Genomic DNA, 115343 nt, shown 5'->3' on the forward strand with positions numbered 1-115343 from the left:
GTCGAGACTGGCGGGCAGCGAACTCGGCCGCTACAGCCTTCGCGAATCTTTCCTGGGTCGGGGTTCTTCGATCTGCTTGGTGCTCGCGCAGCACCGCTACCAACCGGGTGGGTGAAGGGCGTTCCGGTGCGGCCTGTTCAGGAAGCACTCTCTCGGTGAAATCGCAGAACTGAATGGCAAGGGCCGCAATCGTGTCGGCGTCCGCAGGAGCGTCGGTGAGGGCGCACATGCGAGTAATCAATTCGATTGCCTGCTTGCGGTTCGGCGTCGCCAACGCCCGGCGGTGTGCGCTCAGGAGTGAATCGCAGACTTCGGGATCACCCCCGGAGACGGTGAGCGCGAGGATCAGGAGTTCGCGCTCGTTGTCGATCCACGCTGTCGGTGCACCGGCAACGACATACTGTGCGAGCACTTCCGAAAACGCGTCGGGTAGTTCGGGATCGGCGTTGCGGCGTAGCGACTCGATGTGAGCACGTTGAACCGCGATCTGTTCGGCCTTGGCTGCCAGTTCCTTGTCGAGTGCGTCGAGTGCGGACCGGGTGTCGTGAGCGTCGCCGTCGAGCAGTTCGGCGATCTTGGCAACAGGAATCCCCAGATCGCGCAGGCGGCGGATGCGGCTCAGTCGTGCCAGGTCCACCGCCCGGTACATGCGGTAGCCGTTGGGTTGGCGTTGTGGTTCTTCGAGAAGCCCGTTCGAGTGGTAGTAGCGCACGGATCTGACGGTGGTGCCGGCCAGATTCGCCAGCTCGCCGATGGTCATCATCGCCTCGCCCTCCCGTTTGTCGATTCGGATTTCGTCTGTGGAAACCATTCTCCAACCCTGACGCGGCGTCAGGGTCAAGGTGCGCGCCGGAGAACGTGACCGTTGACACGTTAAGGACATGGCCTTAATCTGGATTTTGTCCGTTACGACATCGTCGATTCCGAGGAAGTGCCTTGATGGCTACCCTTTTGCCTGCGGCAACGATCTTTCCGATCCCCACCGATCCGCTTGCTGCCTATGGTCCACTTGTCGCTCGCCGGAATCCCGAGTCCGTAGTTCCGGCGCCGTACGAACACTTTGCGGTCAAGGCGGTCACGCCGACGATCGGAGCGGAAATCTCCGGCATTCGACTCGGTGGGGACCTGTCTGATGCCGTGATTGCGGAACTTCGCCGCGCTCTCCTCGAATGGAAAGTCCTCTTCTTTCGGGATCAGGACCTCGGCCGAGCAGAACATCGAGCTTTTGCCGAGCGTTGGGGCGATCTCGAACAGCATCCGTTCTTCAAGTACACGCAGCCAGGGCAGACGGACGTCGATGTCACGACGCTGGCCAAGGATGCGATGGTCGGCGGCGTCGAGAACAACTGGCACAACGACGTGACGTGGCACGAGTTTCCTTCGTTTGCCGCCGTACTTCGTGCAGTCGAGGTGCCAGAGGTGGGTGGTGACACGTTGTGGGCTGACACCGCTGCTGCCTACGATCTGCTTCCGGAAGACGTCAGGAAGCGTATCGACCCGCTTGTTGCAGAACATGATTGGATCAACTCGTTCGGTAGGTCGATGCCGGCGGATGCGGTCGAGATGTTGCGTCCGAAGTTCCCCGCGGTGGAGCATCCGGTGGTTCGGGTCATTCCGGAAAGCGGCAGGCGGGTGTTGTTCGTCAACATGACCTTCACGCAACGGATCTTGGGTGTATCCGAAGAGGAATCGAACGAACTTCTCACGATGCTGTATCGCCACGTCAATCGTCCGGAATTCCAGGTCCGACTGAAGTGGGAGCCGAATACTGTTGCCTTCTGGGACAATCGGACCTGCCAGCATTACGCGGCCAGTGACTACTTCCCGGCTCGTCGTGTGATGGATCGAATCTCGATTGTCGGCGATCGGCCCGTGGGCGTCGGGGGCTGATACGGCGCTCAGCGCTTCACGATGTCTACTACGAACAGTAGTAACGCACCTCACATATTTTTTCGACGCCTTGTCGATATGATTTCGACAAGGCGTCGATAAAAGTCGGCGTAACTCGCACCGACGACTTTGGAGCTTCCCGAATGTTCCTCGCCCTGCGTGAACTGTGGTTTGCGCGAAATCGATTCCTCTTGATGGGCGCCGTGGTTGCCCTCATCTCGATCCTGATGGTGATCCTGTCCGGCCTCTCGTCCGGCCTGGTCAATGATGGTGTGTCCGCTTTGCAACGGACACCGATCCAGGCATTCGCCTTCGCTCCGGACACGAAGGCAGACTCTGCTTTTTCACGGTCGGTCGTCACCGAAGAGCAGGCGCAGGCATGGCGCGCGCAACCGGATGTCCAAGACGCCGAGCTCTTCGGCAACATGATCGTCAATGCAAAAACTCGCAGTGGTACGCCTGTCGATCTCACGCTCTTCGGCATCGAACCTGGCTCCTTCCTCGAGCCCGTCACCGCCGACGGGAGGGGACTGCAAGCCGACACGGACATCATCGTCAGCTCTACTTTCCGCGACGACGGTGTTGCGATCGGTGACACCGTGATACTCGATCGACTCGGTACGGAGCTGACAGTTGTCGGATTCACCGAAGACAAGCGCACTTTCGGTCACGTCGACGTCGCCTACCTGCCCCTGCGTACCTGGCAGGAGGTTCACACCGGTGCCAAGATCGGCGAAACCGCCAACGCCAGTGCCTATTCCGAAGCGAGTGTCGTTGCGATTCGGGGCCTGGACGATGTAGTGCCGGACCTCGTGTCGGGAGATGCGGCGGCGGGAACGTCCGCAAAGACGCTCGAGGAATCTTTCGACTCCTCACCGGGCTTCTCCGCGGAAATGATGACAATGTCGATGATCAAGGCGTTTCTGTACGCGATCTCCGCACTGGTCGTCGGCGCATTCTTCAGTATCTGGACAGTTCAGCGTGGTCGCGAACTCGCAGTGTTGCGTGCGATGGGAGCCTCCACCGGCTTCCTGCTTCGCGACGGCATGGCACAGGCACTGGTAGTGCTGCTTGGTTCCATCGGCATCGGTGTGTTGCTGGGCTTGGGGCTCGGCTCGGGACTCGAAGGCGGTGGGATGCCGTTCGCTCTGGAGTCCGGCCCTGTCGTCAACGGCGCAGTGCTCTTGGCGGTACTCGGGCTGATCGGCGCAGCCGTTTCCATCGTCCGCGTTACGCGTGTCAACCCGCTCACCGCATTGGGGGAAAACCGATGACCACAGTCGAAAAAACCACTACCGGACTGGTATTGACCGCTGTCAGTCTTCGATTCGGTGACGGTGACTTCACAGTGCTCGCCCTCGACAACGTGGACCTCGAGGTCGCGGGCGGCGAACTCGTCGCGATCGTCGGGCCGTCAGGGGCTGGAAAGTCGAGCTTGCTCGCTGTGGCAGGCGGACTCGGTCGGCCGTCGAGTGGAACGATTGTCATCGACGGCGTCGACGTGTCGGCGATGCCGGCCCGTGCATTGGCCAAACTTCGACGAGACAAGGTCGGCTTCGTCTTTCAATCCGGCAATCTGATTCCAGCGCTGACGGCGCGCGATCAGCTTCGGCTGATTCCCAAGCTCACGGGGCGGCCGGGGCGCGATCCCGAGGAATTGCTCGACTCGGTCGGTATGAGCCACCGTGCGGATCGTCGACCTGGTCAACTCTCCGGCGGCGAACGACAGCGCGTCGGTATCGCTCGGGCATTGATGAGCAATCCCTCGCTACTGCTCGTCGACGAGCCGACGGCTGCTCTCGACCGAAAACGTAGCCATGAGGTGGTTGAACTGCTCTCGCGCGAAACTCACGAGGCCGGCGTCGCTACGATCATGGTGACCCACGATCACGACGTGCTCGGGCACTGCGACCGCATCCTCGAAATGGTTGACGGTCGATTGCGTCAGAGCGAGTAAGCCCGCAAGGGGACTGGAGGAGATTCGGTGCCGAGGATCGATGCCCCCACTGTGGTCGAGCATCGTGCTGCTCAGCGCCGTGCCCTCCTCGACGCTGCACACGCTCTTCTGTCCGAGACCCCGGACCGGCCGCCGGGGCTCGGTGAGGTGGCAGCGAAGGCCGGGCTCGCCAGGTCGAGTGCCTACCACTACTTCCGGTCCCGAGAAGATCTCCTCAGTGCCGTCGTCGAAGACATGTTCCCGCGCTGGAACGACAAGATCGTCGAGGCGATGGCAGGCGCAGACGATCCGGTATGGGCGTACGTCGAGGCAAACCTCCAACTGGTAGCCGACGGGGAGCATGCGATAGTCGGAGCGCTGGCGACGCTGACCCCGCAAACGTTTCGAGATTCGCGGATCATGGAAATGCACGACAGTCTTGTGCTTCCGCTTGTCGAGGCCCTTCGCCTCCGTGGCGTGTCGGACCCGAAGCTCACCGCCAAGTTGATCAACTCGCTGGTGCATACGGGTACTGAACTGATCGAATCCGGTTGCAGCATGGACGAAGTCAGGTCCGCCGTGCGTGAGGTCCTCGCGTGAATGGCAGCCTCAGGCCGTAATCAGATCCATCCGAAGGTACTCGGTGATGCGGAGCAGCCTCGGGGGTTGGGAGACGTCTGAGGAAAGTGCTTGAAATGCTTCGTCTTTCGCGACGAGGCGCGGGGCGCCGAGGCTCACCTCCGTCTCGTCGACCGACAGTCGAGCGCTCCCCGCTTTCAAGACGTTCTGCACCCAGTCCGAGCCTGATCCGTACACCAGAATGAAGACGTAGCCACCCTCGACCGGATAGGCGTCGAGAGGTGTCCGGTAGGTCGTGCCGGATGTGCGTCCGACGTGTGTCAGTATCGGCCATTTCCCGCTCGAGATCGCGCGAGGATTGAACACTCGCTTGTTGACGTGTCCCCACCATCTCGGCATCGGCATTGCGGTCTCCCTTCGCGAGCGCCTTACGAACGTAAGGCTGGCTTACACCTGTAAGGGTGACTTACGGATGTAAGGTTGTCAACGTATTCGTTCCTCGGAGGGGAGTCTGTGTGTCACGGCAGCCGCGACAGTCGCTGAACAGGACTCGCGTAATCGAGGGTGCGATCCGCGTTGCCGACGCGGGTGGTGTCGAGGCCGTCACGATGCGACGGGTGGCCCAGGAGTTGGGCATCGAGGCGATGTCGCTCTACCACCACGTGCCCAACAAAGATGCGATTCTCGACGGCCTCGTCGATGCGGTCTTCGAGGCGATCGACCTACCCGACGGCGAGTGTGCGGATTGGCGAGATGCAATCCGTGGACGCGCCTTTTCCGCTCGCACAGTCCTGTCGCAGCACCGTTGGGCTCTCGGTTTGCTGGATTCGCGACGCAACCCTGGCTCGGCGACCCTGCGTCATCTCGACGCTGTGCTCGGAGTCCTCCGGAAGGCCGGGTTCACGCTGCCGATGGCCGCCCACGGAGCCTCGCTGATCGACAGTTACATCGGCGGATATGTTCTCCAGGAGGCGAATCTGCCGATCAGCGGGCCCGTCGACGTCGAAGAAGTTGCGAGTGACATCCTCGAGCACCTTCCGGCTGGAGAGTTGCCCTTCCTTCACGAGATGATCGTCGATCACGGTCTGAGTCCGGCTTACGACCACACGAGTGAGTTCGCCTACGGTCTCGATCTCATCCTCGATGCGCTGGAGGCGCGCCGATCCTAGCGCCGAACCGGCACGTGCTTGGTGACTATCCGGTGGATCAGGCGAGCAGCGGTCCGGGCAGTGCGATTGTCGATGTCGAGGCTCGGGTTCAGTTCGGCGACATCGAGAACCGCGAGTTTTCCGCTGGATGTGACTCGATCACATACGTATTGGATTGTTTCCAGGCTGACGCCGTAGGCCGCGGGTGCGCTGACGCCCGGCGCCACGGCGGCGGGAAGCACGTCGAGGTCGATGGTCAGGTAGACCAGATCGACGTCGTCGAGGAAGTCTGCGAGGAACTGATCCACGACGCCTCGACCGATCACTCCGCATTCTTCGTCGAGCAGATAGCGAACGCCAAGGCGGTGAGCCGTGTCGAACAGAGCAGTGGTGTTGCTCGGTTGGCTGATTCCGATCACGCTGTACTGATGTGAGGTGCCTGCCGCGGCTTCGTCCTCGGCGATCTGACGAAAAGGCGTGCCGGAACTGGGGATCGGGTCGCCACGTAGATCGAAGTGCGCATCCAAGTTGAGGATTCCGAGTTTGGCTCCGGCTGTTCGCAACTCGGAGCCCGCGACGCCGAGGTATGTACCGTAGGCGATTTCGTGTCCTCCCCCGAGAACCACGGGGAAGTGTCCCGAATCGAGCGCGGCACTGACGGCGTTCCCGAGTGCGGACTGACCGGCCTCGAGTTCTTCACCCGACACGGCAACGGTTCCCGCGTCCTGAATCTGCAGTGGTTCGGCCAGCGCCATGGAGGCCAACCCCGCTCGCAATGCGTCCGGGCCATCCGCGGCGCCGCGGCGGCCGTTGTTGCGGCGGACTCCTTCGTCGCTGGAGAATCCGATCAGAACACAGTCGCCGGGAGCTGTTTCGGCTGAATACGGTTGCACGGCATGATGCCACCGCAGATGCTCGGCAGTGGTGCCGTCCGAGCGCCCGGTCCACGGCTTGGGTTCGATGTCGACTGCGATCTGATTTGCCACGACGGCCTCCCGGTGAGTGTATTTCAGTAGCTTGTGGCGAGTGCGCCGTTTTTCCAGACCTCGCGCACCAGTGGCACGCCCGGGCGGTAGGCGAGGTGGAGGTACGACGGTGCATCGAGCGCGATGGCGTCGGCACGTGTTCCGAGAGAAAGGGTTCCGACGTCGGTGCGCTGCAGCGCCCGAGCGCCACCTGCAGTGGCTGCCCAGACTGCCTCAGCGGGCGTCATGTGCATGTCTCGCACCGCAATTGCGATGCAGAACGGAAGGCTCGTGGTGTAACAGGTACCGGGATTGCAGTCGGCGCCCAGAGCTACGGTGACTCCGGCGTCGAGCAGTGCGCGTGCGTCGGGGTACTTGTTGCGGGTGGAGAAGTCGGCGCCGGGCAACAGTGTTGCGACGGTGGAACTCTGAGCCAGGGCGTCGATGTCCTCGGCGGTGACGTACGTGACGTGGTCGACGGACGCTGCTCCCATCTCGACGGCGAGCTGAACTCCTGGCCCTTCGCCGAGCTGATTGCCGTGGACGCGGGGGATCAGTCCGGCGGCTACGCCTGCGCTCAGGACTGCATGAGCCTGTTCGCGGTTGAATGCTCCTCGCTCGCAGAAGACATCGATCCACTTTGCGTGTGGCGCACAGGCAGGGATCATCTCGTCGCACGCCATGGCGACGTAATCATCGGCGCGGCCGGCATATTCGGGTGGTGGAACATGGGCGGCCAGCAGTGTGACCTCGTCGGTGAACTGTCCGGCGATCAGTGCGCTGCGTAGTTCGCTCTCGGTGTTCTGCCCGTACCCGGTCTTGCATTCGACGGTTGTGCTGCCCGAGCGCAGGGATTCGTCGAGTAGGCGCCGAACATTGGCCTGCAATTGTTCGTCGGTGGCCGAGCGCGTCGCTTCGATGGTGTTGCGAATGCCGCCGGCGGCGTACTTCTCGCCCGCCATGCGAGCTGCGAATTCCTCGGCCCGCTCGCCACCGAACACCAGGTGCGAGTGACTCTCCACGAAACCGGGGAGCAGGGCCCGACCGCCGATATCCTGACCGATATCGGCAGCCGGGGCGTCGGCGGAATCGCCGACCCAAGCAACAACGCCGTCGTCGAAAACGATTGCCGCGTCGTGTCGTACGCCGAGCTTGCCCTCACCCAGAGTCGGGTCATTGGTGACGAGGGTTCCGATGTTGGTCAGAACTGTGGTTCGAGAACCATTCGTGGTCAATGTAATTCCTAACTCAGTGTGAGGTGGTGGAGCTGTTTCAGTTCTCGGTCATCGGGATACGGACGCCGCGCGTGGCCGCCGTGTCGATGGCGTGGTCGTATCCTGCATCCGCATGCCGGATGACGCCCATCCCGGGATCGTTGGTGAGAACCGCTTCGAGCTTCTTGGCTGCGAGTTCGGTGCCGTCGGCGATGCACACCTGTCCCGCGTGGATGGAGCGTCCCATACCGACGCCGCCGCCTTGGTGAAGTGAAACCCACGAAGCGCCGGACGCGGTGTTGACCAGGGCGTTGAGCAGCGGCCAGTCGGCGATCGCGTCGGACCCGTCGATCATCGATTCGGTTTCGCGGTACGGCGAGGCGACCGATCCCGAGTCGAGGTGATCGCGGCCGATGGCGATCGGCGCGGACAGTTCGCCCGAGGCGACCATCTCGTTGAACTTGAGGCCCGCGAGGTGGCGCTCACCGTATCCGAGCCAGCAGATGCGGGCCGGAAGGCCCTCGAAGGCAACCTTTTCGCCTGCCATGGTGATCCAGCGACGCAGGTGCTCGTTCTCGGGGAAGAGTTCGAGGATGGCCTTGTCGGTGGCCTCGATGTCCTTGGGATCACCGGAGAGAGCTGCCCAGCGGAAGGGGCCGAGACCTTCTTCGAAGAGCGGGCGGATGTAGGCCGGAACGAATCCGGGGAAGTCGAAAGCGCGGTCGTAGCCGGCCTTGCGGGCCTCGTCACGGATGGAGTTGCCGTAGTCGAACACCTCGGCGCCGGCGTCCATGAATCCGACCATGGCCTTGACGTGCGCGGCCATCGCGTTGCGGGAATCTTCGGTGAACTTCTGCGGATCCTTCTCCGACATGATCTTCATGTCGGGGAAGTCGATCCCGATCGGCAGGTAGGCGAGGGGATCGTGCGCCGAGGTCTGGTCGGTCACGATGTCGATGGGGGCCTTCATCTCCAGTAGCGCCGGGAAGATCTCTGCCGCATTGCCTTCGAGGCCGATGGAGAGCGGCTTCTTGGCGTCGCGTGCCGCTGTCGCCAGTTCGAGCGCGTGCTCGATGCTGTCGGCCTTGGTGTCGAGGTACTTGTGGGCGATACGACGGTCGATGCGGGTGATGTCGCAGTCGACGCAGATCGCGACGCCGTCGTTCATGGTGACGGCGAGAGGCTGGGCGCCGCCCATTCCGCCGAGACCTGCAGTGAGCGTGATCGTTCCGGCGAGCGATCCGTTGTAGCGCTTCTTCGCAATGGCGCCGAAGGTCTCGTAGGTGCCCTGCAGGATTCCCTGGGTGCCGATGTAGATCCAAGAGCCTGCGGTCATCTGGCCGTACATGGTCAGGCCGAGGTCTTCGAGACGGCGGAACTCTTCCCAGTTCGCCCAGTCACCGACGAGGTTGGAGTTGGCGATCAGCACTCGCGGTGCCCACTCGTTGGTGCGGAAGACACCGACCGGCTTGCCGGACTGCACCAGCATGGTCTCGTCGTTCTTCAGCGTCTTCAGTGTGGCGACCATGGCGTCGAATGCCGCCCAACTACGTGCTGCGCGACCGGTTCCGCCGTAGACGACGAGGCTGTCCGGGTGCTCGGCAACATCGGGGTCGAGGTTGTTCATGAGCATGCGCAGGGCGCCCTCCTGCTGCCAACCGAGCGTCGTGAGCTCGGGGCCGCGGGGAGCACGGACGGGGCGCGGCTCGTGGCCGGGGGTGCTGATTTCCATGGTGTTCTCCTTGCTTAACTGAAGTTCGAAAGATGTTGGGGGATCAGACGCGAGAGTCGGTCATCGCGGTGTGATCGGGGTAGATCATCGATGTAGGCGGATTGCTGGTGCGCTTGGCGAGCGGGTAGTAGATCAGGCCGGTGAACACGATGCCGACGATCCAGGAGATGTCGGCGCCGCCGAGCATGTCCGTGACGGGGCCGGTGTACATCTTCTGGGCGAGGAACGGGATCTGGGCGAGAACGCCGGCGGCGTAGCAAGCCAATGCGGTGAAGTTCCATGCTCCGTATCGACCGTTGACGTCGTAGAGCGCCGGAATGTCGATGCGCTCCTTGGAGATCAGGTAGTAGTCGATCAGATTGATCGCACTCCACGGCGTGAACACCATCAGCAATACCAGGACGAAGTTCTTGAAGTTGTCCAGGAAGTCGGCGCTGGCGGCGATCGCGATCAACACCGAGACGGCGGTGAAACCGAGGATGTAGAGGGTGCGCGCGGTGCTCGAGATTCGCGACTGGCCGTTGAAGGCTGTGACGGTGGTCAGGATCGACATGAATCCGCCGTACGCGTTGAGCACGTTCACCGTCAGCTTGCCGACCAGGATGACGAAGTAGATCAGGAAGGCGATGGCAGCGGGTCCGGCCAGATCTCCCATGAAGCCGACCTGGTTACCCAGGAACGCGTCGCCGGCGCAGGCCGCGACGAGGGCGCCGAAGGTCATGGACCACTGTGATCCGATGACGCTACCGAGGAACGTCGACCAGAAGGTAGTGCTCTCGGAGGTGCTGCGCGGCAGGTAACGCGAGTAGTCGGCGACGTACGGGCCGAACGTGAGCTGCCAACCGGCGCCCAGCGAGATCGCGAGCAGGAAGGTGACGATGTCGAAGCCCTTGATACCGACGTACGAGGCGACGTCGTACTCGAGGAACAGTCGAACGGCCAGGTAGGAGAATCCGACGATGCCCACGACGGTGGCGATCCTGCCGACGATGTGGATCAGCTTGTAGCCGGTGACCGCGACGAATGCGGTGAGGAGACCGAAGACGACGATGCCGACGGTGGGGCTGTCGATGTGCAGGATCTTGTTGACGGCTTGGCCGGCCAACACGGTGCCGGTGGCAGCGAAGCCGAGGTACATCAGGATGACGAGAACAAGCGGTACGACGGCTCCCTTGACGCCGAACTGGGCGCGACTCGAGATCATCTGGGGGAGGCCCATGCGCGGGCCCTGTGCGGAGTGAAGCGCCATGACAGCGCCACCGAAGATGTTGCCGATCAGAAGTCCGACGATTGCCCAGATGGCGTCCGCGCCGAATACGACGGCGAGAGCACCGTCGACGATTGCCGTGATCTGCATGTTGGCGCCGAACCAGAGAGTGAACTGGCTGCGCGGGGTGCCGTGTCGTTCTGCATCCGGGACGACGTCGATAGTGCGTCGTTCCGGAGTGAGGATGACCTCGGCTGGTCCATCGTGAGTCATAGGCCTGTCTTTCTGCTGCGAGCCCGTCGAGCGACGGAATCGACGTCGGGGTATTGCCCACCTTCTTCGTGCTTGGTGCTTTGCGCCTGGTGCTCTGTGCGCTGGGTCACTGTCACTGCGGATAAATGTATATGCCTGTATATACAGGCGTCAATACCTGAAACCCGATTTCGCGTAAATGCTGTGTAACACCGCTCGAGAATCAGAAACCCTTACCAGGGTTGAGGATTCCGAGTGGATCGAACGCGGCCTTGATCGATCGGTGCAGTTGCATGCTGTCCTCACCGAGCTCGAGAGAGAGCCAGCGACGCTTCAGAACGCCGACGCCGTGCTCTCCGGTCAGAGTTCCGCCGAGTTCGAGAGCACGCCGGAAGACCTCGTCCGCGGCGGTCCACACGGCTTCGGGGACCGAGCCGTCGGCTGTGCGGTCGAAGACGAAGGTCGGATGGACGTTGCCGTCACCCGCGTGCGCGACGGTCATGATCTTGACCGAGTACTCGGCGGCCGCCCGGTCGATACTTTCGAGCATGTCGGGCAGTTTCGACCGCGGAACCCCGACGTCTTCCACCAGACATTGCCCGAGTCGTTCGGATGCCGGATAGGCGAGTCGGCGAATCTCGAGTAGCTGTGCGGCTTCTGCTGCGTCCTGTGAGACGGCGACAAAATCGGCGCCAGCCTGCTCGAAGTGTTTCTGCATCGCCGCGGCTGCTGCGTCGGCATCGACCCCATCGGCCTGTGCGATCAGCATCGCGGCAGTGTTGTCTTCCAACCCGATTCGTTTCCAGTCGTCGACTGCGCGAAGGGTTGCTCGATCGATCAGCTCCAGCAGGCTCGGCCCGATCCCGTCGCGAACGACCGCGGCAACCGCGTCCGCTGCGGAGCGGAGAGAATCGAAACTGCCGACGACGGTGACCGGTGCTCTCTTGGGCTTGGGCTGCAACTTGAGCGTGGCACTCGTGACGACTCCGAGTGTTCCTTCCGAACCGACGAGAAGACTGGTCAAGTCGTATCCCGCAACACCTTTGACGGTCCTTCGGCCTGTCCGCACGATCCGACCGTCGGCGAGCACAACCTCGAGACCCAGGACTGAATCGCGGGTGACGCCGTACTTCACGCAACGCAGCCCGCCGGCGTTGGTGGCGATGTTTCCGCCGATCGTGGAGATCTCGAAGCTGCTCGGATCGGGGGCGTACATCAGCCCGTACTCGTCTGCTACTCGACTGATGTCAGCGTTGATCACCCCGGCTTCCACGACAGCCAGCTGATCGTCCGGATTGACCTCGAGAATCGAGCGCATGCGAGTGGTCGAGATGACTAGGCAGCCCTCGACGGCTGCCCCGCCACCCGCCAAACCGGTCCCCGCACCGCGGGTTACCACCGGGACACGGTGAGCAGTAGCCCATTTCAGAGCCTCGGAAATGTCGGCCGCAGTTTCAGCGAGCATGACGGCTGCCGGATGGCCGGGTTCGGCGAGATGGGCCTCGTCGCGACGGTACGAGTCCATTACCGCCGGGTCGGTGATCAGGCGACTCGAACCGATCGACCGAGCGAGTTCGTGGACGGACATTCTTTTCTCCAGTCGGTCAAAGGTTTTGTGCGAGAGCGTCCACAGCTGAGATCACGGCGTCTTCTGCGTCCCGCTCGCCGACGGTGACCCGCACCCCCTCGCCAGGGAACATCCGGACCGAGACACCCTGGGCGACGCAAGCCGCTTCTAGTGCAGAAGCTCTCTCGCCGAGAGGGATCCACACGAAGTTCGCTCCGCTGGGGACGGACTCGACGCCGCGCAGAGCCAATTGCTCACGTAGGTGAGCGCGACCCTGCGTCACCGTTTCGACTATCGAATCGGTGTGCGCCGGATCGGTCAACGCTGCGCAGGCCGCGGCCTCGGCAACGGCGCTGAGCCCGAAGGGCGGTGCCGCGCTGGAAAGATCCGCTGCGATCGCCGGATTGGTGATGGCATAGCCGGCCCGAAGGCCGGCCAATCCGTAAGCCTTGGAGAAGGTTCGGAATACGACGATGTTGGGAAAGGCTCGAAGCAGGTCGACGCCGTCGACATCGCTGGTCGCGAACTCCCGGTAAGCCTCGTCCAGAAGGATGAGGACGTCACCCGGGATCGAGCGGGCGAACGAGACGAACTCGGCGGTCGAGAACTCGCTTCCGGTCGGATTGTTGGGGTTGCAGACGAGTACCGCGCGGGTCTGCGGAGTCACGGCTGCCGCCATTGCACTCAGATCGTGCCGATGTTCGGAATCGAGTGCGACGGGTACACCGCTCGCCCCAGCGATTCCGATCAGAATCGGGTACGCCTCGTAGCTGCGCCACGGGTAGACGACTTCGGTGCCCGGGCCCGTGTATGCGGTCAGTACCTGCTGGAGCAGTGCCAACGACCCGGCGCCGACCAATACCTGGTCGTCGCCGACGCCCAGGCGGTCGCTCAACCGGGCGATCAGCGTGTCGCCGAACAGCGACGGATACAAGTGCGAGTGTGAGGCCGCGAGATTGACGGCCTCGAGAATTGCCGCCGAGGGTGCAACCGTCGACTCGTTGCTCGACGCCCGCCACCGAACCTGCTCGAGGCCGGCGGCTTTGGAATATCGAGGGAGTGCTTCGATTTCGGGTCGGGGGCGAGGCCGCAGCGCTCCGGGCGCGCTCATGCCAGGGCGCCGATCGCGTTCTCCGCGGCCGCAACGAGTGCACCGGATGCCGCCAAGTCCACCGCCGCCTCGATCTCGGGGGACAGGAAGCGATCGGTGCCCGGCCCCTGCACCTTCTCGCGCAGGGTCCGAAGGACGGCTCCGGTGGCTGGTGAGGGTTCGAGTGGGGAGCGCAAATCGATTCCTCGTGCTGCAGTGAGTATCTCGATCGCGAGAACGCGGGTGAGACCGTCGATGGACCGGCGGAGCTTACGTGCACCCGACCATCCCATGGAGACGTGATCTTCCTGCATGGCCGAGGAGGGAATCGAATCGACGCTGGCGGGGCTTGCGAGTCGCTTGAGTTCGGACACGACGGCAGCCTGTGTGTACTGCGCGATCATCAGTCCGCTGTCGACTCCGGGGTCGTCGGCAAGGAAGGGAGTCAGACCGTGGTTGCGTGCTACGTCGAGGAAGCGGTCGGTGCGGCGTTCGCTGATCCCCGCGACATCCGCGGTCACGATGGCGAGGAAGTCCAAGACGTAGGCCACGGGAGCTCCGTGGAAGTTTCCGTTGGATCGAACCCGTCCGTCGAGGGTGACAACGGGATTGTCGACAGCACTGGCTAATTCGCGCCCGGCGACGAGGCGGGCGTGATCGACGGTGTCGCGTGCGCCGCCGGCGACCTGCGGTGCGCACCGCAGTGAGTACGCGTCTTGAACCCTGGTGCAGTCAGGGCCCGCATGGCTGGCGACGATCGGGGAATCGGCAAGCAGACGCACCATGTTCGACGCGGCCGCGCCCTGGCCGGGGTGGGGGCGAAGCGTTTGGAGGTCCGCGGCGAACACCTGATCGGTGCCGAGCAAGCCCTCGACGCTCATGGAGGCAGCGATATCGGCCAACTTGAGCAGATGATCGAGATCGGTGATCGCAAGGGCCAGTTGGCCGAGCATCCCGTCGGTACCGTTGATCAGTGCGAGGCCTTCTTTCTCGGCCAGAACCACCGGTTCGAGGCCATGGGCAGCCAATGCCGTTGCCGCATCGGTGAGTTCACCGTCGGCGGTGCGGACGGAACCTTCGCCGATGATTGCCATCGCCACATGAGCCAGTGGTGCCAGATCTCCCGAGCATCCGAGGCTGCCGTATTCGTGCACCACCGGGGTGATGCCTGCGGTGAGTAGGTCGGCGTACGCCTGTGCGACCACGGGGCGCACTCCGGTCCTTCCGGTGGCGAGCGTCGACAGGCGCAGAAGCATCAAGGCCCGGATCACTTCGCGTTCGACTTCCGGTCCCGAACCTGCCGCGTGTGAGCGGATCAGGCTGCGCTGCAACTGCGTCCGCAGATGCGCCGGAATGTGCCGGGTGGCAAGTGCGCCGAATCCGGTGGAAACCCCGTAGACCGGCGTGGGATCTGCGGCCAGGGCCTCGATGCGTGCACGACTTTCGGCGATCGCGGTCAGTGATTCCGCGGTCAATGCGACGCCGTAACCGTTGCGCGCGACGTCGACGACGTCGGCGATGGTGACAGCCCCGATTCCGACCTCAATGGTTCGGGTGGCTGTATGGGTGGCAGGGGTGGCGTTCATGGGACTCCAATGATGATGCGGTGGTGATCCAGCAAGTCTTGTATACGAGACTCTAGTCTTGAATATGAGACGAAAACAAGGCCCGCAAAGTACGCAGCGGAGAAATTGGCTACATGTCTGCGGTCGGGGTCTCCACCATTCGATCTCCGAGATCGGCGGAGAACTCGGCGCTGACGGCGCGCACTCGGTCGGCGATCAGGGCACTCTCCTCGGCCGATTTGGAGCCGGAGAGGAAGGTGACGCCGAGAGCTGCGACCGGACGACCGTCCCGCGTGATCACGGGGCTGGCGATGCAATTGATCCCGGATGTCGTCGCATTCTCTTCGACCGCATATCCGCTCTCACGTGCTGCGGCGAGCAGTTCTCGCAGTTCGGCGAGCGTCGACGGTCCCGTTCCGGTCCGCGTCGGCCAGGTGTATCCCTCGTAGAGCGCGCTGATCTGTTCCACGTCCAGACGGCTCAGAATCGCGCGTCCGACTGCGGTGAGATGCGCTGGAAGGCGAGTCCCGATTTCGGTCACCAATCGCACGCCCGGCTTCAGTGGTTCACGTTTGTCGAGGTAGATGACGTCAGAGCCCTGTAGTACCGCCAGATGAGACGTCTCATCCGTCGACTGAGTGAGTGCCAGCATGAATCGTTGGCCCTCACGGTGAAGTGGGCCCGAGCGCATGTACGACGCACCGACTTCGAACGCCGAGACACCCAGGGTCCAGGCGCGTTGATCAGCCCAGTACGAGACGAACCGTCGATCCCGCATGACATTGAGGAGATGATGCGTCGTACTCTTCGGCAGCTCGAGGGCGCTCGAGATTTCGGCCGTCGCCAGCGGCACACCCCGGCGGGCCAGGAGATCGAGCACGTCGAGCACGCGCTCAGCAGATTTCACGCGACTCGTCGTCATGTGGGGTGTGTCCTTACGAGTAGGTAGGAAATCCGGAGCGGGGAACCACATTGTCTCGGATACGAGACTGAATCGCCAAGTGCTCGGGGTGGTCAGGGAGCCTGGCTGCCGAGTTCCGCGGACAACCGGGCGCAGTGCTCCACCAAGACGCGACCGTGGCTGGCGCAGACCTCGTCCGTCAGACGGAATGTCGGGCCGACGACGCTGAGCGCTCCGGCTATCTGACCGACTGCGTTGTAGATCGGCGCGGCAACTCCGGTCGAGTGATCCTCGATGGTGTCGTGCGCAATGGCGTACCCGCTCTCTCCTACCTTGCCGCTCAACGCTGCGCCGACGGCGGTGCCGTCCAGGGGAACGCTCTGTCCCACCCACCCCATGTGGCGGATCGCGTGCGTGCCCTCGATCTGATCGAGATACAGCGCAGTGTCTTTCGGTCCCATCGTCGACAGGTAGGTCGATTCCCTCGTGGTTTCGGCGATGGCCTTCATCGCGGGCCGGGCTCTCGGCAACAGTTGATTGTCACCGAGAGCGCGAGCCCCGATCTGCAGTAGCCGCGGGCCGACGCGATAGACGTTGTCCTCGCCGCGAACGACGAACTCGGTTTGTTCGAGGCTTCTGATCAGGCGAAGGGCGGTACTGGTTGCCAGATCGGTTGCCTTGGCGGCGTCGCCGAGCGTCAATCCGCCGTGCTCGACGATCGCACCGAGAAGTTCGAACGTGCGATTCGCGCTGCGGGTCACGTCGCCGGGGGCCATGTCCTACTCCAAGTGCCGAGGGATGTCTGCGCTGAATCTATCGCGAGCCCGGCAGTACCTCACCGTGGTGCTCGTCCAGCAGGGGACTGCGGCGGACATCGGGGCGTTGGCTCTCACCGAACACGACGGGTTGTCGTACGTAGGAGATCTTTCCTGCTACCGGGTGCTCGAACGATTCGACGACTCCGCGATACTCGGCCTGTGCGGAGGTGAGTGCCTGCTGGACGTCCCAGATCTCCGAGCCGGCGAGGCCCGCGTCGCCGAGAATGCCGACCACGTCGGCGACGGTCTTTCCGGCAGCCCAGTTTTCGATCTCCTTGCGCAGTGCCGGCTCGTTCTCGGTCCGGGCGGTGTCGTCGGCAAATCGAGGATCTGCGATCAGGTCGATGCGATTCATCGTCTGCGCCAATTTCTCGAAGCCGGATTGGCTCGCAACCGCGAGGACAAAGAGTCCGTCGTCGGCCCGATAGGTGTCGAATGGTGTTGACACCGGATGACGGTTACCGACGCGTGGGGGAGTGAGCCCGGTGGATTGCAGTTGGCTGTGTGCTGTCGGCAGCATGGCGAGCATGCTGTCGAACATCGCGACGTCAAGGTGCTGCCCGAGTCCGGTCGCCCGTGCACTCAGCAGGGCGGTACTGATTCCCCAGGCGGCGAACAGCCCGGCGACCAGGTCTCCGAACGACTCACCCAACCGTGTCGGCCCGGATTCCTCCGAACCGGTGATGCTCATGATTCCCGAAAGAGCCTGGACTACAAGGTCGTAGGCGGCGGCGCCGGACATGGGACCGTCCTGTCCGAAACCGGAGATGGACGCGTACACGATCCGCGGATTGCGAGCCCGCGCAGCCTCGTAGTCGATTCCCAGGCGCTTGGTGACGCCCGGGCGAAAGTTTTCCACGACGACGTCGGCGGTCTCGATGAGCGTCAGCAGCGCCTCACGGTCCTCGTCGTCCTTGAGGTTGAGTGCCACCGAACGCTTGCCACGATTGAGCACGTTGAAGTAGATGCTCTCGCCGTCGCGGAACGGGCCGAGGTGCCGAGAGTCTTCACCGTGTTCGGATTCGATCTTGACGACGTCCGCACCGGCGTCCGAAAGCAGTGCGGTGCAGTAGGGTCCGGCGAGGACGCGCGAGAGGTCGATGACCCGGATGCCGTCGAGTGGGGGAAGTGCAGACATGTCCGCGCCTTTCAGAAATCGGTGGAACGCGGCGACGGAGCGTTGCCGGCAATGGTGAGCAATTGGATCTGCGAGGTGCCCTCGAAGATGCGGAGAATGCGGCAATCGCGGTACAGGCGTTCGATTTCCGATTCGCGCATGAATCCCGCGCCGCCGTGGATCTGCACGGTTTGATCGACGATCGAGAAGCAGGCCTCGGTGGCGACGTACTTCGAAATCGATGCGGCGCGGCGGATGTCCTGACCGGCGTCCTTGACGTCGGCGGCCCAGTCTGCGGTGACGCGTGACGCGACCAGTTGCGCGTCGCAGCCACCGAGGAGTAGCTGAATTGCCTGGAAGTCGAAGATCGGCGTGCCGAACTGCTTTCGCTCCGTTGCGTACTCGCGTCCCAGTTCCCAAGCGCGCAAAGCGATGCCGTTCGCCATTGCCGCCACGTCGATGCGCGCACGGTTCAGGGCGGTCAAGGCGATGTTGCCGCCGCGACCTTCGGTGCCGATCACCGAGTCGAGCGGCAGCACGACGTCGTCGAGGTAGACGGTATATGTCGGAGCCGAACGAATTCCCATCTTGTCCTGCGGCTCCGAGTAACTGATTCCCGGAGTGCCCTTGGGGACGACGAAGGCGGTGATGCCGCGGAATCCTGCGCTCGGGTCCGTCTTGGCGAAGAGCACGACCAGGTCGGCTTCCTTCGCGTTGGAGATGTACGTCTTGGATCCGGAGAGATGCCAGCCGTCGTCCTCGCGTCGAGCGACGGTACGCATCGAGGCGATGTCGGAGCCGGCGTCGGGTTCGGTGAGTGCAAATCCGGCCAGCAGTTCGCCCGACGCGAGCTGGGGCAACCAGCGGTGCTTCTGCTCTTCGGAACCGCCGACGAGAATCGGCTCGAGGCCCAGGTAGTGCGCGGTGTAAATCGATGCCAGTGCGGCGTCGGTGCGTGCAACTTCTTCGATGGCGACCAGTTGGGTTCGTGTCGACAGGCCCAGACCGCCGAATTCCTCCGGCACGGAAATGCCCATGAGGTCCTGCTGTCCGAGGCGCTTGACCAGCTGCGCCGGAAACTCTTTGGATTCGTCGCGTGCGGCTGCTCCGGGTTGGATCTCGGCGTTGGCGAAGGCTCGGACGGTGCTGCGGAACTCAGCGAGATCAACGCTGTCGATGTCGTGCGCGGTCTGGGTGGTCACGGGGGGCTCCTTCGAAGCGAGGTAGTTCACGAATTTCATCTAATGGAATCTAATTGCCACTAGTTGGCACGACTGACTATGGCTGAGGGTGGCGAATTTGTCCAGGGGTGGAGCTGTTGTGTCGCGGCTCACGTTCTGCAATGATCAACTTGTCTAAACCTGTATAGACAAGTTGATCGCGGATCGAACCCACTACAAGTCGGAAGCAGCGTGGCTTTCGGCGGAAGGTGCTGACATGAGCCTCGTTTCAGTCGACACGACACCGGACTCCGAGAATGTGAGGAGGGTGTGCAGTACGTATTTCGAGGGCTTGTCGGCTGATCGATACGCGGCGCTCGCCGAAGACCGCAAGCTTGCGATGGTCGCCGCGCACATGGATCTTTCGCGCCGACGGGGACACAACTCGTCGATCTCGAGACTCGCGCCGGCCGGGGAGCTGGGGGACGGGCCGGCAATTCAATACGTCGGCGACGACATGCCGCAGCTCGTCGAAGCGGTACTGGCGACACTTGCCCGCGCGCGCATGGAGCCGGAATTCGTGGTGCACCCTGTGCTTCGCACAGTCGTGCATCCGGCGCACAGCACCGAAGACGCCCGGGTCGGGGAGCGTGCCGAATCATGGATCCACATAGGACTACCCGCACATTGTTCGGACGCGCAGGCGCAGGTGATCGCTGATGACGTCGGCGGAATCCTCGACCGTATCGCGCGTGCCTTCCGCGATTCCGTGCCCCTGCGAGATCTCGTCGACGAGGCGCGCGGGCAACTGACCTCGGGCGGTCACGCCGAAGAAGCTGACTTCCTCCAGTGGTGCAGTGCCGGAAATTTCAGTGTCGTCGGCGGTGCGCGAACAATCGACAGGCACGAGCCGTACACCCTCGGCGTGCTCCCCGATCCAACCGGCTCTTCGGATTCGAAGGCGGTGCCCCTCGCGATCGGAGTGGTGTACCTCGGGCAAGGGTTCGGTGGATCCGCATACGCCACAGAGATCGACGTGTCAGTCGGTGACCGTGAATACCGATTCATCGGGTCCTTCACCTCGACCGGACTTGTCGCAGACGTCAGGCGAACCCCCCTCGTGCGAGGGCGCGTCGCAGACATCTTCGACGCCTCCGGATCCACCGTGGATTCGTTTGTCGGACAATCGATGCTGGCGGTGATTCAGTCGATTCCGATCACAGTCCTCTTTGCCGCCGACCCGGCCCGAATTGCGGACGCACTGGACGAACTCACTTCTGTGGACGGCCGCACGTCGTTCCATCTGTTCCTGCAACCCGTGGGATGCTCTCCGACGACGGGGCAAGACCAGGAGCTGTCGGCTTTGCTGTTCGTTCCGCGCGAGAAATTCAGTACGACGATCAGAACAACGGCCGAGTCGGTACTCGCCGAGGCGCTTGGTGCCCGCACCATCGAGTTCTCCAGTCGAGTATCGGAATCTCCCTTGGCCGTCGTGCATTTCACGGCCACAGTCGGCGGCGGCGCGAACTTTGCATCGGCGCGACAAGCGCGGGAGATTCGGGATCTCGTCGTCGACGCGTGCCTGACGTGGGACGAGCGTTTCGTTCTGGATGCTTCGCACTACGACGAGCAGCGCAGGCGTGCTCAGTTCGCCGAGCGAGTTCCGGTGGCGTACAAGCAGGATTTCGACGCCGTCCGAGCCGCCGAGGACATGGCGGTATTCGACGGCCTCGAACTCGGAGAGGTGAGCCCACGGTTGGCCCGATCTGTCGACGGACCCGGTACTCACCGACTCGGGCTGTACGTATCGGGTGACCCGCTCTCGCTGGGCGAGGTGCTGCCCGTATTGCAGAGCCTGGGCGTCGACGTGGTCGACGAGCGTCCGTACGAGCTCGTCTCGGCAGGCTCGGAACAGTCCTGGATCTACGAGTTCACGCTCGACTATCCGAGTGCGCCGGTCGAAGGCTTCGACAACTTTGCCGCGCGGTTCGCGGCGACGTTTGCCGCGGTTCGAAACGGCTCCGCCGAGCCGGACTCGTTCAACGAACTTGTCGCGATCGCCGGACTCGGTTGGAAACAAGTAGTGGTGCTGCGGGCATACGCGGAGTTCTTGCAGCAAGCAGGATTTCCGTACAGCGCCAGTCGCGTCGCCGAGGTACTTGCCGATCATCCCGAGATCGCCGCCGGTCTGTGCGAATTGTTCGAGAGCCGTTTCGATCCCGACGTCGTAGACGGAGATCGAGGTGCGCGTGCAGCAGCGGAGGTGGAAACAGCCATGGCACAAGTGCAAGGACTCGACGCCGATCGGATCCTGCGCGCATTGTCCGAACTGGTCCGTAACACGTTGCGTACCAACTACTTCGTCTATGGCACCGAATCGCTCGGCGCACTCTCGTTGAAGTTCGATTCGGAGAAACTGTCCGTACTGCCCTTCCCTCGACCGAAGTTCGAGATATTCGTGTACTCACCCGATGTAGCAGGTGTGCACCTTCGCTTCGGTACGGTTGCCCGCGGCGGCTTGCGCTGGTCGGATCGGAAAGAGGACTTCCGCACCGAGGTACTGGGATTGGTGAAGGCGCAGGCAGTCAAGAACGCAGTCATCGTGCCTGTCGGTGCGAAGGGCGGATTTGTCGTCAAACGCCCGCCGGTTCCAGGACAGGGTGTAGACGCGGACCGAGAAGCCACGTTGGCGGCCGGGATCGAGTGCTACCGATCCTTCATTCGCGGACTACTCGATCTGACCGACAACGTCGACAAGCAGAGCGGCGCCGTTGTCGCGGCGCGAAGGGTCGTTCGCCACGACGGGGACGACACTTATCTTGTTGTCGCCGCGGACAAGGGCACTGCAAAGTTCTCCGACATCGCGAACGACGTTGCCGCGCAGTACGGATTCTGGCTCGGCGACGCCTTCGCATCCGGCGGATCGGTCGGCTACGACCACAAAGCCATGGGTATCACGGCGAAGGGCGCCTGGGAGAGTGTCAAGCGGCACTTCCGGGAATTCGGCGTCGATACCCAGCACGACGACTTCACCGCGGTGGGGATCGGAGACATGAGTGGTGACGTCTTCGGCAACGGTATGTTGTGCAGCAAGCACATTCGTCTCATCGCGGCGTTCGATCATCGGCACGTGTTCGTCGACCCGAACCCGTCACCTGAGCGCTCGTACGACGAGCGATCACGTCTCTTCTCGCTCCCACGATCGTCGTGGGCCGACTACGACCCGACCTTGATCAGTGCGGGTGGCGGAGTGTGGGAACGCTCGGCGAAGCGCGTTCCGATCAGTGACGAGATGCGACAGGCACTGGGTCTCGACGCCGACGTCACCGAACTGACTCCACCGCAACTGGTTCGGGCGATTCTGCGGTCCCCGGCAGATCTCTTGTGGAACGGCGGCATCGGAACGTACGTCAAGGCCTCCGGTGAGTCCGACCTCGAAGTCGGCGACAAGAGTAATGACGCGGTTCGGGTGAACGGCAACGGAGTGCGTGCACGTGTGATCGGTGAAGGAGGCAACCTCGGCCTCACCCAAGCAGGACGAATCGAATACGCGCGTATCGGCGGACGGATCAATACAGACGCCCTCGACAATTCCGCGGGAGTCGATTGCTCCGATCACGAGGTGAACATCAAGATCCTTCTCGACTCCCTGATCAGCTCAGGCGTCGTCGCGGACTCACATCGCGACGCACTGCTCGAATCGTTGACCGATCAGGTCGCCGAACTCGTTCTTGCAGACAACCGTTCACAGAACGAACTGATGGGCACCACGCGTGCGGATGCGGGGGCAATGATCGGCGTGCACGGCAGAGTGATTTCGAACCTCGAATCTCGCGGAATCGTCGACCGCGTCATCGAAGGGTTTCCGACCAAGAAGCAGTTCGCCGCGGCCGAGAAGACGGGAACGGGGCTGACGTCGCCGGAACTCGCCACACTGATGGCCCACGTCAAACTCGATCTGAAATCCACGCTGTTGGCTGGAAGCTCGATCGACAACCAGATCTACCGCAAGGCGCTGGTGAACTACTTTCCGGAGGGCGTTCGAGATGCAGGGGGCGACGCCCTCGACCGGCACCCACTGCGGCGCGAGATCGTCGCGACCGTGCTGACGAACAACGTCATCGATCGGGGCGGCATCACCTATGCGTATCGGCTCGGTGAAGAGGTCGGCGCTGATCCGGAAGACGCGGTACGTGCCTTCACCGTGGTTTCCGAGGTGTTCGGACTGTGGAAGTTGTGGCACGACATCAGCAAAGCCTCGATCTCGACCGCCGTATCCGACGAGTTGATCCTGCTCACCAGGCGACTGCTCGACCGGGCGTCACGGTGGATGCTGACGCGTCGGCCGCAACCGCTGGCCGTCGGGGCCGAGATCAGCAGATTCGGTGATCGCATCGCGGAGGCGTCGACCGAGCTCGATGACTGGCTGGTAGGCGCAGATCAGCGGAACCTGGCTGCGCGAACGGTCCTCATCACGGACAAGGGCGCGCCGGAGAACCTGGTCAGGCGAGTGGAGATATTGCTCGATCAGTTCGGACTGCTCGATGTGGTGGAGATCGCTGACCTCGCCGATCGCGCAATCTCGGAGACCGGTGAACTCTACTTCCGGCTCGGTGAGCATGTTGGGCTCGTCCCGATGCTCAATCGAGTGTCGGCATTGAGCAAGGACGGAAAATGGAACGCATTGGCGAGGTTGTCGCTGCGGGACGAGTTGTACTCGACGGTGCGGGCCTTGACCCTCGACGTCTTGGCCGACGCGGAAGCGGGTGACTCGACAGCGGAAAAACTCTCCAGGTGGGAAGAAAGGAATGCGTCGAGAATCGAGAGGTCGACTCTCGCGCTCGCCGAGATCGAGGCATCGGGGCAACACGATCTTGCTGCGCTTTCGGTTGCGACGAGCCAATTGCGGCGCATGGTGGGCTAGGCCCGGCGCGGACGCCCGCGGATTGATCGGAAAGGTGCGCGAGACGGATAGACTTCGAAGGCCGAACGGGAGAACCGACTCGGTGGTTTTCGACGAACGGGTGGTGGCGATGGCGATTGCTGAAGTGGACGCAGAACTCGCCGTGCTGTTCAACGAGGCAGGCGGCGAGTCCGCCCCTGCCTACGAACGGGTGAAGAACCTGGTGGTCTCGCAGATCAATTCGGGTCGGTGGACCGAAGGCGATCAGCTGCCTTCGGAAAATCAACTGGTCAGTGCACTTGGGTTGTCACGTATGACGATCAACCGAGCGCTTCGTGAACTCACCAGCGACGGTCTGATCGTGCGGATGATGGGGGTCGGTACTTTTGTCGCCGCCACGAAGACCGCGTCCCCGCTGTTCGAAGTAAAGAACATCGCCGACGAGATTCAGCGCCGCGGCCACCGTCATCGAACCGAGGTCGTCTTCGTTCGTGAGGAAGAAACCGACCACGGGCAGACGTTCCTTCGTGAATCGGTGGGCAAACGGGTGTTCCATTCGCTGATGGTGCACTTCGAGGACGAAACCCCGATTCAGGTGGAAGACCGGTTCGTGAATCCGAACGAGGCGCCCGACTATCTGCGCCAGGACTTCACCGCGATCACCCCCAACAACTACTTGAGTGACGTTGCGCCTCTGGTTCGCGGCGAGCATGTCGTGGAAGCAGTGTTAGGTAGCCCGGACGAATGCGAGCTGCTCCGCATCGATCGAGGGGAACCGTGTCTGCTGATTCGCCGCCGCACCTGGTCGGCCAACGGGTTGGTCAGTGCGGCGCGCTTGATCCACCCCGGTTCACGCAATCGCTTGGAAGGAACCTTCGAGCGCTGATCGTTTCGAGTGGGGAGTCCTGAACGCAGGCTCGTCCGATCGCACCATTTTCGGGGTCGAGTTCGGTGCAATCGACCAGGACGTGACTGCGAGCACACTGAGATCATGGGTGGACGGTTATTGCTTCCGCAACCTCACTTCCCGACGAGTGAGACCTGAGCGGATCGCAGCAACGCTGTCTACGCCACTGGCTTCCATGATCGAAGGAGTTCGACCTGTGACCGACTTGCCCAAGGACCTACTTGTCGCCCCGAAGTGGCAGGAACGCCTCGACGAACTGGCAGCCAAGCATTCGGTACCTGGGGCGCAGGTCGGTGTGATCGCGCTGGGCGAAGACGGTGCAGCGGATATCCGTGTCATCACCACCGGAGTGACGAGTCTGAACACGCGTGTCGACGTCGACGCAGACACCCTGTTCCAGTACGGATCCGCGAGCAAGATCTGGACGACGACGCTGATCATGCAGCTCGTCGACGAGGGCAAGCTGACGCTGGACACCCTGGTGGTGGAGGTGCTTCCGGAGTTCACGATCGCGGATCCTTCCAACACGAAGGAAATCACGATCCGCCAGTTGCTCACGCACACAAGCGGTATCGACGGAGACCTGTTCAACGACACCGGCGACGGCGACGACTGCGTCGAGAAGTACGTCGACGAACTCGCGACCGCGATCAGCGTCACCGAGCCCGGCGGGCATCTGAGTTACAGCAATGCAGGTTTTGCCGTTGCCGGCCGTATCGTCGAGGTTCTTCGTGAGATGACGTGGGACGAGGCGTTGGTCGAATACCTCTGGAAGCCACTCGGATTGACGCACATCATCACCAAGGCCAAGGATGCCCCGCTGTTCCGCACCGCCGTCGGTCATGTGGCGAACCCGGATCGGACGTCGCCGGACAAGGTGGTTCCGACCAAGCAGTGGCTGCTTCCTCGCGGTATCGGTCCGGCCGGGATCATCACCGGATCCGTCAGCTCGCTTCTGACCTTCGGCGCTGCACACATGCGTGACGGCCTCGCGTTGACGGGTGAACGCATCCTGTCCGAAGAATCCGCGCGTCTGATGCGCACCCCACAGTTCGACCTGACCGCGGTTTCGAGCGTCGATCAGGCCTGGGGGCTCGGCTGGATCCTGTCCGACTGGGGCGGTGTGACGTCCGCGCAGCACGGTGGTGCGACGATCGGCCAGATCACTCGTTTTCACACCTTCCCCGAGCTCGGCCTGGCCATGGCAGTTGTCACCAACTCGCGTGGTGGCGGCGCCCTGGCTCACGACATCGAGAAGGAGATCGCTCAGGAACTCGATCTCGTTCTGCCGGAGCCGAAGTCCGAACCGGATGCAGCAGACATCGATCTGTCTCACATTCTCGGGACCTATGAATCGACAACCGTTCGAATCGAACTCACGCGTGGCGACGACGGCGGATTCCAGGTTCAGAACTTCGCCAAGGTCGAGATCGACGGCGAGCCGCCGGCCCCGCCCACCAAGGTCGTGCCTCTGTCTGCTTCCCGGTTCTCGATCAGTAACGAGAGCGCTTCTGGCGAGATGGCTCACCTCACGATCGATGGCGAGGAATATCTGTACATGACACGGCTTTTCAAGAAGATTTCCGACTAGCCGCGGCGAGATGATTCTCTCCGCTGAATGAAATCTCGGGCAGGTCGAGGGCGATGAGGGCCCTCGACCTGCCCGCACTACTTTCTCGAGGAAAACTCATGTTGAAACCTCTCGCTCCTTTTCCGGACGTGAATCACCCAGCGGCACTGGATGCTTACGGCCTTGCGCCGGTCATCGACGGTCACAACGATCTGGCATGGACGGCTCGCGAAACTGCCGCATACTCGGTGGAAAATCTGGAGAAAGATTCCATCTTCCAAACCGACATCGACAAACTCGGTCGCGGTGGCGTCGGTGCGCAGTTCTGGTCGGTTTACACCCCGTGTGACAGGACGGAGGCCGAGGCTGTTCAGTACACACTCGAACAGATCGACTACGTGTACCGGATGATCGAGCGGTACCCGGATACTTTCGAATTCGCGCGCACCGGTGACGACGTGCGTCGCATCTGGAGCGAGGGCAAGGTCGCGTCATTGTTGGGCGCGGAGGGCGGTCACAGCATCGGCAGTTCGCTCGGCGTTCTGAGAATGATGGCGCGCCTTGGTCTTCGGTACATGACTCTGACGCACAACGACAACACCGGGTGGGCGGACTCCGCGACGGACACTCGAGTACACGGCGGGCTGACCGACTTCGGTCGCGAGATCGTGCGCGAAATGAACCGGCTCGGCGTGCTCGTCGACCTGTCGCACGTCTCGGTGGAAACGATGAGAGATGCCATCGAGACGTCGTCGGCGCCGGTGATCTTCAGCCATTCGTCCTGCACTCAGCTATGCGGTCACCCCCGCAACGTTCCCGACGACGTCATGAGGCTGCTCGCGGACAACGGCGGGGTCATCATGATCGCCTTTGTGCCCATGTTCCTTTCTTCCGAGTACAACGAGTGGTTCAAAGGCGGGCGGGTCGGCCCACGGCCGGCGATGACGGTGGACCATCTGGCCGATCACGTCGAGCATGCCCGAGACGTCGCGGGCATCGACCACATCGGTTTGGGTAGTGACTACGATGGGTTCGACGACTTTCCGGACGGTATGCAGGACGTATCCGGTTTCGCGGTGTTGATAGACCGTCTGGCGGAACGCGGTTGGTCCGCGGAGGACTTGGCAAAGCTGATGGGCAACAACGTGTTGCGTGTGCTCGACGAGACCAGTGCGGCCTCGATATCGAGCCTTTCCTAGCCGTATCGACGCCCGAGAAGATGAGGATGAGAATGAAGAAGATTCGTACCGTTGCACTGAAGGTGGTTGCTTCGGTGTCCGTAGTTCTGGTTGTGCTGGTATCGATAGCGCTCGTATTCAACGTCGGCTCCAGCAAGGCGAACGTTCCGACCGCGGAAACGGGCAACCAGTTCGTGTCCGTCGACGGCAAGAACATGAGCTACTCGATTCGCGGCAGCGGTGATCGGACCATCGTGCTGCTGCCCGGGTTCGGAACGTCCGCGCCGATCCTCGACTTCAAGTCACTCATCGACGAGCTTGCACCTGACTACCGCGTTGTCACGATCGAGCCCTTCGGCTACGGATACAGCGACGCAACCGACAAGGACCGCACGGCTGAGAACATCGTCGAAGAGATACACGAGGCTGTGCAGGCCTTGGGGATTGACGAATACATCCTCATGGGTCACTCCATCACAGGTGTTTATGCCTTGGACTACACCGCGAAGTACGGCGACGAGGTCACCGCTTTCGTGGGCATCGACAGCAGCGTCCCGGGGCAGCCGAACATGGACACCAAGTTCCCGATCGAAGTCTTCCGCGTTGCAAAGAAATTGGGCTTCTCCGACGTTCTGGCGAAACTCGGTGGCAGTGAGGAAACCGATGCCTACCTCGATGAAGCCGAGAAGGCAGAGATGAGCCGACTGGTCGCGAAGAACAACTTCAGCGACACGTATCTCAACGAAATGGATCACCTTTCCAGCAACTTCGCCGCGGCGATCGGCAAGACGTTCCCTGCCGATCTCCCGATTCTGTTGTTCGCTGTACAGAATTCCAAGGTCCAGGGCTGGACAGAGCTGCACGAAGAACAGGCAGCATCGGTCGATCATGGTGAACTGGTCTTGCTGGACGGAGACCACTACCTACACCACACCAAGTCGAAGGAGATCGCCGAGAACCTCGAAAGGTTCCTGGGCGAGCTGAACTGAAACTCGTAGGACGTTAATGTTGAATGCGGGGCCATCGAGTCGAGATGGTCCCGCTTCTTCTTTCTCTACTGATCGTTCGGAGGCATTGTGGCGCAGACCTTGTCACGTGAGGAACTGGCGAGTGCGCTGGACTCGGCGTATTCGAAACTCGACGCGTTACTCGACGGCGTCGTCGAGGCCGATGCGTTCGACGCCGTTGCCGTCGATGCGTGGACGGTGCACGACGTACTCGCTGTGCGTGTCTGGTGGGCAGAGGCCGTCGTAGAGTGGATAGGTGCCGGACTGCGAGACGAGACACCGCAGACGCCGGCTGCGGGTTACAAGTGGACGCAAACACCCGCGCTGAACCAGTCGGTGGTCGAGGCGAGTGCAGGTACGTCGGTTCGAGAGCTTCGGGATCGTTTGCGCGCGGCTGTCGCAGCGCTGCGTCGATACGTGGGAACTCTCGAAGACGATCAACTGCTGTCGGTCGGGGTTTTCTCGTGGACCCGGACGTGGCCGGTCTCGAGGTGGATCGCCGTCAACACGATCACCCAATACGCGTCGTTGTCGAAAATGATTCGGCGAGTGCTGAAGTCGAACAATCAGCCCTGAAGTCGATGCATCCGCCATATGTCCGGTCCGTCGGGGAGCGAGGTCTGGCCGACGATCGTGAAACCGAACCGTTGGTACAGCGGGAGATTTCGTTCGGTCGACGTGTCGAGCCAGCAAGCCTGTTCGGTTCGATCCAGTTCCGCCAAAGCATGTTTCAGTAGTGCAGAGCCCAATCCACTGCCCTGCGAATGCGGTGTCGTACCGATCGTTGCCAACGACCACGCGTGCTCGAGGGCGGGAAGCGCAGACAGTTGTTCGTCAGCCTGGAGAACGCGCTCGAACCGATCTCCGTGCAGTTCCACGATCTTCTCGACAGTCGCTTCATCAGGCTCCGGGGCGTCGGGCGGCAGGACTGCGATGACGCCGTTGCCTGAATCATCGATGTATGAACGTCCGAACGGTAGTGCCAGGTGTTCGAGGTAGATCCGTTGTAGAGCGGCGACCCGTTCCATGTGAGAGTCTTCGGCGACGCACCAGTTCGTCCAGGGATAGTCGGCAAAAGCCTCGCCGAGAACCTCGGCGGCACGGTCGAGGTCGTCGATGGACAGCGGTCGAACAGAATTCTGCATAGTGCCACTTCAGCACAATGGAGTCTTCCGTCGCCACTCGATTTCGGCGGTGTAGCAGGTGCGCGGGCCGTGGTCACGTACTTGTGAGTTCATTCAAGAAAGTTGGACGCGGCTGTCGATCCTGCGTTCACTGGTAGTGATCGGGTAATCGCCGAGCTGTCAATTTCGGGCACATGAGATCCGGGTACGGCGATTCCCCGCGAAGGGAATGAATATGAACAGGCTCGAAGGCAAAAATGTAGTGATCACCGGCGCCGCCAGCGGAATCGGGCGTGCAGCAGCACAACTCATGGCGGCAGAAGGCGCCAAGGTGCTGGTCGCCGACCTCGATCCAGCTCGAGCGGAGGAAGCAGCGGCGGCGATACGCGAGACCGGCGGCACTGCGCTGGGTTTCGGCGTCGATGTCATGAACGAGGAGTCTCTGGCAGCGATGATCGAAAGGGCGGTCGCCGAATTCGGTGGCATCAACGTCTTGTGCAATCACGTGGGCGGTAGTAATCCGCGCAAGGATCTCGACCTGCTCCGGATGGACCTGGACGAGTGGGATCGCGTGATGTCGCTCAACGTCCGCAGCACTGTCGTCGCTTCACGACTTGCCATTCCGCACATGAACAGTGCCGGTGGAGGATCGATCGTCAACACGGCCTCGGTAGGTGGATTGATCGGGGATTCCCTGCAGTCTGCCTACGGATCCGCCAAAGCGGCAGTCATTCGTCTGACGCAGTACATCGCAGTCCAGTACGGAGCAAACGGTGTTCGATGCAACGCCGTAGCGCCGGGCGCGATCATGACACCCGCACTCGTGGACAACATCCCTGCTGATGTCATCGACGGCATGAAGCAGGCAAACGCGCTGCCCTACCTCGGTGAGCCCGAAGACATCGCACACGCCATGCTCTACCTGGCCTCGGACGAATCTCGCTACATGACGGGGCAGACCTTGGTGGTCGACGGTGGACTCACCAGCAAGAGTCCACTCGCGACCGGCCGTTCGTCGATGTTGAGCTGAGTCAGCTCCGCCAACCGCTGGGGCCGGCGCCCAGAACCTCGATGGATCCCTGACTGGCGTGTGAATGCTTGGTGCGGTGCGTCATTCGCCACCTTCCGTCGATTCGGGTCCAAGAATCGTGGTAGTCGCCGAGGGTGAAGAAGTTCAGGTGAGCTTTGCTCCCGGTGCCCACATGCATGTCGCTGACATAGGAGCGGCTGGTGGCAATATCACCGACCACCTCGACCAGCACGTTGCCGATCAGATGTTGGGTGGGACCGCACTCGTCGAGGAACGAGCGGATGGAAGCCACTACCTCGGCAGGTCCACGAAGAGTTCCGGTTCCCAGTTCTGCCGTAGCGTCCGGAGTCATGATCCGGTGGAGTTCATCCCAGTCCCGCGCGTCCATGGCTCGGGCGAACTCGAAAATGGAGCGGGTGATCTCGCGTTCGTCGAGAAGAGTGGTGATGTCGACGCCCATGCTGTGCGCCTTTCTTAACGTCGGGGGGTTAATAAAGGCGCACAGCAGAAGTCAGCGGTTCAGCAGCTTGCGCATCGCTTCGGCAGCGCCCTTGACCATCTTGTCTCGGGGGAAGCCGCTGCGCTTCTTGGCGCCTTCGTAGTTTCCTGCAGCAACCCAGATCGGGCCGTCGGCAAGGTGTTCGAGGCCTTCGCGTGCAACATCCTCGGGCTCTGCGACGTTCATGCCCGGGATGTCGAAGTTCAATCCCGCGCGAATCATGGCCGGCGTGCGAGTGACGCCGAGAATGAACTCGACGACGTGAACGCCGTACGGCTGAAGTTCGAGCCACAGGCTTTCGGCGAAGATGCGACCGAAAGCTTTCGAGGCCGCGTAGATGCTCTGGTGCTCGGAGCCCATGAATCCGGCCAGCGAACCGAGCAGCATGATGCCGCCTCGTCCGCGATCCTTCATCAAACCGCCGAAGTGGTGCGAGAGTTCGAGTTGCTTGTTGATGTTCAGCTCGATGACTCCGGCGAATCCCTTCAGATCACCGGTCACGAACTCGTGGCCGTAGCTGTTGGCGCCGGCGTTGAAGATGAGCAGGCCGACCTCGACGTCGTCGGTGACAGCCTTGATCTGGTCGAGCGCGTCGGGAACCAATAGATCCAGTGCGAGAGTGCGTACTTCGACGCCGTTGGCGCGTGCCTTGGCCGCAGTCTCCTCGAGCGGCCCCGGCTTGCGGGCGATGAGAACGAGGTTGATGCCGATCTTGCTGAGCTCGTCGGCGAACCCTGCGCCGACACCTTCGGAACCGCCGGCGATGACTGCCCACGGGCCGTAGTACTGGGGATCGATCATTACTACCTTCTTCGAAAGATGTTGGCTCGGCTAGTGAAACGGAGCGGGTACTGGTTCGCTGTCGTCGACGATCGGCTGAGGTACCGGCTCGTCGTTGAGAATCTCGAGCTTGCCGGCCGTTGCAGCGTTCACGATGGACGCGATCAAGGCGCCGCACTCCTTGCGGGGAGCACCGGGTCGTCCCTCACGTTGCCCGAATTCACGGTCGTCGGCGATTTCGAGGCACTGGGCGCGGGCCTGGTCACTCCACTGAACTGTGGTGTGTTCCCAACTGTTCTTCTGGACCAGGACCTGCGCCTTGCACTCAGCGCACTGAAGAGGCTGCATCTTCGTCTGCCTTCTTCGCAGCGAGGTTGTCTTCGACTTCCTTCTGCCAGGCGGCGACGGGTCGCGCGGTGTCGAGTTCGAATTCGAAGCGTTCGGTCATCTCGGGAGCAATGTCCGCGACGTCGACGTAGAACTGTTCGTACCAGCGACGGAGCTGGTAGACCGGGCCGTCTTCTTCGCACAGGAGCGGGTTCTCGATGCGAGTCTTGTTCTTCCAGATCTCGACGTCCTGCTCGAAGCCCTTGGCGATGAACGTACCGAAGTTCGCGGCCATCGCGTCGGCGGCTTCACCCTGGAAGCGATCGGACTTCTTGACGATGATGCCGTACTGGAGCACGAACTTGTCAGCGCTGACCGGGTAGTGGCAGTTGATGAGCACAGAGTCGACGTTGTAGTCCTCGTACTCGTAGGTCAGGTCGTCGACCATGAAGGAGGGGCCGAAGTATGTCGCAACCGAGTTGCTGCCGACCATCTTCGGGGTGCCTGCTGCGTGGGGACGCATATCGGAGCGAGCGACGCCGCGCATGTACTGCGTTGCGGCGTGGCCTTCGAAGACGTTCTTGAAGTACGTCGGGAAGGAGTAGTGCACGTAGAAGAAGTGCGCCATGTCGACGATGTTGTCGACGATTTCACGACAGTTGGTGTCGACGGTCGTGGTGTACCAGACCCAGTCGCTCCACTCGTCGCTGAGCGCGCCTTCGATACGGGGGATGGCTACGTCGTCGGTCGGCGGGTTGCCCTCGGGGTCGTGCCAGACGAAGAGCATGCCGTCCTGGTCGAGGGTCTGCCATGCGCGCGTCTTGGCCAGCGGGGGAACGCGGCGTGCATAGGGAATCTTTTGGCACTTGCCGTTGCCGCCCCAGCGCCAATCGTGGAACGGACAGGCAATGGCGTCGCCCTTGATGGTGCCCTGGCTCAGGTCGCCACCCATGTGACGGCAGTACGCGTCGAGGATCTTGACGTTGCCTTCACTGTCGGCGAAGACGACGAGCTTGGTGCCGAACGCCTCGATGGAGTGCGGCTGGCCGTCCTTGAAGGACTCCGTGAGCCCAATGCAGTGCCATCCACGTGCAAAGCGAGTAGGCGCGGTTCCAGCTTGGATCTCGCGAACTTCGTCGTTGTCGGACTGATTGATCGTCACGATGAGTCCCGTCCTTTCCAGGGTCAGTGTCGACGCCCGACGCTAGGGGAGCGTGAATTACCGCTGGGGCCTCGTCTCACTGGCCGGGACCAGCGGCGAGCGCAAGGATCCGGCGGCTGATCCCGGCCTCCGGGACTTCCGATCATCGGAACGCGTGACCGACATATCGTGACGGGGCAGCCGTTATGTCTATCTGCCGATCCGCTCCCTCACGGTTCGGTGCGAGGAGTGTCTTCCATGGTCAACAAGGTTCTGAGCTCAGTCCGTGATCTGCTTCCGAAGATCGCGGCCCGCGCTCAGAAGGTCGACGATTCGCGCAAGATCTCCGAACGGACCATCCGGGAGCTTTCCGAAGCCGGCGTCTTCTCCATGCTGGCGCCGAAGAGATATGGGGGCGCCGAGAGCGACCCGGTCCACTTCTACGAAGTGGTCAGGGCAATCTCCGCTGCCTGTGGTTCGACCGGTTGGGTCGCGTCGGTGGTGGGAGTGCACCCGTGGCATCTGGCGCTTTTCGACGACCAGGCACAGGCAGACGTGTGGGGAGAGGATCAGACGACGCTCATCTCGTCCGCGTACGCTCCGGTCGGTCGACTGACGGCGGTGGACGGTGGTTACGAACTGTCGGGCCAGTGGGGCTTCTCTTCCGGCTGTGATCACGCGAGTTGGGCATTGCTGGGCGCGATGGTGGTCGGGATGGACGGCCGGCCGGTCGATTTCATGACGGTGTTGGTGCCGCGTACGGATTACGAGATCCGAGATGTCTGGGATGTCGTGGGGATGCGCGGCACCGCGAGCAACGAGATCGTGGTCGACAAGGCCTTTGTGCCCGAGCACCGATTGAAGCGCAACTACGAGACCGCACAACTTCGCGGCCCAGGCCAAGCAGTCAATCCTGGTCCGCTGTACAAGCTTCCGTTCGGGAGTATCTTCACCTCGACGGTCGCGGCTCCGTGTGTGGGCATCGTCGCCGGTTGTTACGAGGGGTACCTGGACGTGATGCGTGAGCGGGTCCGTCTGAGCTTGGGTGGTGGACGGTTCAGTGAGGACCAGTTCGCTCAGGTTGCCGTCGCGCGTGCGTCGTCGGAGATCGATGCCGCGATTCTGCAGATGGATCGCAATATCCGGGAGATGTACGAACTTGCTGTCGCCGGCAAGGAGCTTCCGCTCTCGATGAGGCTGCGCGCGCGTCGTGATCAGGTTCGCGCGACGGAACGTTCGGTGGAGGCGATCGACATGCTGTTCAAGACGGCAGGCGGGAACTCCCTCTCTCGTGGAAACTCGATCGAGCGTGCGTGGCGAGACGTTCATGCGGGCAGCGTTCACGTTGCCAACGAACCCGAGCGCGCGTTGGCGCTGTACGGCCGGGCGGCGTTCGGACTGCCGGTGGAGGACAACCTGATCTGACGGGTTGGCGCGCCGCCGAGTGGGGTATTTGCCTCTGGATGAGGGAAGTTCCGGCGCTGACCATCGGCTCGATCGTGGACATGGCGGGTGTCGCGCGGGCGAAAGTGATGCCGGCAGGCCGAAGCGGTGTCTTCGAGGAAGTCGGTGCGGGGGTCTCGCCGAGTTGGAATGTTTTCTGCAGCGACGATCGGATTGCCTTCACCGATTCCTTTTCCGTCGTGGGTGATCTCCGGTTGCGTATCGACCGCTCCGACCTCCGCGATCTCGGCGGGGGCGTGTCGTGGGCGCCGGCCACTTTGTACGAGCAAGACGGTTCGACGGCTGCCGTGTGCACTCGGTCCGCACTCACTGCCGTCGTGGCGCGGCTTGCTGCCGACGGACTGGAAGCTCGGGTGGGTCACGAGATCGAATTCACTCTTTTCGGTGATGCGTGCGACGGAGCGTGGTCGGCGTACGGGTTAGGTGCAGTCCTTCGCCGCGATGACTTCCTCAAGGACCTTCTGCGCAATGCCGAACGCGCACAACTTCATATCGAGCAAGTTCATGCGGAGTACGGACCGGATCAATTCGAGATCTCCATCGCTCCGGCAACTCCCGTTCAGGCCGCCGATCTTGTGGTGCTGGCCCGGATCTTGATCAGCCGCACTGCCAGAGCCCATGGATTGGCGGCATCGTTTTCACCGATACCTACGATCGGAGGTGCCGGGAACGGTGCACACCAGCACTTTTCGTTGATCTCAGGTGGGCGGCCCGTCTTCTCCGGTGGTGGTCAGGACTACGGGATGACCGACGAAGGATCATCAGCTTTGGGTGGAATCCTTTCTCACCTCACGGAATTCACGGCCGTCTTTGCTTCCTCGCCGCTCTCCGGCCTCAGGCTGCGTCCGGACAATTGGTCGGGGGCCTACGTCTGTTGGGGGCTCGAGAACCGGGAAGCGGCACTGAGGTTCTGCACGGAGTCACCGTCGAATCCACACGGCGCCAACGCCGAAGTCAAGATCATCGATCCATCGGCCAATCCGTATCTGGCCACCGCTGCGGTACTCGGTCTTTCGCAGATCGGTATCGACAATGCCGCGCCATTGCCGCCTGAAATCGTGGTGAACCCGTCGACTCTCACAGAGGCGGAACGTGATGAGCGCGGGGTGACCCGAGTCCCCACCGATCTCGGCGAGATCGTGCAGAAGTTCAACTCCTCCTCGGTGGCGAGGGAAATCTTCGGGCAGTCGATCATCGAAGCGATGGTGTCCGTGAAGGGAGCTGAGCAGGAGACGTTCTCCCAGATGGACGAGGCGACAACCGTCGAGAGGCTTCGATACACCTGGAGTTGAAGGGGTTGACGCTTAGGATCGTGAGTTCTATGTTTAAGTTATTCCTTAATTAAGGAGTTGCTTACATGGACGAGCGAAGTGGTCGACTCGATGCAGTGTTCAGCGCACTGGCCGACCCGACGAGGCGTGAAATGCTCTCTCGCCTGACGGATGGTTCGATGACCGTCGGTGAGCTGGCCGAGCCGTTCGAGATGAGTCGGCCCGCCATCTCGCAGCATCTGAAGGTGCTCGAGCGAGCCGGTCTCATCGAACGAACCGCCACCGCGCAATGGCGCACCTGCACCCTTCGCGCAGAGGGTCTCGACGACGCCAGCGCCTGGGTCGACGAACACCGGCGCGGTTGGAACGAACGCTTCGACCTCCTCGACGAGCGTCTACGTGAGCTGAAGCAACGTCGACCGAAGAAGGAGAAGGACAATGAGTGACCAGAATGCCGATGCCACCGCAGAATTCACCATCACCCGGATCTTCGATGCGCCGCGTGACCTTGTCTGGCAAGCGTGGACCGATCCCGACGAGGCGGCGCGGTGGTGGCACCCTGAGGGTGTCAGCAGCCCTCGGGAGCACGTCACGATCGACCCCAGAGTTGGCGGAACGTACCGCTACCTGATGATCAACGACGAGAATGGTGCCGAGTTTCCCACCGGTGGAACCTATCTCGAGGTCGACGAGCCGAAGAAGCTAGTCTTCACCTGGGGGAATCCAGGAGATTCGGTGGACACCGCGCCTCGAATCACGGTCACGCTCGCAGATCGGGGAGACAAGACCGAGATGACATTCCATCTGGTCGGGATCCCGGGTTTCAAGGGCGACGGCAACGTCTACGACGGGTGGGAATCCGCGTTCGACGTGCTGGACAAGGTATACCGCGGCGAGTAGTCGGGAATCGGACACCGCCACCGGGGCACCGGTGATTGAATGGAGTGAACACACCATTCAATCACCGACGTGGGAGAGCCTGATGGCACCAGAGGTTGCGGTAGTTCTCGAGGGATATACCTACTTCGAATGCCCGCGCTGGCACGAGGACCGAATTTGGGTGTCGGACTTCTATACCTACCAGGTGATTTCGGCCCGTGAGGACGGGACCGACGTACGCGTCGAGGCGGAGATTCCAGGGCAGCCGTCCGGGTTGGGGTGGCTTCCGGACGGCAGATTACTGGTCGTCTCCATGCGGGACCAGAAGATTCTGCGGCGAGAATCCGATGGCGATTTGGTGGTGCACGCAGACTTGTCCGAGTACGTGAGTGCCAACGTCAACGACATGCTGGTCGACGCGCAGGGACGAGCGTACGTGGGCAACTTCGGGTTCGACCTGATGAACCTGGCCCCCGTCGAGACGGCAGATCTCCTCCGCGTCGACCCGGACGGATCGGTGCACGTCGTGGCGCGAGATCTCCACTTCCCCAACGGGATGGCTCTGACGTCGACCGGAGATCTGCTCGTGGACGAAACGCTGGGAAATCGAATCAGTGCGTTTGCCGTCCAGCCCGACGGCTCTCTGGGCGAACGCCGTGATTGGGCGTCGTTCGGGCCGGTACCTGGTGGACCCGAGATGGAGACCACCCTCGCTGAGATCATCGTTGCGCCCGACGGATGTTGCATCGACGGAGACGATTCGATGTGGGTGGCCGACGCACTCGGAAGTCGAATTCTCCACGTCGACCCGTCTGGCAAGATAATCGGTGAAATTGCCTTCGACAGCGGCGTCTTCGCTTGCGGGCTCGGCGGTTCCGACGGTCGTACGCTGTTCGTCTGTGCCGCCCCGGACTTCAACGAACACGCTCGCGAGGTGGCAACAGAAGGAAAGCTGCTGTCGATTCGTCTGGAGCCTTTGGGCTGACATGGAATTGGTGACCTCGCTACCTGCCGACACTCCGCTGCGGCAGGTGGCTCAGCACGTCGAACGCATCGAGAACCTCGGTTTCGACACGGTGCACATCTCCGAGACCATTCGCGACCCCTTTGCCGTGGCGGCACTGGCCGTCGAGCACAGCAGTACTCTCACTGTCCGGACGTCGATGGTTGTCGCGTTTGCGCGCAGTCCCATGGTGACGGCTTTGGCTGCCTGGGATCTTGCAGGTTTCTCGGGTGGGCGATTTCAACTGGGGCTCGCAACGCAGGTGCGCGGGAACATCGTCGGGCGGTACTCGATGCCGTGGACCAATCCTGTTGCACAACTGCGCGATTACGTCAGTGCTGTAAGGGAGATATTTCAAGCGTTCCAGACGGGCGGCGAACTCGACTATGCCGGCTCGCACTACACCTTCAACCGACTGCAGCCCTACTTCAATCCGGGGCCGCTCGACGTTCCAGCTCCCGAGATCTGGACCGGGGGAGTGAACTCCCGCATGTGCTCACTGGCAGGAGCCGTCGCCGACGGCTTTGTTGCTCACCCCACCAGCTCCCATCCGAAGGTGCTCGCGGAGAGGATCATTCCATCATTGACGGCAGGCGGAAGGAAGCCGCGGCTGATTGCCGTTCCGAAGACGATCACCGGCAAAGATCGTGCCGCGATACTTGCTCGACGAGAAGCGGTGCGCAGTGAACTTGCCTTTCTCTACTCCACACCGGCATATCGAACCGCGCTCGAGGTTCTCGGCTTGGCGGGGATCGGCGAGAAGCTGACTGCGATGGCACGAACGGGTGATTGGGCTCGACTACCAGCTGTGCTCACGGACGATGTTCTCGACATCTTGGTCACGCAATGCACCTACGCCGAACTCCCCGGGGTGCTGAGTTCGAAATACGCGAGTCTCTGCGACGGCATTGCACTGGCAGTGCCGGCGGATCCCGCCGACGATCGCGCCTTCGCAGCGATGTGTGAGGAGATTCGAGCCGCCGCAGCGTCCGCCAAGTGACTTCCTTCAAGTGGCGTCTGCTCGATGCGATCCCCGGCCACCTGGGGTTCAGCCGCGATCTCATCTGCCACGGGTGATGTGCAAATACCGCGAGACCGCCAGATTGACTGGACAGGGTTCCGCGTGAGGTCACGTCCGATGGCATCGCGTTCTTGCGTGGACGAGGACACAAGGACCGGAGGAGAGTGCTCATGGGTGCTGAGACCAAGCCTGCAACACCGTTCACCGTCGAGGTCAATCGCGCGGCAGTCGACGACTATCCCATGTCTGACCGGGAGGATTTCGGCGACGCGGACCGCGGGTTCATCGCCGGGTGGGAGAACGATCAGGTCTTCAACGACGAGGGCGATCTGATTCACGACGGTCAACCTCTCGAGTACATCACCGATGACAAGCAAGCGCCTGACTCTGTGAACCCCAGTCTGTGGCGGCAGTCGCAGTTGGTGAGGCGCTGCGGGCTCTACAAGGTTGTCGACGGGCTGTACCAAGTCAGGTTCGCGGTTAACCTGACCATTGTCGATGCGCCGGACGGACTGGTCATCATCGACACCACCACCAGCGCTGATCTAGCCAAAGCAGGCCTGGAACTCTTCCGCCGTGAACTCGGCAACAACAAGCCGATCGTCGCGATCATCTATACCCACACGCATTTCGACCACTACGCCGGCGTCAAGGGCCTCGTCGACGAAGCAGACGTGGTGTCCGGCAAGATTCCGATCGTCGCGCCTGGAACCATCGAGTCTTTCAACAAGTTTGCGATCGGCGAGAACGTCATCACCGGCAATGCGATGTCGCGGCGGATGGGGTACACCTTCGGTTTGATTCTGCCCCAATGTGATTGTGGTCTGGTGACCGTCGGTCTGGGATCAGGCGCCGACGGGATGAACATCCACATGACCTACATTCCGCCCACTGACGGCATCACCAAGACCGGTGAGGTACGCAATCTCGCCGGGTGGGACTTCGAGTTCCTCTACGCTCCCGACACCGAAGCGCCGGAGGAGATGCATATCTGGATCCCGGCCATCAAAGCGCTCACCTGTGCCGAGAACGCCAATCACTCGATGCACAACATCCAGACGATCCGAGGCGCACGCACCCGAGATGCGCGCAACTTCGCCAGATACCTGGATGAGACTTTGGTGCGGTGGGGCGACGAGGTCGAAGTTCACCACGGTCCGCACACGTGGCCTGTGTGGGGGAACGCCACGGTGGTGGAATTCCTTGAATCACAACGGGATATGTACAAGTTCATTCACGACCAGGCGCTAAGGTTCGCGAACCAGGGCTACACGCCGCTCGAAGCTGCGGAGGTCGTCCGGCTACCGGAAGCCATCGGACAGAAGTGGTACAACCGCTACTACCACGGCGGACTGCACCACAACGTCCGCGCGGTCTTCCACAAGGAGCTGGGATTCTGGGACGGTGACCCGGCGACGATCTTGCCGTTGCTGCCCGAGGATCATGCCAAGCGGCACGTCGACCTGATCGGGCGAGAGAAGATACTTGCCGAGGGGCGCAGTGCTTTTGAAGCGGGCGACTATCGGTGGGCGGTGCAGCTACTCCATCACCTGGTCTTCGCCGATCCTGACGACGAGGAAGCAAAGAACCTGCAGGCCGACGCCTACGAGCAACTCGGATACCAGCAGGAAGTCCCGCAGTATCGGTCGATCTTCCTCGCCACCGCAATGGAATTGCGCAACGGCGTCACAGGTGCCGGTCAAGTCAACACCGACAGCACGGACACGATTTTGTCGATGCCGATCGATCTGCTCTTCGACTATGCGGGAGTACATCTCATCGCGGAGAAGGCGGACGACGTCGACATTTCGATCAACTTCAGTTTTGCTGACACGAAACAGGATTGGAACATGTGGATTCGACGGGCAGTTCTCAACGCGCGTTCGGGCCGCGCCCCTGACGCGCAACTGACCCTGACCGGTCCCAAGCCGTTGCTTGCCGGCATCCTTCTCCAACCAGGAAAGGCCTCTGCCATCCTCGACACCGGAAAAGTCACGTCCGACGGTGATGTTTCGGCGCTGACTCGCTTCGCCGACATCATGGACACGTTCGATCCGAATTTCAACATAGCGACGCCGTGAGAAAGATTGTGGGGCAGCCGATTGCGATATCGGCTGCCCCACGATCTGTTGCCACGGAGTGTGATTGAACTGTGTTACTTCGCCATGTCCTGAGCTGCTCGGTACGAGAAGACCATGGCCGTGCCGAGTGGAACTCCGGGGCCTGGGTAGAAGCGGCCGCTCAGTGACGCGCTCGTGTTGCCGGCGGCGTACAGGCCGTCGATGGCGCTGCCGTCAGCACGCAGGACTCGGCCGTTGACGTCGGTGACCAATCCGCCCTTGGTGCCGAGGTCACTGAGGACGATGCGGGCCGCGTAGAACGGTCCGTTCTCGATGGCCGTCAGTGCCGCATTCGCACCGCCGTTGGGTGGGCAGAAGAACGCGTCGTACGGGTCTTCGCCGCGATGGAACTCTTCGTCGACGCCCAGTTTTGCGGCATCGTTGAACTTTTCGACAGTGCTGCGCAATGCGTCGGCCGGTAGTCCGGTCTTGGCAGCGAGTTCTTCGAGAGTGTCGGCACCGACCCACGTTCCGGCTTCGAGGTGCTTGGCGGGCGCCGTGTTCGGGATGCAGATGGCGGGCAGTCCGCCACTCTCGCGCGAGTCGAAGATCATGAACGACGGCACGGCAGAACCGTTGTCGTCGTGAGCATCCATGGCTCGTCCGAACTGGTCGTACGGAAGCGACTCGTTGAGGTAGCGCTCACCGGCGCTGTCGACGACGAGCCCACCGCGAACGCCGACCATGAAGGCGGCGCTGCCGTCGGGCTGCTCGACGCCGGGGCAGAACCACGCCTGATCGAGCAAGGCTGTTGCGCCGCCGACGGCAATTCCGGCGGAGATCGCGTCGCCGGTGTTGGCGCCGAAGGGGCCCATGCTCCAGATCGCCTTGCCTGGGGTGCCGGCCTGCTCACGCATCTCGGCGTTGCCTTCGATGCCGCCTGCTGCCATCAGGACACCGCGGTTCGCCTTGATTCGCTGGGTTTCGCCGCCGGATTCCACCTCGGCGCCGACAACACGGCCGTCTTCGACGATCAGGGAGGTGAGGACGGATTCGGTGCGAAGTTCTGCCTTGCCGGTGCTCTGAACTGCGGCCAGCAGACGGCCGATCAGTGCGCGCCCACCGATCATCGGGCCGGGAGCATGATCCTGACCGGTGCGGTCTTGGTCCAGTTCCGGACGCACCTTGCCGGCGAGGTCACCGATGTCGGCGGGATCGAGATCGAGAGGGTTGATGGAGCGTCCCGTGTCCATCCGGCCTTCGGCTTTGTAGTAGTCGGGGAACGCACGGAACTCGAATTCGATGTTCGGGTTCTGCTCGAGTAGCGCGACGACAGCGGGAGCGGTCTCGACGTAGGCGTCCTGGCGCTCGGACTCGGCGTCACCGAGCAACGCGCGCAGATAGGTGCGGGCATTCTCGGTCGAGTCGGGAAGTCCGGCGCGTTCCTGTACCTGGGTACCTGGGAGCCAGATCGAGGCACCCGAGTAGGCGGAGGTCCCGCCGAAACGATCGGTTTTCTCGAGGACGATCGTCGTCAATCCCTGAGCAGCGGCGGTATATGCGCCGGTCAGCGCTCCGCCGCCGGAGCCGACTACCAACACGTCGCACTCGCTGGTCCAGTCCTGCATCATTGCGTCCTTACTCCAAGAGGGTGGGGTGTCCACGGAATACCGCACGGCACTGGAAGGCCATGCCAGGTCCCACTGAGCGGGCAATATGCCGAGATGGGTGGTCCAGGTGAGAGAATTAGCGCGGTCGTTCGCGGCCGGGACACATAATCGATGATGGGGGCGACGTTGCCGAGAATTGCCGAGGTCAGGGACGCTGCTGAGCCCAGTTCGGACGAGCAGCGAGCGCGCCATGTGCGGATGCTGGAAGCGGCCGCCGAATTGGGGACCGAGAAAGAACTCTCGCGGGTTCAGATGCACGAAGTCGCCAAGCGGGCAGGCGTGGCCATCGGCACTCTCTACCGTTATTTCCCTTCGAAGACGCACCTCTTCGTTGCTGTGATGGTCGAGCAGATCGATCAGATCGGCGACAGTTTTGCCAAGCATCAGGTGCAGTCGGCCAATCCGCAGGACGCCGTGTACGAGGTCCTGGTGCGCGCGACTCGCGGGTTACTGCGTCGGCCGGCCCTTTCGACTGCGATGCTGCAGTCGTCCAGTACCGCCAACGTCGCGACGGTGCCGGACGTGGGCAAGATCGATCGCGGCTTCCGGCAGATCATCCTCGATGCGGCCGGGATCGAGAACCCGACCGAGGAAGACAACACCGGGTTGCGTCTGCTGATGCAGCTGTGGTTCGGGGTCATCCAATCGTGCCTCAACGGTCGAATTTCCATCCCGGATGCGGAGTACGACATCCGCAAGGGGTGCGACCTGCTTCTGGTGAATCTCTCACGACACTGATGTGACCTCGCCCCTTCTCGGGGTGGGTTCGTCGTGTTCTCAAAATTGAAATCAATTCTATTATTTGAGTCAGACTTGGTTCAAAGATGACGTTCATTCTGGCATTGCCCTGACATCAACAATAGAATACATTACAGAAAAGTTGACGGTGAGTCAGCTCACCGACCGAAAACTCCACGAAGGAGCGCACATCATGGGTCATGCAGTCATCGTCGAGGCCGCTCGGACACCGATCGGCCGTCGTCGCGGCGCCCTGGCGGGGCTGCACCCCGCCGAGATTCTGGGAGCAGCGCAACTCGGCGTTCTCGAACGAGCAGGCGTCGCACCGGAAGACATCGGGCAGATCATCGGTGGCTGTGTCACCCAGGCAGGTGAGCAGTCCAACAACGTCACGCGGCAAGCGTGGCTGCACGCCGGATTGCCGTACAGCACAGCGGCAACCACCATCGACTGCGCCTGTGGATCTGCCCAGCAGGCAGTACATTTGATTTCCGGCCTGATTTCCTCGGGTCAGATCTCAGCCGGTATCGGCTGCGGCGTCGAGGCGATGAGCCGTGTGTTCCTGGGCCAGGCAAACGCGCCCGGTACGGGAAACCCGTACCCGGACGACTGGACCATCGACATGGGCGACCAGTTCACCTCTGCGCAGCGTATCGCCGAGAAGCGTGGCATCACACGCGCCGACGTCGACGCCTTCGGCCTGGAATCGCAGCGCCGCGCAGCCCAGGCTTGGGCAGAAGGACGCTTCGACCGTGAGATCGTGCCCGTCAAGGCTCCTGTCGTCACCAAGGAAGGTGTGCCGACCGGTGAGATCGCCACTGTCACGCGCGACGGTGGCCTGCGCGAGACGACAGCCGAGGCGCTGGCCGGACTCAAGCCGGTCATCGAAGGCCATATCCACACCGCCGGCAACTCGTCGCAGATCAGTGACGGCGCGGCTGCGGTACTGCTGATGAGCGAAGAGCGCGCACAGGAACTGGGATTGAAGCCCCGCGCGCGGATCGTCGCGTCCGGCATGGTCGGATCTGATCCCTTCTATCACCTGGACGGACCGATCGAGTCCACCCAGATGGTGCTCGACAAGGCCGGAATGACTCTGAACGACATCGATCTCGTCGAAATCAACGAAGCGTTCGCCTCGGTAGTGCTCTCCTGGGCGCAGGTTCACGACGCAGATCTGTCCAAGGTCAACGTCAACGGCGGTGCGATCGCACTCGGGCATCCCGTCGGTTCGACCGGCGCTCGTCTGATCACGACCGCGCTGCACGAACTCGAGCGCTCGAACAAGTCCACGGGGCTGGTCACGATGTGCGCCGGTGGCGCTCTCTCTACCGCCACCATCATCGAACGCATCTGACCCGTACTCACACAGTCGAATTGACGAGGTAGACATGACCATTGGATTGAGTGAAGAAGATCGTGACCTCCGCGACTCCGTACGGGGCTGGGCGGCACGTCACGCAACACCCACCGCTATCCGTGAAGCGGTCGAGGCGAAGGTCGAAACTCGCCCCCAACTCTGGAGCGGGCTTGCCGAGCAGGGACTTCTCGGACTACACGTGGCCGAGGAATTCGGCGGCGCTGGATACGGATTGGTCGAGCTCGCGATCGTCGTCGAGGAACTCGGGCGCTCCATGGTTCCCGGCACGTTCCTGCCGACAGTCGTGGTCAGCGCCGTTCTCAGCGACGCCGGAGTCACCGCTCCGCTGGCCGGACTGGTCGACGGCAGCACGCTCGGAGCCGTTGCACTGCAGCCGGGTTCGCTGAAGATCGCCCGCGACGGCGACACCGCCACCCTCAGCGGAACATCCAGCCAGATTCTCGGTGGCCATGTCGGCGACGTGTTCCTCCTCGCGACGGACAGCGGATTCGTTCTGCTCGGACGTGACCGCCTCGAGGTCACGGACTTGGCCAGCTACGACGTCGTACGTCGTAACTCCGAGGTCACCGTCGACGGTCTGATCCTCGCCGATTCCGAGATCCTCACCATCGATACGCAGCGTGTACTCGACATTGCCGCAACACTGTTCGCGGCCGAGGCATCAGGTTTGGCCGACTGGGCCGTCACGACCTCGGCCGACTACGCGAAGGTGCGTCAGCAGTTCGGTCGCCCGATCGGCCAGTTCCAGGGCGTCAAGCACAAGGCCGCTCGGATGCTCGCTCTTGCCGAGCAGGCGCGCGTCTGCGCGTGGGACGCTGCGCGCGCACTGACGCCCGCCAACGGCGTCGGTGCCGAAGAGGCTTCTCTCGCAGCAGCCGTCGCTGGAGCCACGGCCCTCGAAGCAGGCTTTTCCGTCACGCGTGACTGCATCCAGGTGCTCGGCGGAATCGGCTACACGTGGGAGCACGACGCGCACCTGTACCTGCGCCGCGCGCAGTCCCTGCGAATTCTGCTGGGTTCCACGGCATCCTGGCGTCGTCGCGTCGCCGCGCTGACCATTGCCGGCACCCGCCGCGTGCTCAGCATCGAATTGCCGCCGGAGGCCGAGGCGATCCGCGCCGATGTTCGCGCTGAACTCGCTCCGGCTCTCGAACTCGAAGGCGCCGCGCAGAAGACGTACCTCGCGGAAAAGGGCTACACCGCACCGCACTTCACGGCTCCGTGGGGCAAGTCCGCCGACGCCGTCAGCCAGCTCGTGATCGCCGAGGAACTGCGCGCGGCGAAGATCAAGCCGCACGACATGATTATCGGAAACTGGGTCATCCCGACGCTCATCGCGCACGGCAACGAAGAGCAGCTTGCCAAGTTCGTCCCACCGTCACTGCGCGGTGACATCGTCTGGTGCCAGCTCTTCTCCGAGCCGGGCGCAGGTTCCGACCTCGCAGCTCTGAGCACGAAGGCCACCAAGGTCGACGGTGGCTGGAAGTTGCAGGGCCAGAAGGTATGGACGTCGATGGCACGCGACGCGCACTGGGGCATCTGCCTCGCCCGCACCGACGCCGACGCCCCCAAGCACAAGGGCCTGTCCTACTTCCTCATCGACATCAAGAACAGCGGCCTCGACATTCGCCCGCTGCGCGAGATCACCGGTGAAGCACTGTTCAACGAAGTCTTCTTCGACGACGTCTTCGTTCCCGACGAGTGCCTCGTCGGCGGGCCGGGCGACGGCTGGAAGCTCGCTCGAACCACGCTGGCCAACGAGCGTGTCTCGCTGTCGAACGACTCCTCCCTGGGATCGGGCGGCGAGGCACTGCTGAGCCTGGTCGACGGACTGCCAGGCGGTATCGACGACGAGCAGTTGACGGTGCTCGGAAAGGTGCTGTGCGACGCGCAATCCGGCGGTCTGCTCGGTCTGCGCACCACGCTGCGCTCGCTCACCGGCGCGCAGCCGGGGGCCGAATCCTCGGTGGCGAAGTTGATCGGTGTCGAGCACATCCAGCAGGTCTGGGATGTGGCAATGGAGTGGGCCGGGCCGAGTTCACTTCTGGGCGACCAGCATCGGATGTCTGCAACCCAGATGTTCTTGAACTCGCAGTGCATGTCCATCGCGGGTGGTACAACCAATGTTCAGCTCAACATCATCGGTGAGCGAATCCTGGGTCTGCCTCGCGACCCCGAACCGGGAAAGTGACCTGCACATGAGCAATCGCACCTTCGTCATCGGCGTGGGCATGACCAAGTTCGAGAAGATCGAGACCCGCGACTGGGAATACCCGGACATGGTGACCGAAGCCGTCTCGAATGCACTCACCGATGCCGGGATCAGCTACGACCAGATCCAGCGTGCTGCAGTCGGTTACGTGTTCAACGCGTCGACAGCAGGCCAGCGTGCCCTGTACGAAACGGGTCTGTCCGGTATCCCGATCTTCAACGTCAACAATAACTGCGCCACCGGCTCGACGGCACTGATGATGGCGCGCGAGTGGGTACAGGCCGGACAAGCGGACTGCGCACTGGCCGTCGGCTTCGAAAAGATGACCAAAACGGCGCTGACCGGAACCGGTGAGATGCCCAAGGTCACCACTTTGGACTCGCAGCTGAAGATCATGGTCGAGGACTACGGCTTCGCCCGATCGCCCATGACCGCTCAGTTGTTCGGTAATGCCGCCGTCGAGCACATGAAGAAGTACGGCACCACGGTCGAGCAGATTGCGGCCGTGGCGGTCAAGAACCACAAGCACTCGGTCAACAATCCGTATGCGCAGTTCCGTGACGAGTACACCCTCGAACAGGTGCTCGGCGACAAGATGATTCACGAGCCGCTGACGCGCTCGCAGTGTTCACCGACTTCGGACGGTGCCGGTGCTGCCGTCGTCGTGAGTGAGAAGTTCGTCCGTGAGCACGGACTCGAGGACCGTGCGATCGAGATCGTCGCTCAGGCCATGACCACCGACACCTCGGCAGCGTTTGCCGAGAAGTCGATGATCGACGTAGTCGGCGCGCCGATGACGGCTGCGGCCGCCGAGCAGGTCTTTGCCGAAGCCGGCATCAGCATCGACGACGTCGATGTCATCGAACTGCACGACTGCTTCGCGATCAACGAGATCATCACCTACGAAGGTCTCGGAATGTGCGGCGCTGGTGAAGGCGGAAAGCTCGTCGAATCCGGTGCCACTACGTACGGCGGCCAGTGGGTCGTCAACCCGTCTGGCGGTCTGATCTCGAAGGGCCACCCGCTGGGTGCCACCGGGCTGGCACAGTGTGCCGAACTGACGTGGCAGCTTCGCGGGACCGCAGACGCTCGCCAGGTCGAAGGCGCACGAATCGGATTGCAGCACAACCTCGGACTGGGCGGCGCGTGCGTCGTGACCGTCTACCGAGCCGGAACTTTGGAGAACTGATGGCTATCGATCTCGAGGTGGCATTGTCCGCCGAACCGACTGTGCGCGAAGCGTCGTGGACCGACCGCGACGTCATGCTCTACCAGTTGGGGCTCGGAGCCGGCGTGAACGCTCTGGATCCCGCCGAGCTCACCTGGGTGTACGAAAAGGGTCTGAAAGTGCTCCCGACCTTTGCAATGGTTGCGGGCCAGGGAGTTTCGGCGGGTGTACTGCCCGCAGCGTCGATGAGTATGCCGGGAATCGACATCGACCTGCGCAAGATTCTGCACGGTGGGCAGTCGCTGACACTTCACGCGCCGATCCCGTCGACGGGTGCTGCTCGTATTTCCACTCGCATCGCTGACGTGTGGGACAAGGGCAAGGCTGCCGTCATCGTGCTCGAGACGGCGGCCGAGGACCTTGACGGGAATCCGTTGTGGACCACCGGAATGCAGATCTGGGCCCGCGGCGAAGGTGGCTTCGGCGGCAGCGCCGGTCCCGAAGTTGTTGCCGGGGTGCCTGACCGGGCGCCCGACAAGGTACTGACGTCGAGCACGAGTCCCTCACAAGCGCTGGTGTACCGACTCAGTGGAGACATGAACCCGCTGCACGCTGATCCCTCCTTCGCGAAGATGGCGGGATTCGACGCTCCGATTCTGCACGGTCTGGCGTCGTACGGCATCGTCTGCAAGGCGGTGGTCGACGGAATTCTCGACGGAGATCCGACGCGGGTGAAGAACTACTCGGTGCGGTTCGCCGGTTCGCTGTTCCCCGGTGAATCCATCACCACCTCGGTATGGCAGGACGGCAACACACTGACCTTGGCGGCGACGTGCCCCGAGCGCGAGAACTCCCCGGTTCTCACACACGCAACAATGGAGATCAACTGATGGACCTCGGCACACACCCCACGGCAGCCACACACCCGGGCGGCACGGTTTTGACGTCGCCGCCGCAGGACGCCCCGGTCGACCGGGCCACGGCAGCAGCGCGTCGTGTTGTCGACGCGATGCTGCGCACCGACCGCGGAAACGCCAATCTGGATCGGGTTGCGGAGGAGCTCAACAGCATTGCCGAGCACCTCGAGCAGCACTCGCCCGAGGTGGCCGAGCGCTTGATCGACATGTGGAACGGTGAGGGCGTGACTCGTCACGATCCGGTGACCGGTCCCGAGAATGCCATTGCGCCGCCGCTGGTTCTGGAAGGGCTCGCTGACGGGTCGGTGCAGGGAGTGGTCACGTTGACGCTGCCGTACCAGGGCCCTCCCGGCCATGTACACGGCGGTGTTTCGGCGCTGCTGCTCGATCACGTTCTTGGCGTCGCGAACGCCTGGGGTGGAACTTCCGGCATGACAGCACAATTGAGCACTCGGTACCATCGCCCGACTCCACTGTTCGAGCCCCTCACGATCAGCGGCAAATTCCTTTCCAAGGACGGCCGCAAGATTCACACCGTCGGTGAGATCAAGACTGCGGACGGCGAATTGTGTGTGTCGGTAGAGGGATTGTTCATCGACAAGACCGTGCCGCGCCCCAGGTAGGGGTTCTGATGAAGGAGGGCCCAGTGGGCAAGCTCGACGGACGTGTAGCAGTGGTCACCGGTGCCGGTATGGGCATCGGGCGCGGAGTGGCAGGCGCGTTCGCGCGTGAAGGCGCGTCGGTGTTGGTTGCCGAGATCGACGAGGCAGCGGGCCTCGAAACGACCCAGTGGTTGCGGGACGAATGGGGCGCGGAGGCGGAATTCGTCCGGACCGACGTCACCGACAAAGCTCAGGTTGTTGCCATGGTCGACAAGTCCGTCGAGCGGTTCGGACGCCTCGACATCCTGGTCAACAATGCGTGGCGGACTTTCGGTTTCGCTCGGCTCGAGAAGATGACCGACGAGCAATTGCGCGGCGGTTTCGACATGGCAGTGATGGCCGCTTTCTGGGCCATGCAGGCTGCGTTGCCGGAACTCGAGCGTCACGGCACCGGCCGCGTGATCAACATGTGCAGCCTCAACGGCGTGAATGCTCACATGTACTCGGTCCAGTACAACGCGGCCAAGGAAGCATTGCGAACATTGACTCGCACTGCTGCCCGCGAGTGGGCTCCCAAGCATGTGAACTGCAACGTCATCTGTCCCGGTGCGCAGAGTGCGGCGTACAAGCGTGTCGCCGAAGCCAATCCGGAAAACGTGGCAGTGATGGCCGCGCAGAACCCGATGGGGCGGATCGGCGATCCCCTCGACGACATCGGCCCCGTGGCGGCCTTCCTGGCGAGCGACGACAGCCGTTACGTCACCGGCAACACTCTCTTCGTCGACGGTGGTGGGCACATCAACGGTGTGCAGTGGGCGCCGACCGTCGACTGATCGGCAGTAATTCGGCTCGAGAATCCGGCGTCTATTTGGCCGTGAATCCCGCATCGACCGGCAACGCGATACCTGTGACGTATCGAGCCTGATCCGAGACCAACCAGGCTATCGCGTTGCTGACGTCGGAAGCTTCGATCAGCCCGACGTCCAAGAGATTGCCGACGTCGGCTCCGCTCGATGCGGGGGAGTCTGCGAACAGTTTCGCGACGGCATCGTTGACGACCATCGGTGTATTCGCTCCCGCCGGATGCACGGAGTTGACACGAATGTTGTGGGGAGCAAGCCAGTGCGCCCACGTGCGCCCCAACCCGACGATGGCGTGTTTACTCGCGCAGTAGCCGTCGGATCCGCCGGTTCCATCACCTCCGCGGCCGACAAGTCCCAGTGTTGATCCGGTCAGGACTATTGCGCCGCCTGTCCCTTGCTCGATCATCGCGGGCGCTGCGGCCTGGACGGTATTCCAGACGCCGAAAAGATTGACCTCCATCTGGTCGCGGAAGGCGCGGGCATCGTCGATGTCCGGGGACATCATGCCGATACCGGCGTTGGCCAGGACGATGTCGAGGCTGCCCAACACTGCCATACCTTCGGATACCGCAGCTCCCAGCGCGGGTAAATCGCGAACGTCGACTTCTCGCGCGACGGCATTTCGCCCGAGAGCCTCGATCATTGCCGTTGTCTGCCTCAAATCCTCGGCGGTACCCATCGGGTAGGCCACCGATTCGATCTGGCGGCAGATGTCGAGTGCAATGATGTCCGCACCCTCCTGCGCCAATCGCACGGCATGGCTTCGGCCCTGACCTCGGGCGGCTCCGGTGATCAGTGCGGTTTTGCCTTCCAACTGTCCGGGCATGGGTGCTCCGTCCGTCGTGAATCATGAGTACTCGGTCATGAGTACTGACTCGAGGGGACGGCGAAACTCGTCGCTGGCGACGTAGTCTGAGTTCAGATACAGCGGGAACTCGCTTCGGAAGAGAAGAGGCTCGGTATGTCCGATTGGGAGAAGAAGTTCGAAGCTGAAGCCAAGGGCCTCCTGGCCGAGGTTGAAGAAGAGCTGACCGTCCTCGAAGGTGTCGACACCATCGATCCGTTTGGTGACGACGATCCGGACCCGGTTGCTGAAGACGATCCTCCAGCGGGAGATGACGACACCAAGCCGGCCTCAGACTGACCCTGCGACACGTCGACGCGCCTCGACGCCGCTCGGTATCTCAGAACGGTGGCGGGTCGTCCCCGTAGTCGATGGGTTCTCGGTGGGCTCGCGGTGATTTCCGCCGCTTACGTTGAGCGCGTTGTTCTAGCTGCCTTTGAATCCGTCGGCGTTGACGATTGCGTTCGGACTGGATACGGGCGGCCTTGTTCTCCGCCTGGGTCCGCCGATCTCGACCGTACTGCGGCGGCATCGGGCCGTGCGGCCCGGCTATCAACCCTGCGGGGCGTGTTCGGTAGCAATGCCCGGTCGGCGATGTCAGCGACATGGTCCGATCCTCGTTCGACGCGAATCGCCACCGGTCGGAATGCTTGAGGCGATGGTGGTTGCGGCAGAACGCACTCATATTCGATTCGACTGTCTTGCCGCCGCGTTCGGGGTCGCCATGATGGAACGGTTCATTGTGGTCCAGATCGGAATTCCAGGCCGGGACATCACAATGCAGCCATTGGCAGCTGCCCGCGATGATCCGCAACCAGGTATCGAGAACTGAACCCGGCCGGTAGACGTACGCCGAAGCAAGCACCGGTTCGGTGGCGGCATCAGCGGGTACTCGGACGTTTCGAATTACGGCGTCTTGGGCGATGTCGCGAGCATGCTCAGCGCTGATCACCCCGTACCCGTCGAGGTGAGCGGGCTCGCCGCCTCCGCGCAGAGTGGAATCAGTCATCACGACGTGAACCACGGGCCGACGAACGACAACACCACCGCTACGATCCTGCGGGCAATCATCTCGGTCACAGTTGCACGGCAAGAACGGTGATCCGTTGGTCAACTCGAAGAGCGCGTCGGCTCGTCGCTGCTCGTATGTTCGAGAGTCGTTTCGGCATACCGACATTGCCAACTCGCGTAGTCGGCCGTCGAATGCCCGAGCCTGCTCTGCCGGAATGCTTCCCAAGATCTTTGCCATCCCGTCCTCGGCAGCGCTGACCCCGACGAAGCGATCGGTGAGAGCGCGGCGTCGACGTTCTCGCATACCTTCCGGGTCCACCATCGCCACGATCCGATCGATCGCCGCTGTCAGTCGCCTTCCCGTCAAGCCCGTTCCGCCGGCTACTGGTGGGGCGAGAACCTGCTCGAGCAGTAGTCGTTCCACTTCGTCGATCAATTCGTCTTTCACGTTCGCGGTCGCGGAATCGATCAAACCAACTCGGTACAGATCCAACTCGCCACGCGCCATCGCCGCTCGAGTGCGATGCAAACGAGTCTTCAACGAGAACCCCAACCCGATCAGCTTGCCTGCAGCCGCGCGGCCCATCGTCAGTGACGCACCGACTTCCGATTCAGCCAACTCGTGTGCGGTCGACGACCACGCACCACTGGCGGCATGCTCTGAGCTTCGCCGCGAAAAGAACTCGGCAATCACAGCGAGCTTGCGTTCGACCAGCATCGCCTCACATGCGTGCAGATCTGTCATGAGATCAACCAGCGCACAATCAGTTTCGGTACCGGTCAGCTGCGCTGAGATACCGAAGAGCTCTGTTGTCGGGTTGAACATGCATCCATTCTATTCGAATGTGTGTTCGATATGAACTGAATTCTCAAATCGGTCGGAATAGTCCGAATCGGCCGAAATGCTTATTGTGCTTGCATTTTCGATCCTGTCCATTCGCAACTCGGACATGTTGTCGTGCCACTGTGTAAGTATCGGCATATGGCAGACAACGCGGTGAAACTCAGTGAACAGTCGCTTGTGCTCTTCATGGACTATGGACAGTTTTACATATACGGCGACGATGACGGTTTCGGGAGGGAAACGGACCTGCTCGAACTCGCGATGGCTTCGCGCCCTGCGTACAGTGACGGCACAATTGTGATTGTCCTGAGCCCGCACCAGAACAACTTCGACATGCATGCAACGGTCGAAGTCTGGTCCTCCCGACCCGCATCCGACCGCCAGAAATGGCAGCAGGTCAGTGAGTCGTTTCTGAAGGTTGGTCCGCAGGGGTCAATTAGCTTTGATTCACCTCCGGGTGGGGAGTTCATTGTCTGTGATGTACCGGAGGGGTCATATCTGGTCGAGATTGCCGGCCGCGGTTTTGTGAACTACGGCTGGCCCGGATCGACAGAACCCGGAGATGTTTGGCGGGTGCGTATGTGGCCTTCAGGCGGCGACGAGGTGCGGCCATCGCTGCAGTGGGACATGCCGGGATATGGCGTTCCGGTGGACGAACCGATACCTGAACCGATTCCTCGTGCACAGCGGGACATCGAGTCGACATGGATAACGATTGACGGCGAGAACGGCGAGCCGTCCAGGTTTGTGCAAATCAGTGACCTCCGCGCCGAAGCTGCTGAACGAGAGCGGCAGGAGTGGGGAGGAGATCCGATGCCTCAACTCGAACGATTCCAGTCCGGCAAAGACATAGCTCGTATGGACCGACCACTTGCCGAAGCGGTCGTCCGCATGAACGTCCCGACTCTTCGTCGACTCGCGTTTTGGGCCGCTGTGCAGGCGTATGAGTATGCGGGATTGGCCGACAGGGACTGGGTTCGCCCGGCCCTCAACGCTATGCATGTGGGACAACAACTTCCGGAACCCTTCGGAAATCGCACAACGGCATTCGAACACCTACACGAGGAGGAATTCGGCGCGGGGACCGACAACGTGCAGTTGGAAGTCAAGGTCGAGATAGTGGACCGTTCGCCGCAACCGGAGTCCAATCCGTTCGATCACGGGAATATTCATGTCCCGTCCTACGCTCTCAATGCGATTTTCGACGCGCTCGAATCGGACCCGTTGACCGCAGCGGTCAATGCATTGGGAACGGCAGCAGTCACGTTCGGGAAGGACATCCGCATGTTGTTCGCGAGAGCGCGAGTTGAATTCGACCTCGAAGACTGAACCCCAAGTTATTCAAGGGAACTTCGTAGTGCGCTCAGAGGATCCGAGGCGTCACGACGCCCACGCGGACCAGGCCCTTCGGGGTTGACGAAGCGGCCCTCGTCCGAGCGAGTCCACTCTCGTACGGCCCATCGCTCCTTGATCGCCCAGCGACCGTTGCGACGCTCCATGTGGTCGATGAATCGCGCACCGCTGGTGAAGTTGATCATCCCGATGCCTTCGGGCCCACCCCAGTGTGTGGACATCGAATACGCCTCGCTGATCGCGTGGTCGCCGTGCAGTTCGACCAGATGGTTGCCGATGTGATGCATCGTGCCGCCGATCGCCGAGAGTTTTGGTGTCACCCAGGCGATGTACTCGTCGATGTTGCCGTCGAATCCGGTGTGATGGTCGATCGCATCCGGGTGGTAGGCGCTGCGGACGAGATCGAAGTCGAGGCGGTCGATGCCACGGCAGTACGTCAGAACCACCTCACGGATTGCCTGCTTGTCGATGAGATCTTGCAGTGCCCGGTCCATGTCACGCCTCCTTGATGCTGGTCATCCAGTCGAGTAGTTCTGGTAGTTCTTCGGCAGCGCAATCGAATACGGCGGGTCGGAGAACGACGACGGACGCGCCGCGGGCGAACCAGTCCCGGGCCTTGTCTGCGGTTGCCGAGAGGTCGACGGACCCGTTGTCGCGTCGAACCGGCGCCGCAGACACTTGCACGCGCGCCGACTCCGGGTCACGTTGGTGGGCTTCGAACGTGTTGCGCAACAGTGCAACACTGTCGGTGAACGTTCCCAGATCGGTCGGGTTCACGGTCCAGCCGTCTGCGACGCGTGCGATGCGGTCGAAGTTCCGCCGGCTTGGTCCGAAACCGAAGAGCACCGGTATTCGGGGTTGGATCGGCAGCGGGAGGCTGTGGTAGTTCTCGAAAGCGAAGTCGCGCCCCTTGAAGGTGGCCGGTGCATTGGTCCACAGTTCGCGGCAGGCTGCGACGGTCTCCTCCATGCGCCCGAATCGCGCGTCGAAAGGCATGTTGGTGGCGGTGTATTCAGCTTCTTGCCATCCAACGCCGAAACCCATGACAGTTCGACCTTCGGACAATGAGTCGAGAGTGGCAACCTGCTTTGCAAGCAGGGCCGCCGGGCGAACCGTGGCGATCAGAACCGATACTCCGAGGCGAGCTCGTTCCGTCACCGCGGCGATCGAAGACAGAAATGAAATCGGTTCGTACCAAGGGTGATCCAACGGGAACAGGAAGTTGTGTTCGACTACCCGCTGGGCGTGAGCGTCGGCATTGAACCCGAGGTGGTCGCCGGTGCAGATCAGATCGATCCCGGCTCTGTCAGCACCCGCGGCGAAGTCCAGGACCGGGCGGACCTTGCCGTCGAACAGGGCCTCGAGACCCAAAACGTTGACACCGATTTCCACAGTCGTTCCTCTACAGTGCCCGCTTGGCATGAGCGGACATGTCGCCCATGTTGTCCAAACAGAAGAGCCTCGAGCTGAACTGCCAGGACCCGTCGATGCACGAGAAGCGATCGAAGTAGCGTCCCGACAAAATAGGTTGCAGGGCAAGATCTTCGGTACCTTGTATGACCGTGACGTACGAGAGTGCCGTCGCTGATTCACCGTCGACCGAGATTCGCGTGTTGGTCAGCAGATGTTTGGTGCGTGGAACCGGCGGATCTCCGTACATCCGAATGAAGCCGCTGCAGGCTGCGAACACTGCGTCGGCGTCGGACGAAATGAGTGTGGTGGCAACCCCGTCCGGTCCGCACTGCCCGTAGTCGGACTGGGCGAACAATGCAGCGACTTCACGCAATCTGCCCTGATCGATCAGATGCGTGTACTCACAGAGCAGGTCACGGATCGCAGACTCGGCGACGATCCGTGACAGCTCTGCGGTCATACGGTGATCTCGCGCCGAACCATCTTGCCGGTTGCGTTGCGAGGCAACAGATCACTGGTGATGCGCCACTTCGACGGCACCTTGAAGTAGGAAAGTCGCTCGGCGGCATAGTCGCGCAGCTCCGCCTCCGTGGTGGCAGCCCCGGGACGCAGTACAACCACGGCGGACACTTCCTGGCCGAGGTCGGGGTGCGGCATGCCGATGACCGCGCACTCGATCACGTCGGGGTGTTCGTCGAGCGTCTGCTCGATCTCGGTGGGGTAGACGTTCTCGCCACCACGCAGGATCAGGTCGGAACGACGACCGGTGAGACGGAGACGTCCGTTCTCGATGACGCCGAAATCGCCGGTGCGGAGCCAGCGTCCAGGTGCAATTGCAGACTCGGTCGCCTCGTCGTTCTCCCAGTATCCGAGCATGACGAACGGGCTGCGCACGCACACTTCACCTTCGATGCCGTCCGGCAGCCACTCGCCGAAGGGATCGCGAATCTCCATCGAGACGGTGATGATCGGACGTCCGAGAGTGCCTGGGAACTCTTCGAGTTCGGCGCCGACGGCGACCGCAATGGCGGTGCTGCATTCGGTGAGGCCGTAGCTGTCGACCAGAGCATTGCGTGCGAACGGCACCTGCTCCTTGAGGCGTTCCTTGAACGCGGGCGACGACGGCGCGGATGCCAGCGAGAATGCAGTCAACGAAGAGACGTCGTACTTGGCGATGTTGCCGTGTTCGAGTAGCCGCGATGCCATCGTGGGGACAGCACCCCAGTTGGTGACGCGCTCGCGTTCGACCAACCCGAGCACCTTGTCGACGTCGAAGCCGCCCTCGGTCAGGATGACGGCGCTGCCTGTCGCGAGACGGGGGACCACCAGATTGTGCAGGCTGGCGATGTGGAAGAGCGGGGAGGTGAGTAGATAACGCAGTGGGCTCGGCTTGGAAGCGTCGTACTCACGGCCGGTGAATGCAGCGCCGATCGCGTCGCTGTATTTGTGGTAGTCGACGACGGCCATCACGTTGCGGTGCGAGTGGAGTGCGCCCTTGGGGCGGCCGCTGGTACCGCTGGTGAACAGGATGACGGCGGGGTCGTCCTCGTCGATGTCGGTGCTCGGCACGTCGGAGCCTGCATATTCCGCGATGAGTGCGGGCAGATCCTCTTCCATAGTGAGGACCGTGATGTCTGCCGGCAGTTCGGGGAGGGCGGCGCCGCGCTTGGCGTCCACGACCAGAACCTTCGGACGTGAGAGCTCGATCCCGTGGGTGACCTCGCGCGGAACCCACCAACCGTTGAGACCGACAGCGATCGCGCCGAGCGCCTGCGTCGCGAAGAACGTCATGACCCATTCGGGAGTGTTGGCAGCGAGGATGCCCACACGGTCGCCCTTGCGGACTCCGTACTTGTCCCGCAGAGCAGTTGCCAGCGCGGCGACGGAATCAGCGTGCTCGGTGAACGAGATTCGACGATCGCTGGTGACGAGATAGTCGCCGTCGCCCCAGGCGCGAGATGCCGAGATGAGTTCACCGATGGCGTGACCACGGTTCTTCATCACGGGCATTATGGTGCCGAGAACCTCTTCTTCGACGATCTCGAATGGCCCACCTGGACCGGTGAGGCGTGAGACCGCCTGGTCCAGAAGCAACTGCGGATCTGCGGGGGCAGTCATGGAATGGCCTTTCGTATTGTGGCGCTTTTCACGTCACAAAATCTCACGAGAAAATCATATCTGTGGCGGTGGTTACCACTGAGCGAGACTGGGACGGTTCCGGCATTGAGGCGTCGATACGTTCGAGTCGTATCGCAGTTGGAGTAATCGACATTCCGATATCGACTAGGACACAGGACACGATGACGAACACCGCCACCGAAGCATCTTCGAATGCAGCTCTTGCAGCTCCTCAGCGCGAGGACGTCGCGCAGATGTTGATCGACCGTCTCGGTGATCAGCACCTGGGTCTGCGGACGCGGACGCAGGACTGGAGCTGGGACGAGGTGGTGCGCGAGAGCGCGGCGCGCGGCTCGCTTGCGAAGTCGCTTCGCGCGCCTGGACCGTTTCACGTCGGAGTACTTCTGGAGAACGATCCCGAGTTCCTGTTCTGGCTCGGCGGCGCGGCCCTGACCGGGGCCACGATCGTCGGCATCAATCCGACCAGGCGTGGAGCTGAACTCGAGGCTGAGGTTCGGTACGTCGACTGCCAGCTGATCGTCACCGACAAAGCGGGCTACGAGAAGTTGTCCGGCCTTGACCTCGGACTGACCGAAGATCGTTTTGTTCTGGTCGACGACGCGTCATACCCGGACAAGATTTCCGCTCACCAGGTCGAGTCGCCTCAGATCGACCTCGGCGTCGACGCGTCGACGCTGTTCTTGCTTCTCTTCACCTCGGGCACCACCGGAATGTCCAAGGCGGTGCGGTGCAGCCAGGGGCGTCTGACGCGGTTGGCCTACGCGAACTGCGCCAAGTACGACATCGACCGCGACGACGTCTGCTACTGCTGCATGCCGCTCTTCCACGGCAACGCGTTGATGGCTCTGTGGGCGCCGGCCCTTTCGCAGGGAGCTACGGTCTGCCTCGTTCGTAAGTTCACCGCCTCGGGATTCATGCCGGACGTTCGGTTCTACGGCGCAACATATTTCACCTACGTCGGTAAGGCTTTGGGGTATCTCATGGCGACGCCGGAACTGCCCGACGACATCGAGAACACCCTCACGCACGGCTTCGGGACCGAGGCGTCGCCGGGGGACAAGGCAGAGTTCATCCGCCGTTTCGGTGCGCAGCTTTTCGAGGGATACGGTTCGAGTGAAGGTGCCGGTTCGGTCGTGCTCGATCCGAACCAACCTGCCGGCGCGCTTGGCCGTCCCGCGAGCGAGAACATCGTGATCGTCGATCCCGATACCCGCGAAGAGCGACCCCGCGCGATTCTCGACGAGCACGGTCACGTGCTGAACCCCGACGAATCCATCGGCGAGATGGTCGACAAGGCCGGATCGAAGAAGTTCGAGGGGTACTACAAGAACGAAGACGCAATTGCCGAGAAGATTCGCCACGGTTGGTACTGGACAGGCGATCTCGGCTACGTCGACGAGGCCGGGTTCATCTACTTCGCCGGACGTAAGGGTGACTGGATCCGCGTCGACGGTGAGAACACCTCGGCTTTGATGATCGAGCACATCCTGCGTCGGCACCCCAAAGTGATTGCCACGGGTGTCTTCGCGGTACCGGATCCGCGTTCGGGCGATCAGGTGATGGCAGCTGTCGAGGTCGCCGACTTTGCCGATTTCGATCCGGCCGAGTTCGCCGCCTACCTTGCCGCGCAGGCGGATTTGGGTACCAAGGCAGCGCCGCGATTTGTTCGTGTTTCGACTGATCTGCCCGTCACGGGCTCCAACAAGGTACTCAAACGTGAACTTCAAGCCGACCGCTGGCGGACCGACGAACCAGTGTTCCACTGGGTGGGCCGCGGTACTCCCGAATACACGTTGATGACCGAAGCTGACGTGGTGGACCTGGAGAAGGAGTTCGAGACTCACGGCCGCACGCGGTTCCTATGAGTCGTGTTGCGCTGGTTACCGGCGCTTCCCGGGGGATCGGCCGTGAGTGCGCGCTGGCATTCGCGCGCGTCGGATTCGATGTTGCGATCACAGCCCGCACCGTTCGTGAAGGCGAAGGGCGGGCGGCCCCGCGAACGAGGCAGGGGGAGCAGGTCATTCCGGTACCCGGCAGTCTGGAGACGACGGTTGCCGAGATCGAGTCCTTCGGTGTGCGCGCATTGGCCGTTCCGATGAATCTGCTCGATCTGGCCTCCGTCCGCGGCGCCGGTGAACGGGTGCTGGCGGAGTGGGGACATGTCGACGTGTTGGTGAACAACGCCTACGCACAGACGGTCGGAAACATGGACCGGGTGCTCGACATCGAGATCGACGACGCCCAGGCGATGGCGATCGGCAACTATCTGCACCAGCTTGCGTTGATTCAGGTGATTCTGCCGTCGATGATCAAGAGCGGCAACGGGGTGGTCGTCAACCTCGCATCTGGTTCGGCGACCCTGGATCCGCCTGCGCCTCCCGGCGAGGGTGGTTGGGGTTTGTCGTACGCCGCGTCGAAGGCGTCGTTCGGACGTATCGCCGGAGCGATCAACTCGGAGTATCGAGGCGCCGGAATCAAAGCGTTCAACCTGAGTCCAGGATTTGTCATCACGGAATCAGGGAAAGCCCGTGGTGGCGCGGACGCGATAGTGGAAGCCGGATTTGCGGCCACACCGGCATCCGTGCCCGCCGCTGCTGCGGTGTGGCTTGCAACAGATCCGGATGCGGACCGGTTCCTCGGTCGCGTCGTGGACGGTCCGAAATTGATGGCGACACTGGAGGAAACGGTATGAAGCTCGGCGTAGTTGTTCCGGTCGAATTGGGTCGAAGTGGAGATCCCGCCTGGATTCTGCAATTCGCCCGTGCCGCCGAATCGTTGGGTTTCGACGAGATCTCGGCCGTGGAGCACTCGGTTGTCATCGCGGATACGGCGAGCGAATACCCGTACTCTCCGACCGGAAAATCTCACCTACCCGATGACTGTGACATCCCGGACCCACTGGAACTACTGTCATTTGTTGCCGGCGCCACAACGACTTTGGGTCTGTCCACCGGAGTTCTGGTGCTTCCCAACCACAATCCGGTAGTGCTTGCCAAGCGCTTGGCGACGCTGGATCGACTTTCGGGTGGGCGATTGCGCATCTGTCTCGGTCTGGGCTGGATGAAAGAAGAGATCGAAGCGTGCGGCGGTGACTTCGAGCGCCGCGGCAAGGTAGCCGATGAGGCCATCGCGGTGATGCGTTCACTCTGGGAGGGCAAGGAAGCAGTCGATTTCGACGGCGATTACTTCTCGTTCAAGGGTGCGTACAGCTGGCCGAAGCCGCACCGCGAATCCGGAGTTCCGCTCTACATCGGTGGACACAGTCTCGCTGCTGCTCGGCGAGCAGGCCGGTTGGGTGATGGTTTCCAGCCGCTGGGACTGGCCGGTGAAGATCTCGACAAGGCTGTAGCGGCGATGAAAGCGGCTGCGGTGAAGGCAGATCGAGATCCTGCCGACGTATCGCTGGTACTCGGTGCGACACTGCCCAGGCTCGACGAAGCGAAACTCGACTGGGCACGCGGGTTGGGAGCCGATCGAATCGTGTTGTCCGCGAGCCGTCGTGGCACGTCGTTGGAATTGATCATCGACGAAATGGCTGAATGCTCGAAGCGGCTGGGGCTCGGCGCGTAGTCCTTCGTCTGATCAGGGATGCGCCAGCCCGTTCAGGACCATCGCGCCGACGAAGGCAGCGTTGTCGGCTGGGCTGTCCGATCGGCGGGTGAAGCACCTCAGTAGGAGGGTGTTGGTGATGCCTGCGGCGATGTCCATCGGAGCACTGATGGTCGACATCGCTCCGTTGTCCTGGCCGCGCTGCACAATCGGCGCGATGATCGAGGGAATGTTGAGTTTCTCTTTGAGCGAGAGCAGGCTCTCGGGCTCGCCGTAGGTGTCGTGGGCAACGGCAACCAGCAGTGCATCCATGAACTCTGTTTCGTCAGAGGCTAGTTGTGCGCAGCGGAGTAGGAAGTTCTCGATGATCGCGACGTCACCGAGACCGATCAGGATGTCGTCGGCAACGGTCTCTCGCAGTGAGTCCACGCGGCTCTGAAGGGCTGCCACCAAGATGTGGGGCTTGGTGGGAAACAGTTTGTTGGCGGCGGCGCGGGGAACTGCCGCCGTGTCGGCGATGTCGTTGATCTGCGTCATGAAGTATCCGCGCTTGCCGAATTCGCTACGCGCAGCGGCGAGAAACGCCGCTCGCGGATCACGCGGCAGCGGACGCGGCTCAGCGGGCTGGTCGATGGGACCGACAACGTCATCGAGGTGTTGGTGAAGGCCGGACGTGTCGACGACGGCGCCCAGTATCGCGAGCAGTGCGTCGGACATGATGTCGGGTGAGACGGAGCGGGAATCGATGCGGCTACGAATGCGGAAGCCGTCGATCACCGCGTTGACCGTGACAGCGAAGGTCTTGGTGGTGAACGGCCTTCGGAGTGTTGCGTCGGTTTTCTCGAAAAGGGCCTCGTAGGCCGCGGATACGAGCTCGTCGCGTCGACGATATTCGTTTTCCAGAGCGGTGGAGGTTCGCCGGTGTGAGCCCGCAAAAATGTGTGAGAGAAGGCTTCTTGCAGTCGACGCGTCGTTGACGATTGCGTCGAATGCCTCTTTGACGAGAGTGGTGACCGTCGGACGAAGCGCGTCGTCGTTTGCGGCCAGCTGTGCACGCACGGTCTGCTTCACTTTGTCTGCGCTGTGCAAGGTCGATTCGGTGAGGCTGATGATCACGGCCTCGATGAATTCGGATTTGGTTCGGAACTTGCGAAAGAACGTGGCCTGCGACGCACCGGCTTGGTTGACGACCTGTTCGCTCCGAAGTCCGCGTTCGAGAATGTCTCGAGGGGCCTCGACGAGAGACGTCACGCCGGCATCGACGAATTGCATGGTGGAGGCGTCGCGGTCAGTCATCGCCGGTCCTTCGGTCGTTCGACGGTCTCTCCCACACATAACGGGCAAACAAGACTCTACCGAGGTCAAGGCCCACTCGAGTGGTGTTCTGAGAGTGTTCACTCTCGCTCGAGAGTTATCCCAGTCAACAAACGGAGTGACCCTGCGACCATGCTCCGTTTCCATGGGAGTTCGACCGCGCGAAAAGCCTGGAAGTTAGGGACACCACCGATGAAGACTGCTGACTCACCCAGCCTCAGTAGACGTGAAGTACAGGTGCTGTTGACCTGGATTCGCTGCGACTCGAAAGCCGAAGTCTCCCGTGAGTTGTACATCGCGGAGGGGACGGTGAATACGCATCTCGCGCGTATTCGAGGGAAGTACGACGAAGTGGGCCGGACAGCCCCGACGAAGATGGCGCTGCTTGCACGGGCCCTTCAGGACGGGCTGATCGGTATCGACGAACTCTGATCGAAGCGCGAGCGATCGGGTGCGTCGATCCGGGAAGTCAGTCGAGGGCGGTGGCGTCGGTTGTCGGCGTCTTGGTGCCGGGAGTCGCTTCGATGTCGAGAACGACCTGGCTGTCGGTGGCTTCTTCGGGGAAGACGTACCGACGCATGGCCCACCAGCGGAAGGCCGTCGCCAGCAGGGTCCCGATGATCGATCCGCTGATGAAGTCCGCGAAGTTCTCCATCAACACCGACACCTCGGGTTGACGCAGGTGGAACACGTACCTGGAGGTCCAGAGAGGTACCTGGTTGATGGCCAAACCGATACCCGCGACGATGAAGAACAGAGCGGCCTCGTGATGGCGCTGTCGACCGCCGCGCTGAGCAAACGACCATTCGCGGTTGAGGACGTAAGACAGAACCGTCGCGATCAGGACCGCAAGGATGTTGGCAGTCACCGGGTGCTGAGGCAGAACCGTCCACTTGATGCCGAAGAACAGCACCGTGGTGACGATGAAGGCGATGCCGCCGACCACCAGGAACTTGAGCATTTCTGCGTGCGGCAGGACGCGCACGAGAACCCGCTCAGGAAGCCTATTGACCATCTTTTCGACAAACGCCATTGTTCGAGGCTAACCCTGAATACGACCGACGGCACAAATCGTCGATGCCCGTGTCGGCAACATCATCAGAATCCGTACCCGAGAATTGCGGGCTTCTCTGCGTTGAAAGCGAAGTCGAAATTCCGGATCTCCCGCGGATCGGACGCGTGGAGTCGGTGCGCCGCCGCGAAGGTCTTGGCCTGGTGCTCGCCCAGGTACAAGCTGCTCAGGACATCAGAGGGCATCGTGATCGCGGGCTCCGCGTCAGTGGCCGTACAGGTGGCCTTGCCGCCCTTGACCTGAAGTGCAAAAGTTCCGCCGGCCTTCAGGAACGGATCTTCGACCTTGATGACGGTGTCCAGGTCAGCAGCATATTCACGAGCCTCGAGAGCCGCGGGCACGTCCATGATGCGCAGCCACAGTCGATCGGAGCGCGTCGTCGTCCGGGCAAGACGGTAGTCCGTCAGCATCAGCCGGAGTGGATCGGCAGGATGCTGGCGTGTCTCGATCCGGGTGACGAGGTCGAGGCCGCAGATCGTGCGCCACAGCGCCGCGTGCGCGTCTTCGGTGATGGTGACGAACTCGTCGATCCGGGCGATGCTGTCGCGGCCCTCGTTCGTGTGCCGGTAAGCGATGTATCCGTCCGCGTGTGTCAGAAAGAACAGTCCGGAGGCGCCGTCACGATCCTCGGACGGGTCGGCGAACATATGGTCCCAGAGCGGTTGCGGACGCAATTGAGCGCCGGGTGTCAGCAGTCGCCAGCGATCGTAGATCTCGGGTAGAAGCGTCGAGGCAGCTTTGACGTCGACGATCGACACGCCACCGTTGTCGGGCACCTCGGGGCGGAACCGCGCGAAGCGGCGATCGAGGGTGATGCCCTCGCTGAAGGTGGCCGGGCCGTATCCGAAGCGGTTGTAGATGCCGGCCTCGCTGGCCGTCAGGGCGGCAAGTGGTGCTCCGGTCGACTCGATGTGGGCGTGAAGTGCAGTGAACATCGAGCGTAGGACGCCACGGCGACGGTGAGTCGGGGCGACGGATACCCAGGTGATTCCGCGCGTGGGGAGTTGGCGTCCGCCGGGCACGGTGAATTCCATGTCGATTTCGATGGCCACGCCGACGGGTAGGTCACCGTCGACGGCGAGGATGATGTCCTCGGGCTTGTAGAGAGCCTTCGTCAGTTCGCTGACCGCGGGAGACGGGTGAAAACCGAACCCCACCGAGTCGAGTAGTTGGAGAGCCGGCCAGTCGCTCTCGGTAGCGGTGCGGATGGTGATCTTGTTTTCGGGGCTCACGTATATCGACTTTGGCATAGATTGCGTGAAGACGCACATGAATATCGGGGCTGACGTTTCCGCACCGGCTCCCAGGGGTACCGCCCGACGGACCAGTCCTGCGGCACGGAGAAAACCGATACGGAGAAACACTGTGGCGATCACCGACATCAAGGAATATGCCCATCTCACCGAGGAAGACGTCGAAGCGCTCGGGCGCGAGTTGGACGCCATTCGGCTCGACATCGAGGAGAAGCGCGGCGCGCACGATGCTCGATATATCCAGCGGACGATCGCGTTTCAACGCTCTCTGATGGTGGCCGGCCGCATCGTCTTGTTCGCCAGCAAGAAGAAGCCTGCCTGGATTCTGGGGACTGCGCTGCTGGGGGTCGGCAAGATCATCGAGAACATGGAACTCGGCCACAACATCATCCACGGTCAGTGGGACTGGATGAACGATCCCGAGATTCACTCGAGCAACTGGGAGTGGGACAACACCTGCCCGTCCTCGGGATGGAAGCACTCGCACAACTTCACTCATCACAAGTTCACCAACATCGTCGGCCTCGACAACGATGTCGGCTACGGCATCATGCGCGTCACGCGCGATCAGAAGTGGCACGCCGACTATCTCTTCCAACCGATCACGAATTTCGTGCTGGCGACCCTCTTCGAGTGGGGCGTCGCACTGCATCACCTCGAGACCGACAAGCTTCGCAAGGGCGAGGTGAAGTGGTCCGAGAAATCGGAGATGGCCAAGGACGTCGGAAAGAAGATCGCGCGTCAGGTGGCGAAGGATTACATCCTGTTCCCCGCCCTGACCGGCCCGGCGTGGAAGACCACGTTGACGGCCAACGCCGTTGCAAATCTCATCCGCAACTATTGGAGTTACGCCGTCATCTTCTGCGGGCACTTCCCCGACGGTGCCGAGAAGTTCACGCTCGAGGAATTCGAGAACGAATCCCGCGCTCAGTGGTACTTACGACAGATGCTGGGGTCCGCCAACTTTCATGCCGGCCCCGTCATGGCCTTCATGAGCGGCAACCTCTGCTACCAGATCGAGCATCACTGCTTCCCTGACCTGCCGAGCAATCGGTACTCGGAAATCGCGGTGCCGCTGCGGGACTTGTGTGACAAGTACGACCTCCCGTACACCACCGGGCCGCTGTGGAAGCAGTACGGATTGACGTTGCGGACCATCTGGAAGTTGTCGCTGCCCAACAGGTTTCTCTCCGCGTCCCAGGACGATGCTCCGGAGACGCACTCGGAGTTGAAGTTCCGCATCCGCGGCGGAATCAAGGAAGTCTTCGGCGTCGATCCGCAGACCGGTAAGCGGCGAGGCCTGCGAACTGCGATCGCGATGGTGTCGAGCTGATCGGTTACCGCTTGTGTGCCATCGAACGAACTACGAGATCGCCGGTCGACTGGATCGCCTGAACCAACACGATCAAGATCACGACAGCGACGAACAACACCGGGGTGTTGAATCGTTGGTAGCCGTACTTGATCGCGAAGTCGCCGAGACCGCCGGCGCCGATGGCGCCTGCCATGGCCGAGAAACCGATCAGCATCACCGCCGTCAGGGTTGCTCCGGCTACCAATCCCGGAACTGATTCGGGCAGTAGCACTTTGACGATGATGTCCTTGTCGGTGGCGCCCATGGATCGTGCTGCTTCGACGCGTCCGGAATCGACCTCACGCAGTGCGTTCTCGACGACGCGAGCGAAGAAGGGCACCGAGCCGATGGTCAGCGGGACGATCGCTGCCGTCGCCCCGAGCGCTGTTCCGACGATCGCCCGCGTCGCCGGGATGAGGAGGACCAACAAAATGACGAACGGCAGCGAACGGCCGATGTTCACCACGGTGCCCAGTACCGAATTGAGAACGCGGTTCGGACGGATTCCGTCGGGCGCGCTCGCGTGCAACAGAACGCCGAGGGCGATACCGATGATCACGGTGAGCACGAACGAGACGCCGACCATGTAGAGCGTGTCGAGTAGGGCTTCCCATGCTTCGCCCAGGGAATCCTGCCAGGACGTCTTGTTCATGAGAACGTCACCTTCACTCCGCGCTGCGAAAGATGTTCTTCGACAGACTTTCTTGTCTCTTCGTCGTTGGCGAGTCCGGTGTGCGAGGCGAACTCCACGCGAAGGCGGCCGACCTGATGGGCTCCGATGTCCTCGATACCGCCGGAGATCACGGTGACGTCGACATCGAGATCACGCGAGAGTTGGGAAATCACGGGCGAGGTCGACAGCGAATCGACAAAGGTGAGGAGTGCCGGAATTCCGGTCGGGGACGTTCGCACCGTTCCGGTCGGCAGTAGCGCCTCGCCGAGGGGTGAGTCCGGGTCCGCAACCAGTTCGGTGAGCGTTCCCTCGTCGACGATGCGTCCCTGGTCGATCAGGGCGGCGCGGTGACAGATCCGTCGAACCACGTTGAGCTCGTGGGTGATCAGAACGATGGTCACACCCAGACGTCGATTGAGGTCGGCGAGCAGGTCGAGGATCGAATCGGTCGTATCCGAGTCGAGGGCGCTCGTGGCTTCGTCGCACAGGAGGACATCGGGAGAAGCCGCCAAGGCCCTCGCGATCCCGACCCGTTGTTTCTGTCCGCCGGACAGTTGCGAAGGGAAGGCGTCACGTCGGTCTTCCAGGCCGACCAACTCGATCAGCTCGTCGACGCGGGCACGGCGATCTGCCCGCGAGTACCCCGCCACTTCGAGAGGAAAGGCGATGTTGGCGGCGACCGAGCGGGAGTGCAGCAGGTTGAAATGCTGGAACACGACACCGATCCGCTTGCGTGCATCGCGCAACTGCGCCGGGCTCAACGCGGTCAGATCGGTGTCGCCCAACAGAATCCGGCCACTGGTCGGGCGTTCGAGCAGGTTGAGGCAGCGCAGCAGAGTCGATTTACCGGCGCCGCTCTTGCCGATGATGCCGAAGATCTCGCCGTCTTCGATTTTCAGGGACACGGAATCGAGTGCATGCAGAACTTTTGTGCCGCTGCCGTATTCCTTGGAGACCGATTCGATCGAGAAGACCATGACGGGTCTCGATCAGGTAGCGCTGGCCGGAATGACCGAGCCCTGGTAGGTCTGCTCGATGAACGTCGCGACGTCGGTGGACGTCAACGCCTCGGCCAACTTCTGCACTCGCGCATCGTTTTCGAGGGAGGTACGAACCGTCAGGACGTTGGCGTACGGGTTGCCCTCGGCCTTCTCGAGCACCAGTGCGTCCTTGGCGGGATTGAGGCCGCCTTCGATTGCGTAGTTGCCGTTGATGATTGCAAGATCGACATTTCCGTCGTCGAGAGTGCGCGGAAGCTGCGGGGGATCGACCTGGGTGAACGTGAGTCCCTTGGGGTTGTCGATGATGTTCTTCTCGCTGATCTGCGTGATGTCGGTGCCGGGGGCGCCCAACTGCTGATCGAGCTTGATCAAACCGGCCTGCTGCAGCAGGTACAGCCCACGGGCGAAGTTCGTCACGTTGTTGGACAACGCGACCGTTGCGCCCTGGCGCAGGTCGGCCACGTTGGTGACCTTCTTGGAATATGCACCGAGGGGCTCGACGTGGACCTTCGCCACGGCGACCAGGTCGTCGACACCCTTTTCCTTCGACCACGATTCCTGGTACGGCACGTGCTGGAAGAAGTTGGCGTCGGTGTCGCCCGCTTCGAGCACCTCGTTGGCGTCGAGGTCGCCGGTGATCTCGCTGACCTCGATCTTGGTGTCGCCGAGCAGGCCCTTTTCTTCGACGAACTTCAAGATCTCGGCGTGCGGAACCGAAGAAGCGACGATGCGAAGGGGCGCGTTCTCATCGGAGGAACTGTCGCTCGAGCACGCTGCGACGGTTCCGACTGCGACGGCGGCCACTGCGAAGGCAGCGAGGAATCTTCTGGTGCGCGAGCGTGACATGTGAATCTCCAAGACATAGCCGAACGTCACGCCGAGATGGCGTGACAGTTGCTGAACGCTAGCCCGGTAAACCTCCCGTGAGGAGATACAGAATCACCGCGATTTTTTCCTGTACCTATTGTCCGAGCAGGATGACCGGAACGTCCTCGGCAAAATCGACTACCAATTCACGACGCGAGAACAACCAGGTGCCGTCGACCTTTTCGAAGCTGTCCTGATAACGAATCTCGATCCGGTTGTCCCGGTGGCCCTCGCCCCGCGGATAGATGTGGTGAGCGGAGCAGTAGGCCTCACCGTGCGCGGTGGTGGGGCTGTCGAGGTCGAGGATCTGCTGCTCGACGATGTGCCGGGTCGAGTGCAGATGTGAGACGGCATCGACCACCGACCTGCTGACGACGGTGTTCCCACGTATCTCCGTCGGCGCATCCGTTCCGTTCAATGCCGGCGGCAAGACGAATGCCACGTCGTCAGTGAAGAGAGCCGCAAGCGCGGTGGTGTTTCGGCGGTCGACGGCCTGTGCATACCTGGCGGCCAAGTCGGTGAGAGCGACGCGATCCGAGGAGTCCATGCGCATATCTCACCCTATGTGACGCCGCTCATGTTTCGGCTTCCCGCTCAACGAGACATTCACAGCGCCCACCTGGGCATCTGGTTAGCGTCCAGACCAAGAGTTGCCAGCCATGAATGCCATAGGAGAAACAGCGATGGATCTGAGGGAATCGCCCGAGCAGCAGGAGCTCCGCAAGGAGTTGCGCGCGTACTTCGCGGCGCTGCTGCCGGAAGAGAAGCGTCGCGCGGCCGGCGAGCAAGGTGTGGGCGGCGAGTACTTCCGCGAGATCGTGAAGTTGCTGGGTAAGGACGGCTGGCTCGGCATCGGTTGGCCCAAGGAATTCGGTGGACAGGGCCGCTCCATCGAAGAACAGTTCGTGTTCTTCGACGAGGTTCAGCGCGCGGGACTGCCGTTCCCCTTCGTGACGGTCAATACCGTCGGGCCGACGTTGATGAAGTACGGCACCGAAGAGCAGAAGGAACGATTCCTGCCCGGCATTCTTGCCGGCGACATCGTCTTCGCCATCGGCTACACCGAGCCCGAGGCCGGCACCGACCTCGCATCACTCAAGACTCGTGCGGTTCTCGACGGTGACGAGTGGATCGTCGACGGCAACAAGATCTTCACCAGTGGCGCAAACACCGCCGACTACGTGTGGCTGGCCTGCCGCACCGACGCGGACGCCCCCAAGCACAAGGGCATCTCGATCCTGATCGTCCCCACGGAGGACGCAGGCTTCGAGTGGTCACCGATCAACACCGTCGGCGGTTTGATGGTGACGTCCACGTACTACTCCGGCATTCGTGTTCCGTCGAAGGACGTTGTCGGCGAGGTCAACGGCGGCTGGCAGCTCATCACCGCTCAGCTCAATCACGAACGAATCGGCTTGGCGGCCATCGGTGGTCGCACGTACGGTCTGTGGAACCTGGTTCTGGACTGGGCCAAGGAAAACGGCGCCATCAACATCCCGTGGGTGCAGCAGGACTTCGCTCGTACACACGCCAAGCTCGAGGCCATGCGACTGCTGAACTGGAAGATGACGGCAGCCGTCGCACAGGACACGCTCTCCGGAGCCGACGCCGGCGCTACCAAGACGTACGGGACCGAGACTCACGTCGACGTCTACCGCACCCTGCTCGGAATTCTCGGCTCCGCCGGACGCATCCGCCCCGAGTCTCCGGGCGCTTTGCTTGCCGGTCAGATCGAGCAGATCTCCCGTCAGGGTGTTGTCAATACCTTCGGCGGCGGCGTCAACGAGGTTCTGCGTGACATGGTCGGCACCATCGGCTTGGGACTCGTTCGCGAAAAGAGGGTCAAGTGAGCGACATTTCGGCGCAACTCGACGCTTTTGTCGGCCAGACGCTTGTTCCCACCACCTGGGGACCCGACGAGGTCAACATCCCCATGATCCGGCATTGGGCCGAGACCATGGGCGATACCAACCCCGTCTACCTCGACGACGAAGCTGCCCGCGCCACCGGCCGTGACGGCGTCGTCGCTCCCGCTCAGATGCTTCAGGTTTGGATCATGCGGACGTTCACCGACAAGATGGCGGGCAACGACCCGTCACAGGTGTGGACCGATCTGATCGCCACCCTCGACGCTGCGGGCTACAGTTCCGTCGTCGCCACCGATTCCGATCAGGAGTTCTTCGCCGAACTGCGCCCAGGAGATCGCGTGAACTACACCGAGGTCATCGAGTCGATTTCGCCGGAGAAGAAGACCGGACTCGGTGTCGGACACTTTGTCACGACGCTCAAGACCTACCGCAACGGCGACGACGAGGTTGTCGGCACGCAGCGGTGGCGGACACTGCGGTTCAAGCCTCAGGAAGCTGCTGCACCGGAGGCGCCGCGCGCTCTGCGTCCGCGTCCGGCTCTCAACGCGGACAACGCTTTCTGGTTCGAAGCCGCCAAGGAGCACCGTCTGGTGATCCAGCGCTGCACGTCCTGCAAGACGCTGCGTCATCCCACCGGCCCGATGTGCGGGGAGTGCCAGTCACTCGAGTGGGACACGATCGACGCGTCGGGGCGCGGCACGGTGTACAGCTTCGTGGTCAATCATCATCCCAAGATCGACGCGTTCGACTACCCGCTCGTCGTTGCGGTAATCGAACTCGAAGAGGGAACACGATTGATCGCCAACATGGTGGGTATCGCGCCCGAAGATGTCGTGGTCGACATGCCCGTGGAACTTGACTGGATCGACGCCGACCCGGATCTGACGCTTCCCGCGTTCCGGCCGGCCGTACGCGAGGAGCACTGATGGACTTCAATTTCAGCGAAGAGCAGGACGCGATTCGCTCACTGGCCGACGAGGTCTTCACCAGCAAGGCAACGATCGAGCGCACCAAGGAGATCGAACTCTCCGCCGAGCGCGTCGACCGTGAACTGTGGCGAGAACTCGCGACCACCGGCCTGCTCGGTATCGCCCTGCCCGAGGAGTTCGGCGGCGGCGGACTCGGCTTGTCCGAGCTGTACGCACTGCTGGAGGAGCAGGGCCGTCACGTTGCGGCCGTGCCGATCTGGGAAACGACCCTTGCGGCATTGGCTGTCAATGAATTCGGTTCCGATTCCCTTCGTGCCGAGCTCCTTCCGAGTGTTGCCGACGGCAGTCGATTCCTGACCGTCGGTCTCGAAGAGTTCGGTCCGTACACGGGCGGCGACCCACTGACCACGGCCGAGCAGGACGCCGACGGCAACTGGACCGTGACGGGTGAGAAGGCAGTAGTGCCGATGACTCACGTCGCAAACCTTGCTCTCGTTTCGGCAACCGCTTCCACCGGTACGGCACTGCTGCTTGTGGATCTGAGCGCCGAAGGAGTGACGCTCGAACAGACGCAGTCCACCAACTGGGAGATCTGTGCCAACGTCACCTTTGCCGGTGCCCCCGCGCAGCTGATCGGTGCGGCCGATGGTACGACGGTTCCGTGGCTGATCGACCGAGTTGAACTGGCGTTGGCAGCAATTCAATGGGGTGTCGGCTCGGGTGCAGTCGCACAGGCTGTCACGTACCTGAACGGCCGCAAGCAGTTCGGCCGTCCGCTGGCGACCTTCCAGGCCGTCAATCATCAACTCGCTGACTGCTACATCGATCTCGAAGCGATGAGGGTGACACTGTGGCAGGCCGCCTGGCGTATCTCCGAGGGATTGGATCTCGGCACCTCGGTACTGGTCGCCAAGTGGTGGGCAACCGACGGCGGACAGCGCGTCGTGCATCGCACCACGCATGTTCACGGCGGTATGGGCGTCGACACCGACTACCCGGTTCACCGTCACCTCTTGTGGGGCAAGCAGATTGCTGCCACCCTCGGCGGTTCCAGCTCCGATCTCGCGCGTCTGGGTGCGCAGCTCGCATCCGGTGTGGAGGTGCTCGCATGACCGTTCTTGCCGGTCGTAGCTACGCAGACGTCGTTGTCGGAGAGGCATTGCCCGAGTTGGCGATCCCGTTGACCCGTACGTTGATCGTCGCCACCGCAATCGCCACTCGCGATTTTCAGGACGTGCACCACGATCCGAGCCTGGCCCAGGAGCGCGGATCCAAGGATGTCTTCATGAACATCCTCACGAGCAACGGTCTTGTCGGTCGATACGTCACGGACTGGGCCGGATCTGCATCGACCTTGCGCCGCATCGCCATTCGTCTCGGGGCGCCCAACTACCCGGGTGACACCATGACGATGACCGGTGAGGTCGTGTCCAAGGAAGATGGAGTGGTCGTGGTCAAGGTGCAGGGTGCAAACAGCCTCGGCAACCATGCATCCGGCACCGTCGCAGTCGCTTTCAAGGAAGAGGAGAGGCTCTGATGGCGATCAGCCCACTCTCGGGAGCCGCCGCCATCGTCGGCATCGGATCCACCGAGTTCTCCAAGAACTCCGGCCGCACCGAACTGCAGTTGGCGTGTGAGGCCATCGTCGCGGCACTCGCTGACGCCGGTATCGATCCGTCCGAGGTCGACGGTCTGTCCACCTACACGTCGGAGACAAACGGCGAAGCCATTGTGGCTCGCAACTGTGGCCTCGGCGAGCTGAAGTTCTTCTCGCGCATTCACTACGGCGGCGGCGCCGCGTGTGCCACCGTGCAGCAGGCGGCCATGGCAGTTGCGACGGGTGTTGCCGACGTCGTGGTTTGTTACCGCGCCTTCAACGAGCGCTCCGGTGTGCGCTACGGCCTTGGGCAGCACGATCGCCCCATGGACAGCACCGCGGATCGCGCGGCATATGCGTGGATGACTCCGCAGGGATTGTCGACTCCCGCTCAGTGGGTCGCCATGTTCGCCCGCCGCTACATGCACCAGTACGGTGCGACGAGTGAGGACTTCGGACGAGTTGCAGTGGTGGCGCGCAAGCATGCCGCCAACAACCCGGCTGCCTGGTTCTACGAGCGTCCGATCACACTCGAAGACCATCAGAACTCGCGCTGGATCGCCGAGCCTCTGCACTTGCTCGACTGCTGCCAGGAAACCGACGGCGGCCAGGCATTGGTCATCGTCTCTGCCGAGCGTGCAAAGGATCTGGCCAACAAGCCCGTCATCATCAAGGGCGCCGCTCAGGGCAGTAGCAAGGATCAGCACATGATGACCAGCTACTACCGTCCTGACATCTCGGGTATCCCGGAGATGGGCCTGGTTGCTCGTCAGTTGTACGGCCAGAGCGGCCTGACCCCTGATGACATCAACGCCGCGATTCTGTACGACCACTTCACCCCGTTGGTGCTTCCGCAGCTCGAAGAACTGGGCTTCTGCAAGCCAGGCGAAGCCAAGGACTTCATTCGCGAAGGCAACCTCGAGATCGGTGGACGCTTGCCGTCCAACACTCACGGTGGTCAGGTCGGCGAGGCATACCTGCACGGCGTCAACGGAATTGCCGAAGGTGTGCGACTGGTCCGAGGAACGTCGACCAATCAGCCCGATGGCGTCGAAAACGTCTTGGTCACAGCCGGAACGGCAGTGCCCACCAGCGGTCTCGTTCTGGGCGCTGTTTAAGAGAGGAAATGACAGTGACAACTTCGGAAGCTGCGAAGACCGCCGGCGATTGGCGCGGAGCCGATCTCGGCACCCGCACCGTGGCGTACACCGAGCGCGACGCGATCTTGTACGCACTCGCCGTGGGCGCCAAGTCAACCGAGCTGGACCTCGTCTTCGAGGATCAGCTTCGGGTACTGCCGACTTTTGCTCTGACGCTGGCACAGTGGGCTCCCGACGCTCTGGGCTCGGCGGGCGCCTTCGACACCTCGACGGCACTGCACGGCTCGCAAGAGTTGAAAGTGCTTGCTCCGCTTCCGCGTAGCGGTGAGGTGACGTTGAAGGCTTCGGTCGGCGAGGTGTGGGACAAGGGCGCAGCAGCGGTGTTCGAAGTGAAGGTGGAATGCGAATACTTCGTCGCGACCTGGTCACTTTTTGCTCCCGGTGCCGGTGGATTCGGCGGAGAACGTGGACCCTCACGTCCGGCGGAGCCGACCGGTGAGCCTTCGCTGACCGGTGTGCTGACCACAGCGGAGAACCAGACGGCGATGTACCGGCTCCTGGGCGACAAACACCACATCCACATCGATCCCGAGGCTGCGGCGCGGATCAACCAGCCGCGTCCGATCATGCACGGGCTGTGCACGTTGGCAGCCAGCACACTCGAGCTTGCTCGGGTCGCCGGAGTGCATCCGGCTGATCTTGTCAGTCTCGAAGGTCGATTCGCTGCGGCGATCCATCCGGGTGAGTCGCCGTCCATCATTGCGTGGGGAACTCCCGACGACTTGGCTTTCCAGGTCACCAAGGGTGATCAGGTAGCGATTTCCGGTGCACGAGTGAGCTTCTCCGCTCACTAGTCCCTCCAGACTCAACTGCGGGGTGCTTGACCCCTTGTCGCGCCCCGCAGTTGTTTGCACGAAGAAGCAGCCCCTGAGCGATTCGCTCAGGGGCTGCTCTGTGCTTGTGTTCAGTCCTGATGGGTCGCCATGTAGCGAGCCGGGTACTCACCGCCGCCGTGAACGGCGATGTCGGCGCCGTTGACGTACGAGGAGAGTGGGCTCGCCAGGAACAGGCAGGAGTTTGCGATATCGGCCGGGACGGCCATGCGCTCCATCGGAATGGTCCTGGTGACCGCCGCGCCGCCGTCGGCGCCGTAGACCTCGGCGGCAGCCTCGGTACGGATCAGGCCGGTGGTGATGTGGTTGATCCGGACCTTCGGCGCCCATTCGAGGGCCAATGCCTTGGTCAGAACGAGGAGGCCGGCCTTGGCTGCGCTGTACGCCGCGGTTCCGGGCTGCGGATCGATTGCCGAGACACTGCCGATGTTGATGATGGCACCGCCGCCGTCCTGAGTCTGCATCACTGCGTTGGCGGCCTGGGCAACGTTGAAGGGTGCCAACAGGTTCAGGGCCACGATCTTCTCGACGAAGCGGGGTGACACCGTCGCAGCATCGGCATCGGGGGAGCCGCCGGCGTTGTTGACCAGGACGTCCAGACGGCCGAAGCGCTCGACGGCATCCTGGACGAGGGCTGCGGCGTCGGCGGGATCGCGGACGTCCGTGGCGCGAAAGGCTGCGCTACGGCCGTCGGCGGTGGGTAGGTTTTCGGGCTCGTTACGGCCACAGACCAGCACGTTTGCACCCGCGGCGAGGAAGGTTTCGGCGATGACGTAGCCGATGCCTTTGGTGCCGCCGGTGACGATCACCGAGCGTCCGCTGAAATCGACGGGGTTGGGCAGTGTCACGGTGGAGCCTTCCTGGTGCGGTGCCGAGCTGAATTGCCGCCCAATGTGATTGACGTGACGTGGTCGCACACCTTAGGGTCAAGCAAGTGCTTGGTTGTTTTGTAGGTCGAGTGTAGACGACAAACGGCGGCAGTCACCAGAATCGACCGGTCCTTCCCGCAAAGGGACCTCTGCGTCGACAGACATTGGAGTAGTCACATGGGCAAGCTCGAAGGCAAAGTTGCACTCATCACGGGTGCGGGTCAGGGAATCGGGCAGGGGATTGCCCTGGCCTTGGCCAAAGAGGGCGCCGTGATCGCCGTTGCCGGTCGCACCGAATCCAAGTTGCACACCACCTGCGGACTACTCGCTGACATCGGTGCGCGCGGTGAGGCCGTGGTTTGTGACGTCAGCAAGAAGGACGACATCACGGCGGCCGTGGACCGAACCGTCGAACTGTTCGGCGGAATCGACATCCTGGTCAACAACGCCAACGACTGCAAGCCCGGCCCGCTCTTGAGCGTGCTGGACGAAGACTTCGAGCGTTCTTTCGCGACGGGCCCACTCGCCACCCTGCGCATGATGCAGGCGTCGTACCCGCACATGAACAGTCGTGGCGGTGGCGTCATCATCAACATGGTCACCTCGGCAGCCGTGCGCTGGGATGCGAGTAACTACGGCGCTTACGGTTCCATCAAGGAAGGCATGCGCTCGTTGACCCGCGCTGCCGCCTGCGAATGGGGCAAGGACAACATCCGCGTTCTCAACGTCGCCCCGCACGCCAAGACCCCCGCGTTGCAGTGGTGGATGGACAAGAATCCGGAAGAGGCGGCGGCTTTTGTCGCGGGTATCCCGCTGGGACGCGTCGGAGATCCCGAGACCGACATCGGTCGTGCCGTCGTCTTCCTCGTCAGTGAAGACGCCGGTTACCTGACGGGTGCCACGATCCCGCTCGACGGCGGTCAGTCGCGCTGGGGCTGACCGCCATCGACCCGATCAGGTCATCACGGCGCCGCCGTCGACGGCAATCGTCTGCCCGGTGACGTTGCGAGCCTTGTCGCTGAGCAAGAACGCGACCATCTCGGCGATATCTCCGGGCGTCTGGGCTCGACCCATCGGAACCATTTGGGCAACAAAAGAATCGAAGACATCAGCATCGGAAACGCCCGCTAGTGCAGCATCGCGCCGACGCAGTTCCTTGATGGTTCGCAGCCACATGTCGGTGAGGATCAGCCCGGGCATGACCGTGTTCGAACGGAGCCCTCGAGTCGCGCCGATCCGGGCGACGCTGTGACTCATCTCGATCACGGCGGCCTTCGACGGTCCGTAGTGCGCGAGCATGTCACCGCCCAAGCGGGCACCGATCGACGCAATGTTGACGATCGCTGCCGGACCTTCGGTTCTACTGACGAATTCGCGGCACATCAGAAAGCTGCCCTTGGTGTTCACTGCAAAGGTGTTGTCCCACTGGTCTTCGGTGATCTCGAGGAACGGCGTGAAGACGCCGATGCCGGCACCGTTGACGAGCGCAGTCGGACTTCCGACCGACGCAGCCACGTCGAACGCGTTCTTGACGTCGCCTTCACGTCGAACGTCGCATCGTGCCGTGTGGACTGCTACGCCAAGGCTTTCCAGGCGTGCTGCGGTGTCGGCGAGTGCAGCCTCTTCGATGTCGAGTAGAAGCAGGGTGCCGAAGTCCTCGGCAAGCCGCTCGGCAATAGCGGCGCCCAACCCGGCCGCTGCGCCCGTGACAATGGCTACGGGCGCGCTCACGGCAGGTGCGTTTCGAGCAGTGGGGCAAGCAGTTCGGCTGCGCGCGCTGCCGTGATGACCTCGCTCGGATCCACCTTGGTGACGACTTTCGAAGCAGAATCTTCGTAGACGTGCTCACCGATGAGTCGGCCCTGCTCGTCGTACGGCCAGACGAATGCCAAGGTCCGACGCACGAGATACCAACCGTCGGAGTCGATGCCCGACGACTGTTCGGGGGCTGCGGACGTGGATCCGCCCGATTCGTGCACCGCGCCGAACACCCCGTCTCCGAGGATCGATCCAGGAACGAATTGACTGAAGAGTGTCTCACCCGAGAACCCGCTGTCCGATACCGCGAAGTCGGACTTCCCGGTCCGTGTCCGTCTCGGCGAGTGACTGGTAGAAGTTGGTGACGGCGTCCATGCCGTCGAGGACAATCGACTGGCCGTCTTCGAACAACCGGTAGACGGGTTCTTCGACGGTCATGTCCGGCGAGAGGATTTCCTTGTAGCGACCGGAGACCTCAAGCAAGGCGTGGCGTCGGTAGTTACGGAGGATCTTCTGGTGCCGCGGATTGTCGATGGTTTCCAATTGCTTTTCGACGCCATCCATCATGTGGACGAATTCGTGCTCGTACTTGCTCATCACATCTCCTGGTTTCGCAGATTCGGCGGGCTGTCCGGATCTGCGACAACTGTGACCTGGCGAGGCATTCGCTGTACATGTAGATCTTCGTTCGAGAATTGCCAGTTTGCTTAACTCCGCTGTTCAGATACCGTGATGGTCGTCACTTTAAGTCGAGCGGCGGGCCGAAAACAACCGAATGGACGGTAATGAAGAAGGCGAGAAGAGGCGAAGATCTGAATCTGCGTTTGGTGTCCTCGTTGCTCGTCGTCGTGGCGGAAGGGCACTTCGGGCGAGCGGCAGACCGGCTGTTCGTCACCGCGCCCGCCCTCAGTCAGCAGATTCGACGACTCGAGGAGCAGGTGGGAGTCGAGTTGGTCGATCGCAGTTCGCATCCGGTGGTGCTCACCGCCGCGGGTGAGGTGTTCGTCGCGGATGCGCGGCCCGCTCTCGAGTTTGCCGTTCGCGCGATGAACGGTCTCGACGCACTCGAGCGTCGGCGGGCCAGGCGGTTGCGGATCGGATTCATCAACGGGGCTGCCGGGAGTTTGGGGCGTGCGGTGATCGATTCGTTGCACGCGGAGGTGGAGCTCGTCCAGTTGGATTGGTCCCAACAGGTTTCGGCGGTGGCGAGCGCGACCGTCGACGCGGCATTCGTGCGACCGCCACTGCCGGTGCTCGACGGTGTGGTGCTCGAACGGATAGGCGTCGAACCGCGGGTGGTGGCTCTGCCTCGAGGGCACCAACTGGCGGGCCGTACGAGCATCGAGATTTCTGAAATAGATGGGATGGTGCAGGTTTCGAGTGACGGTGCACCACTCGAATGGGTGAAATGGTGGTCGGTGGACCCGCGCCCGAGTGGTGTACCCGTCCGGTACGGTCCCTCGGTCCGCACGATGGACGAAGCACTCGAGGTTGTCGCCAACGGTCGGGCGGTGGTGATAACGGCAGCAACCATTGCCGAGTACTACACCCGCTCGGATATCAGTTTCGTGCGCATTTCCGACATCGAGCAGTGTTCGATCGATCTGTGTACCCGCGAGGGCGACAGCAGTCCGGCAGTGATCGAGCTACGCAAAGCTGTTTCAGCCCTCGGTGCCGCCAGGTGATTGCCGTGTCCTGATGTGATGCGCATGTACTCGGATGAAATACGCATTCTTGCCGTCTTCGTTTTAGTCAGTTAGACTAAAACCATGAAAACGATCAGCACGGCACTTGAAATCGTCGAGGCAGCACGAGTTTCGGCCGATGTGTTCGGGGGAGACTCCAGCGATCTCGACACCCGTCGCGCTGCGAAGCGTCGTTTTCATCGGCTCGCCTCCGCCATTCATCCGGACCGGGCGAAGCCCGAAGATCGGGTGCGATACTCGGCCGCAACATCTCGGTTGAACGAGCTATACCGCAGTTGGGCAGCGGAGTTCGAGCCGGCAGATTCTCGACCCGTTTATGTAGGCGAGCGGGGCGAGTACACGTTGGGTGGACTGGTAGCGCGCGGCTCGGTCGCTAACCTGTACCGGTCCGATGCCGGTGTCGTACTGAAGATTCCGCGAAACCCTCGGGCGAACTCGATGATCGAGGCCGAACGGAATGTGTTGACGGACATCGAGAATTCGTGCGAAGCCGGTTGGGCAGTCTCGTACTTCCCGCGATTGATCGATCGAATCACCCATGTGGGCAGCGGCACGAGACGTCAGATCGATGTGTTGGACGATCTGACCGAAGGTTTTGTGAGTCTCGCCGACGTCCGTGAGGCGTATCCAGGTGGCCTCGATCCACGGGACTGGGCGTGGATGCACCGACGGCTACTTCGGGCTCTGGCAGCAGCGCATGCGACTGGTTGGGTGCACACCGCGATTACCGCGGAGAACGTGCTGATCGAGCCTGATCGGCACGGGGTGGTGCTGGCCGGCTGGTCCTTTGCCACCCGTACGGGCAGCCGCCCGGTGGCGACGATCGGTTCCGATCGTGATTCGTACCCACCGGAACTCGGCGAAGGAGCGTCTCCGGCCTGGGACGTCTACATGGCTCATCATTTGATGCTCCGAATGCTGGGCGAGCAGACCCACGAACGGATGAAGGCGTTTGCCGACGGCTGCATGCAGGACAACCCGAGATTGCGTCCCGACGCGGTCGACCTACTTGGCGAGTTCGACGAACTCCTCGATCTTCTCTATGGCCAGCGGACATTTCGTCCGTTCGCCGTTCCATCCACGAAAGGACAGTGATTGTCATGGGCTACGGATACTGGGACGACAACACCTATCTGGCGGGCAAGACTTTTCGTGCCGCACGCGGTGTCGACGATTTCGGTTACACCGATTCGCTTCGGTCGCGTCCGCGAAGCAGTTGGAAAGCGGACCCGACCCTCGACCCCTTCGGCGTCGACAAGCGTGAATGCCGAGACTCGGACGGGCACCCCGATTCTCTCCCGATAGCGGTGCTTTTCGATGTCACCGGCTCGATGGGCGCTGTTCCTCGAATCATGCAGGACAAGCTCGGAAAGCTGCACGGGCTGCTGCAACGCAAGGGATATGCGGATGATCCGCAGATTCTGTTCGGTGGTATCGGCGACGCCGATTCCGATCAGGTGCCACTACAAGTCGGCCAGTTCGAGTCGGGTAACGCGATGGACGTGCAGCTTCGGACGATCTTCCTCGAGGGCAACGGTGGTGGTCAGAAGTCGGAAAGCTATGAATTGGCCGCATATTTCATGGCACGTCACACCAGTACGGATGCCTGGGAGAAGCGCGGAAGGAAAGGCTACCTCTTCATCATCGGCGACGAGCTGAACAAGCCGCGGCTCTCGGCTCGTCACATCCGTTCGGTGATCGGGGACAAGGTACGTCAGGACGTGTCGGTGCCGTCGATCTACCGTGAACTCGAAGAAAGATGGAACGTCTACTTCGTTCTGCCGGATCAGTCGTCGTACTTCAACGATCCGGAAATCGCGGATCACTGGAAGACGTTGCTCGGTGAACGCTTCGTCAAACTCGACGATCCCGCCGCGGTGTGCGAACTGATCGCGCTGACGGTCGGAATCGGCGAGGACCGCATCGACCTGCGTGACGGACTGGCGGATCTCCGCGACATCGGTTCAAGAGCTGAAGCCGAGACTGTCGGAAAGGCTCTCGCCCTGATTCCAGGGCGCAGCACCGCGACGGTGGCCGGGTTGCCTCGCGATCTCGGAACCGGCACGGACGATGTCGATTTCGCCTAGAAGGAGAACATGATGGAGCCGTTCGAAGACCGCGATATCGTCGTCGTAGACCTCGGGTTCGGAGATGCAGGGAAGGGGGCAACCGTCGATTGGCTTTGCTCCGATCGAGCCGATCTGAATGTGGCCGCAGTGGTCCGCTTCAACGGTGGGGCACAGGCAGCGCACAACGTGACGGTCGGCGAGCGCCACCACACGTTTTCGCAGTTCGGCTCGGGAACGCTGTCCGGCGTCCCGACGTTTCTCTCGAGATTCGTGTTGGTCGAACCCATCGCGCTCGCACGGGAAGCGCGTGCACTGGAAGCGCTCGGAGTTCGAAATCCGTTCGATCTGATACGGATCGACGCGCGCGCATTGTTGACGACACCGATCCACGTGGCCGCCAACAGGGCCCGCGAGGATGCTCGCGGCGGTAACCGACACGGCTCGTGTGGCAAGGGGATCGGTGAGACCGCGGCGTATGCGCTCGAAGTTGCGAGTGCGCCTACGGTGGGAGACTGCCGGCGACCTGATTCCTTGCGTCGTAAGTTGTCGGCGTTGGCCACATTCTACGGACCGTTGATCGCGGAGAGTCGCCACGGGTTTCCGCCGATCGACGACATGGTCGACATGTACGCCGAATTCGGTGCCGTCGTGGACATCTCCGGCCCGGATGCGCTGGGCGCGTTGGGTGCCGGTGGTCGTCTGGTGTTCGAGGGGGCACAAGGTGTCCTTCTCGACGAATGGCGGGGGTTTCACCCACACACCACGTGGTCGACGGTCGAGCCGTCCAACGCGCGAGCGATGATCGACGAGTTGGGCCGGGACAGTTACGTACTCGGCGTCACCCGCACGTACATGACACGACACGGAGCTGGGCCGTTCCCGACGGAGGATCCGGAGCTGGCGAAGGTGTTGCCCGAGCTGCACAACGGGACGGGTGAGTATCAAGGCGGATTCCGGACGGGCCACTTCGACGAGTTGTTGTTGCACTACGCAATCGAGGTGAGCGGTGGCGTCGACGGCTTAGCGCTTACTCATCTCGACGCGATGGATCGCGCGCGGGCTGCAGGCATCCCGATCCACGGGGTGCACGCGTACGAAGGATTGCCGTTCGTTCCCGTCGGAGAGTGGAAGGATCTCGATCACCAGCAGGCGCTGACAGATTCCCTGAAAGCCGTAGGGGTCGTGCCGAAGGAACTTCCGGCCGACCCGGAGGATTTCGCCCGGTATCTGAGCGAGGAAATGGGTGCGCCGGTAGTGCTGACCGCGAACGGTGCCGACCGGGTCGATCGTCAGGTGCGATGCCCAGTGCCTGCATGATGGACGGTGTGGACCAGTCACTTGTCTCGATCGATGTCATCGCGCTCCGGTTCGGCAATCCGGAACCCGGGATGTTGCGATTTGCCGTCACTCCGCGGCAAGCGGAGCCGTACACCGGGCAGTTGGCGCTGCCCGGTGTACTGCTGGGCGCCGGTGAGCGGTTGCAGGACGCCGCCAGGCGAGCCGTGACCACCAAGCTCGGAATTCCCGACGAGAAGATCCTCGTCAGCGGTCAATTGACCGTGTTCGACGAACCCAATCGCGACCCCCGCGGTCCGACGCTCTCGGTGACCATGTGGGCAGTGATCTCGTCGGACGAGGTGCCGGGTTCGGCCGAATGGGTGAGCTGGGACAACCTGGGGGACCTTGCGTTCGACCACAATCGGATAGTCGCCGATACCCGCCCGATCCTTGCTGACACCCTGTTGTGGCGAGATCAGGCTTTCACGCATGCACTACTGGGTCCGTCGTTTCCGGCGTCGTACGCGCTGGCCGTGGCGGAGGAGCTTTCCGGTGTGCGTCCGGACCCGGGCAACTTGAACCGGACGCTCAAAGCGTTGCCAGGGCTGGAACGTACGGACGAACGAGTCCGGGTCAGTGCCACCGGGCGACCCGCGGTGGTCTGGGCGTGGACCGAAAACAGCTGACCTACCTCAGAAGTTGCCCCGCGCGGCCTGCTCACGCTCGATCGCTTCGAACAGGGCTTTGAAGTTTCCCAGTCCGAATCCCAGTGAGCCGTGGCGTTCGATGATCTCGAAGAACACGGTGGGACGATCTCCGATCGGCTTGGTGAAGATCTGAAGAAGATAGCCGTCCTCGTCGCGGTCGACGAGGATGCCTCGCTTCTGCAATTCCTCGATCGGAACTCGAACCTCTCCGATACGCGCGCGCAATTCGGGATCCTCGTAATACGAAGCAGGAGTAGAGAGAAACTCGATTCCTTCGTCGACCAGAGCATCGACTGCTCCGAGGATGTCGTTGGTCGCAAGCGCGAGATGCTGAGCGCCGGGACCTTGGTAGAACTCGAGGTACTCGTCGATCTGTGACCGTTTCTTCGCGATGGCAGGTTCGTTGAGTGGGAACTTGACTCGGTGATTGCCGCTCGAGACGACCTTGCTCATCAGCGCGGAGTAGTCGGTGGCTATGTCGCCGCCCACGAACTCGGCCATGTTGGTGAATCCCATGACCCGGTTGTAGAAGTCGACCCACTGGTCCATCTTGCCGAGTTCGACATTGCCGACGACGTGGTCGAGGGCCTGAAAGATTCGCTTGGGCGCGCCGTCACGCTTGCGGTACGACGACGTCCGTTCAACGTATCCGGGAAGGTAAGGGCCGGTGTAGCGGGAACGGTCGACGAGGGTGTGCCGAGTCTCGCCGTACGTCGCGATGCTGGCCAGGCGAACGGTGCCGTGCTCGTCGGTGACGTCGTGCGGTTCGCTCAACACCGTCGCGCCTTGGGTGATGGCGTGTGCGATGCACTTGTCCACGTCAGGGACGCTGAGCGCGATGTCGCGGATACCGTCGCCGTGACGGCTGTGATGTTCGATCAGCGGACTTGCCGGATCCACAGCGCCCTTGACGACAAACCGCACCGCCCCACTCTTGAGTACAAACGCGTGGTGGTCGCGGTTTCCCGTCGACGGGCCTGAATAGGCCACCAATTCCATGCCGAACGCGGACTGGAAGAAATGTGAAGTCTGCGTGGCATTTCCGACGATCCATTCGAGGCCGTCCCAACCGCTCACGGGGAAGGGATCGTGATCGCTGTCGTACTCGACCAAGCCGACCAACTGGCGCAATTGCTCCAGATCCAGGCCGGCCAGCTGTTCGTCGTCGGTGAGAGTCTGTTCGACGGTCATGATGAGTCCCCTCTGAGTGCGATGTACACAGCGCGGTGCTCGAGTTATGTTCGGCACTGCCAGTACAAACAGATAAGTCCTTCAGAGGTTGGGTAGTCAACGGAGGTAGTTGAAAGTAGACACAGCGCCGGAATGCGAAGATGGTGGCACTGTTTTGTAGGCAATTTGCATAGTTGAACGACGAGTGGAGCAGACGTGAATCTCGACGCAGTGGATCTGGCTCTGTTGGACGCGATGAACAAGCACCCGAGAGCCGGTGCGTTGGAGCTTTCGCGTCAGGTCAAGGTTGCGCGGGCGACAGTGCAGGCGAGATTGAAAAGGATGGAAGATGCGGGCGTCATCGCCGGATACGCGCCGCACATCAATTTGGCTGCAGCGGGTTTCGGAGTACAAGCATTCGTGACTTTGCAGATCGCCCAGGGGGCGCTCGACACCGTCACCGCGGAACTCGAGGCAATCCCCGGTGTGCTCGAAGCCTTTGCCACCACAGGCTCCGGCGACGTGCTGTGCCGGATTGCCGCTGCGTCGCACGAGGATTTGCAAGCGACGCTGCTCGAACTGAATCGGTCGGGGATAGCCACCCGGTCGACCAGCGTCATGGTTCTCTCGGTTGTGGTGCCGCTCCGGTCGATGCCCCTACTGCAGACTCTGCAATCGGAGCAGACGACCAAGGCCCCGGCATACCGACGGGGCGGTCAGTCTCGCTGACGACCCGGAGCCCAGAATCCCAGAACGATCGCGGATATCCACATGATCGCGGCGAGCGTGAGTGCTCCTTGATCCATGCCTTTGATGAAGGCTTCACGGGCGAATTCGGCCAACTGGGCACCCTGCGGCCCGGCTGCTTCGGCGACATGGAGAGCGGCGGCCAGAGAACCGGATACCGGTTCCTTGGCGGGTTCGGGCAGCAAGTCGACCGCGGGCTGGACGTGATTGCCATAGCCGGCGGCGAGGATACTTCCCGCCAGTGCAACGCCGATGGCAGAGCCGATCTCCCGGGTTGCGTCGTTGACTGCTGAGGCAACACCCTGTTTGGAGTCTGGTGCGTTGGAGACGATCGCAGCAGTGGCGGGGGTTGTCGACAAGCCCAATCCGATAGCGGCTACTACCAAGGGGACACAGACCTCGGCATAGGTCGAACTGGCGTCCAAGCGCGTCAAGAGTGCAATTCCGGTTCCGAGGAAGGCAACACCGGTGGCGGTGAGAGCGCGAAGGCCGATACGCGGAATCAGTAGGGGCGCAACCACGGACAACGCCATCACCGGCACAGCGATCGGCATGAGGGCGAGCGCCGATTGCAGTGGGGAGTAGTCGAGCACCAGTTGGAGATACTGCACGATCAGGAAGAACAAGCCGAAAGTCGCCAGGAATTGCAGGGTCAGTGACGCTGCGCCGCTGCCGAATGCGCGATTGGCGAACAGTCTCACGTCCAGAAGTGGATGGCGAGTACGTAATTCGACCCAGCTGAATACCGCGGCCATGGCAATTCCGCCGACCAGCAACGCGAGAACTACCGGATCGAGCCAACCACGGGCCGGCGCCTCGATCATCCCCAGGACGAACAGTCCGATCGAGCCGGCGATCAGCGCTGTACCAGGTAGATCGAGTGGAGTTGCCTCCGTGTCCTTCGACGTCACGATCGTGAACGACACCACGAGGATGAGGACCGAGACGACGGCCAGGCTGACGAAAATCGAATGCCAGGACCATTTTTCGAGGAGTAGCCCGGAGACGACGAGTCCGGCGATTGCACCGGACCCTGCGACGCCGGACCAGACTCCGACGGCACGGGCACGCTGCGCCGGCGGGAAACCTGCAGTGAGTAGAGACAGCGTCGCCGGCATGACAAATGCGGCGCCGACGCCGGAGATCACGCGGGAGACGATGATCCACGACGGTTCGTCCGCGAAGACCGGAATCGACGAGCCGGCAGCAAAAACGAGTAGTCCGAACATGAGCAGTTCTCGTCGACCGTATCGATCGCCGAGTGCGCCCGCCGGCAACAAGAGACAAGCCAGCGTGAGCGTGTACCCGTCCACGATCCACGTGAGCTGGCTCTGTGTTGCACCGGTATCGCGGGCCAAGTCGGGAAGGGCCGTGTTGAGAGCTGCCATCGCTGCGACGACCAGCGCGACGGCGCAGCACGCGACCGTCAGCATCCAGATCTGTCGGATGGTCCACGTGGACTGTTCGAGCGTCGTATCGCTACTCACGAAACCTCCCGATGGAAACAAGACCATCAGTATCGTTACAAGAACAGCAGTTCCACAACCCCCAAGTGGGTATAACTGAGGTTGTGACGGCGGGAATCGACAAGCAGGAAATCGACAAGCAGGTCAGCGACGAGGATCCGCGTAAACAGCGTTCCAGGTCCAGGTTGCTCGACGCGGCGACCAAGCTGCTGGCAGAAGGCGGCGTGGACGCGGTGACGATCGATGCTGTCACCAAATTGGCCAACGTCGCACGTGCGACGCTGTATCGGCATTTCGACAGCGGCACGGAGTTACTCGCCGCGGCATTTGCTCGCCTCTTACCGCCGGTGCCCGAGATGTCCGGGGAAGGTGACCTCCGCGCGCAATTGCTCGAGTTGTTGACCAGTCAGGCCAAGGCCATCGAAAGCGCACCGATCCAGGTGACGGCGATGTGCTGGCTCGGCTTGGGGCCGGAGCTGAAGGGCTACTCGAGCGTCGACGCGCTGTCGACGGACAAGCCCGAATTGCGATCGTTGCGCCAGACGGTCTTCGAGCAGTACCGTCACGCGTTCGATCGGATCCTGCGCTCGCCGGATGCGATCGAAGCGTTGGGGGAGTACGACTACGACGTCGCACTTGCTCAGTTGGTCGGACCTTTGGTGCTCACCAAGCTGGCCACGCTGACGCCTCTCGGGGAGGCCGCGTGTGAGCAGATCGTGGACGATTTTCTGGCTGCACGCGGAGTGTCGAACTGACAGCTCACGGCTCCAGATTGCGTCGTAGCACGTACTGCTCGAGGCGGTCGATGCCGCGCACTCGTCGTGGACGAAGGTGTCGCAGTTTGAAATTGGCGTCCGAGCCGAGCTGGGTGGCCAGCTCGGAGTCGATCAGCACGGTGCCGGGGCGAGCGGAGCTGGTCAGGCGCGCGGCCTTGTTGACCACCGAACCGTAGAGATCTCCGAAGCGAACCAACGTCGGACCCATGGCCAGACCTACCCGAAGCTGTGGATCGTCGTGATCGGCGAGGACCGCCTGCTGGATCTGCAAGGCGATCTCGGCGGCGTGATGAGGACTCTCGGCGGCAAACATGACCTCGTCACCGACGGTCTTGACCACCCAGCCGTAGTTGCGTCCGATGATTTCGGTGGACGCGGACTCGAACCGCTCGAGCAGATCGTTGAGTTCGGCGGAGTCGAGTCCGCGAGTCAGCGAGGTGTACCCGACGATGTCGGCGAAACCCACGACCAGAACACGACTCGCGACTTCTTCGCCCGGGTTTCCCACGTTGCGGCCCGTCGACGACGCGACGTGACGCTTCCATACGTACGTCTGCAGAGATTCGACAGCGGGAATGATCTCGGCGCCGAGGCTCAGGACGACATTTCTGATGGCGTCGGGTTCGTGATCCACCGAGTCCGCAAGCTGATCGATGATGTGTGTGCTGATCAGCGATACCTGCCACTCCGCCAACCTCGACATCGACTGTCCGAGAGAACGGGCAGCTGCCACCTCACTGTTCTGCGAGATGACTCCTCGATTGACCATGTCGGTGATGGTCTTGAGGGCGTCGGCGTCTTGCTGCGTGAACATGACCGCGTCGGGATCCTCGTCGACGGCAAAGCCCATCGCCACCCACAGACGATCGGCGCGCTCGCGTGTCACCCCGGCGAAATCCGCGATCTGCGACTGTGTGAAGCAGCGCGGTCCGCCGAGGAGGGACTCCTCGATGTCGGCTTGAATCCGGCTGAGCAGATGAGCATCGACGTCGATCGGCTCAGCAGCGTGAGATTCAGCAGCGTTAGATTCAGCAGGGGCGGGTTCGGTGACCTCGTCGATCCACTCTGACTCCGAACTGCTCACCGTGCTCCTTCTTGCCGCAACGAATTTCTGTCCACCATCTTCCACGCGGTGCCCCGAGAACAGTACTGAATTGGCCGAACCGGCTACGGATCCTCGCGCCCAGGCGGGCGGTGAGAGTCAACACGTCGGTGGCTTGTGCAAGAGTTGCCCCGAGAAAAGCACTGTCGATACTGAAATGCACGAGATACTTCTGAAAGGACCTGCGCATGCCACCCCGTAGACGTTCCGGCGCTGCCGCATCAACGCCGGATCACCTCACTGCGGACAATCTGGCAGCGCTCGCCACGGCTGTCGCCGAAGGCAAGCGCGCCACCGTCTATCTGCGCGAGGCGACTCCCAGCCTGGGGATCGAAGCCGGTACCTCGGCGAAAGTCGTGTCGGTGGACGGCAACACCGTGCTGATTCGTCCCAAGGGCGTCAACGACGAATTGCCTTTCGAGGCAGAGGAATTGCGCATCAACCGCGTCTCCGCGGCACCGGCCAAACCGGCGCCACGGCCCAAACCAGTTGTGGAGTCCGAGCCCCTGATGGAGCCACTCGTAGAGCCTGTTCGACCGAAGCCGCGTGCGCAGCCTGCACCCGCTCCGGTAACGACTACCACTGCTGCCCCTGCCGCGACACCTCGTCCGGCCGTCAAGCGTGCGAAGAAACTGCCGGCCGGAATCAGCGTCACCATCCATGCGGGCGCGGACAACGACTGGAGCGTGACGGTCACACAGGGCGCCAAGCGTCCGGGCAAAGCAGTTCCGGTCGCACCCGATGCGGTCGAGCGAGCTGTCCGCGAGTTGGGTGAGCCCACCGCAATCGAGGCTGTCGAGTCCATTATCGTCGCTGCACGGGACATGGCTGCAGCGCGAGTCGACGAGTTGAGTCGTCAGCTCGAGGAAGCACGCAAGATGCTCGAAGCGCTCGGAGCTACCGACTAGAAACGCTGCGTAGGTCCGCACTTTCCGGGGTATGCGTTTTTTGCAGCGGGGAGATTACCGGCGGAGAGATTGTGATGTTGCAGCGAATTGTTTCGGCTCTGGCAGCGTTGGTCTTGGCACTCGGACTCGGGTTCATCGTCAGCAGCAACGCGGTTGCTGCACCCACGCCCATGGGTGGTGGTTCGGGCATCATCATCGACAATCAGCTGGTCTGCACGTTGACCACTATCGGGCACGACAACGGCGGCAGACTCGTGGGTATCACCGCAGGTCACTGCGGTGGTCCTGGATCGTTCGTGATCCCGGAAAGCAACGAGGACGCAGGCGTGGTCGGCACGTTCGTCGAGTCGAACCCGGACCTGGACTACGGGGTCATCCAGTTCGATCCGGGCAAGGTCACGCCAGTTCGAACGGTGGGCGCGGCAACCATCACCTCGATCGGCGCTCCGGCCAGCTTCCCGGCTACAGCCTGTAAGGAAGGCCGTACGACGGGCACGACCTGCGGCGTCGTCTGGGGAGACCTGAGCGCCGACGCATCCACCTGGACTCAGATCTGCGTCGACCACGGTGATTCGGGAGCCCCGGTCACGGTCGGCACGACGCTGGTCGCGATGGTCAACGCCTACCTCTGGGTACCGTGCCTGGGGCCGGAACTCGGCACCAACATGACCTCCATCGTGGACACGATCAATGCCCACGGAGGCGTCGGCGCCGGGTACCGGCCCATCTAGCGGCGAGCTGGGATCAGCCGCACACTGCTCCACCCGATGCTGATCCCACGAGCTTGGAGTACTTGGCCAACACACCACGTGTGTAGCGAGGCGGCAACGGCTCCCAGCCCTTCTTGCGGGCTTCCAATTCGGAGTCGTCGACCAACAATTCGAGTTGTCCGGTACCCACGTCGAGCCGGATCTGGTCGCCGTCGCGAACGAACGCGATGGGACCGCCGTCGACGGCCTCGGGCGCAACGTGTCCGACACACAGGCCGGTGGTGCCGCCCGAGAATCGTCCGTCCGTCAGCAGCAGGACGTCCTTGCCGAGACCCGCACCCTTGATTGCGCCCGTGATGGCCAGCATCTCACGCATTCCGGGACCACCCTTCGGGCCCTCGTAGCGGATAACGACGACGTCGCCACCAGTGATGGTTCCGTCTTCGAGCGCGTCCATTGCGGCGCGTTCGCGTTCGAAAACCCGTGCAGTGCCGACGAATACATCAGACTCGAATCCTGCCGACTTGACCACCGCGCCGCCGGGCGCGAGTGACCCCTTCAAGATCGTGATGCCTCCGGTGGGGTGAATGGGCTTGTTCATCGCCCGCAGGACCTTGCCGTCTGGATCGGGCGGGGTGATGTGCGCGAGATTCTCGGCCACGGTCTTACCGGTGACGGTCAGGCAATCTCCGTGCATGAGTCCTGCGTCGAGCAATGCCTTCATGATCACGGGGACGCCGCCGATACGGTCGACGTCCGTCATGACGTGCTTTCCGAAGGGCTTGACGTCGGCGAGGTGCGGGACCTTCGCGCCGACGCGGGCGAAATCGTCGAGCGTCAGCGGGACGTACGCTTCGTGCGCGATCGCGAGGAGATGGAGCACCGCATTGGTGGATCCGCCGAACGCCATGACCACCGCGATGGCGTTCTCGAACGCTTCCTTGGTGAGGATGTCCCTGGCGGTGATGCCCCGACGAAGGAGTTCGACAACGGCTTTGCCGCTCTCGCGGGCGAATCCGTCGCGGCGACGGTCCGGCGCGGGCGGTGAAGCGCTGCCGGGCAGCGACATTCCCATGGCCTCGGCGGCGCTGGCCATCGTGTTTGCGGTGTACATGCCGCCGCACGCGCCTTCGCCCGGGCAGATCGCCCGTTCGATGGTGTCGACGTCGGCGCGGCTCATCAGTCCGCGCGAGCAGGCGCCCACAGCCTCGAACGCGTCGATGACGGTGACTTCCCGCTCGCTGCCGTCGGAAAGTTTGGCGACGCCGGGGAGGGTGGAACCGGCGTAGAGGAACACGCTGGCGAGGTCGAGGCGGGCCGCCGCCATCATCATGCCGGGCAACGACTTGTCGCAGCCGGCGAGAAGAACCGATCCGTCGAGGCGCTCGGCCTGCATGACGGTCTCGACGCTGTCCGCGATCACTTCACGGGAGACGAGGGAGAAGTGCATGCCCTCGTGACCCATCGAAATGCCGTCGGAAACGGAGATGGTGCCGAACTCCAGGGGGAATCCACCGGCCTCCCGGACACCTTCCTTGACGGCCTTGGCCAGGCGATCGAGGGACAGGTTGCACGGCGTGATCTCGTTCCAGGACGAGGCGACGCCGATTTGCGACTTGACCCAGTCGTCGTCACCCATTCCTACTGCACGCAACATGCCGCGCGCTGCGGTCTTTTCGAGTCCGTCGGTGACGTCACGACTTCTGGGCTTGATGTCGGGTTCGGTCATTTTCCAAGCATAGGCGTCAGCAGGATGTCTTTCCGGCAGACGAGCGACTCGAGTTGCCAATACACGTCGCCCGTCGTGAATAGACTCGCCGCATCACAGTTGGGGCTGGGTGTGCTGGGCGATTCAAATACAGGGGGATTCAGGTGGAGTCGGAACTGATTTCAGCTTTCGGGTTTGCAGTTCTGGCGGCCGTCTTGACCGGTAGTGGTGTCTTCCTGGTTGTTCTGACGGTTCTGCACGAGATTGCCCGGTGGAAGGGCCGCTTCGTATCGGTGTGGGTGACTTTCTTTGCCGCACTGCTGATACTGCCTGTGCTGTTCGGTGCGTTGATCGCCGGCTATTCCGCGTTCTCCGAGATCGACGGGTCCGAGGCTCTGATTCCGTCGGCGTTCTGGATCCTGATCGCGGCCGGGGGTGCACTCGGCGGTTACATCGGAGTCAAGGTCGGTGTGGTTCGAGGCTCGGCCCTCGACTACCGGTTGTGATCGGGATCGGCTCGGTCAAACTTTCAGAGAATCGCAGGCGAAGCCTGGGTGAACATCCCGAAGCTCTCTTGAACGGCCGTTCAGGTGCGGGTTCACTCCTAGCGTGCACACGAATGCCTTCGATCGAATATCCAGACGTGTCCTACTGCAGGGATCGGCGGCTCTCGCCGGCGCAGTAGGTCTCGGTGTCGCTTCGGCGAGCCACGCCGGTGCCGAGGTTCCGGGTGGCAGCCCGGGATTCGCGCACGGCGTGGCATCCGGTGACCCGTTGCCGGATGCCGTGATCATCTGGACCCGCATCACCCCAACGGCGGACGCAACGCCAGGTTCGGGCGTCGGGGCGGCGGTGACGCTCAACTGGCAGGTCGCGACCGATGAGGGGTTCGCGAGAGTTGTGGCGTCGGGAAGTGTTGCTGCTTCGGCAGAATCCGATCACACCGCGAAGGTCGACGTCACCGGACTCGATTCGTCGACGACGTACTGGTACCGATTCACTGCGGGTTCGGCTGTTTCTCCGGTGGGACGCACCCGCACGGCTCCGTCGAACTCGGCAGATCTCGATCGTCTCCGCTTCGGCGTCGTGTCCTGCTCCAACTGGGAAGCAGGATATTTCGGTGCTTATCGCCACCTCGCATTCCGCGAAGACCTCGACGCGATCATTCATCTCGGTGACTACATCTACGAGTACGGGCAGGGGGAGTACGGCGCGCGGAACGGATCCGTTCGCCTTCACGAGCCGGCCCACGAGATCATTTCGCTGGCCGACTACCGAATTCGGCACGCGCAGTACAAGACCGACCCGGATCTGGCTGCTCTTCACCTGAAACTCCCGTTCATCACTACGTGGGACGATCACGAATCGGCCGACAACGCGTACCGGGACGGCGCCGAAAATCACACTCCCGGTATCGAAGGCGATTGGGCAGATCGAAAGGCGAACTCGGCCAAGGCATATTTCGAGTGGATGCCTGTCCGCCCGTCGGGTAGTGGTTCGAGCGTTCAGCTGTATCGACGGTTCCGCTTCGGGAATCTGGCCGAGATCTCGATGCTCGACCTGCGTACCTACCGCGACGAGCAGCCGACGATGAAGCAGGTCGACGATCCGTCACGCACCATTACCGGACGCGCACAGATGGATTGGTTGACCAGCGGAATCGTCACCTCCCCGACGCAGTGGAAGATCGTCGGCAATCCGGTCATGATCACGCCCTGCGTGTTCCCGCCGCTGGAACCGGCGACCACCGCGGCGTTGACCGAACTGGTGGGAGTGCCGCAGGCCGGTGTCCCGTACAACACGGATCAGTGGGACGGGTACACCGCCGACCGCACCAGGCTTTTCGATGCGATCACCTCGAACGGTGTGGACAACACCGTCTTCATCACCGGTGACATCCACACGTCGTGGGCTTGCGACCTACCGACCAATGCCGCGAATTACCCAGGCGGGCCGACTGTCGGCGCCGAGTTCGTCGTCCCGTCGGTGACGTCGCCCAACATCGACGACATGCTGAAAGTGCCGCCGCGAACGGTAACCGTTGCGGCAGAAGAAGCATTCAAGGCCGTGAACCGGCACGTGCGGTACGTCGAACTGGACTCGCACGGCTTCGGCGTATTCGAAATCGCCCGCGAAGGTACTCAGATGGATTGGTACTACGTCGACGATCTCACCAATCCACAGAGCAATGCGCACTATGCCGTGAGCTACCGTCTACCGGCAGGCGCGGGCAGTAGAGTCTCGCCCACTTCGGCCGCCCTCGATCAGGCCTCGTACCGACCAGGAGTCGACCAGTGAGTATCGAAGTTTCGCGTCGTAGCGTTCTGATCGGTGGAAGTGTTGTCGCCGGAACGGCATTGCTCGGAACGCCCGCTCGCGCGAGCGTTCCCACCAGCGCAGGCATCCCAGACCTGGACGTGCATGTCATCGTCGTCGACGGCATGCGTCCGGACGAGTTGCGATCGGAGCTCACCCCGACGCTGACCGGGCTTGCGGCCGGCGGTATTCACTACCCGGACGCCAGCGCCATCACGATCGCGGAGACGCTGCCGAATCACACGGCGATGATGACGGGAGTGCTGCCGGCGCGTTCGGGAGTGCCTGCAAACTCCGTCTACGATCCGTCCACCGACAAGAAGCGTGACCTCGATCGGCCTTCCGACCTGCAGGCATCGACGGTTCTGGATCGGGTGCGCGCCGAACTCGGATTGACCACTGCGAGTGTGCTGTCGAAGCGCTACCTTCACGGGTTGTTCGGTGACCGCGCCTCACTGGTGTGGGATCCCCAGCCGCTCGTTCCCGGCACGGAGCACGCGCCGGACAACTTCACGATCGACGCCTTGATCCGTATCGTCGGCGGGAACTCGCCGCGGCTCTCGTTCACCAACCTCGGTGACGTCGATCGGGTTGGGCACCTGGATCTGTCCGGTCCGTCCATCCGGATCGCTCGCACGGCCGCACTTCAGAACACCGACAACCAGGTTCGCCGCTTCGTCGACTTCCTTCATGACACGGGTCGCTGGAATCGGAGCATTCTGATCGTGTTGGCCGACCACTCCATGGACTGGTCGGAGCCCGCGCGGCTCATCGGACTCGATCGACCGCTGAACGCGGACCCGTTGCTGGCAGGCAAGATTCGAATCGCCCAGAACGGTGGCGCAGACCTGATCTACTTCGTCGGACCCGATGGCGAACGGGCGGAAGCCGTCAGCCGGATTCAGCAGATCGTGGATGGTGTGGACGGCGTCGAATCCAGCCACCTCCCCGCCGAATTCGATCTCGGCACCAATGCCGGTGACGTCGTTGCGTTTTGCGCTCAGGGCTGGCGGTTCAGTGATCCGACTCCACTGTCCAACCCGATTCCCGGCAACCACGGCCATTTCGTGACACTGCCCATCCCGTTCTTCCTCAGCGGCGGGCATCCCGCTCTCGACGGTGGACGGAAGATCGACACGCAGGCTCGCACGATCGACGTCGCGCCGACGGTTGCGGCTCTGCTCGGCCTCGGTGCACCTGCCGGCGGCTGGGACGGCGTCGCCCGCACGACGGGCGTGACGCTGAACGTCTAACGAGGATCGCGGCCGGTCAGGGCAATCAGCTTGTCCTGCAACGACGCATCGTCAGGAAGATCGACGGGAGCGGAGAACAGGCCGCTCTCGGCGAGCATGTCGCGCTGCCCGTCGAGGTCGGACCAGACGGCCTCGACGAGGTCTGGATCGAGTCGCTCGTCTGCTCCGACCGCTCGCGCGAGATCCCAGGTGTGGATCGTGACGTCCGAGGTCTGCTGGCGCAGATAGGGTTCCACCTTCACCGTGCCGTACGAGAGGTGAACGTGGGCACTGAGGTCCGTCGATTTCCACGCTTTGATGGCGGCATCGGAGTACTTCTGCCATTCGGTCCACAGGTCGTCCCCGACGGGAACGATGTCCGGTGTCGCCTCGCCGACCGTCAGTCCGGCCAGGAGCGGCGGTACCCACTGCTGCTCCTCGATGACGTGGCGGACGAGGTGTTCGACGTGCCAGTCGGAGTCGGGCGTGGGTGCGTTCCAGTCCTCGACTGCGGCGAGTCGTGAACCGAATTCGCGGTGGGCGGTGAGCACGAGTTCGAGCCAATCGAATGCCATCACTCGAGGGTAACCCGATCAGCGTGACGTTAATCGGTGCGTGAGGCTTCGATTCGGTGAAGACTGTCGAGGTTGTCGCTTAGTCGAATCGAGGAGTTTTCATGACCGTCCCCACCGTCACTCTGGCCGAAGGTCTCACTGTCAGCGCTCAGGGATACGGCGCGATGTCCGTCGCCCCTGTCTACGGCCCGGTGGATCCGGCCGAGGCGCTTGCCACATTGCACCATGCGGTGGACATCGGGATCACGTTCATCGACACCGCCAACGTGTACGGGGAGGGCTCGAGCGAGCGCGCGGTGGGAGAGCTTCTCAAAGACCGCCGGGACGAAGTGCAGTTGGCGACGAAGTTCGGTCTGGTCGGCAACATCGCCAACGGTCAGCGCGGGATCAACGGAGACCCGGCCTACGTACCGCAGGCACTCGACGAGTCTCTGGGACGACTCGGCGTCGATCATGTCGACCTCTACTACTTGCACCGGGTCGACCCGAACGTTCCGATCGAAGACACCGTCGGCGCGATCGCAGAGCAGGTGAAGGCGGGCAAGGTCCGCAACATCGGCCTGTCCGAGGCGACCGGCGATGAACTGCGTCGTGCGTACGGGGTGCATCCGATCGCGGCGATCCAGTCCGAATGGAGCATCTGGAGTCGGGACGTCGAGAACAAGGTAGTACCCACCGCCGCGGAACTCGGAGTCGGATTCGTGCCCTTCTCACCTGTGGGCCGAGGCTTCCTGGCGGGATCGTTCGATGCGGAGACGCTCGGTGACAACGACCTACGCCGACGCTTCCCACGCTTCTCGGACTCCGCGCTCCCTGCTAATCAGAAGGTTCTCGACGTGGTCCGCGCCGTCGGTGAGGAGCTCGGCGCGACGCCTGCACAGGTTTCCCTGGCATGGCTCGATGCCAAGGGCCGTCAGTACGGGTTGCCTTCCGTTTCGATTCCCGGCACGCGGTTCGCTGCACGAGTCACGGAAAACGCCGGAGCGTTGGACATCGTTCTGAGCGAAGACCAGATCGCTCGCCTCGACTCCCTCGCCGCGATCACCGAAGGCTTCCGTTCGGCTGATTTGAATTGGGTCTCTCAGGGCCGCGAATAATCATGTCCTGAGCCTTGCGAAAGACAGGAGTAACATACAGACCCGATGAAAAAAGTGTGGTTGGTCTGGGGTGTCGGTGTTTTTGCCTACGTGATCGCCGTGCTTCACCGCACTTCGTTCGGTGTCTCGGGTCTGTCTGCTGCTGATCGGTTCTCGATATCACCCAGCGTTCTGTCGAGCTTCGTCGTACTGCAGATCGTCGTGTACGCCGGTATGCAGATTCCGGCGGGAGTCCTCCTCGACCGCTACGGTTCGCGGATCATGATCGCAGTCGGTGCGTTCATCATGATGTCCGCGCAGTTGGCCCTCGCCTTCACCGAATCGCTGCCCGTCGCGATCGGTGCACGTATTGCCGTCGGCGCCGGCGACGCTCTCACCTTCATCTCGGTGCTGCGGTTGGTACCACAGTGGTTCCCGCCCCGGCAGGTGCCGTTGGTCTCGCAGTTCACGGGCATCCTCGGTCAGCTGGGCCAGGTGATGTCCGCGCTCCCGTTCATGTTGCTGTTGTCCGGTCCGGGCTGGACTTTTGCCTACGGCAGCGCTGCGGCCGTCGGACTGTTGGCGTTTGCTCTGGCGCTGAGTGTCATCCGCGACGCGCCTCCCGGTGCCGACGTGGTGGCCGTGCCTGCCGGTGCCAAGGAGATCGGGCGACAGATCAAGACGGTGTGGATGCGACCCGGCACCAGACTCGGGTTCTTCAGTCACATGGGGACGCAGTTCTCGATCACGACGTTCGCACTGCTGTGGGGTGTGCCGTATCTGAAATCGGCTCAGGGTCTCGATTCCGCGACCGTCGGCTCGCTGCTGACGCTGTCGGTCATCTCGGCAATCGTGGCCGGCCCGATCCTCGGCATTCTCACCGGTCGCTATCCCATGCGTCGATCGTGGTTGGTTCTCACCATCATGGTGGCCAGCGCGCTCATGTGGACGATCGTGCTTTCGCGCAGTGAACCGTCTCCGCTCTGGTTGTTGACGATCCTGGTGGTTGTGATCTCGGTGGGTGGGCCGGGTTCGGTGATCGGCTTCGACTACGCGCGCACATCCAATCCGAGTTCGGCGATGGGAACCGCCCAGGGCATGGTCAACATCGGCGGATTCCTCGCATCCCTCATCGTGATTCAAGTGATGGGCGTGATCCTCGGACACATGGGTGGGTACACGTTCGACGGATTCCGCGTCGCCTGGATGGTGCAATATCCGGTCTGGGTTCTCGGCATCATCGGCGTACTCGTCACCCGGGGCAAAGCCCGGCGCGCCCTCGCGGCAGAAGGCGTACATGTACGCCCGATCCGCGAAGTCATTCGTCGCAACAAATAACTCGATCGCCTCGGGTAATTCATCCCCTGCGGGTGAGGTCACTGCGCGCCAGAGCTACCAGGCTTGATGGATGAACGACACAATGAACATCGGACCGGTCGAGCTCGTGGTGCTGGCATTCCCAGGTTCAACTGTGGATCCTGAAGCTGTCGCCGCGCTGCAGAACGTGGTGGAACGAGGTTTTGTCACCCTGCTCGACCTCGTGTACATCGCCAAGGACGCCAACGGACAGGTGTCGCAGATCGACGTCGACGAAGATCTCACCGACATCGGACTGGCGATTCTCTCCATCGAAGCCAAGGCATTGATCAGTGACGAGGACCTGGACGTGGTCCGTGAGTCACTCGAACCAGGAACGTCCGCCGCAGTCATCGTCTACGAGCAGACATGGGCGCGTGAGCTCGCGACGACGGTTCGCGGTGGCGGCGGCGATGTAGTCCTTCACGTTCAGATACCGCGCGAGGTAGTCGTCGCAGCGGTAGAAGCAGCATTTCAGTAGCGACAATTACCCAAGGAGTTCGGCATGGTTTTTCGAGGTGGACGCAGAGGGCGGCCCGGATTGCTCGGCACGGTGGCACGCACTGCGGTAGTGGCTGGAACCGCAAAAGCGACGTCCAACGCCATGGATCGACGGAGTCAACGGAAGGCTTCCGAGCAGCAACAGGAATATCAGCAGGAGTACCAGCAGCAACAAGCGCCGCCGGCGCAGGTCGCTCCCGTGCAGTCCGTTCCCCCTTCGGGTGCTGACGATCTGGTCTCCAAGCTGCAGGAGCTGGGGCAGCTTCATCAGTCCGGCGTGTTGACCGACGCGGAGTTCGCGGCGGCAAAGTCGCAGCTGTTGAGCTAGTCCCCGCTGATTATTGGAGTCTTGAACGGGTTTACCACACTGGACAATTGAAGATGAAAGGCTGATCTATGATCGATCCACGCGCAGCATCGGCCGCAGTCGAAGCGGCGAACGCCCGAGTCGCCGAGACCCTGCCGTTCTCCGACAAGACCGATTTCACCGATGCCGAGCGGGGGTTCATCGGCGCGCTCGATCCCGGCGTGGTATCCGGTCCGGACGGAAAAGTGCTGTGGGACAACGACTCTTACTCATTCCTGGATGAGGAGTGCCCGCCGACCGTCAATCCGAGCTTGTGGCGTCAGTCGAGGTTGGTCGCCAAGCAGGGACTCTTTGCGGTGACGGATTCGATCTATCAGATACGCGGCCTCGATCTGTCGAACATGACGTTGATCGAGGGGGAGAGCGGGATCATCGTCGTCGATCCACTGATTTCTCGGGAAACCGCGGCCGCTGGTCTCGCGTTGTATCGGGAGCATCGTGGTGATCGACCGGTTGTCGCGGTGATCTACACGCATTCGCATATCGACCATTTCGGTGGGGTCAAAGGGGTGACCACCGACGACGATGTCGCTGCCGGGCGATGCGTAATCGTCGCCCCCGCTGGACTCGTGGAGCATGCCGTCGAGGAAAACGTCTATGCGGGAACGGCAATGGCTCGACGTGCGGCCTATATGTACGGGGCTGCATTGCCCCGAGGTCCTCGCGGTGCCGTCGGAGCCGGGCTGGGGCAGACCACCTCAACCGGGACCCCGACGCTCATTTCGCCGACGGTGTCGATCTCGACGACAGGTCACACGGAGACGATCGACGGCGTTCGGATCGAGTTCCAGATGACGCCCGGAACCGAGGCCCCGTCCGAGATGAACTTCTACTTCCCGGAGTTGCGTGCACTGTGCATGGCGGAGAACGCAACTCATACTCTCCACAACCTGCTCACGCTACGGGGTGCCCTGGTACGAGATCCTCACGTCTGGTCTGCGTACCTGACCGAATCGATCAATCGTTACGCCTCACGATCCGACGTTCTGTTTGCGTCCCACCACTGGCCGACGTGGGGGACCGAACGGCTCACCGAGTTCATGTCATTGCAGCGCGACCTCTACGGGTACCTTCACGATCAGACACTTCGTCGAATCAATCAGGGGTGGACCGGTCTCGAGATCGCCGAATCGATCGAACTGCCACCTGCATTGGCGCAGGCATGGCACACGCACGGGTACTACGGTTCCGTCAGTCACAACGTCAAGGCCATCTACCAGCGCTACATGGGATGGTTCGACGGTAACCCTGCGCATCTGTGGGAGCATCCACCCGTCGAATCGGCAAAACGTCACGTGGAGTTCATGGGCGGATCGGCAGAGGTGCTCCGAAAAGCTCGGGAATCATACGAGAGCGGCGACTTTCGGTGGGTCGCGCAGGTGGTGAACTACGTCATCTTTGCTGAACCGGGCAACACCGAGGCCAAGACCCTGCAGGCCGATACCTTCGAGCAGCTCGGGTACGGCGCAGAGAACGGCACCTGGCGAAACTTCTACCTCACCGGTGCATACGAACTGCGCAACGGTTCGGTGGGTACGCCCACAGTTGCTGCAGCTCCTGATATCACCGCAGCGTTGTCGGTGAAGCAGGTGTTCGACGCTGTGTCGCTCCGCGTGGACGGAGTGAGTGCAGCGAATTCCCACATCGTCATCGACTGGAACATCACCGACGAAAACATCGTGCACCGAACGGAACTGAGCAACGGCGTGCTGATCCACTTCGACGTGGAAGGTGGGTCTGCAGATGCTGGGTCTGTGGATGCGACGTTCAGTGTGAGTCGTCTCGGCTTACTCGGTGTGCTGCTCGGTGGTGCGGACCTGGGCGCCGAGATTGCGAACGGCAGTATCTCGGTTGCCGGCGACCCGGCGAAACTCGCAGAACTTGCGGGGCACCTTGACGAGCCTGATCCGAATTTTGCGATAGTCACGCCGACCTAGCGGCGTGAGACAGTTCAATGATGATGTATTTCAACGAGTCTCGAGTTCTGGGCGCTTCTGAAGTTGTCCGTCATGTCCCTGGTTGCCGAAAGTGTGTTCGATTAAGCTTTCGGTATGGGCAGTCGGGGCTCGTGGCAGCTGGATGGTGAGGACCTCGAGGGGGAGGTTCTGGATCTGGTGCGTGTCCGGCACGAATTGCAGTCGCGGATGGTGTTGCTGATCGTGGAGATGTTTTCCCGGGAGGTTCTCGGCGGGAGGGGTTTTCGGGCGATCGCGCAGTGGTTGCACGGGTCGACGAATCTGGAGATCGGTGAGTGCAGTCTGCTGGGTCGGGTTGGCGCGGTTGTTGATGCTCGAACCCGTGGTGGGCGATGCGTTTCATCGTGCCGATGTGGACAAGGCTCGCAGGATTCTGCTTGATCTGGCGTCGAAGAATATTGCGGATTGTGATGCGGTGCGGGCGGCGATTCGGCGGATCGAGAAGCAGTACGGCAACCGTGAGGACGGTGTTCCGGTCGGGGAAGACTCTGAGCGCAATGAGTTCTATGCCTCGAAAGGCTTGTACGGGCGGGTGACCGTGAAGGGTGATTTGGATGCGGTGAACGGGGCGCGGTTGATCACGTTGTTGTCGAGCCTGTCGGCTCCGACACCGGAGAAGGACGGCGCCAAGGACACGCGTACTCCGGCTTTACGGCGCGCGGACGGGTTTTGCGAGTTGTTGCGCCGGTACGAGCGGGCGGGGTTGGGTCCGATCGAGGGTGGGGTGAAACCGCACATCACGGTGACAGCGTCGGCGAAGGACATGACCGACCTCAAAGCCTTGAAGGATCTGTTGCCGTCCACTGAGGAGTTGGGATTCGCGTGGACGGATTGGGTAGGTCCGATCAGTATCGACACGGCCCGGATGCTGGCCTGCGACTGCACGATCACGCGGATCTTGTTGGATGAGAATGGTGTTCCGCTCGAGTGCGGTAAGGAAGCGAGAACGGCGACGGTTCCGCAGCGGCGGGCGTTGGCGGTTCGTGATGGTGGGTGTGCGTTTCCGGGGTGTGGGACGCCGTCGGGGTGGTGCGATGCTCACCATATTGTTCATTGGAATGATGGTGGCCCAACAGATCTCGATAATCTGATCTTGTTGTGTGGTCATCATCATCGGACGTTGCACCACACGGAGTGACGTTTTATCCGCCGATGTCGATCGACCCGTATCAGCAGCCGATCGGCGGGAACAGCCCACCCACAGCGGCGTGAACCGCGACAACTGAAGACGTGAGCACCGGGGCATAACCATGCCCCCGGTGCGTGCTCAATCCAGTATTTACTCAAGACAACGTGATGTCGGCGATCAGTCCGTGATGATCGGATCCCTTGATCTCGATCCGTTCGAGGGACGTCGCCACAGCGCCTTTGGTGATGATGTGGTCGATACCGACCATCGCCGGATACGACTTGTCGGTCGGGTAGGTCGGGATCAGACCGGAACCCAATTGATCGGCGGCGCTGGTATATCCGTTTCTGAGGAGATTCCGAAACTGCTTGTTCGAGTACGACGCATTGAAATCGCCGCTGACTATCACATTGTCCATCCCGGCGGCTTCGTTCATGTAAGACCCAAGCCTTTGCTGCTCGGCCGCCCACACCGAAGCCGGCGAGATGTACGCCGGTGCCGGATGCACGGCGAACAATGTAACTGGCCGCGCCAAGCCGACATTCAGCTCTGCCGAGAGCGTTTCGGGTGAGAACCCGTCGAGGCTACGTGGATTGGAGAGAGGAAAGCGACTGTAGATTCCGGCCCCGCCACCGCCGTCGGCGTAGGGGACCAGGAACTGGTGGCTCAAAACCTCTTCGAGCCCGGCGGCTTCGAGCGCGTCGACTTCCTGGTACGTCAACTCCTGGACCGTCACCACGTCGACGTTGCTTTCGCGGACCATCGCCACAAGCGACTCCGGATCCGCTGTACCGATCATCAAGTTGGCCTGCATCATCCGAATCGACGGGCCGTTCGCAGACGTCGACTCGCCAGTTCCGCTGATGTACAGCGGGCTCACGGACCATCCGAACAGTGCAAGGACGACAAGGGATGCGGCGCATACGATCCACTGACGCCCGATACCCGAGACGACGGCACCGATCAGCGGAGCAATCATCAACAAGGGTGCCACTGATGCCAGAACGATCACGATGTTGTGATCGACGTCCAGCTGAGTTGCGATCAAGGCAACCACACCAGTCACGATTCCGGCCACGCCGACCACGGCCGAAAGGCGGCGAAGAACCAGTCGACGAGGGGTCACGGTATCGGGGTGCATGACGTCCATGGAAGCAGAAGAGCGTCGTAGCGCAGAGGAACCGCAGGTGGAGTCGGTGCGCCCTATTGTTTGCGTCCTATTGTTGCGGATACGGCAGATGGCTGCTGCTGTTCTCACTGACGGAGATCGAGCGGCCGAGTTGGGGGAAGGCGCGTTGAGAGCACGCTGGTCTGTCACAGACTTTGCACCCCGCGCCGATCGGCACGATGGTCGCGGGGTCGTCGGTCTGGATTCCGTGGGAGTAGACCATGCGATCGGCGTAGCCGATGTCGCAACCGAGTCCGACGGCGAAGTTCCGCTCGGGCGCGAGGTACCCGAGTCCGCCGCTGTGGGTGGTGCGCGCCACCCACAGGTACGTCCGGCCGTCAGGCATCTTCGCGACCTGGGTGAGGATGCGTCCAGGGCTCGCGAATGCCTCGTGGATGACCCACAGTGGGCAACTGCCGCCGACTCTGGAGAAGTGAAAAGCGGTAGCAGACTGACGCTTCGAGATGTTTCCGGCGCGATCGGTTCGGACGAAGAAGAAGGGGATGCCGCGTTGGCCATGACGCTGGAGAGTGGACAGCCGGTGACAAACTGTTTCGAAGCCGACCTCGAATTTGAGGCTGAGCAGATCGATGTCGTACCGCAGAGCCTCGGCCGATTCCAGGAATTGGGTGTACGGGAGTAGCAGTGCGCCGGCGAAGTAGTGCGCGAGTCCGATTCGAGCCAGTGCCGCGGACTCGGCACTCAACGATTCGTCCTCGGCGACAAGGGAATCGATCACGTCGGCCTGCGTGAAGAAGGCCAACTGCATCGCGATCTGGAATGCGCGTTGGCCTGCCGACAGACGCCGCGCCAGGGTCAGGATCGACTTCTCCCGATCGTAGAAGCGCTTGGGCCCGAGCTTGTCTGGTTCGTCCGTGCGGATCGTCACGGTGACGCCGTGCTGATCGCGAAGCAGTCGTGCCAGCTGCAGATCCACTGCTCCCACGGACAACCCGTTGTCCACGAACATCCGCTCGGCAGCGTCGTCGAGAACGGCGATGTGGTTCTTTCGGTCGTAGAAGAAGTCCCGAACTTCTTCGTAAGGCATGGGCACCAGCGACACGTCAGATGCTGCCTCGCCGGACAATTGCGTCGAGAACTGGTCCAATTGCTCTGTTGCGGCGTGAAGGCGGCGGTGCAACATCACGAGGGTGCGTCCGACCGCCGGCATTCGGGCCACCAATTCGTCCACCTCTGCCAGCGATACGTCCCCGGATTCCGAGGTTTCAGCCAAGGCGTGATGAACGTCCGCAACGAGTCGTGCGTCGGAATCGGAAGCGAAGAATTGCACGTCGAGATCGAACTCGGCGTTGAGCTTGAGAAGGACGGGGACGGTCAGCGGTCGTTGATCGTTCTCGAGCTGATTGACATAACTGGGGGAGAGTTCGAGCGCCTTCGCCAGTGCGGACTGTGACAGGTTTCGTTCTTCCCGCAGTCGTCGCAGCCGCGCTCCCGCGTACATCTTCTTCATCGAATCTCCTCGGTGCCGATCGGGTTCACCCTACCGAGAAGCCATTCGCAACATTCGCAACATTGCAGGATTGTTATTGCACAAATAGGCAATTGCGAGGACCTATCCCGAGGTGAACGAGCTGCGTAGCGTGCAAATAGATACCGAAGCACGTGAGAAGAGGATCGATGAAGACGCATCTCGTACGCACCCACCGCTCTGCCGAAGAGTTCCCCAAGGAAGACCACCTCGCGTGGAAGATCGCGGAAGTTGCGACGGATTCCGTCGAGGTCACCGACGCCACGTCCGACATGATCGTCAACCGGATCATCGACAACGCGGCAGTTGCCGCAGCTTCCCTGGTGCGCCGCCCCGTAGTGAATGCGCGTGCACAGGCGCAGTCTCATCCGTACACGCCCGGTTCCACCGTGTTCGGTATCTCGGGTACCTTCTCGCCTGAATGGGCCGCCTGGGCAAACGGCGTAGCGGTTCGTGAACTCGATTTCCACGACACGTTCCTGGCCGCCGAGTACTCGCACCCCGGTGACAACATCCCGCCGATCCTTGCCGTCGCTCAGCACGCCGGGCGTGACGGTCAAGACCTGATTCGCGGTCTGGCGACTGGCTACGAGATCCAGATCGACCTGGTTCGGGCTATCTGCCTGCACGAGCACAAGATCGATCACGTCGCACACCTCGGCCCTTCGGCCGCGGCAGGTATCGGAACCTTGCTCGGCCTGGAGACCGAGACGGTCTACCAGGCAATCGGCCAGGCGCTGCACCTCACGACGGCTACACGGCAGTCCCGCAAGGGCGAGATCTCCAGCTGGAAGGCATACGCGCCGGCGCTGGCCGGCAAGGTTGCCGTCGAGGCAGTCGACCGTGCGATGCGCGGTGAAGGTGCACCTTCACCGATCTGGGAAGGCGAAGACGGCGTGATCGCCTGGCTGCTCGGTGGCCCGGACAAGGAGTACCACGTTCCGCTTCCGGGTTCTGGTGAGGCGAAGCGCGCCATCCTCGACTCGTACACGAAGGAACACTCCGCGGAGTACCAGAGCCAGGCGCCGATCGACCTCGCTCGCCGGATGCGTTCTCGCGTCGGCGATCTCGACCAGATCGCCTCGATCGTCTTGCATACCAGTCACCACACCCACGTCGTCATCGGCACCGGTTCCGGCGATCCGCAGAAGTTCGACCCCACCGCATCACGCGAAACTCTCGATCACTCGGTGATGTACATCTTTGCCGTTGCGCTGCAGGACGGTACATGGCACCACGAGCATTCCTACGCGCCCGAGCGTGCACAGCGCCCCGACACGATCGAGCTGTGGAACAAGATCTCCACGCGCGAAGATCCCGAATGGACACGCCGTTACCACTCGACGGATCCGGACGAGAAGGCTTTCGGTGCCCGCGCCGAGATCACCTTGAAGAGCGGCGAGGTCATCGTCGACGAGCTTGCGGTGGCCGATGCGCACCCGCTCGGCGCACGTCCGTTCGCTCGCGATCAGTACGTCGCGAAGTTCCGCACCCTCGCCGAGGGCGTCATCGAGCCGAGCGAACAGGATCGCTTCCTCGACGCGGCACAGCGCACCGCCGAATTGAAGGCAGGCGAACTCGATCAGCTGACCTTCACCGTTTCCGAAGACGTTCTCGCTCGGGCCCCCAAGGTCGCCAAGGGACTCTTCTGATGACGGGCCTCATTGCCGCATCGACGTCTGCAGCCGACAAGCGGATAGCCTTCCGGGCCGGGCTGACGTCCGGAAAGATTCAACGACTCCCCGGTGCGATCAATCCGTTGACAGCCAGGCTCATTCAGGAAATCGGGTTCGAAGGTGTCTACGTTTCGGGTGGTGCGTATTCCGCCGGATTGGCGCTTCCCGACATCGGGCTGACCACGTTGACCGAGGTCGCCGCCCACAGCAAGCAGATCGCGCGGGTCACCGACCTCCCGACGCTCATCGACGCCGACACCGGTTTCGGTGAACCCATGAGCGCTGCCCGCACGGTCACGATCTTCGAGGACGACGGTATAGCCGGCCTGCACCTCGAGGATCAGATCAACCCCAAGCGCTGTGGGCACCTCGACGGCAAAGCGATCGTGCCCACCGAAGACATGGTTCGCCGAGTTCGTGCTGCAGTCTCGGCACGTCGCGACCCGAACTTCGTCATCTGCGCGCGCACCGATGCTGCCGGAATCGACGGTATCGACGCAGCGATCGAGCGAGCAAAGGCCTACGCGGATGCCGGTGCCGATCTGATCTTCACCGAAGCTCTTGCCACCGAAGCAGACTTCGAGAAGTTCCGCGCAGCAGTCGACACTCCGTTGCTCGCCAACATGACCGAGTTCGGGAAGTCGAATCTCATTTCGGCGAAGACGTTGGAAGAGATCGGTTTCAACGCCGTCATCTACCCCGTGACCACTCTTCGGTTGGCGATGTTCGCCATCGAAAAGGGCCTGCGCGAGATTTTTGCGGAGGGCACGCAAGAAGGGCTGCTCGGTGAGATGCAGCACCGCAGCAGGTTGTACGAGATTCTCGAGTACGAGCGTTACAACGAATTCGACAGTGGCATTTTCAATTTCAGCTTGGAGGGGAGTAGGACATGACCGAACAGATTCCGACGATCTACAAGGGCTTGGCCGGAGTTGTCGTCGACACGACGGCTATCTCCAAGGTAGTGCCCGAGACGAATTCGTTGACGTATCGCGGTTACGCAGTGCAGGACCTCGCCGCGAATTGCAGCTTCGAAGAAGTTGCGCACCTGCTGTGGTACGGCGAACTGCCGACACCCGAGCAGCTCGAATTGCTCTGTCTGCGTGAGCGTGCGGCTCGCCGTGCCGATCGCTCACTGCTCTCGCTCCTGACCAAGATGCCCGACAACTGCCACCCGATGGACGTGGTCCGGACGGCGATCAGCTACCTCGGCGCCGAGGATCCGGCGGAGGACGACAACTCCGAGAAGGCCAATCTAGCCAAGGCACTGCGGATGACGGCCGTGCTGCCGACCATCGTCGCAGCCGATTTCCGCCGCCGGCGTGGTCAGGATCCCATCGCGCCGCAGTCGGACCTGGGTTTCGCCGAAAACTTCTTGAACATGTGCTTCGGTGCTGTTCCGGAGTCGGCGATCGTGAAGGCCTTCGAGGTCTCGCTGATCCTGTATGCGGAGCACTCCTTCAACGCCTCGACCTTTGCCGCTCGTGTTGTGACGTCCACACTTTCGGACATCTACAGCGCAGTGACGGCTGCGATCGGCACGCTCAAGGGCCCACTGCACGGCGGCGCAAACGAAGCCGTCATGCACGACATGCTCGAGATCGACGACCCAGACCGCGCGGAAGCCTGGATGTCGGAGAAGTTGGCCGCCAAGGAGAAGGTCATGGGCTTCGGACACCGTGTCTACAAGAACGGTGATTCGCGTGTTCCGACCATGAAGCAGGCGCTCCTCGACGTAGCGGCAGCGACGGACGGCGAGAAGTGGGTGCAGATGTACGAGATCCTCGAGAAGACGATGGTCAGTGCCACCGGAATCAAACCGAATCTCGATTTCCCCACCGGCCCTGCATATTTCCTCATGGGCTTCGATGTCGAGATGTTCACGCCGATCTTCGTGATGAGTCGAATCACCGGATGGACGGCGCACATCATCGAGCAGGGGCAGTCGAATGCACTGATCAGGCCGCTGAGTCAGTACTCCGGTGTGCCACAGCGGACCGTTGTGGCATAACGCTTTCAACTATCGTGGCCTGACGACTCTTCCAATACTGCGTCGGCGAGGTTCGGTTCTGGCATCACCGTCTCCTGGCCTCGTCGACGCTTCTCCACGCATGGCCCGCACTTTCGCGTGCGGGCCATGCTCATTCGCGCACTGACACTCTCGACAGCGAAGGTTTTCTCCATGTTCTCCAAAGTGCTTGTCGCCAACCGGGGCGAAATCGCCATTCGTGCGTTCCGCGCGGCCTACGAACTGGGTGCCGGAACCGTGGCCGTGTTTCCGTACGAGGATCGAAACTCGATCCACCGCACCAAGGCCGACGAGAGTTACCAGATCGGGGAGGTCGGGCACCCCGTCCGTGCATATCTTTCGGTGCCCGAGATCATCGCTGCGGCCCAGAAGGCCGGCGCCGACGCGATCTATCCCGGGTACGGATTCCTCTCGGAGAACCCTGAATTGGCGGGAGCATGCGCGGACGCCGGAATCACCTTCGTCGGCCCGTCGGCCGAAGTGCTGGAGCTGACGGGAAACAAGGCGCGCGCTATCGCGGCTGCGCGGGCAGCAGGGCTTCCCGTTCTGGAGTCGTCCGAACCGTCCACTGACATCGAAGCACTGATAAGCGCGTCGGAGTCCATGGAGTTTCCGCTTTTCGTCAAGGCAGTCGCCGGAGGCGGCGGACGGGGGATGCGACGTGTTGCGGAGCGGGGCCAACTGAGAGAATCGATCGAAGCCGCTGCGCGAGAGGCTGAGTCAGCCTTCGGTGATGCGACGGTATTCCTGGAGCAGGCGGTGGTCGACCCACGCCATATCGAAGTGCAGATCCTCGCAGACGGTGAAGGAAACGTCATTCACCTCTTCGAACGAGACTGCAGTGTGCAACGACGCCATCAGAAGGTTGTGGAACTTGCGCCCGCTCCGAACCTTCCAGCCGGACTGCGGGAGAAGATCTGTGCCGACGCGGTGGCGTTTGCGAAGGCTATCAACTATTCGTGTGCCGGCACTGTCGAGTTTTTGCTCGATACCCGAGGCAATCACGTGTTCATCGAGATGAACCCGCGAATTCAGGTGGAGCACACCGTCACCGAGGAGGTGACCGACGTCGACCTGGTTCAGGCTCAACTACGGATTGCCTCTGGTGAATCGTTGTCCGACTTGGGTCTTCGCCAGGAATCGATTGTTCTGCGCGGAGCCGCACTGCAACTGCGCATCACCACCGAGGATCCGTCCAACGGATTCCGTCCGGATACCGGGCGCATCACGGCCTACCGAACCCCGGGCGGTGCGGGTGTTCGCCTGGATGGCGGGGCTACCCTCGGGGCAGAGGTCGGTGCCCATTTCGATTCCATGCTGGTGAAGCTGACCTGCCGTGGACGCGACCTGCCCACCGCGATTTCGCGGGCAAGGCGCGCGGTCACCGAATTCCGAATCCGAGGGGTTTCCACCAACATTCCCTTTCTGCAGGCAGTGCTCGACGACGCCGACTTCCGGGCGGGGGAGGTGACGACGTCGTTCATAGAGGAGCGTCCGGGACTGCTCACGTCGAGGGCGTCTGCCGATCGTGGCACCAGAATCCTCACGTATCTTGCCGATGTGACGGTCAATCGCCCACATGGGGAGCGGAAGTCGGCTGTCTACCCGCACGACAAGCTGCCGAAGATCGACGTGACTGCTCCACCGAAGGATGGTTCCAAGCAGCGGCTGATGAACTTGGGACCGGCCGGATTTGCCGCGGCCCTGCGTGAGCAGAAGGCTGTGGCCGTCACTGATACGACCTTCCGAGATGCACATCAGTCGTTGCTCGCCACCAGGGTTCGTACCAGCGGTCTGCTGGCGGTGGCCGGTCACGTCTCCCGTATGACTCCGGAACTGTTGTCGCTCGAGGCGTGGGGCGGAGCGACTTACGACGTTGCTCTGCGTTTCCTGAAGGAAGATCCGTGGGAGAGGTTGGCGGCACTGCGAGAGGCCGTACCGAACATCTGCCTGCAGATGCTTCTGCGTGGACGCAACACTGTGGGGTACACGCCCTATCCGGTGCAGGTGACCACCGCGTTCGTCCGCGAAGCAGCACGAACTGGGATCGACATATTCCGAATCTTCGACGCTCTCAACAACGTCGATCAGATGCGGCCGGCGATCGATGCAGTACGTGACACCGGTACGACGGTTGCGGAGGTGGCACTGAGTTACACCGGCGATCTGTCTGATCCGGCGGAGACGCTGTACACACTGGACTACTACCTGCGGTTGGCGGAGCAGATCGTCGATGCCGGGGCACACGTCCTGGCGATCAAGGACATGGCCGGACTGCTTCGTGCTCCTGCCGCCGCGACACTTGTCTCTGCATTGCGTCGCAGTTTCGATCTCCCCGTCCACGTGCACACCCACGACACTCCCGGCGGTCAGTTGGCTACGTACCTGGCAGCGTGGCAGGCCGGAGCCGATGCAGTGGACGGTGCGGCTGCCCCGATGGCGGGGACCACCAGCCAGCCTGCACTCTCGGCGATCGTTGCGGCGGCTGCACATTCGGAGTTCGATACAGGTCTCGACCTTCGGTCGGTGTGCGATCTCGAACCGTACTGGGAGGCGCTGCGGAAGGTCTACGCACCGTTCGAGTCGGGCGTGCCCGCACCCACTGGCCGCGTCTACACCCATGAGATTCCGGGTGGTCAGCTCTCGAATCTCCGTACACAGGCGGCCGCCTTGGGTCTCGGCGACCGCTTCGAGGACGTCGAAGTGAACTATGCAGCGGCGGATCGGATGCTCGGACGGTTGGTGAAGGTGACGCCGTCGTCCAAGGTAGTCGGTGATCTTGCACTTCATCTGGTGGGCGCAGGCGTAAGTTCCGACGAATTCGCCTCGGATCCAGCCAAGTTCGATCTACCGGAATCGGTGATCAGCTTCTTGCGCGGTGATCTGGGTACACCGCCGGCCGGCTGGCCGGAGCCGTTCCGCACTAAGGCGTTGGAGGGGCGTGGACAGGCGAAACCTGAAGTGCCACTGTCGGAAGATGACACTAAAGCGTTGAGCGGTGATGGCTCGAAGGTGCGCTCTACGCTCAATCGGTTGCTGTTCCCCGGCCCGACCAAAGAGTTTCTCGATCATCAGGAACAGTACGGAGATACGTCGAGGTTGTCGGCGAACCAATTCTTCTACGGTCTGCGCCGTGGCGACGAGCATCGAGTTCAGCTCGAGCAGGGCGTCGAGCTGATCATCGGACTCGAAGCGATCTCGGAACCGGATGCGCGCGGATTCCGAACGGTGATGTGCATCCTGAACGGTCAATTGCGGCCGGTGTCGGTGCGAGACAGAAGCATCGCGGATACTGTTCCGGTGGCCGAGAAGGCTGACCGCAGCATTCCTGGGCAGGTACCGGCACCGTTCGCCGGTGTGGTCACGCTCACTGTCGTGCAGGGGCAGAGCGTCGAGGCCGGAGACACTGTCGCGACGATCGAAGCGATGAAGATGGAGGCGGCGATCACCGCCCCGTGCGCGGGTATGGTTGCCCGACTGGCGATCAGCGAAGTCCAGCAGGTCGAGGGCAGTGATCTGCTTCTCGTGATCGAGTAGTGGCAGATCGGGTGCAGGGTTCGCACTATCTGCAACTTTGCATCGGTTGTTCGCAAAGATACTCGAGTGCAATGTGTTTCATTTGTTCCTTCCCGGCAATAGCGTCATAGTCATGACTGAAACGCACGAAGACATCTCGATCATCCGTCGTGGCGAGACGCTTGACGTCGTGTTCAACCGGCCGGAAAAGCGCAACGCACTGACCCCGCAGATGTACGACGCCATTGCCGGAGCCTGCCGGAGCGCCGACTCCGACCGCGAGATCCGGTTACTCACTCTCCGCGGGGCGGGGGGAGAGGCGTTCTCGGCGGGTTCCGACATACGCCACTTTCAGACCTTCTCGAGCTTTCACGACGGGCTCGATTACGAAAGACGGTTCGTCGGCGTGCTGACCGAGCTCGAGAAAGTTCGGGTTCCGACGATTGCGGTGATCGACGGTGTGTGCGCGGGGGCAGGGCTGTTGCTGTCGGCGGCGTGCGATGTGCGGATAGCGACGCACGGGTCCCGCTTCTGCCTTCCGATCGCGCGCACCCTCGGAAACTCGTTGTCGACCCATTCCGTGGCGTTGCTGGCGGACAGGATCGGCAGTTCGCGCCTGATGTCGTTGGTGGCTCGGGCGCGGGTCATGTCGAGTGACGAGGCTCTGCGGAACGGCTTCCTCAGCGACAGTGCGCCGGAGAGTGAGTTCGCGGACCTGACTGCTCAGGTATCGCGGGAACTGCTTGCTGCTGCTCCGATGACGGTCTGGACGATTCGAGAGTCACTGCGACGCATCAGGACCCGGGCGCTCGATGGCAACGACGATCTGATGAGCATGATCTACAGCAGTGGCGACTTCAAAGCCGGCGTCGACGGTTTCCTTCGCGGTGAGCGACCGGTCTGGGCCGGGGTGTAATTCTGTGGTCGGAGCAGAGGCTTGCGTTGGAGCGCGCTCTAACCCTTAGCGTTCCCGACCATGACAACAAAGACCTGGATCATCACTGGAGTTTCTCGAGGCTTCGGCCGCGAACTAGCACTGTCCGCACTTCGATCAGGGGACGCGGTGGTCGCGGCAGTTCGTCGCCCTGAAGCCGTTGCAGATATTGCGTCGGAGCATCCGGATCGGTTCTCGACTGTGACGTTCGACGTCCGGGATACCGAAGCAGCTCCGGGGGTAGTCGAACACGCGCTCGAGCGTTTCGGTCGCGTCGACGTGCTGGTCAACAATGCCGGTCGTGGGATGGTCGGCGCGGCGGAGTTGGTCGACGATTCGACCTTGCGGGATCTCATGGAACTGCACCTGATCGGACCCGCCGCGTTGGTTCGCGCCGCCCTCCCTTCGATGCGAGTGCAGGGAAGTGGGACGATCGTGCAGATGAGCAGCCAAGGCGGCCGGATGTCGTTTCCCGGGGTCGGGGCGTATTCGGCGTCGAAGTTCGCGCTCGAGGGTTGGTCGGAGGCTCTCGCCGGTGAGGTCGGGCAGTTCGGCATCCGAGTGATGATCGTCGAGCCCAGCAGATTCCGCACGGCATTCAACACCCCCGGCGTTCTGAGTTTCGCCGAATCATCATCGGACTACCGTGAAGTGCTCGATCCCGTTCTGCGTGACATGGCGGCGGCAGACGGTGTTCAGGAGGGCGATCCGGAGAAAGCAGCGGCAATCATCAATGCGCTGGTGCACAGTGAGAACGTGCCACTTCGTCTGCCACTCGGAAAGGAAGCCGTGGAGCGGATATCCGCGTCGTATCGGAAGAATCTCGCCGAGGTATCCGTCTGGGCCGACCTCGCTCGCAGCGCCGATTTCGCGGATGCTGCCGGACCTGTCCGCCCGTTCTAGGCTGGGAGTCATGGCTACCGAAGACTTGATGCGTAAGGCGCTCGAGGCCCTTGGGGAAGTGGACGGGCCCATGTCGATCGAGGTCATTCACCGGCTCGTCGATGCAGGGGACGTCGAAGATCCGATGTCGATCGCCGAAGTGTCGGACCTACTGGATGTTTCGGCACATACCCTGCGCTACTACGAGAAGATCGGC

At 62.1% G+C, this 115343-nt stretch carries 105 protein-coding genes and 2 pseudogenes (2 of these 107 only partly in view); 65 read left to right on the forward strand and 42 right to left on the reverse strand.

Features of this window, described 5'->3' with window-relative positions; genetic code table 11:
* On the reverse strand, nucleotides 1–811 hold the 5' portion of the coding sequence (locus tag R4P70_RS04210; RefSeq protein WP_229756669.1) for a MerR family transcriptional regulator. Its footprint begins 5 nt before the window's first position; the window shows 811 of its 816 coding nt (coding positions 1–811); its start codon is at nucleotides 809–811; its stop codon lies off the left edge, out of view.
* A 128-nt stretch (nucleotides 812–939) separates the two neighbouring features.
* On the opposite strand from R4P70_RS04210, the gene R4P70_RS04215 reads away from it, so the two are divergent.
* The 4 genes from R4P70_RS04215 (at nucleotide 940) to R4P70_RS04230 (ending at nucleotide 4426) form a co-directional block, all read left to right on the forward strand.
* Nucleotides 940–1890 carry a TauD/TfdA dioxygenase family protein gene (locus R4P70_RS04215; protein WP_069145575.1) on the forward strand — a complete coding sequence of 317 codons (951 nt, stop codon included), beginning with the start codon at nucleotides 940–942 and terminating at the stop codon, nucleotides 1888–1890.
* Nucleotides 1891–2033: 143 nt separating this feature from the next.
* Nucleotides 2034–3164 carry an ABC transporter permease gene (locus R4P70_RS04220; RefSeq protein WP_317830440.1) on the forward strand — a complete coding sequence of 377 codons (1131 nt, stop codon included), beginning with the start codon at nucleotides 2034–2036 and terminating at the stop codon, nucleotides 3162–3164.
* Nucleotides 3161–3847: an ABC transporter ATP-binding protein gene (locus R4P70_RS04225; protein ID WP_317830441.1), complete on the forward strand. Its 687-nt coding sequence runs from the start codon at nucleotides 3161–3163 to the stop codon at nucleotides 3845–3847. The genes R4P70_RS04220 and R4P70_RS04225 overlap by 4 nt, the downstream gene beginning before the upstream one ends.
* A 27-nt stretch (nucleotides 3848–3874) precedes the next feature.
* On the forward strand, nucleotides 3875–4426 hold the full coding sequence (locus R4P70_RS04230) for a TetR/AcrR family transcriptional regulator (RefSeq protein WP_021331952.1): 552 nt from the start codon (nucleotides 3875–3877) through the stop codon (nucleotides 4424–4426).
* Between the two features lie 9 nt (nucleotides 4427–4435).
* Here the strand turns inward: R4P70_RS04230 and R4P70_RS04235 are convergent, their stop codons facing one another.
* A complete protein-coding gene (locus tag R4P70_RS04235) occupies nucleotides 4436–4810 on the reverse strand; it encodes a nitroreductase family deazaflavin-dependent oxidoreductase (protein WP_019745356.1) in 375 nt (124 codons plus the stop codon).
* 110 nt (nucleotides 4811–4920) lie between these two features.
* Here R4P70_RS04235 and R4P70_RS04240 point away from each other — a divergent pair, with 110 nt between their 5' ends.
* On the forward strand, nucleotides 4921–5574 hold the full coding sequence (locus R4P70_RS04240; RefSeq protein ID WP_317830442.1) for a TetR/AcrR family transcriptional regulator: 654 nt from the start codon (nucleotides 4921–4923) through the stop codon (nucleotides 5572–5574).
* Here the strand turns inward: R4P70_RS04240 and hutG are convergent.
* From hutG to R4P70_RS04295, 11 genes are all read right to left on the reverse strand, one after another.
* Complete coding sequence (gene hutG, locus R4P70_RS04245; RefSeq protein WP_317830443.1) at nucleotides 5571–6539, reverse strand: formimidoylglutamase; 969 nt, start codon at nucleotides 6537–6539, stop codon at nucleotides 5571–5573. The genes R4P70_RS04240 and hutG overlap by 4 nt on opposite strands.
* A 23-nt stretch (nucleotides 6540–6562) precedes the next feature.
* Nucleotides 6563–7753: an imidazolonepropionase gene (gene hutI, locus R4P70_RS04250; RefSeq protein ID WP_029256288.1), complete on the reverse strand. Its 1191-nt coding sequence runs from the start codon at nucleotides 7751–7753 to the stop codon at nucleotides 6563–6565.
* A 37-nt stretch (nucleotides 7754–7790) separates the two neighbouring features.
* Nucleotides 7791–9464 (reverse strand): urocanate hydratase, encoded by a 1674-nt coding sequence (gene hutU, locus R4P70_RS04255; protein WP_019745352.1) that lies wholly within the window; start codon nucleotides 9462–9464, stop codon nucleotides 7791–7793.
* Nucleotides 9465–9507: 43 nt separating this feature from the next.
* A complete protein-coding gene (locus R4P70_RS04260; RefSeq protein ID WP_019745351.1) occupies nucleotides 9508–10944 on the reverse strand; it encodes a purine-cytosine permease family protein in 1437 nt (478 codons plus the stop codon).
* 202 nt (nucleotides 10945–11146) lie between these two features.
* Entirely contained in the window at nucleotides 11147–12511 is a 1365-nt protein-coding gene (locus R4P70_RS04265) for an FAD-binding oxidoreductase (protein WP_317830444.1), read from the reverse strand.
* Between the two features lie 16 nt (nucleotides 12512–12527).
* On the reverse strand, nucleotides 12528–13601 hold the full coding sequence (locus R4P70_RS04270; RefSeq protein WP_070795659.1) for a histidinol-phosphate transaminase: 1074 nt from the start codon (nucleotides 13599–13601) through the stop codon (nucleotides 12528–12530).
* Nucleotides 13598–15166: a histidine ammonia-lyase gene (gene hutH, locus R4P70_RS04275; RefSeq protein ID WP_046379310.1), complete on the reverse strand. Its 1569-nt coding sequence runs from the start codon at nucleotides 15164–15166 to the stop codon at nucleotides 13598–13600. The genes R4P70_RS04270 and hutH overlap by 4 nt, the downstream gene beginning before the upstream one ends.
* Nucleotides 15167–15275: 109 nt before the next feature.
* Nucleotides 15276–16067, reverse strand: coding sequence for an IclR family transcriptional regulator (locus tag R4P70_RS04280; RefSeq protein ID WP_029256284.1), 792 nt, complete (start codon nucleotides 16065–16067; stop codon nucleotides 15276–15278).
* A gap of 92 nt (nucleotides 16068–16159) precedes the next feature.
* Nucleotides 16160–16822: an IclR family transcriptional regulator gene (locus tag R4P70_RS04285; protein ID WP_020909174.1), complete on the reverse strand. Its 663-nt coding sequence runs from the start codon at nucleotides 16820–16822 to the stop codon at nucleotides 16160–16162.
* Nucleotides 16823–16859: 37 nt separating this feature from the next.
* Entirely contained in the window at nucleotides 16860–18002 is a 1143-nt protein-coding gene (locus R4P70_RS04290) for a CaiB/BaiF CoA transferase family protein (protein ID WP_029256282.1), read from the reverse strand.
* Between the two features lie 11 nt (nucleotides 18003–18013).
* Complete coding sequence (locus tag R4P70_RS04295; protein WP_019745344.1) at nucleotides 18014–19183, reverse strand: acyl-CoA dehydrogenase family protein; 1170 nt, start codon at nucleotides 19181–19183, stop codon at nucleotides 18014–18016.
* A 235-nt stretch (nucleotides 19184–19418) separates the two neighbouring features.
* Between R4P70_RS04295 and R4P70_RS04300 the strand changes: the two genes are divergently transcribed.
* From R4P70_RS04300 to R4P70_RS04325, 6 genes are all read left to right on the forward strand, one after another.
* Nucleotides 19419–24065 (forward strand): NAD-glutamate dehydrogenase, encoded by a 4647-nt coding sequence (locus R4P70_RS04300; RefSeq protein WP_317830445.1) that lies wholly within the window; start codon nucleotides 19419–19421, stop codon nucleotides 24063–24065.
* Between the two features lie 109 nt (nucleotides 24066–24174).
* Nucleotides 24175–24930 carry a histidine utilization repressor gene (gene hutC, locus R4P70_RS04305; RefSeq protein ID WP_024487384.1) on the forward strand — a complete coding sequence of 252 codons (756 nt, stop codon included), beginning with the start codon at nucleotides 24175–24177 and terminating at the stop codon, nucleotides 24928–24930.
* Between the two features lie 217 nt (nucleotides 24931–25147).
* Nucleotides 25148–26542: a serine hydrolase domain-containing protein gene (locus R4P70_RS04310; protein ID WP_029537034.1), complete on the forward strand. Its 1395-nt coding sequence runs from the start codon at nucleotides 25148–25150 to the stop codon at nucleotides 26540–26542.
* Nucleotides 26543–26640: 98 nt separating this feature from the next.
* Nucleotides 26641–27720: a dipeptidase gene (locus R4P70_RS04315; protein WP_020909170.1), complete on the forward strand. Its 1080-nt coding sequence runs from the start codon at nucleotides 26641–26643 to the stop codon at nucleotides 27718–27720.
* Between the two features lie 32 nt (nucleotides 27721–27752).
* Nucleotides 27753–28688: an alpha/beta fold hydrolase gene (locus R4P70_RS04320; RefSeq protein ID WP_029256278.1), complete on the forward strand. Its 936-nt coding sequence runs from the start codon at nucleotides 27753–27755 to the stop codon at nucleotides 28686–28688.
* An 87-nt stretch (nucleotides 28689–28775) separates the two neighbouring features.
* Nucleotides 28776–29282 (forward strand): ClbS/DfsB family four-helix bundle protein, encoded by a 507-nt coding sequence (locus tag R4P70_RS04325; RefSeq protein WP_021331966.1) that lies wholly within the window; start codon nucleotides 28776–28778, stop codon nucleotides 29280–29282.
* Here the strand turns inward: R4P70_RS04325 and R4P70_RS04330 are convergent.
* A complete protein-coding gene (locus R4P70_RS04330) occupies nucleotides 29273–29851 on the reverse strand; it encodes a GNAT family N-acetyltransferase (RefSeq protein WP_317830446.1) in 579 nt (192 codons plus the stop codon). The two genes, R4P70_RS04325 and R4P70_RS04330, sit on opposite strands and share 10 nt — an antisense overlap.
* 214 nt (nucleotides 29852–30065) lie before the next feature.
* On the opposite strand from R4P70_RS04330, the gene R4P70_RS04335 reads away from it, so the two are divergent.
* Nucleotides 30066–30860: an SDR family NAD(P)-dependent oxidoreductase gene (locus R4P70_RS04335; RefSeq protein ID WP_019745337.1), complete on the forward strand. Its 795-nt coding sequence runs from the start codon at nucleotides 30066–30068 to the stop codon at nucleotides 30858–30860.
* A gap of 1 nt (nucleotide 30861) precedes the next feature.
* Here the strand turns inward: R4P70_RS04335 and R4P70_RS04340 are convergent, their stop codons facing one another.
* From R4P70_RS04340 to R4P70_RS04355, 4 genes are read right to left on the reverse strand one after another with little or no spacing between them, the layout of a single operon-like run.
* Entirely contained in the window at nucleotides 30862–31320 is a 459-nt protein-coding gene (locus R4P70_RS04340) for a nuclear transport factor 2 family protein (protein ID WP_021331968.1), read from the reverse strand.
* 51 nt (nucleotides 31321–31371) lie between these two features.
* Nucleotides 31372–32160, reverse strand: coding sequence for an SDR family NAD(P)-dependent oxidoreductase (locus tag R4P70_RS04345; RefSeq protein ID WP_020970821.1), 789 nt, complete (start codon nucleotides 32158–32160; stop codon nucleotides 31372–31374).
* Between the two features lie 30 nt (nucleotides 32161–32190).
* Nucleotides 32191–32487: a hypothetical protein gene (locus R4P70_RS04350; RefSeq protein WP_019745334.1), complete on the reverse strand. Its 297-nt coding sequence runs from the start codon at nucleotides 32485–32487 to the stop codon at nucleotides 32191–32193.
* The gene (locus R4P70_RS04355; protein ID WP_019745333.1) at nucleotides 32465–33628 is read right to left on the reverse strand and encodes a Rieske 2Fe-2S domain-containing protein; all 1164 of its coding nucleotides are present in this window, start codon (nucleotides 33626–33628) and stop codon (nucleotides 32465–32467) included. Before R4P70_RS04355 ends, R4P70_RS04350 begins: the two co-directional genes overlap by 23 nt.
* A 237-nt stretch (nucleotides 33629–33865) precedes the next feature.
* On the opposite strand from R4P70_RS04355, the gene hsaA reads away from it, so the two are divergent.
* The 7 genes from hsaA to R4P70_RS04390 all read left to right on the forward strand — a co-directional run bounded on the left by hsaA (nucleotide 33866) and on the right by R4P70_RS04390 (nucleotide 41326).
* Nucleotides 33866–35032, forward strand: a complete 1167-nt coding sequence (hsaA, locus tag R4P70_RS04360; protein WP_317830447.1) for a 3-hydroxy-9,10-secoandrosta-1,3,5(10)-triene-9,17-dione monooxygenase oxygenase subunit — start codon at nucleotides 33866–33868, stop codon at nucleotides 35030–35032.
* A gap of 38 nt (nucleotides 35033–35070) precedes the next feature.
* A complete protein-coding gene (locus R4P70_RS04365; RefSeq protein WP_047888950.1) occupies nucleotides 35071–36363 on the forward strand; it encodes a glutamine synthetase family protein in 1293 nt (430 codons plus the stop codon).
* 65 nt (nucleotides 36364–36428) lie between these two features.
* A complete protein-coding gene (locus tag R4P70_RS04370) occupies nucleotides 36429–36788 on the forward strand; it encodes an ArsR/SmtB family transcription factor (RefSeq protein ID WP_003940373.1) in 360 nt (119 codons plus the stop codon).
* Entirely contained in the window at nucleotides 36781–37242 is a 462-nt protein-coding gene (locus R4P70_RS04375) for an SRPBCC domain-containing protein (RefSeq protein WP_020970817.1), read from the forward strand. Before R4P70_RS04370 ends, R4P70_RS04375 begins: the two co-directional genes overlap by 8 nt.
* Before the next feature lie 82 nt (nucleotides 37243–37324).
* Nucleotides 37325–38206, forward strand: coding sequence for an SMP-30/gluconolactonase/LRE family protein (locus R4P70_RS04380; RefSeq protein ID WP_317830449.1), 882 nt, complete (start codon nucleotides 37325–37327; stop codon nucleotides 38204–38206).
* 1 nt (nucleotide 38207) lies between these two features.
* The gene (locus R4P70_RS04385) at nucleotides 38208–39224 is read left to right on the forward strand and encodes a TIGR03617 family F420-dependent LLM class oxidoreductase (protein WP_042952950.1); all 1017 of its coding nucleotides are present in this window, start codon (nucleotides 38208–38210) and stop codon (nucleotides 39222–39224) included.
* A gap of 191 nt (nucleotides 39225–39415) precedes the next feature.
* Nucleotides 39416–41326: an alkyl/aryl-sulfatase gene (locus R4P70_RS04390; RefSeq protein ID WP_317830450.1), complete on the forward strand. Its 1911-nt coding sequence runs from the start codon at nucleotides 39416–39418 to the stop codon at nucleotides 41324–41326.
* Between the two features lie 74 nt (nucleotides 41327–41400).
* Here the strand turns inward: R4P70_RS04390 and R4P70_RS04395 are convergent, their stop codons facing one another.
* Entirely contained in the window at nucleotides 41401–42933 is a 1533-nt protein-coding gene (locus R4P70_RS04395; protein ID WP_029256271.1) for an FAD-dependent oxidoreductase, read from the reverse strand.
* 153 nt (nucleotides 42934–43086) lie between these two features.
* On the opposite strand from R4P70_RS04395, the gene R4P70_RS04400 reads away from it, so the two are divergent.
* The 7 genes from R4P70_RS04400 to R4P70_RS04430 all read left to right on the forward strand — a co-directional run bounded on the left by R4P70_RS04400 (nucleotide 43087) and on the right by R4P70_RS04430 (nucleotide 50826).
* The gene (locus R4P70_RS04400) at nucleotides 43087–43713 is read left to right on the forward strand and encodes a TetR family transcriptional regulator (RefSeq protein ID WP_019745323.1); all 627 of its coding nucleotides are present in this window, start codon (nucleotides 43087–43089) and stop codon (nucleotides 43711–43713) included.
* A 193-nt stretch (nucleotides 43714–43906) separates the two neighbouring features.
* Complete coding sequence (locus R4P70_RS04405; RefSeq protein WP_029256270.1) at nucleotides 43907–45070, forward strand: steroid 3-ketoacyl-CoA thiolase; 1164 nt, start codon at nucleotides 43907–43909, stop codon at nucleotides 45068–45070.
* Between the two features lie 34 nt (nucleotides 45071–45104).
* Nucleotides 45105–47285, forward strand: a complete 2181-nt coding sequence (locus R4P70_RS04410) for an acyl-CoA dehydrogenase (RefSeq protein ID WP_317830451.1) — start codon at nucleotides 45105–45107, stop codon at nucleotides 47283–47285.
* Between the two features lie 7 nt (nucleotides 47286–47292).
* Nucleotides 47293–48495: a lipid-transfer protein gene (locus R4P70_RS04415; protein WP_020970808.1), complete on the forward strand. Its 1203-nt coding sequence runs from the start codon at nucleotides 47293–47295 to the stop codon at nucleotides 48493–48495.
* On the forward strand, nucleotides 48495–49364 hold the full coding sequence (locus tag R4P70_RS04420) for a MaoC/PaaZ C-terminal domain-containing protein (protein ID WP_046379299.1): 870 nt from the start codon (nucleotides 48495–48497) through the stop codon (nucleotides 49362–49364). Before R4P70_RS04415 ends, R4P70_RS04420 begins: the two co-directional genes overlap by 1 nt.
* Nucleotides 49364–50014, forward strand: coding sequence for a PaaI family thioesterase (locus tag R4P70_RS04425; protein WP_021331979.1), 651 nt, complete (start codon nucleotides 49364–49366; stop codon nucleotides 50012–50014). The genes R4P70_RS04420 and R4P70_RS04425 overlap by 1 nt, the downstream gene beginning before the upstream one ends.
* 23 nt (nucleotides 50015–50037) lie before the next feature.
* Nucleotides 50038–50826: an SDR family NAD(P)-dependent oxidoreductase gene (locus R4P70_RS04430; RefSeq protein ID WP_021331980.1), complete on the forward strand. Its 789-nt coding sequence runs from the start codon at nucleotides 50038–50040 to the stop codon at nucleotides 50824–50826.
* 31 nt (nucleotides 50827–50857) lie between these two features.
* On the opposite strand, the gene R4P70_RS04435 is transcribed toward R4P70_RS04430, so the two are convergent.
* Nucleotides 50858–51682 carry a mycofactocin-coupled SDR family oxidoreductase gene (locus R4P70_RS04435; RefSeq protein WP_279217998.1) on the reverse strand — a complete coding sequence of 275 codons (825 nt, stop codon included), beginning with the start codon at nucleotides 51680–51682 and terminating at the stop codon, nucleotides 50858–50860.
* A gap of 135 nt (nucleotides 51683–51817) precedes the next feature.
* On the opposite strand from R4P70_RS04435, the gene R4P70_RS04440 reads away from it, so the two are divergent.
* Nucleotides 51818–52000 carry a hypothetical protein gene (locus R4P70_RS04440; protein ID WP_070386377.1) on the forward strand — a complete coding sequence of 61 codons (183 nt, stop codon included), beginning with the start codon at nucleotides 51818–51820 and terminating at the stop codon, nucleotides 51998–52000.
* Nucleotides 52001–52040: 40 nt separating this feature from the next.
* Here the strand turns inward: R4P70_RS04440 and R4P70_RS04445 are convergent, their stop codons facing one another.
* Complete coding sequence (locus tag R4P70_RS04445) at nucleotides 52041–53537, reverse strand: DUF222 domain-containing protein (RefSeq protein WP_279217999.1); 1497 nt, start codon at nucleotides 53535–53537, stop codon at nucleotides 52041–52043.
* An 831-nt stretch (nucleotides 53538–54368) separates the two neighbouring features.
* On the opposite strand from R4P70_RS04445, the gene R4P70_RS04450 reads away from it, so the two are divergent.
* Complete coding sequence (locus tag R4P70_RS04450) at nucleotides 54369–54884, forward strand: hypothetical protein (protein WP_229756667.1); 516 nt, start codon at nucleotides 54369–54371, stop codon at nucleotides 54882–54884.
* An 8-nt stretch (nucleotides 54885–54892) separates the two neighbouring features.
* On the opposite strand, the gene R4P70_RS04455 is transcribed toward R4P70_RS04450, so the two are convergent.
* From R4P70_RS04455 to R4P70_RS04470, 4 genes are read right to left on the reverse strand one after another with little or no spacing between them, the layout of a single operon-like run.
* Nucleotides 54893–55402, reverse strand: coding sequence for a nuclear transport factor 2 family protein (locus R4P70_RS04455; RefSeq protein ID WP_046379295.1), 510 nt, complete (start codon nucleotides 55400–55402; stop codon nucleotides 54893–54895).
* 1 nt (nucleotide 55403) lies between these two features.
* On the reverse strand, nucleotides 55404–56300 hold the full coding sequence (locus R4P70_RS04460; protein WP_080909627.1) for a TIGR03619 family F420-dependent LLM class oxidoreductase: 897 nt from the start codon (nucleotides 56298–56300) through the stop codon (nucleotides 55404–55406).
* A 10-nt stretch (nucleotides 56301–56310) separates the two neighbouring features.
* On the reverse strand, nucleotides 56311–56781 hold the full coding sequence (locus R4P70_RS04465) for a nuclear transport factor 2 family protein (RefSeq protein ID WP_070386380.1): 471 nt from the start codon (nucleotides 56779–56781) through the stop codon (nucleotides 56311–56313).
* A complete protein-coding gene (locus R4P70_RS04470; protein WP_003940339.1) occupies nucleotides 56778–58439 on the reverse strand; it encodes a class I adenylate-forming enzyme family protein in 1662 nt (553 codons plus the stop codon). Before R4P70_RS04470 ends, R4P70_RS04465 begins: the two co-directional genes overlap by 4 nt.
* 254 nt (nucleotides 58440–58693) lie before the next feature.
* On the opposite strand from R4P70_RS04470, the gene R4P70_RS04475 reads away from it, so the two are divergent.
* Genes R4P70_RS04475 through R4P70_RS04485 form a run of 3 tightly spaced genes read left to right on the forward strand, consistent with a single transcriptional unit; the run spans nucleotide 58694 to nucleotide 62030 of the window.
* Nucleotides 58694–60325: an AMP-binding protein gene (locus R4P70_RS04475; protein ID WP_029537023.1), complete on the forward strand. Its 1632-nt coding sequence runs from the start codon at nucleotides 58694–58696 to the stop codon at nucleotides 60323–60325.
* The gene (locus R4P70_RS04480; RefSeq protein ID WP_256062931.1) at nucleotides 60322–61152 is read left to right on the forward strand and encodes an SDR family NAD(P)-dependent oxidoreductase; all 831 of its coding nucleotides are present in this window, start codon (nucleotides 60322–60324) and stop codon (nucleotides 61150–61152) included. The genes R4P70_RS04475 and R4P70_RS04480 overlap by 4 nt, the downstream gene beginning before the upstream one ends.
* Complete coding sequence (locus tag R4P70_RS04485; RefSeq protein WP_020909143.1) at nucleotides 61149–62030, forward strand: LLM class F420-dependent oxidoreductase; 882 nt, start codon at nucleotides 61149–61151, stop codon at nucleotides 62028–62030. The genes R4P70_RS04480 and R4P70_RS04485 overlap by 4 nt, the downstream gene beginning before the upstream one ends.
* Nucleotides 62031–62042: 12 nt before the next feature.
* On the opposite strand, the gene R4P70_RS04490 is transcribed toward R4P70_RS04485, so the two are convergent.
* On the reverse strand, nucleotides 62043–63305 hold the full coding sequence (locus R4P70_RS04490) for a TetR/AcrR family transcriptional regulator (RefSeq protein WP_317830453.1): 1263 nt from the start codon (nucleotides 63303–63305) through the stop codon (nucleotides 62043–62045).
* Between the two features lie 210 nt (nucleotides 63306–63515).
* Here R4P70_RS04490 and R4P70_RS04495 point away from each other — a divergent pair, with 210 nt between their 5' ends.
* Nucleotides 63516–63755, forward strand: a complete 240-nt coding sequence (locus R4P70_RS04495; protein ID WP_020909141.1) for a LuxR C-terminal-related transcriptional regulator — start codon at nucleotides 63516–63518, stop codon at nucleotides 63753–63755.
* Nucleotides 63756–63792: 37 nt separating this feature from the next.
* Here R4P70_RS04495 and R4P70_RS04500 read toward each other — a convergent pair whose 3' ends face one another.
* Nucleotides 63793–64356: a GtrA family protein gene (locus R4P70_RS04500; RefSeq protein WP_003939753.1), complete on the reverse strand. Its 564-nt coding sequence runs from the start codon at nucleotides 64354–64356 to the stop codon at nucleotides 63793–63795.
* A gap of 65 nt (nucleotides 64357–64421) precedes the next feature.
* On the reverse strand, nucleotides 64422–65627 hold the full coding sequence (locus tag R4P70_RS04505; protein ID WP_070795671.1) for an enhanced intracellular survival protein Eis: 1206 nt from the start codon (nucleotides 65625–65627) through the stop codon (nucleotides 64422–64424).
* A gap of 133 nt (nucleotides 65628–65760) precedes the next feature.
* On the opposite strand from R4P70_RS04505, the gene R4P70_RS04510 reads away from it, so the two are divergent.
* Nucleotides 65761–66981, forward strand: a complete 1221-nt coding sequence (locus R4P70_RS04510; protein ID WP_003939858.1) for a fatty acid desaturase family protein — start codon at nucleotides 65761–65763, stop codon at nucleotides 66979–66981.
* Between the two features lie 4 nt (nucleotides 66982–66985).
* Here R4P70_RS04510 and R4P70_RS04515 read toward each other — a convergent pair whose 3' ends face one another.
* From R4P70_RS04515 to R4P70_RS04530, 4 genes are all read right to left on the reverse strand, one after another.
* On the reverse strand, nucleotides 66986–67654 hold the full coding sequence (locus R4P70_RS04515; protein WP_021345548.1) for a methionine ABC transporter permease: 669 nt from the start codon (nucleotides 67652–67654) through the stop codon (nucleotides 66986–66988).
* Nucleotides 67651–68652, reverse strand: a complete 1002-nt coding sequence (locus tag R4P70_RS04520; RefSeq protein WP_020970795.1) for a methionine ABC transporter ATP-binding protein — start codon at nucleotides 68650–68652, stop codon at nucleotides 67651–67653. The genes R4P70_RS04515 and R4P70_RS04520 overlap by 4 nt, the downstream gene beginning before the upstream one ends.
* Before the next feature lie 12 nt (nucleotides 68653–68664).
* Nucleotides 68665–69522 carry a MetQ/NlpA family ABC transporter substrate-binding protein gene (locus R4P70_RS04525; protein WP_084324961.1) on the reverse strand — a complete coding sequence of 286 codons (858 nt, stop codon included), beginning with the start codon at nucleotides 69520–69522 and terminating at the stop codon, nucleotides 68665–68667.
* Between the two features lie 115 nt (nucleotides 69523–69637).
* Nucleotides 69638–70096, reverse strand: a complete 459-nt coding sequence (locus R4P70_RS04530) for a nuclear transport factor 2 family protein (protein WP_070386384.1) — start codon at nucleotides 70094–70096, stop codon at nucleotides 69638–69640.
* A 130-nt stretch (nucleotides 70097–70226) separates the two neighbouring features.
* On the opposite strand from R4P70_RS04530, the gene R4P70_RS04535 reads away from it, so the two are divergent.
* Genes R4P70_RS04535 through R4P70_RS04560 form a run of 6 tightly spaced genes read left to right on the forward strand, consistent with a single transcriptional unit; the run spans nucleotide 70227 to nucleotide 75891 of the window.
* Entirely contained in the window at nucleotides 70227–71393 is a 1167-nt protein-coding gene (locus R4P70_RS04535) for an acyl-CoA dehydrogenase family protein (protein WP_020970792.1), read from the forward strand.
* Nucleotides 71390–72337: a bifunctional MaoC family dehydratase N-terminal/OB-fold nucleic acid binding domain-containing protein gene (locus R4P70_RS04540; protein WP_317830454.1), complete on the forward strand. Its 948-nt coding sequence runs from the start codon at nucleotides 71390–71392 to the stop codon at nucleotides 72335–72337. The genes R4P70_RS04535 and R4P70_RS04540 overlap by 4 nt, the downstream gene beginning before the upstream one ends.
* The gene (locus R4P70_RS04545) at nucleotides 72337–73452 is read left to right on the forward strand and encodes an acyl-CoA dehydrogenase family protein (protein WP_021345543.1); all 1116 of its coding nucleotides are present in this window, start codon (nucleotides 72337–72339) and stop codon (nucleotides 73450–73452) included. The genes R4P70_RS04540 and R4P70_RS04545 overlap by 1 nt, the downstream gene beginning before the upstream one ends.
* A complete protein-coding gene (locus R4P70_RS04550) occupies nucleotides 73449–73877 on the forward strand; it encodes a MaoC family dehydratase (RefSeq protein ID WP_020909133.1) in 429 nt (142 codons plus the stop codon). Before R4P70_RS04545 ends, R4P70_RS04550 begins: the two co-directional genes overlap by 4 nt.
* Nucleotides 73877–75055: a lipid-transfer protein gene (locus R4P70_RS04555; protein WP_020909132.1), complete on the forward strand. Its 1179-nt coding sequence runs from the start codon at nucleotides 73877–73879 to the stop codon at nucleotides 75053–75055. Before R4P70_RS04550 ends, R4P70_RS04555 begins: the two co-directional genes overlap by 1 nt.
* Before the next feature lie 14 nt (nucleotides 75056–75069).
* Nucleotides 75070–75891, forward strand: coding sequence for a MaoC/PaaZ C-terminal domain-containing protein (locus R4P70_RS04560; protein ID WP_020970788.1), 822 nt, complete (start codon nucleotides 75070–75072; stop codon nucleotides 75889–75891).
* A 110-nt stretch (nucleotides 75892–76001) separates the two neighbouring features.
* On the opposite strand, the gene R4P70_RS04565 is transcribed toward R4P70_RS04560, so the two are convergent.
* Nucleotides 76002–76778: an SDR family oxidoreductase gene (locus R4P70_RS04565; RefSeq protein ID WP_317830455.1), complete on the reverse strand. Its 777-nt coding sequence runs from the start codon at nucleotides 76776–76778 to the stop codon at nucleotides 76002–76004.
* Between the two features lie 198 nt (nucleotides 76779–76976).
* Between R4P70_RS04565 and R4P70_RS04570 the strand changes: the two genes are divergently transcribed.
* Nucleotides 76977–77738: an SDR family NAD(P)-dependent oxidoreductase gene (locus R4P70_RS04570; protein WP_020909130.1), complete on the forward strand. Its 762-nt coding sequence runs from the start codon at nucleotides 76977–76979 to the stop codon at nucleotides 77736–77738.
* Nucleotides 77739–77753: 15 nt separating this feature from the next.
* Here R4P70_RS04570 and R4P70_RS04575 read toward each other — a convergent pair whose 3' ends face one another.
* Both R4P70_RS04575 and R4P70_RS04580 read right to left on the reverse strand, forming a co-directional pair.
* Entirely contained in the window at nucleotides 77754–78530 is a 777-nt protein-coding gene (locus R4P70_RS04575; RefSeq protein WP_046379285.1) for an SDR family NAD(P)-dependent oxidoreductase, read from the reverse strand.
* Nucleotides 78527–79154: pseudogene (locus tag R4P70_RS04580) on the reverse strand (hypothetical protein). Before R4P70_RS04580 ends, R4P70_RS04575 begins: the two are co-directional and overlap by 4 nt.
* Nucleotides 79155–79342: 188 nt before the next feature.
* On the opposite strand from R4P70_RS04580, the gene R4P70_RS04585 reads away from it, so the two are divergent.
* The 5 genes from R4P70_RS04585 to R4P70_RS04605 all read left to right on the forward strand — a co-directional run bounded on the left by R4P70_RS04585 (nucleotide 79343) and on the right by R4P70_RS04605 (nucleotide 84296).
* The gene (locus R4P70_RS04585; protein WP_317830456.1) at nucleotides 79343–80242 is read left to right on the forward strand and encodes a LysR family transcriptional regulator; all 900 of its coding nucleotides are present in this window, start codon (nucleotides 79343–79345) and stop codon (nucleotides 80240–80242) included.
* Between the two features lie 84 nt (nucleotides 80243–80326).
* Nucleotides 80327–81358 carry a hypothetical protein gene (locus tag R4P70_RS04590; RefSeq protein ID WP_134999033.1) on the forward strand — a complete coding sequence of 344 codons (1032 nt, stop codon included), beginning with the start codon at nucleotides 80327–80329 and terminating at the stop codon, nucleotides 81356–81358.
* Between the two features lie 5 nt (nucleotides 81359–81363).
* A complete protein-coding gene (locus R4P70_RS04595) occupies nucleotides 81364–82350 on the forward strand; it encodes a hypothetical protein (protein WP_317830457.1) in 987 nt (328 codons plus the stop codon).
* A gap of 9 nt (nucleotides 82351–82359) precedes the next feature.
* Nucleotides 82360–83649, forward strand: a complete 1290-nt coding sequence (locus R4P70_RS04600; protein WP_411742456.1) for an adenylosuccinate synthetase — start codon at nucleotides 82360–82362, stop codon at nucleotides 83647–83649.
* Nucleotides 83646–84296, forward strand: a complete 651-nt coding sequence (locus R4P70_RS04605) for an NUDIX domain-containing protein (protein ID WP_317830458.1) — start codon at nucleotides 83646–83648, stop codon at nucleotides 84294–84296. Before R4P70_RS04600 ends, R4P70_RS04605 begins: the two co-directional genes overlap by 4 nt.
* Before the next feature lie 6 nt (nucleotides 84297–84302).
* Here the strand turns inward: R4P70_RS04605 and hppD are convergent, their stop codons facing one another.
* The gene (hppD, locus tag R4P70_RS04610; RefSeq protein ID WP_007732631.1) at nucleotides 84303–85508 is read right to left on the reverse strand and encodes a 4-hydroxyphenylpyruvate dioxygenase; all 1206 of its coding nucleotides are present in this window, start codon (nucleotides 85506–85508) and stop codon (nucleotides 84303–84305) included.
* A 195-nt stretch (nucleotides 85509–85703) separates the two neighbouring features.
* On the opposite strand from hppD, the gene R4P70_RS04615 reads away from it, so the two are divergent.
* Nucleotides 85704–86216: an Lrp/AsnC family transcriptional regulator gene (locus R4P70_RS04615; protein ID WP_003939810.1), complete on the forward strand. Its 513-nt coding sequence runs from the start codon at nucleotides 85704–85706 to the stop codon at nucleotides 86214–86216.
* Here R4P70_RS04615 and R4P70_RS04620 read toward each other — a convergent pair.
* Complete coding sequence (locus tag R4P70_RS04620) at nucleotides 86204–87748, reverse strand: MFS transporter (RefSeq protein WP_317830459.1); 1545 nt, start codon at nucleotides 87746–87748, stop codon at nucleotides 86204–86206. The two genes, R4P70_RS04615 and R4P70_RS04620, sit on opposite strands and share 13 nt — an antisense overlap.
* A 56-nt stretch (nucleotides 87749–87804) precedes the next feature.
* On the opposite strand from R4P70_RS04620, the gene R4P70_RS04625 reads away from it, so the two are divergent.
* On the forward strand, nucleotides 87805–88455 hold the full coding sequence (locus tag R4P70_RS04625; protein WP_020970779.1) for a TetR/AcrR family transcriptional regulator: 651 nt from the start codon (nucleotides 87805–87807) through the stop codon (nucleotides 88453–88455).
* A 4-nt stretch (nucleotides 88456–88459) separates the two neighbouring features.
* On the opposite strand, the gene R4P70_RS04630 is transcribed toward R4P70_RS04625, so the two are convergent.
* Complete coding sequence (locus tag R4P70_RS04630; protein ID WP_020970778.1) at nucleotides 88460–89560, reverse strand: adenylate/guanylate cyclase domain-containing protein; 1101 nt, start codon at nucleotides 89558–89560, stop codon at nucleotides 88460–88462.
* 206 nt (nucleotides 89561–89766) lie between these two features.
* Here R4P70_RS04630 and R4P70_RS04635 point away from each other — a divergent pair, with 206 nt between their 5' ends.
* Together R4P70_RS04635 and R4P70_RS04640 are read left to right on the forward strand one after the other, a co-directional pair.
* Nucleotides 89767–90486 (forward strand): DUF6319 family protein, encoded by a 720-nt coding sequence (locus R4P70_RS04635; protein WP_021332001.1) that lies wholly within the window; start codon nucleotides 89767–89769, stop codon nucleotides 90484–90486.
* A gap of 74 nt (nucleotides 90487–90560) precedes the next feature.
* Entirely contained in the window at nucleotides 90561–91217 is a 657-nt protein-coding gene (locus R4P70_RS04640) for a S1 family peptidase (protein ID WP_007732621.1), read from the forward strand.
* Nucleotides 91218–91230: 13 nt separating this feature from the next.
* Here R4P70_RS04640 and ilvD read toward each other — a convergent pair whose 3' ends face one another.
* Nucleotides 91231–92925: a dihydroxy-acid dehydratase gene (ilvD, locus tag R4P70_RS04645; RefSeq protein WP_003940201.1), complete on the reverse strand. Its 1695-nt coding sequence runs from the start codon at nucleotides 92923–92925 to the stop codon at nucleotides 91231–91233.
* 143 nt (nucleotides 92926–93068) lie between these two features.
* Between ilvD and R4P70_RS04650 the strand changes: the two genes are divergently transcribed.
* The 3 genes from R4P70_RS04650 to R4P70_RS04660 all read left to right on the forward strand — a co-directional run bounded on the left by R4P70_RS04650 (nucleotide 93069) and on the right by R4P70_RS04660 (nucleotide 96473).
* Nucleotides 93069–93410, forward strand: a complete 342-nt coding sequence (locus tag R4P70_RS04650) for a hypothetical protein (protein ID WP_042952921.1) — start codon at nucleotides 93069–93071, stop codon at nucleotides 93408–93410.
* A 103-nt stretch (nucleotides 93411–93513) separates the two neighbouring features.
* Entirely contained in the window at nucleotides 93514–95202 is a 1689-nt protein-coding gene (locus R4P70_RS04655; protein ID WP_317830460.1) for an alkaline phosphatase D family protein, read from the forward strand.
* Nucleotides 95199–96473, forward strand: a complete 1275-nt coding sequence (locus tag R4P70_RS04660) for an alkaline phosphatase family protein (protein WP_151531060.1) — start codon at nucleotides 95199–95201, stop codon at nucleotides 96471–96473. The genes R4P70_RS04655 and R4P70_RS04660 overlap by 4 nt, the downstream gene beginning before the upstream one ends.
* Here R4P70_RS04660 and R4P70_RS04665 read toward each other — a convergent pair.
* Nucleotides 96470–97027 carry a TIGR03086 family metal-binding protein gene (locus tag R4P70_RS04665; RefSeq protein ID WP_020970773.1) on the reverse strand — a complete coding sequence of 186 codons (558 nt, stop codon included), beginning with the start codon at nucleotides 97025–97027 and terminating at the stop codon, nucleotides 96470–96472. The genes R4P70_RS04660 and R4P70_RS04665 overlap by 4 nt on opposite strands.
* Nucleotides 97028–97128: 101 nt before the next feature.
* Here R4P70_RS04665 and R4P70_RS04670 point away from each other — a divergent pair, with 101 nt between their 5' ends.
* The 6 genes and pseudogenes from R4P70_RS04670 (at nucleotide 97129) to R4P70_RS04695 (ending at nucleotide 103515) form a co-directional block, all read left to right on the forward strand.
* Nucleotides 97129–98124: an aldo/keto reductase gene (locus tag R4P70_RS04670; RefSeq protein ID WP_019745276.1), complete on the forward strand. Its 996-nt coding sequence runs from the start codon at nucleotides 97129–97131 to the stop codon at nucleotides 98122–98124.
* A 45-nt stretch (nucleotides 98125–98169) separates the two neighbouring features.
* A complete protein-coding gene (locus R4P70_RS04675; protein WP_124567801.1) occupies nucleotides 98170–99441 on the forward strand; it encodes an MFS transporter in 1272 nt (423 codons plus the stop codon).
* Nucleotides 99442–99511: 70 nt separating this feature from the next.
* On the forward strand, nucleotides 99512–99940 hold the full coding sequence (locus R4P70_RS04680; RefSeq protein ID WP_095968512.1) for a DUF6325 family protein: 429 nt from the start codon (nucleotides 99512–99514) through the stop codon (nucleotides 99938–99940).
* A gap of 24 nt (nucleotides 99941–99964) precedes the next feature.
* Nucleotides 99965–100288 (forward strand): SHOCT domain-containing protein, encoded by a 324-nt coding sequence (locus R4P70_RS04685; protein ID WP_095968513.1) that lies wholly within the window; start codon nucleotides 99965–99967, stop codon nucleotides 100286–100288.
* A 68-nt stretch (nucleotides 100289–100356) separates the two neighbouring features.
* Entirely contained in the window at nucleotides 100357–102264 is a 1908-nt protein-coding gene (locus tag R4P70_RS04690; protein ID WP_317830461.1) for an alkyl/aryl-sulfatase, read from the forward strand.
* Nucleotides 102265–102378: 114 nt separating this feature from the next.
* A pseudogene (locus R4P70_RS04695) lies at nucleotides 102379–103515 on the forward strand (DUF222 domain-containing protein).
* Between the two features lie 71 nt (nucleotides 103516–103586).
* On the opposite strand, the gene R4P70_RS04700 reads toward R4P70_RS04695, so the two are convergent.
* On the reverse strand, nucleotides 103587–104582 hold the full coding sequence (locus R4P70_RS04700; RefSeq protein ID WP_317830462.1) for an endonuclease/exonuclease/phosphatase family protein: 996 nt from the start codon (nucleotides 104580–104582) through the stop codon (nucleotides 103587–103589).
* A gap of 67 nt (nucleotides 104583–104649) precedes the next feature.
* Complete coding sequence (locus tag R4P70_RS04705; protein ID WP_317559356.1) at nucleotides 104650–106071, reverse strand: short-chain fatty acyl-CoA regulator family protein; 1422 nt, start codon at nucleotides 106069–106071, stop codon at nucleotides 104650–104652.
* Nucleotides 106072–106238: 167 nt separating this feature from the next.
* Here R4P70_RS04705 and prpD point away from each other — a divergent pair, with 167 nt between their 5' ends.
* The 7 genes from prpD to R4P70_RS04740 form a co-directional block, all read left to right on the forward strand.
* Entirely contained in the window at nucleotides 106239–107741 is a 1503-nt protein-coding gene (gene prpD, locus R4P70_RS04710; RefSeq protein WP_317559357.1) for a 2-methylcitrate dehydratase PrpD, read from the forward strand.
* A complete protein-coding gene (gene prpB, locus R4P70_RS04715; protein WP_317559358.1) occupies nucleotides 107741–108658 on the forward strand; it encodes a methylisocitrate lyase in 918 nt (305 codons plus the stop codon). The genes prpD and prpB overlap by 1 nt, the downstream gene beginning before the upstream one ends.
* The gene (locus R4P70_RS04720; RefSeq protein ID WP_047269777.1) at nucleotides 108655–109776 is read left to right on the forward strand and encodes a bifunctional 2-methylcitrate synthase/citrate synthase; all 1122 of its coding nucleotides are present in this window, start codon (nucleotides 108655–108657) and stop codon (nucleotides 109774–109776) included. The genes prpB and R4P70_RS04720 overlap by 4 nt, the downstream gene beginning before the upstream one ends.
* A 171-nt stretch (nucleotides 109777–109947) precedes the next feature.
* Entirely contained in the window at nucleotides 109948–113331 is a 3384-nt protein-coding gene (locus R4P70_RS04725) for a pyruvate carboxylase (protein ID WP_317559359.1), read from the forward strand.
* Between the two features lie 112 nt (nucleotides 113332–113443).
* Nucleotides 113444–114226: an enoyl-CoA hydratase gene (locus tag R4P70_RS04730; protein WP_283384102.1), complete on the forward strand. Its 783-nt coding sequence runs from the start codon at nucleotides 113444–113446 to the stop codon at nucleotides 114224–114226.
* 60 nt (nucleotides 114227–114286) lie between these two features.
* On the forward strand, nucleotides 114287–115147 hold the full coding sequence (locus tag R4P70_RS04735) for an SDR family NAD(P)-dependent oxidoreductase (protein WP_235170281.1): 861 nt from the start codon (nucleotides 114287–114289) through the stop codon (nucleotides 115145–115147).
* A gap of 10 nt (nucleotides 115148–115157) precedes the next feature.
* Nucleotides 115158–115343: the beginning of a MerR family transcriptional regulator gene (locus R4P70_RS04740; RefSeq protein ID WP_283384101.1), read on the forward strand. It continues 288 nt past the right edge of the window; only the first 186 of its 474 coding nucleotides appear in the window; it begins with the start codon at nucleotides 115158–115160; its stop codon lies beyond the right edge, outside the window.

The sequence above is a fragment of the Rhodococcus sp. IEGM 1241 genome (assembly GCF_033142365.1).
Lineage (GTDB): Bacteria > Actinomycetota > Actinomycetes > Mycobacteriales > Mycobacteriaceae > Rhodococcus_F > Rhodococcus_F erythropolis.

Coding starts and splice junctions, on each gene's coding strand:
- R4P70_RS04585 (WP_317830456.1), top strand. CDS start 79,343: ATGAAGAAGGCGAGAAGAGGCGAAGATCTGAATCTGCGTTTGGTGTCC.
- R4P70_RS04345 (WP_020970821.1), bottom strand. CDS start 32,160: ATGATCGATCCCCAGTACTACGGCCCGTGGGCAGTCATCGCCGGCGGT.
- R4P70_RS04405 (WP_029256270.1), top strand. CDS start 43,907: ATGGGTCATGCAGTCATCGTCGAGGCCGCTCGGACACCGATCGGCCGT.
- R4P70_RS04535 (WP_020970792.1), top strand. CDS start 70,227: ATGGATCTGAGGGAATCGCCCGAGCAGCAGGAGCTCCGCAAGGAGTTG.
- R4P70_RS04500 (WP_003939753.1), bottom strand. CDS start 64,356: ATGGCGTTTGTCGAAAAGATGGTCAATAGGCTTCCTGAGCGGGTTCTC.
- hutU (WP_019745352.1), bottom strand. CDS start 9,464: ATGGAAATCAGCACCCCCGGCCACGAGCCGCGCCCCGTCCGTGCTCCC.
- R4P70_RS04225 (WP_317830441.1), top strand. CDS start 3,161: ATGACCACAGTCGAAAAAACCACTACCGGACTGGTATTGACCGCTGTC.
- hutC (WP_024487384.1), top strand. CDS start 24,175: ATGGCGATTGCTGAAGTGGACGCAGAACTCGCCGTGCTGTTCAACGAG.
- R4P70_RS04700 (WP_317830462.1), bottom strand. CDS start 104,582: ATGGACGTCATGCACCCCGATACCGTGACCCCTCGTCGACTGGTTCTT.
- R4P70_RS04410 (WP_317830451.1), top strand. CDS start 45,105: ATGACCATTGGATTGAGTGAAGAAGATCGTGACCTCCGCGACTCCGTA.
- R4P70_RS04480 (WP_256062931.1), top strand. CDS start 60,322: ATGAGTCGTGTTGCGCTGGTTACCGGCGCTTCCCGGGGGATCGGCCGT.
- R4P70_RS04620 (WP_317830459.1), bottom strand. CDS start 87,748: ATGGTCTTGTTTCCATCGGGAGGTTTCGTGAGTAGCGATACGACGCTC.
- R4P70_RS04435 (WP_279217998.1), bottom strand. CDS start 51,682: ATGCCCGGACAGTTGGAAGGCAAAACCGCACTGATCACCGGAGCCGCC.
- R4P70_RS04220 (WP_317830440.1), top strand. CDS start 2,034: ATGTTCCTCGCCCTGCGTGAACTGTGGTTTGCGCGAAATCGATTCCTC.
- R4P70_RS04675 (WP_124567801.1), top strand. CDS start 98,170: ATGAAAAAAGTGTGGTTGGTCTGGGGTGTCGGTGTTTTTGCCTACGTG.
- R4P70_RS04545 (WP_021345543.1), top strand. CDS start 72,337: ATGGACTTCAATTTCAGCGAAGAGCAGGACGCGATTCGCTCACTGGCC.
- R4P70_RS04445 (WP_279217999.1), bottom strand. CDS start 53,537: ATGTTCAACCCGACAACAGAGCTCTTCGGTATCTCAGCGCAGCTGACC.
- R4P70_RS04600 (WP_411742456.1), top strand. CDS start 82,360: ATGATGGAGCCGTTCGAAGACCGCGATATCGTCGTCGTAGACCTCGGG.
- R4P70_RS04285 (WP_020909174.1), bottom strand. CDS start 16,822: ATGGCCCCCGGCGACGTGACCCGCAGCGCGAATCGCACGTTCGAACTT.
- R4P70_RS04265 (WP_317830444.1), bottom strand. CDS start 12,511: ATGTCCGTCCACGAACTCGCTCGGTCGATCGGTTCGAGTCGCCTGATC.
- hsaA (WP_317830447.1), top strand. CDS start 33,866: ATGGTCAACAAGGTTCTGAGCTCAGTCCGTGATCTGCTTCCGAAGATC.
- R4P70_RS04670 (WP_019745276.1), top strand. CDS start 97,129: ATGACCGTCCCCACCGTCACTCTGGCCGAAGGTCTCACTGTCAGCGCT.
- R4P70_RS04440 (WP_070386377.1), top strand. CDS start 51,818: ATGTCCGATTGGGAGAAGAAGTTCGAAGCTGAAGCCAAGGGCCTCCTG.
- R4P70_RS04520 (WP_020970795.1), bottom strand. CDS start 68,652: ATGGTCTTCTCGATCGAATCGGTCTCCAAGGAATACGGCAGCGGCACA.
- R4P70_RS04380 (WP_317830449.1), top strand. CDS start 37,325: ATGGCACCAGAGGTTGCGGTAGTTCTCGAGGGATATACCTACTTCGAA.
- R4P70_RS04665 (WP_020970773.1), bottom strand. CDS start 97,027: ATGGCATTCGATTGGCTCGAACTCGTGCTCACCGCCCACCGCGAATTC.
- R4P70_RS04450 (WP_229756667.1), top strand. CDS start 54,369: ATGCCTCAACTCGAACGATTCCAGTCCGGCAAAGACATAGCTCGTATG.
- hutH (WP_046379310.1), bottom strand. CDS start 15,166: ATGAACGCCACCCCTGCCACCCATACAGCCACCCGAACCATTGAGGTC.
- R4P70_RS04385 (WP_042952950.1), top strand. CDS start 38,208: ATGGAATTGGTGACCTCGCTACCTGCCGACACTCCGCTGCGGCAGGTG.
- R4P70_RS04465 (WP_070386380.1), bottom strand. CDS start 56,781: ATGACCGCAGAGCTGTCACGGATCGTCGCCGAGTCTGCGATCCGTGAC.
- R4P70_RS04705 (WP_317559356.1), bottom strand. CDS start 106,071: ATGAAGAAGATGTACGCGGGAGCGCGGCTGCGACGACTGCGGGAAGAA.
- R4P70_RS04270 (WP_070795659.1), bottom strand. CDS start 13,601: ATGAGCGCGCCCGGAGCGCTGCGGCCTCGCCCCCGACCCGAAATCGAA.
- R4P70_RS04475 (WP_029537023.1), top strand. CDS start 58,694: ATGTTGATCGACCGTCTCGGTGATCAGCACCTGGGTCTGCGGACGCGG.
- R4P70_RS04515 (WP_021345548.1), bottom strand. CDS start 67,654: ATGAACAAGACGTCCTGGCAGGATTCCCTGGGCGAAGCATGGGAAGCC.
- R4P70_RS04400 (WP_019745323.1), top strand. CDS start 43,087: ATGATGGGGGCGACGTTGCCGAGAATTGCCGAGGTCAGGGACGCTGCT.
- R4P70_RS04375 (WP_020970817.1), top strand. CDS start 36,781: ATGAGTGACCAGAATGCCGATGCCACCGCAGAATTCACCATCACCCGG.
- R4P70_RS04490 (WP_317830453.1), bottom strand. CDS start 63,305: ATGACTGACCGCGACGCCTCCACCATGCAATTCGTCGATGCCGGCGTG.
- R4P70_RS04260 (WP_019745351.1), bottom strand. CDS start 10,944: ATGACTCACGATGGACCAGCCGAGGTCATCCTCACTCCGGAACGACGC.
- R4P70_RS04330 (WP_317830446.1), bottom strand. CDS start 29,851: ATGCAGAATTCTGTTCGACCGCTGTCCATCGACGACCTCGACCGTGCC.
- R4P70_RS04455 (WP_046379295.1), bottom strand. CDS start 55,402: ATGGACCGGGCACTGCAAGATCTCATCGACAAGCAGGCAATCCGTGAG.
- hppD (WP_007732631.1), bottom strand. CDS start 85,508: ATGACCGTCGAACAGACTCTCACCGACGACGAACAGCTGGCCGGCCTG.
- ilvD (WP_003940201.1), bottom strand. CDS start 92,925: ATGACCGAACCCGACATCAAGCCCAGAAGTCGTGACGTCACCGACGGA.
- R4P70_RS04415 (WP_020970808.1), top strand. CDS start 47,293: ATGAGCAATCGCACCTTCGTCATCGGCGTGGGCATGACCAAGTTCGAG.
- R4P70_RS04550 (WP_020909133.1), top strand. CDS start 73,449: ATGACCGTTCTTGCCGGTCGTAGCTACGCAGACGTCGTTGTCGGAGAG.
- R4P70_RS04570 (WP_020909130.1), top strand. CDS start 76,977: ATGGGCAAGCTCGAAGGCAAAGTTGCACTCATCACGGGTGCGGGTCAG.
- R4P70_RS04235 (WP_019745356.1), bottom strand. CDS start 4,810: ATGCCGATGCCGAGATGGTGGGGACACGTCAACAAGCGAGTGTTCAAT.
- R4P70_RS04320 (WP_029256278.1), top strand. CDS start 27,753: ATGAAGAAGATTCGTACCGTTGCACTGAAGGTGGTTGCTTCGGTGTCC.
- R4P70_RS04350 (WP_019745334.1), bottom strand. CDS start 32,487: ATGCAGCCTCTTCAGTGCGCTGAGTGCAAGGCGCAGGTCCTGGTCCAG.
- R4P70_RS04635 (WP_021332001.1), top strand. CDS start 89,767: ATGCCACCCCGTAGACGTTCCGGCGCTGCCGCATCAACGCCGGATCAC.
- R4P70_RS04690 (WP_317830461.1), top strand. CDS start 100,357: ATGATCGATCCACGCGCAGCATCGGCCGCAGTCGAAGCGGCGAACGCC.
- R4P70_RS04340 (WP_021331968.1), bottom strand. CDS start 31,320: ATGGGCGTCGACATCACCACTCTTCTCGACGAACGCGAGATCACCCGC.
- R4P70_RS04725 (WP_317559359.1), top strand. CDS start 109,948: ATGTTCTCCAAAGTGCTTGTCGCCAACCGGGGCGAAATCGCCATTCGT.
- R4P70_RS04735 (WP_235170281.1), top strand. CDS start 114,287: ATGACAACAAAGACCTGGATCATCACTGGAGTTTCTCGAGGCTTCGGC.
- prpD (WP_317559357.1), top strand. CDS start 106,239: ATGAAGACGCATCTCGTACGCACCCACCGCTCTGCCGAAGAGTTCCCC.
- R4P70_RS04290 (WP_029256282.1), bottom strand. CDS start 18,002: ATGTCTGCACTTCCCCCACTCGACGGCATCCGGGTCATCGACCTCTCG.
- R4P70_RS04525 (WP_084324961.1), bottom strand. CDS start 69,522: ATGTCACGCTCGCGCACCAGAAGATTCCTCGCTGCCTTCGCAGTGGCC.
- R4P70_RS04425 (WP_021331979.1), top strand. CDS start 49,364: ATGGACCTCGGCACACACCCCACGGCAGCCACACACCCGGGCGGCACG.
- R4P70_RS04605 (WP_317830458.1), top strand. CDS start 83,646: ATGATGGACGGTGTGGACCAGTCACTTGTCTCGATCGATGTCATCGCG.
- R4P70_RS04390 (WP_317830450.1), top strand. CDS start 39,416: ATGGGTGCTGAGACCAAGCCTGCAACACCGTTCACCGTCGAGGTCAAT.
- R4P70_RS04470 (WP_003940339.1), bottom strand. CDS start 58,439: ATGACTGCCCCCGCAGATCCGCAGTTGCTTCTGGACCAGGCGGTCTCA.
- R4P70_RS04485 (WP_020909143.1), top strand. CDS start 61,149: ATGAAGCTCGGCGTAGTTGTTCCGGTCGAATTGGGTCGAAGTGGAGAT.
- R4P70_RS04640 (WP_007732621.1), top strand. CDS start 90,561: ATGTTGCAGCGAATTGTTTCGGCTCTGGCAGCGTTGGTCTTGGCACTC.
- R4P70_RS04590 (WP_134999033.1), top strand. CDS start 80,327: ATGAAAACGATCAGCACGGCACTTGAAATCGTCGAGGCAGCACGAGTT.
- R4P70_RS04315 (WP_020909170.1), top strand. CDS start 26,641: ATGTTGAAACCTCTCGCTCCTTTTCCGGACGTGAATCACCCAGCGGCA.
- R4P70_RS04370 (WP_003940373.1), top strand. CDS start 36,429: ATGGACGAGCGAAGTGGTCGACTCGATGCAGTGTTCAGCGCACTGGCC.
- R4P70_RS04215 (WP_069145575.1), top strand. CDS start 940: ATGGCTACCCTTTTGCCTGCGGCAACGATCTTTCCGATCCCCACCGAT.
- R4P70_RS04730 (WP_283384102.1), top strand. CDS start 113,444: ATGACTGAAACGCACGAAGACATCTCGATCATCCGTCGTGGCGAGACG.
- R4P70_RS04365 (WP_047888950.1), top strand. CDS start 35,071: ATGAGGGAAGTTCCGGCGCTGACCATCGGCTCGATCGTGGACATGGCG.
- prpB (WP_317559358.1), top strand. CDS start 107,741: ATGACGGGCCTCATTGCCGCATCGACGTCTGCAGCCGACAAGCGGATA.
- R4P70_RS04280 (WP_029256284.1), bottom strand. CDS start 16,067: ATGACGACGAGTCGCGTGAAATCTGCTGAGCGCGTGCTCGACGTGCTC.
- R4P70_RS04300 (WP_317830445.1), top strand. CDS start 19,419: ATGAGCCTCGTTTCAGTCGACACGACACCGGACTCCGAGAATGTGAGG.
- R4P70_RS04420 (WP_046379299.1), top strand. CDS start 48,495: ATGGCTATCGATCTCGAGGTGGCATTGTCCGCCGAACCGACTGTGCGC.
- R4P70_RS04395 (WP_029256271.1), bottom strand. CDS start 42,933: ATGCAGGACTGGACCAGCGAGTGCGACGTGTTGGTAGTCGGCTCCGGC.
- R4P70_RS04335 (WP_019745337.1), top strand. CDS start 30,066: ATGAACAGGCTCGAAGGCAAAAATGTAGTGATCACCGGCGCCGCCAGC.
- R4P70_RS04595 (WP_317830457.1), top strand. CDS start 81,364: ATGGGCTACGGATACTGGGACGACAACACCTATCTGGCGGGCAAGACT.
- R4P70_RS04680 (WP_095968512.1), top strand. CDS start 99,512: ATGAACGACACAATGAACATCGGACCGGTCGAGCTCGTGGTGCTGGCA.
- R4P70_RS04530 (WP_070386384.1), bottom strand. CDS start 70,096: ATGCGCATGGACTCCTCGGATCGCGTCGCTCTCACCGACTTGGCCGCC.
- R4P70_RS04685 (WP_095968513.1), top strand. CDS start 99,965: ATGGTTTTTCGAGGTGGACGCAGAGGGCGGCCCGGATTGCTCGGCACG.
- R4P70_RS04495 (WP_020909141.1), top strand. CDS start 63,516: ATGAAGACTGCTGACTCACCCAGCCTCAGTAGACGTGAAGTACAGGTG.
- R4P70_RS04555 (WP_020909132.1), top strand. CDS start 73,877: ATGGCGATCAGCCCACTCTCGGGAGCCGCCGCCATCGTCGGCATCGGA.
- R4P70_RS04720 (WP_047269777.1), top strand. CDS start 108,655: ATGACCGAACAGATTCCGACGATCTACAAGGGCTTGGCCGGAGTTGTC.